General features: G+C 58.6%; 97 protein-coding genes, 4 tRNA genes and 1 pseudogene. 70 read left to right on the top strand and 32 right to left on the bottom strand.

The window, feature by feature from the left end; all coding sequences use genetic code 11:
- Window positions 1-169: 169 nt before the first annotated feature.
- The 49 genes from birA to bfr all read left to right on the top strand — a co-directional run bounded on the left by birA (window position 170) and on the right by bfr (window position 35,593).
- Complete coding sequence (birA, locus tag E3O56_RS04615) at window positions 170-1,129, top strand: bifunctional biotin--[acetyl-CoA-carboxylase] ligase/biotin operon repressor BirA (RefSeq protein WP_248127920.1); 960 nt, start codon at window positions 170-172, stop codon at window positions 1,127-1,129.
- Window positions 1,119-1,868: a pantothenate kinase gene (locus tag E3O56_RS04610; protein ID WP_103735412.1), complete on the top strand. Its 750-nt coding sequence runs from the start codon at window positions 1,119-1,121 to the stop codon at window positions 1,866-1,868. Before birA ends, E3O56_RS04610 begins: the two co-directional genes overlap by 11 nt.
- A 7-nt stretch (window positions 1,869-1,875) precedes the next feature.
- Window positions 1,876-2,322 (top strand): hypothetical protein, encoded by a 447-nt coding sequence (locus tag E3O56_RS04605; protein ID WP_005791992.1) that lies wholly within the window; start codon window positions 1,876-1,878, stop codon window positions 2,320-2,322.
- A 142-nt stretch (window positions 2,323-2,464) separates the two neighbouring features.
- A tRNA-Tyr gene (locus E3O56_RS04600) sits at window positions 2,465-2,549 on the top strand.
- 24 nt (window positions 2,550-2,573) lie between these two features.
- Window positions 2,574-2,647 (top strand) — tRNA-Gly (locus E3O56_RS04595).
- 26 nt (window positions 2,648-2,673) lie between these two features.
- Window positions 2,674-2,749: transfer RNA gene (locus E3O56_RS04590), tRNA-Thr, on the top strand.
- A 163-nt stretch (window positions 2,750-2,912) separates the two neighbouring features.
- Window positions 2,913-2,988: transfer RNA gene (locus E3O56_RS04585), tRNA-Trp, on the top strand.
- 45 nt (window positions 2,989-3,033) lie between these two features.
- Window positions 3,034-3,402: a preprotein translocase subunit SecE gene (gene secE / locus E3O56_RS04580; protein WP_005791990.1), complete on the top strand. Its 369-nt coding sequence runs from the start codon at window positions 3,034-3,036 to the stop codon at window positions 3,400-3,402.
- Between the two features lie 9 nt (window positions 3,403-3,411).
- Window positions 3,412-3,945, top strand: coding sequence for a transcription termination/antitermination protein NusG (gene nusG, locus E3O56_RS04575; RefSeq protein WP_003176436.1), 534 nt, complete (start codon window positions 3,412-3,414; stop codon window positions 3,943-3,945).
- Window positions 3,946-4,062: 117 nt separating this feature from the next.
- Entirely contained in the window at window positions 4,063-4,494 is a 432-nt protein-coding gene (gene rplK / locus E3O56_RS04570; protein WP_003176435.1) for a 50S ribosomal protein L11, read from the top strand.
- Window positions 4,494-5,189 (top strand): 50S ribosomal protein L1, encoded by a 696-nt coding sequence (gene rplA / locus E3O56_RS04565; protein ID WP_003176434.1) that lies wholly within the window; start codon window positions 4,494-4,496, stop codon window positions 5,187-5,189. Before rplK ends, rplA begins: the two co-directional genes overlap by 1 nt.
- 199 nt (window positions 5,190-5,388) lie before the next feature.
- A complete protein-coding gene (gene rplJ / locus E3O56_RS04560) occupies window positions 5,389-5,889 on the top strand; it encodes a 50S ribosomal protein L10 (RefSeq protein WP_003232405.1) in 501 nt (166 codons plus the stop codon).
- A 78-nt stretch (window positions 5,890-5,967) separates the two neighbouring features.
- Window positions 5,968-6,333: a 50S ribosomal protein L7/L12 gene (gene rplL, locus E3O56_RS04555; RefSeq protein WP_005791984.1), complete on the top strand. Its 366-nt coding sequence runs from the start codon at window positions 5,968-5,970 to the stop codon at window positions 6,331-6,333.
- Between the two features lie 219 nt (window positions 6,334-6,552).
- Window positions 6,553-10,626, top strand: coding sequence for a DNA-directed RNA polymerase subunit beta (gene rpoB, locus E3O56_RS04550; protein WP_019819139.1), 4,074 nt, complete (start codon window positions 6,553-6,555; stop codon window positions 10,624-10,626).
- A 64-nt stretch (window positions 10,627-10,690) separates the two neighbouring features.
- The gene (rpoC, locus tag E3O56_RS04545) at window positions 10,691-14,890 is read left to right on the top strand and encodes a DNA-directed RNA polymerase subunit beta' (RefSeq protein ID WP_005791982.1); all 4,200 of its coding nucleotides are present in this window, start codon (window positions 10,691-10,693) and stop codon (window positions 14,888-14,890) included.
- 216 nt (window positions 14,891-15,106) lie between these two features.
- Window positions 15,107-15,478: a 30S ribosomal protein S12 gene (gene rpsL / locus E3O56_RS04540; protein ID WP_002555494.1), complete on the top strand. Its 372-nt coding sequence runs from the start codon at window positions 15,107-15,109 to the stop codon at window positions 15,476-15,478.
- Between the two features lie 118 nt (window positions 15,479-15,596).
- The gene (gene rpsG / locus E3O56_RS04535; RefSeq protein ID WP_002555493.1) at window positions 15,597-16,067 is read left to right on the top strand and encodes a 30S ribosomal protein S7; all 471 of its coding nucleotides are present in this window, start codon (window positions 15,597-15,599) and stop codon (window positions 16,065-16,067) included.
- A 30-nt stretch (window positions 16,068-16,097) separates the two neighbouring features.
- Window positions 16,098-18,203 (top strand): elongation factor G, encoded by a 2,106-nt coding sequence (gene fusA / locus E3O56_RS04530; protein WP_005791981.1) that lies wholly within the window; start codon window positions 16,098-16,100, stop codon window positions 18,201-18,203.
- A 30-nt stretch (window positions 18,204-18,233) separates the two neighbouring features.
- Window positions 18,234-19,427 (top strand): elongation factor Tu, encoded by a 1,194-nt coding sequence (gene tuf, locus E3O56_RS04525; protein ID WP_005791980.1) that lies wholly within the window; start codon window positions 18,234-18,236, stop codon window positions 19,425-19,427.
- A 157-nt stretch (window positions 19,428-19,584) separates the two neighbouring features.
- Complete coding sequence (rpsJ, locus tag E3O56_RS04520; RefSeq protein WP_003186070.1) at window positions 19,585-19,896, top strand: 30S ribosomal protein S10; 312 nt, start codon at window positions 19,585-19,587, stop codon at window positions 19,894-19,896.
- 81 nt (window positions 19,897-19,977) lie between these two features.
- Entirely contained in the window at window positions 19,978-20,613 is a 636-nt protein-coding gene (gene rplC, locus E3O56_RS04515) for a 50S ribosomal protein L3 (protein ID WP_003194649.1), read from the top strand.
- Window positions 20,614-20,625: 12 nt separating this feature from the next.
- Window positions 20,626-21,228: a 50S ribosomal protein L4 gene (gene rplD / locus E3O56_RS04510; protein WP_003176424.1), complete on the top strand. Its 603-nt coding sequence runs from the start codon at window positions 20,626-20,628 to the stop codon at window positions 21,226-21,228.
- Window positions 21,225-21,524: a 50S ribosomal protein L23 gene (gene rplW, locus E3O56_RS04505; RefSeq protein WP_002555488.1), complete on the top strand. Its 300-nt coding sequence runs from the start codon at window positions 21,225-21,227 to the stop codon at window positions 21,522-21,524. Before rplD ends, rplW begins: the two co-directional genes overlap by 4 nt.
- A gap of 14 nt (window positions 21,525-21,538) precedes the next feature.
- On the top strand, window positions 21,539-22,363 hold the full coding sequence (gene rplB / locus E3O56_RS04500; protein WP_003186055.1) for a 50S ribosomal protein L2: 825 nt from the start codon (window positions 21,539-21,541) through the stop codon (window positions 22,361-22,363).
- Between the two features lie 16 nt (window positions 22,364-22,379).
- Complete coding sequence (rpsS, locus tag E3O56_RS04495) at window positions 22,380-22,655, top strand: 30S ribosomal protein S19 (protein WP_002555486.1); 276 nt, start codon at window positions 22,380-22,382, stop codon at window positions 22,653-22,655.
- 11 nt (window positions 22,656-22,666) lie between these two features.
- Entirely contained in the window at window positions 22,667-22,999 is a 333-nt protein-coding gene (gene rplV / locus E3O56_RS04490; protein WP_003103908.1) for a 50S ribosomal protein L22, read from the top strand.
- Window positions 23,000-23,012: 13 nt separating this feature from the next.
- Window positions 23,013-23,699, top strand: coding sequence for a 30S ribosomal protein S3 (gene rpsC, locus E3O56_RS04485; RefSeq protein ID WP_003176422.1), 687 nt, complete (start codon window positions 23,013-23,015; stop codon window positions 23,697-23,699).
- Window positions 23,700-23,711: 12 nt separating this feature from the next.
- Entirely contained in the window at window positions 23,712-24,125 is a 414-nt protein-coding gene (gene rplP, locus E3O56_RS04480) for a 50S ribosomal protein L16 (protein ID WP_003176421.1), read from the top strand.
- Window positions 24,125-24,316 carry a 50S ribosomal protein L29 gene (gene rpmC / locus E3O56_RS04475; protein ID WP_002555481.1) on the top strand — a complete coding sequence of 64 codons (192 nt, stop codon included), beginning with the start codon at window positions 24,125-24,127 and terminating at the stop codon, window positions 24,314-24,316. Before rplP ends, rpmC begins: the two co-directional genes overlap by 1 nt.
- A 2-nt stretch (window positions 24,317-24,318) precedes the next feature.
- The gene (gene rpsQ / locus E3O56_RS04470; RefSeq protein ID WP_003176419.1) at window positions 24,319-24,585 is read left to right on the top strand and encodes a 30S ribosomal protein S17; all 267 of its coding nucleotides are present in this window, start codon (window positions 24,319-24,321) and stop codon (window positions 24,583-24,585) included.
- Window positions 24,586-24,608: 23 nt separating this feature from the next.
- Entirely contained in the window at window positions 24,609-24,977 is a 369-nt protein-coding gene (rplN, locus tag E3O56_RS04465) for a 50S ribosomal protein L14 (protein ID WP_002555479.1), read from the top strand.
- Between the two features lie 11 nt (window positions 24,978-24,988).
- Window positions 24,989-25,303, top strand: coding sequence for a 50S ribosomal protein L24 (rplX, locus tag E3O56_RS04460; RefSeq protein WP_003176416.1), 315 nt, complete (start codon window positions 24,989-24,991; stop codon window positions 25,301-25,303).
- Window positions 25,304-25,325: 22 nt separating this feature from the next.
- Window positions 25,326-25,865 (top strand): 50S ribosomal protein L5, encoded by a 540-nt coding sequence (rplE, locus tag E3O56_RS04455; RefSeq protein ID WP_003194642.1) that lies wholly within the window; start codon window positions 25,326-25,328, stop codon window positions 25,863-25,865.
- Window positions 25,866-25,878: 13 nt separating this feature from the next.
- Window positions 25,879-26,184 carry a 30S ribosomal protein S14 gene (rpsN, locus tag E3O56_RS04450; RefSeq protein WP_003176414.1) on the top strand — a complete coding sequence of 102 codons (306 nt, stop codon included), beginning with the start codon at window positions 25,879-25,881 and terminating at the stop codon, window positions 26,182-26,184.
- A gap of 208 nt (window positions 26,185-26,392) precedes the next feature.
- Window positions 26,393-26,785: a 30S ribosomal protein S8 gene (gene rpsH, locus E3O56_RS04445; protein WP_003176413.1), complete on the top strand. Its 393-nt coding sequence runs from the start codon at window positions 26,393-26,395 to the stop codon at window positions 26,783-26,785.
- A 12-nt stretch (window positions 26,786-26,797) separates the two neighbouring features.
- Window positions 26,798-27,331 carry a 50S ribosomal protein L6 gene (gene rplF, locus E3O56_RS04440; RefSeq protein WP_003194640.1) on the top strand — a complete coding sequence of 178 codons (534 nt, stop codon included), beginning with the start codon at window positions 26,798-26,800 and terminating at the stop codon, window positions 27,329-27,331.
- A 10-nt stretch (window positions 27,332-27,341) separates the two neighbouring features.
- Window positions 27,342-27,692: a 50S ribosomal protein L18 gene (rplR, locus tag E3O56_RS04435; RefSeq protein WP_003186037.1), complete on the top strand. Its 351-nt coding sequence runs from the start codon at window positions 27,342-27,344 to the stop codon at window positions 27,690-27,692.
- A gap of 3 nt (window positions 27,693-27,695) precedes the next feature.
- Window positions 27,696-28,196, top strand: a complete 501-nt coding sequence (gene rpsE / locus E3O56_RS04430; RefSeq protein WP_003176409.1) for a 30S ribosomal protein S5 — start codon at window positions 27,696-27,698, stop codon at window positions 28,194-28,196.
- 2 nt (window positions 28,197-28,198) lie between these two features.
- Window positions 28,199-28,375, top strand: coding sequence for a 50S ribosomal protein L30 (gene rpmD, locus E3O56_RS04425; protein ID WP_003176408.1), 177 nt, complete (start codon window positions 28,199-28,201; stop codon window positions 28,373-28,375).
- Window positions 28,376-28,378: 3 nt separating this feature from the next.
- On the top strand, window positions 28,379-28,816 hold the full coding sequence (gene rplO, locus E3O56_RS04420) for a 50S ribosomal protein L15 (protein ID WP_003176407.1): 438 nt from the start codon (window positions 28,379-28,381) through the stop codon (window positions 28,814-28,816).
- Complete coding sequence (gene secY / locus E3O56_RS04415) at window positions 28,817-30,145, top strand: preprotein translocase subunit SecY (protein ID WP_003194637.1); 1,329 nt, start codon at window positions 28,817-28,819, stop codon at window positions 30,143-30,145.
- Window positions 30,146-30,173: 28 nt separating this feature from the next.
- A complete protein-coding gene (gene rpmJ, locus E3O56_RS04410) occupies window positions 30,174-30,290 on the top strand; it encodes a 50S ribosomal protein L36 (RefSeq protein WP_002555468.1) in 117 nt (38 codons plus the stop codon).
- Between the two features lie 129 nt (window positions 30,291-30,419).
- Complete coding sequence (rpsM, locus tag E3O56_RS04405) at window positions 30,420-30,776, top strand: 30S ribosomal protein S13 (RefSeq protein WP_003194635.1); 357 nt, start codon at window positions 30,420-30,422, stop codon at window positions 30,774-30,776.
- Window positions 30,777-30,806: 30 nt separating this feature from the next.
- Complete coding sequence (gene rpsK, locus E3O56_RS04400; RefSeq protein ID WP_002555466.1) at window positions 30,807-31,196, top strand: 30S ribosomal protein S11; 390 nt, start codon at window positions 30,807-30,809, stop codon at window positions 31,194-31,196.
- 18 nt (window positions 31,197-31,214) lie between these two features.
- Window positions 31,215-31,835 (top strand): 30S ribosomal protein S4, encoded by a 621-nt coding sequence (rpsD, locus tag E3O56_RS04395; RefSeq protein WP_003176404.1) that lies wholly within the window; start codon window positions 31,215-31,217, stop codon window positions 31,833-31,835.
- Window positions 31,836-31,857: 22 nt separating this feature from the next.
- Window positions 31,858-32,859: a DNA-directed RNA polymerase subunit alpha gene (gene rpoA / locus E3O56_RS04390; protein WP_003176403.1), complete on the top strand. Its 1,002-nt coding sequence runs from the start codon at window positions 31,858-31,860 to the stop codon at window positions 32,857-32,859.
- 41 nt (window positions 32,860-32,900) lie between these two features.
- Complete coding sequence (gene rplQ, locus E3O56_RS04385; RefSeq protein WP_003176402.1) at window positions 32,901-33,287, top strand: 50S ribosomal protein L17; 387 nt, start codon at window positions 32,901-32,903, stop codon at window positions 33,285-33,287.
- Window positions 33,288-33,524: 237 nt separating this feature from the next.
- Window positions 33,525-34,973, top strand: a complete 1,449-nt coding sequence (locus E3O56_RS04380; protein ID WP_078822462.1) for a catalase — start codon at window positions 33,525-33,527, stop codon at window positions 34,971-34,973.
- A 155-nt stretch (window positions 34,974-35,128) separates the two neighbouring features.
- Window positions 35,129-35,593 carry a bacterioferritin gene (gene bfr, locus E3O56_RS04375; RefSeq protein WP_032879213.1) on the top strand — a complete coding sequence of 155 codons (465 nt, stop codon included), beginning with the start codon at window positions 35,129-35,131 and terminating at the stop codon, window positions 35,591-35,593.
- Between the two features lie 66 nt (window positions 35,594-35,659).
- Here the strand turns inward: bfr and uvrA are convergent, their stop codons facing one another.
- Window positions 35,660-38,494, bottom strand: a complete 2,835-nt coding sequence (uvrA, locus tag E3O56_RS04370) for an excinuclease ABC subunit UvrA (RefSeq protein ID WP_032879214.1) — start codon at window positions 38,492-38,494, stop codon at window positions 35,660-35,662.
- Window positions 38,495-38,672: 178 nt separating this feature from the next.
- Between uvrA and E3O56_RS04365 the strand changes: the two genes are divergently transcribed.
- A complete protein-coding gene (locus tag E3O56_RS04365) occupies window positions 38,673-40,067 on the top strand; it encodes an MFS transporter (protein ID WP_005791905.1) in 1,395 nt (464 codons plus the stop codon).
- A 9-nt stretch (window positions 40,068-40,076) separates the two neighbouring features.
- Window positions 40,077-40,592 (top strand): single-stranded DNA-binding protein, encoded by a 516-nt coding sequence (locus tag E3O56_RS04360; protein ID WP_005791904.1) that lies wholly within the window; start codon window positions 40,077-40,079, stop codon window positions 40,590-40,592.
- 105 nt (window positions 40,593-40,697) lie between these two features.
- On the opposite strand, the gene E3O56_RS04355 is transcribed toward E3O56_RS04360, so the two are convergent.
- The 10 genes from E3O56_RS04355 to E3O56_RS04310 form a co-directional block, all read right to left on the bottom strand.
- Complete coding sequence (locus tag E3O56_RS04355; RefSeq protein WP_032879215.1) at window positions 40,698-41,309, bottom strand: LysE family translocator; 612 nt, start codon at window positions 41,307-41,309, stop codon at window positions 40,698-40,700.
- 86 nt (window positions 41,310-41,395) lie between these two features.
- Window positions 41,396-42,025, bottom strand: a complete 630-nt coding sequence (locus E3O56_RS04350; protein WP_005791901.1) for a LysE family translocator — start codon at window positions 42,023-42,025, stop codon at window positions 41,396-41,398.
- Between the two features lie 77 nt (window positions 42,026-42,102).
- Entirely contained in the window at window positions 42,103-42,711 is a 609-nt protein-coding gene (locus E3O56_RS04345; RefSeq protein ID WP_177464533.1) for a formyltransferase family protein, read from the bottom strand.
- 60 nt (window positions 42,712-42,771) lie between these two features.
- Complete coding sequence (locus tag E3O56_RS04340; RefSeq protein ID WP_005791898.1) at window positions 42,772-44,091, bottom strand: aspartate aminotransferase family protein; 1,320 nt, start codon at window positions 44,089-44,091, stop codon at window positions 42,772-42,774.
- A 26-nt stretch (window positions 44,092-44,117) separates the two neighbouring features.
- Complete coding sequence (locus tag E3O56_RS04335) at window positions 44,118-44,261, bottom strand: hypothetical protein (protein WP_005791897.1); 144 nt, start codon at window positions 44,259-44,261, stop codon at window positions 44,118-44,120.
- A gap of 31 nt (window positions 44,262-44,292) precedes the next feature.
- Window positions 44,293-46,134 carry a carbamoyltransferase gene (locus tag E3O56_RS04330; RefSeq protein ID WP_005791895.1) on the bottom strand — a complete coding sequence of 614 codons (1,842 nt, stop codon included), beginning with the start codon at window positions 46,132-46,134 and terminating at the stop codon, window positions 44,293-44,295.
- An 89-nt stretch (window positions 46,135-46,223) separates the two neighbouring features.
- Window positions 46,224-46,847: a LysE family translocator gene (locus E3O56_RS04325; RefSeq protein WP_032881200.1), complete on the bottom strand. Its 624-nt coding sequence runs from the start codon at window positions 46,845-46,847 to the stop codon at window positions 46,224-46,226.
- 13 nt (window positions 46,848-46,860) lie between these two features.
- Window positions 46,861-47,904, bottom strand: coding sequence for a hypothetical protein (locus tag E3O56_RS04320; RefSeq protein ID WP_005791891.1), 1,044 nt, complete (start codon window positions 47,902-47,904; stop codon window positions 46,861-46,863).
- Between the two features lie 17 nt (window positions 47,905-47,921).
- Entirely contained in the window at window positions 47,922-50,126 is a 2,205-nt protein-coding gene (locus E3O56_RS04315) for an iron-containing redox enzyme family protein (RefSeq protein WP_248127919.1), read from the bottom strand.
- A gap of 119 nt (window positions 50,127-50,245) precedes the next feature.
- The gene (locus E3O56_RS04310) at window positions 50,246-51,253 is read right to left on the bottom strand and encodes an SGNH/GDSL hydrolase family protein (RefSeq protein ID WP_005791889.1); all 1,008 of its coding nucleotides are present in this window, start codon (window positions 51,251-51,253) and stop codon (window positions 50,246-50,248) included.
- A 315-nt stretch (window positions 51,254-51,568) separates the two neighbouring features.
- On the opposite strand from E3O56_RS04310, the gene E3O56_RS04305 reads away from it, so the two are divergent.
- On the top strand, window positions 51,569-53,038 hold the full coding sequence (locus E3O56_RS04305; protein WP_078822458.1) for a PLP-dependent aminotransferase family protein: 1,470 nt from the start codon (window positions 51,569-51,571) through the stop codon (window positions 53,036-53,038).
- A gap of 86 nt (window positions 53,039-53,124) precedes the next feature.
- Entirely contained in the window at window positions 53,125-53,886 is a 762-nt protein-coding gene (gene tam, locus E3O56_RS04300; RefSeq protein ID WP_103735408.1) for a trans-aconitate 2-methyltransferase, read from the top strand.
- A 21-nt stretch (window positions 53,887-53,907) separates the two neighbouring features.
- Here the strand turns inward: tam and E3O56_RS04295 are convergent, their stop codons facing one another.
- A complete protein-coding gene (locus E3O56_RS04295; protein WP_248127918.1) occupies window positions 53,908-54,471 on the bottom strand; it encodes a cysteine hydrolase family protein in 564 nt (187 codons plus the stop codon).
- A gap of 96 nt (window positions 54,472-54,567) precedes the next feature.
- Between E3O56_RS04295 and E3O56_RS04290 the strand changes: the two genes are divergently transcribed.
- From E3O56_RS04290 to E3O56_RS04280, 3 genes are all read left to right on the top strand, one after another.
- On the top strand, window positions 54,568-55,539 hold the full coding sequence (locus E3O56_RS04290) for a GlxA family transcriptional regulator (protein WP_078822455.1): 972 nt from the start codon (window positions 54,568-54,570) through the stop codon (window positions 55,537-55,539).
- A gap of 171 nt (window positions 55,540-55,710) precedes the next feature.
- A complete protein-coding gene (locus E3O56_RS04285) occupies window positions 55,711-56,820 on the top strand; it encodes a DUF3182 family protein (RefSeq protein ID WP_248127917.1) in 1,110 nt (369 codons plus the stop codon).
- Window positions 56,810-57,565 (top strand): alpha/beta fold hydrolase, encoded by a 756-nt coding sequence (locus E3O56_RS04280; RefSeq protein WP_032879226.1) that lies wholly within the window; start codon window positions 56,810-56,812, stop codon window positions 57,563-57,565. Before E3O56_RS04285 ends, E3O56_RS04280 begins: the two co-directional genes overlap by 11 nt.
- Before the next feature lie 3 nt (window positions 57,566-57,568).
- On the opposite strand, the gene E3O56_RS04275 is transcribed toward E3O56_RS04280, so the two are convergent.
- The 4 genes from E3O56_RS04275 to E3O56_RS04260 are packed head-to-tail and all read right to left on the bottom strand — an operon-like array spanning window position 57,569 to window position 61,473.
- Window positions 57,569-58,525: a lysylphosphatidylglycerol synthase domain-containing protein gene (locus E3O56_RS04275; RefSeq protein ID WP_005791882.1), complete on the bottom strand. Its 957-nt coding sequence runs from the start codon at window positions 58,523-58,525 to the stop codon at window positions 57,569-57,571.
- Window positions 58,515-59,777 carry a cardiolipin synthase ClsB gene (gene clsB, locus E3O56_RS04270; RefSeq protein WP_148853982.1) on the bottom strand — a complete coding sequence of 421 codons (1,263 nt, stop codon included), beginning with the start codon at window positions 59,775-59,777 and terminating at the stop codon, window positions 58,515-58,517. Before clsB ends, E3O56_RS04275 begins: the two co-directional genes overlap by 11 nt.
- Complete coding sequence (locus E3O56_RS04265; RefSeq protein ID WP_032879229.1) at window positions 59,774-60,550, bottom strand: endonuclease/exonuclease/phosphatase family protein; 777 nt, start codon at window positions 60,548-60,550, stop codon at window positions 59,774-59,776. The genes clsB and E3O56_RS04265 overlap by 4 nt, the downstream gene beginning before the upstream one ends.
- Window positions 60,547-61,473, bottom strand: coding sequence for a DUF72 domain-containing protein (locus E3O56_RS04260; protein WP_248127916.1), 927 nt, complete (start codon window positions 61,471-61,473; stop codon window positions 60,547-60,549). Before E3O56_RS04260 ends, E3O56_RS04265 begins: the two co-directional genes overlap by 4 nt.
- Window positions 61,474-61,742: 269 nt before the next feature.
- Between E3O56_RS04260 and E3O56_RS04255 the strand changes: the two genes are divergently transcribed.
- Complete coding sequence (locus E3O56_RS04255; protein ID WP_032879232.1) at window positions 61,743-63,821, top strand: mechanosensitive ion channel family protein; 2,079 nt, start codon at window positions 61,743-61,745, stop codon at window positions 63,819-63,821.
- Window positions 63,822-63,928: 107 nt separating this feature from the next.
- On the opposite strand, the gene E3O56_RS04250 is transcribed toward E3O56_RS04255, so the two are convergent.
- The gene (locus tag E3O56_RS04250) at window positions 63,929-68,176 is read right to left on the bottom strand and encodes a DEAD/DEAH box helicase (protein ID WP_248127915.1); all 4,248 of its coding nucleotides are present in this window, start codon (window positions 68,174-68,176) and stop codon (window positions 63,929-63,931) included.
- A 167-nt stretch (window positions 68,177-68,343) separates the two neighbouring features.
- Here E3O56_RS04250 and E3O56_RS04245 point away from each other — a divergent pair, with 167 nt between their 5' ends.
- Window positions 68,344-69,228, top strand: a complete 885-nt coding sequence (locus E3O56_RS04245) for a sugar nucleotide-binding protein (protein WP_032879234.1) — start codon at window positions 68,344-68,346, stop codon at window positions 69,226-69,228.
- Window positions 69,229-69,353: 125 nt separating this feature from the next.
- On the opposite strand, the gene E3O56_RS04240 is transcribed toward E3O56_RS04245, so the two are convergent.
- The 5 genes from E3O56_RS04240 to E3O56_RS04220 all read right to left on the bottom strand — a co-directional run bounded on the left by E3O56_RS04240 (window position 69,354) and on the right by E3O56_RS04220 (window position 73,404).
- Window positions 69,354-70,052 carry an OmpW family outer membrane protein gene (locus tag E3O56_RS04240; RefSeq protein WP_005791869.1) on the bottom strand — a complete coding sequence of 233 codons (699 nt, stop codon included), beginning with the start codon at window positions 70,050-70,052 and terminating at the stop codon, window positions 69,354-69,356.
- A gap of 93 nt (window positions 70,053-70,145) precedes the next feature.
- Window positions 70,146-70,667, bottom strand: coding sequence for a DUF3299 domain-containing protein (locus E3O56_RS04235; RefSeq protein ID WP_032879236.1), 522 nt, complete (start codon window positions 70,665-70,667; stop codon window positions 70,146-70,148).
- Between the two features lie 11 nt (window positions 70,668-70,678).
- Window positions 70,679-71,944 (bottom strand): ABC transporter permease, encoded by a 1,266-nt coding sequence (locus E3O56_RS04230; RefSeq protein WP_148853985.1) that lies wholly within the window; start codon window positions 71,942-71,944, stop codon window positions 70,679-70,681.
- Window position 71,945: 1 nt separating this feature from the next.
- A complete protein-coding gene (locus tag E3O56_RS04225; protein WP_248127914.1) occupies window positions 71,946-72,656 on the bottom strand; it encodes an ABC transporter ATP-binding protein in 711 nt (236 codons plus the stop codon).
- Between the two features lie 148 nt (window positions 72,657-72,804).
- Window positions 72,805-73,404: a DUF2796 domain-containing protein gene (locus tag E3O56_RS04220; RefSeq protein WP_103735399.1), complete on the bottom strand. Its 600-nt coding sequence runs from the start codon at window positions 73,402-73,404 to the stop codon at window positions 72,805-72,807.
- Window positions 73,405-73,531: 127 nt separating this feature from the next.
- Between E3O56_RS04220 and E3O56_RS04215 the strand changes: the two genes are divergently transcribed.
- Entirely contained in the window at window positions 73,532-73,873 is a 342-nt protein-coding gene (locus E3O56_RS04215; protein WP_032879241.1) for a hypothetical protein, read from the top strand.
- On the opposite strand, the gene trxA is transcribed toward E3O56_RS04215, so the two are convergent.
- From trxA to E3O56_RS04195, 4 genes are all read right to left on the bottom strand, one after another.
- A complete protein-coding gene (gene trxA, locus E3O56_RS04210; RefSeq protein ID WP_103735398.1) occupies window positions 73,870-74,742 on the bottom strand; it encodes a thioredoxin in 873 nt (290 codons plus the stop codon). The two genes, E3O56_RS04215 and trxA, sit on opposite strands and share 4 nt — an antisense overlap.
- Window positions 74,743-74,815: 73 nt before the next feature.
- A complete protein-coding gene (locus E3O56_RS04205) occupies window positions 74,816-75,817 on the bottom strand; it encodes an Abi family protein (RefSeq protein ID WP_078822447.1) in 1,002 nt (333 codons plus the stop codon).
- Window positions 75,818-76,078: 261 nt separating this feature from the next.
- Entirely contained in the window at window positions 76,079-76,732 is a 654-nt protein-coding gene (locus E3O56_RS04200) for a 50S ribosomal protein L11 methyltransferase (RefSeq protein ID WP_078822446.1), read from the bottom strand.
- Complete coding sequence (locus E3O56_RS04195; RefSeq protein WP_005791855.1) at window positions 76,729-77,184, bottom strand: YbaY family lipoprotein; 456 nt, start codon at window positions 77,182-77,184, stop codon at window positions 76,729-76,731. The genes E3O56_RS04200 and E3O56_RS04195 overlap by 4 nt, the downstream gene beginning before the upstream one ends.
- 140 nt (window positions 77,185-77,324) lie before the next feature.
- On the opposite strand from E3O56_RS04195, the gene nrdR reads away from it, so the two are divergent.
- The 11 genes from nrdR (at window position 77,325) to E3O56_RS04140 (ending at window position 85,502) form a co-directional block, all read left to right on the top strand.
- Window positions 77,325-77,789: a transcriptional regulator NrdR gene (nrdR, locus tag E3O56_RS04190; protein ID WP_019818855.1), complete on the top strand. Its 465-nt coding sequence runs from the start codon at window positions 77,325-77,327 to the stop codon at window positions 77,787-77,789.
- Window positions 77,786-78,913: a bifunctional diaminohydroxyphosphoribosylaminopyrimidine deaminase/5-amino-6-(5-phosphoribosylamino)uracil reductase RibD gene (gene ribD / locus E3O56_RS04185; protein WP_032879247.1), complete on the top strand. Its 1,128-nt coding sequence runs from the start codon at window positions 77,786-77,788 to the stop codon at window positions 78,911-78,913. The genes nrdR and ribD overlap by 4 nt, the downstream gene beginning before the upstream one ends.
- Before the next feature lie 48 nt (window positions 78,914-78,961).
- Window positions 78,962-79,624: a riboflavin synthase gene (locus E3O56_RS04180; protein WP_005791849.1), complete on the top strand. Its 663-nt coding sequence runs from the start codon at window positions 78,962-78,964 to the stop codon at window positions 79,622-79,624.
- Between the two features lie 15 nt (window positions 79,625-79,639).
- Entirely contained in the window at window positions 79,640-80,731 is a 1,092-nt protein-coding gene (gene ribBA / locus E3O56_RS04175) for a bifunctional 3,4-dihydroxy-2-butanone-4-phosphate synthase/GTP cyclohydrolase II (protein ID WP_003194579.1), read from the top strand.
- 88 nt (window positions 80,732-80,819) lie between these two features.
- The gene (ribE, locus tag E3O56_RS04170; RefSeq protein WP_078822443.1) at window positions 80,820-81,296 is read left to right on the top strand and encodes a 6,7-dimethyl-8-ribityllumazine synthase; all 477 of its coding nucleotides are present in this window, start codon (window positions 80,820-80,822) and stop codon (window positions 81,294-81,296) included.
- Complete coding sequence (gene nusB / locus E3O56_RS04165) at window positions 81,293-81,793, top strand: transcription antitermination factor NusB (RefSeq protein WP_032879249.1); 501 nt, start codon at window positions 81,293-81,295, stop codon at window positions 81,791-81,793. The genes ribE and nusB overlap by 4 nt, the downstream gene beginning before the upstream one ends.
- An 18-nt stretch (window positions 81,794-81,811) precedes the next feature.
- Window positions 81,812-82,777 carry a thiamine-phosphate kinase gene (thiL, locus tag E3O56_RS04160; protein ID WP_078822442.1) on the top strand — a complete coding sequence of 322 codons (966 nt, stop codon included), beginning with the start codon at window positions 81,812-81,814 and terminating at the stop codon, window positions 82,775-82,777.
- Window positions 82,778-82,831: 54 nt separating this feature from the next.
- Complete coding sequence (locus tag E3O56_RS04155) at window positions 82,832-83,566, top strand: transporter substrate-binding domain-containing protein (protein ID WP_032879252.1); 735 nt, start codon at window positions 82,832-82,834, stop codon at window positions 83,564-83,566.
- 120 nt (window positions 83,567-83,686) lie between these two features.
- Window positions 83,687-84,304 carry a GTP cyclohydrolase II gene (gene ribA, locus E3O56_RS04150; protein WP_005791841.1) on the top strand — a complete coding sequence of 206 codons (618 nt, stop codon included), beginning with the start codon at window positions 83,687-83,689 and terminating at the stop codon, window positions 84,302-84,304.
- Window positions 84,301-84,720, top strand: a complete 420-nt coding sequence (locus E3O56_RS04145; protein WP_032879254.1) for a nuclear FMR1 interacting 1 family protein — start codon at window positions 84,301-84,303, stop codon at window positions 84,718-84,720. Before ribA ends, E3O56_RS04145 begins: the two co-directional genes overlap by 4 nt.
- Window positions 84,717-85,502: a cobalamin-binding protein gene (locus tag E3O56_RS04140; RefSeq protein WP_248127913.1), complete on the top strand. Its 786-nt coding sequence runs from the start codon at window positions 84,717-84,719 to the stop codon at window positions 85,500-85,502. Before E3O56_RS04145 ends, E3O56_RS04140 begins: the two co-directional genes overlap by 4 nt.
- A 90-nt stretch (window positions 85,503-85,592) precedes the next feature.
- On the opposite strand, the gene E3O56_RS04135 is transcribed toward E3O56_RS04140, so the two are convergent.
- From E3O56_RS04135 to E3O56_RS04110, 6 genes and pseudogenes are all read right to left on the bottom strand, one after another.
- Window positions 85,593-87,467 (bottom strand): TonB-dependent receptor, encoded by a 1,875-nt coding sequence (locus E3O56_RS04135; protein WP_248127912.1) that lies wholly within the window; start codon window positions 87,465-87,467, stop codon window positions 85,593-85,595.
- A 172-nt stretch (window positions 87,468-87,639) separates the two neighbouring features.
- The gene (gene dxs, locus E3O56_RS04130; protein ID WP_005791833.1) at window positions 87,640-89,538 is read right to left on the bottom strand and encodes a 1-deoxy-D-xylulose-5-phosphate synthase; all 1,899 of its coding nucleotides are present in this window, start codon (window positions 89,536-89,538) and stop codon (window positions 87,640-87,642) included.
- A 110-nt stretch (window positions 89,539-89,648) separates the two neighbouring features.
- Window positions 89,649-90,536, bottom strand: coding sequence for a (2E,6E)-farnesyl diphosphate synthase (gene ispA / locus E3O56_RS04125; RefSeq protein ID WP_032879258.1), 888 nt, complete (start codon window positions 90,534-90,536; stop codon window positions 89,649-89,651).
- Window positions 90,533-90,775, bottom strand: coding sequence for an exodeoxyribonuclease VII small subunit (locus E3O56_RS04120; protein WP_005791829.1), 243 nt, complete (start codon window positions 90,773-90,775; stop codon window positions 90,533-90,535). Before E3O56_RS04120 ends, ispA begins: the two co-directional genes overlap by 4 nt.
- A gap of 705 nt (window positions 90,776-91,480) precedes the next feature.
- Window positions 91,481-91,813 carry a hypothetical protein gene (locus E3O56_RS04115; RefSeq protein ID WP_216090365.1) on the bottom strand — a complete coding sequence of 111 codons (333 nt, stop codon included), beginning with the start codon at window positions 91,811-91,813 and terminating at the stop codon, window positions 91,481-91,483.
- A pseudogene (locus tag E3O56_RS04110) lies at window positions 91,810-92,870 on the bottom strand (RHS repeat-associated core domain-containing protein); the annotation flags it as partial. The pseudogene E3O56_RS04110 and the gene E3O56_RS04115, both read right to left, overlap by 4 nt.

Raw genomic sequence — 92,870 nt, 5'->3', positions numbered from 1 at the left:
AGATTAAATTCCAGAACCCCTGTTTGCTAACGCAGACAGGGGTTTTGTTTTGGGCGGTCGAAAAAACTAAAAAACCATCGCTCATGTCCTGAGTGCAAACGCCCTGCGTTTCTATGCAATGACCTTACGCATGGCTATTATGCGTGCCTCATTGTGAGGCGATATTTGCATGCTGATGTTGTTGAAACTACTGAAAGACGGTCGATTCCATTCTGGAGAAGCGCTTGGCGCCGCCCTGGGCGTCAGTCGCAGCGCTGTGTGGAAGCAGCTTCAGCATCTTGAGGCAGAGTTAGGGCTGCCCATTCATAAGGTCCGAGGTCGTGGGTATCAATTGGCTGCGCCGTTGGTGTTCTTGAGTGCAGAGCAAATTTCCCTGAATGCGGCCTCTTTAACCTGGCCAGTTCATATTTTCGATTCCATCGACTCCACTAACGCCGAAGCTTTGCGTCTCGTTGACTCAGGGTGCGCAGCCCCCTTTGTCGTACTGTCGGAGCAGCAGACGGCTGGTAGGGGAAGGCGTGGTCGAAAATGGGTCAGTCCGTTTGCGCAAAATGTCTACTACAGCCTCGTGCTGCGCATTGAAGGTGGTCTGCGACAGTTGGAGGGGTTGAGTCTCGTAGTTGGCTTAGCCGTTATGCAGGCGTTGCGTGAGACCGGTGTACAGGGCGCGGCTTTGAAATGGCCAAACGACGTCTTGGTCGGGAGCAAGAAAATTTCTGGCATCTTGCTGGAGCTGGTGGGGGATCCTGCGGATATCTGTCACGTTGTCCTAGGGATAGGCATCAATGTGAATATGCAGAAAGCCGATGATGTGGATCAGCAATGGACTTCAATTCAGCTCGAGACCGGTTCTGCTATTGATCGCAACCAATTGGTGGCGCGTCTGGGGGTGCAGTTGCAAGGCTATCTGGATCGACATAAGACTGCCGGTTTTGCCGGGCTGCAAGATGAGTGGGAGCGGCATCACTTGTGGCAGGGCAAGCCTGTGTCTCTCGTTGCTGGTGTTACCCAGATTGATGGGGTGGTGTTGGGCGTGGATCATCAGGGCGCGTTGCGCTTGAATGTCGATGGCGTCGAGAAAATATACAGCGGTGGTGAGTTAAGCCTGAGGTTGCGTGATGATTCTTGAGCTCGACTGTGGGAACAGCTTCATAAAGTGGCGCGTGCTTGAGGCGAGTGATGCAAGTGTCTCCGCCGAAGGCGTGGTGGGTTCGGATGATGCGTTGATTGAGAGCCTGACAGCGCTTCCTGGCCTTCTGCTCACGCGTTGTCGGTTAGTGAGTGTTCGAGCGCTTGAGGAAACCGACAAGCTGGTAGCGGCGTTGGTGAAGGCATTTGGCGTTACCGTTTCCTGTGCGGGTTCCGCGCGACAAATGGCCGGTGTGCACAATGGCTACGAAGAGTTCGAGCGGCTTGGGCTGGATCGTTGGTTGGCGATGCTGGGTGCATATAAGTTAGCGTCCGGCGCATGCGTAGTGCTCGATTTTGGTACGGCGGCGACCGCAGACTTTATTGATGTTGATGGTGAGCACTTGGGTGGGTTTATTTGCCCGGGCTTGCCACTTATGCGCAATCAGTTGCGAACCCATACGCGCAAGATACGTTATGACGATGCCGCGGCTGAGAGAGCTCTTGAGCGTCTCTCTCCTGGGCGGACGACCGTAGAGGCTGTCGAGCGCGGTTGTACGCTTATGCTAAGAGGGTTCGTGTTGACCCAGCTTGAATTGGCGAGAAGCTATTGGGGCGAGGATTTCACTGTCTTCCTGACGGGGGGGGATGCCGACCTGGTCAGGGATGCTGCACCTCAGGCTTGTTTGGTCCCGGACCTTGTGTTTGTTGGTTTGGCAATGGCGTGTCCTTTGTCTTGAGGTGATTATGCGCTGGCTGTTTTTGCTTTTACTTGTCCTCAATGTTTTCTACTACGTCTGGCATCAGCAAGAAGCTCCATTGCGTGCCAAGGACGTCACACCATTGAGTCTCTATCGTGGAACGCAGCAAGATATTCGGCTCCTGAGTGAGTCTGCCGACACGGTGGCGCGGCGTGATCGAGCAAGGGGGGCTGATGCACAAAGCACCTGTCTGTACATTGGTGGTTTCTCGGATCGTCACCAGGCGCTCTCTCTCGAGCAGCGGCTGACAAGCTTGGACATAAGGGTCAGGCTTCAATTGTTGAGCGCGCCTGAAGCCTCGGGTTACTGGTTGCGAGTAGCCCCTGAGAGTAGGCGCTTGGCTGACGATCTGCCCTTTGAAAGCCTTGCTAATGAATTCAATGAGTTAAAACATAAAATAATGCTGTGCGAAGGCATTGCAACTCTCGAATAGTTTGCATAGAATGGCGCCCGCTTCGCAGTGAAGACCTTTAAGGGCTTCAAGGTGAAACGAAGGTCAACGCAGCTAACCTCATATTTTTAATGAGAAAATGCTTGACAGAAGGCCGGCGTGATGTAGAATGCCGGCTCGCTTAGGAGGGGTTCCCGAGCGGCCAAAGGGATCAGACTGTAAATCTGACGTCTACGACTTCGAAGGTTCGAATCCTTCCCCCTCCACCATTTTTAGCGTGAGCTGCAAGCTCCGCGGGTATAGTTTAGTGGTAGAACCTCAGCCTTCCAAGCTGATGATGCGGGTTCGATTCCCGCTACCCGCTCCAAGTTTGCAGGTTGTGCAAGGTGTTTTGCTCTTGTAGCTCAGTTGGTAGAGCACACCCTTGGTAAGGGTGAGGTCAGCGGTTCAAATCCGCTCAAGAGCTCCATATAACAAGGCAGATATGAAAATATCTGCCTTTGTTTTAACAGCTGCCTCGGCTTGTATCGTGTTATGTCTGGCTGTGATTGTCAGGTGATTTCAAGTCTGTTGGGGTTGGTTGTTGTAAAGTCTTTTTCAGGCCTGCATAATGGTCGGCCTGATTTTGTTTTAGGTCAGTAGCTCAATTGGCAGAGCGACGGTCTCCAAAACCGTAGGTTGGGGGTTCGATTCCCTCCTGACCTGCCAGATTCACGTGGTGTGTCTGGCTTTCTTTTCACAGGATCTTCATAGATGACTCCTAAGGCTGAAGCTCAAAGCTCTCGTTTCGATCTGTTCAAGTGGCTCGCTGTAGTCGCCTTGGTGGTCGTAGGCGTTGTTGGCAATCAGTACTATTCTGCTTCGCCGATCCTGTACCGTGTCCTCGCATTGCTCGCCCTCGCTGCTGTAGCTGCCTTTGTAGGCCTGCAGACTGCTAAAGGCAAGTCTTTCGCGGTCCTGGTAAAGGAAGCTCGCACCGAAATTCGTAAAGTCGTTTGGCCGACTCGCCAAGAAACCACGCAGACCACATTGATTGTTGTGGCTGTTGTTCTGGTTATGGCGTTGCTGTTGTGGGGGCTCGATTCCCTGCTCGGCTGGCTTGTTTCCTTGATTGTTGGCTAAGGGTGTCCCGTGGCTAAGCGTTGGTACGTTGTGCATGCTTACTCGGGTTACGAGAAGCATGTTATGCGCTCTTTGCTGGAGCGCGTAAAGCTGGCAGGCATGGAAGATGGCTTCGGCGAAATTCTGGTTCCCACTGAAGAAGTGGTTGAAATGCGGAATGGCCAGAAGCGCAAGAGTGAGCGCAAGTTCTTCCCTGGCTACGTGCTGGTACAGATGGACATGAATGAAGGTACTTGGCACTTGGTCAAGGATACTCCTCGTGTCATGGGTTTCATTGGCGGTACTGCTGATAAGCCTGCTCCGATCACTGACAAGGAGGCAGAAGCAATTCTGCGTCGTGTTGCTGACGGTAGCGACAAGCCCAAGCCGAAGACATTGTTCGAGCCGGGTGAGGTTGTTCGTGTTACAGATGGTCCTTTCGCTGATTTCAATGGCACCGTCGAAGAAGTTAACTACGAAAAGAGCCGGATCCAAGTGGCAGTGCTCATTTTCGGTCGCTCTACTCCGGTAGAGTTGGAGTTCAGCCAGGTCGAGAAGGTCTAGCTGAAAAAGCATCCCAACCCCGCAGCCTTAGGCTGTGGGGTTTTGTCGTCACTGGGATAAACGCGCAAGTAACCGGGGAGCCTTTCTAGGCGTTTGAACCCGTAATTGGAGTGCCTCATGGCCAAGAAGATTACCGCTTACATCAAGCTGCAAGTGAAGGCCGCTCAGGCCAACCCTAGCCCACCCGTCGGTCCAGCTCTGGGTCAGCACGGCGTGAACATCATGGAATTCTGCAAGGCCTTCAACGCCCGTACTCAGGGTCTTGAGCCAGGTCTGCCGACTCCAGTGATCATCACTGTATACAGCGACCGTAGCTTTACTTTCGAAACCAAGTCGACCCCGGCTTCGGTTTTGTTGAAGAAAGCTGCTGGTCTGACTAGCGGTTCCGCTCGTCCGAACACCGTTAAGGTTGGCACCGTAACTCGTGCTCAGCTGGAAGAAATCGCGAAAACCAAAAACGCGGATCTGACTGCAGCTGATATGGATGCAGCCGTGCGTACCATCGCCGGTTCTGCTCGTAGCATGGGCCTTAACGTGGAGGGTGTGTAATGGCTAAGCTGACCAAGCGCCAAAAGGCTATCGCCGGCAAAATCGAAGCAGGCAAGTCCTACAACTTCGTAGACGCTGCTGCTCTGCTGACCGAGCTGTCGACTGTCAAGTTCAGCGAGTCTGTTGACGTTGCTGTGAACCTGGGTGTTGACCCGCGTAAATCCGACCAGGTCGTTCGTAGCGCTACTGTGCTGCCACACGGTACTGGCAAGACTGTACGTGTTGCTGTCTTCACTCAGGGCCCGGCGGCTGAAGCTGCTCTGGCTGCCGGCGCTGATCGCGTTGGTATGGACGATCTGGCTGCCGAAATGAAAGGCGGCGATCTGAACTATGACGTCGTTATTGCTTCCCCGGATGCAATGCGCGTTGTAGGTCAGTTGGGTCAGATCCTGGGTCCACGTGGCCTGATGCCTAACCCTAAAGTCGGCACCGTAACGCCAGACGTAGCTACCGCGGTTAAAAACGCCAAGGCTGGTCAGGTTCGTTATCGCACCGACAAAAACGGCATCATTCACACCTCCGTTGGCAAGGTCGGCTTCGACGCCGTCAAGCTGAAGGAAAACGTTGAAGCCCTGATCGCTGATCTGAAGCGTATCAAGCCAGCTTCCTCGAAAGGCATCTACGTCAAGCGCGTTACCCTGAGCACCACTATGGGCCCAGGTCTGGTCATCGACCAAGGCTCGCTGGACGTATAAGACACAAATTGGCGCAAGCGATTGCGCCAATTGAAAGATTGGGGTCCCTGCCTGGCGGGGGCTATCCAAGACCGTAGGCGACGCAAGTCTTAAACCAACAAGCCTACGCAGATGGTGCTCCCGGTTCCTTACCGAATCAGACACCAAAACGACATCCGGCCTCGGCCAGATGAAACGGTAACAAGCAGGAGTTAAACCCGTGGCAATTAATCTCGAAGACAAGAAGGCCATCGTCGCTGAAGTCAACGAGGCTGCCAAAGCTGCTCTGTCCGCTGTCGTGGCTGATGCCCGTGGTGTGACAGTAGGCGCTATGACCGGACTCCGTAAAGAGGCTCGTGAAGCTGGCGTATACGTACGTGTTGTACGTAACACCCTGCTCAAGCGCGCTGTTGCTGACACTGAATACAGTGTTCTCAACGACGTGTTCACTGGCCCGACTCTGATCGCGTTCTCCAAGGACCATCCAGGCGCTGCTGCCCGTTTGTTCAAAGAGTTCGCCAAGAGTCAGGATAAGTTCGAGATCAAGGCAGCTGCGTTCGAGGGCAAGTTCCTCGCAGCTAACCAAATCGACGTACTGGCAACACTGCCGACCCGCGACGAAGCCATTTCGCAGCTGATGAGCGTGATTCAAGGCGCTACCAGCAAGCTGGCTCGTACTCTGGCTGCAGTTCGCGAGCAAAAAGAAGCTGCCGCAGCCTAAGGCTGAGCAACTTCTCTCGCGTATTTTTGTTTATTTCGATGGCCGCGTAGGCCGTCCCCCAATTCAGGAAATACAGCAATGTCTATCTCCCAAGACGATATCCTCAACGCCGTAGCTGAAATGTCGGTTCTGCAGGTTGTTGAGCTGATCAAAGCTTTCGAAGAAAAATTCGGCGTTTCCGCTGCCGCTGCTTCCGCTGGTCCAGCTGCTGCTGCTGCCGTTGTTGAAGAGCAAACCGAATTCAACGTCATGCTGACCGAAGCTGGCGAGAAGAAAGTAAACGTGATCAAGGCAGTACGTGAACTGACCGGTCTGGGCCTGAAAGAAGCCAAGGCTGTAGTTGACGGCGCTCCTGCCATGGTTCTGGAAGCTGTTGCCAAAGACGCAGCTGACAAAGCCAAAGCTACTCTGGAAGAAGCAGGCGCTAAAGTCGAGCTGAAGTAAGCATCGACCTTGCGTCTCCAGCCCAAGCGTTAAGCTGAAGGCTGATGGCTGGTGGCTCTTGCCACCGGCCTTTTTCCGTTCTTGGCTGTCGACTCGGTCGCCGCCATTAACGCGCTGTAGCCACCCGAAGCGGTGGTGCAAACCATGGGGTTTGCAAGATTTTCTGGCTGCTCCCGTCGGAGGGGCCAAACAAGCAGGTGACCAAGCTGGGGAACGCTGATGGCTTACTCATATACTGAGAAAAAACGTATCCGCAAGGACTTTAGCAAGTTGCCGGACGTCATGGATGTCCCGTACCTTCTGGCTATCCAGCTGGATTCGTATCGTGAATTCTTGCAGGCGGGAGCGACCAAAGATCAGTTCCGCGACGTGGGCCTGCATGCGGCCTTCAAATCCGTTTTCCCGATCATCAGCTACTCCGGCAATGCTGCGCTGGAGTACGTCGGTTATCGCCTGGGCGAACCGGCATTTGATGTCAAAGAATGCGTGTTGCGTGGCGTTACGTACGCCGTACCTTTGCGGGTAAAAGTCCGTCTGATCATTTTCGACAAAGAATCGTCGAACAAAGCGATCAAGGACATCAAAGAGCAAGAAGTCTACATGGGCGAAATCCCATTGATGACTGAAAACGGTACCTTCGTTATCAATGGTACCGAGCGTGTAATCGTTTCCCAGCTGCACCGTTCCCCGGGCGTGTTCTTCGACCACGACCGCGGCAAGACGCACAGCTCCGGCAAACTCCTGTACTCCGCGCGGATCATTCCGTACCGCGGTTCGTGGTTGGACTTCGAGTTCGACCCGAAAGACTGCGTGTTCGTGCGTATCGACCGTCGTCGCAAGCTGCCGGCCTCGGTACTGCTGCGCGCGCTCGGCTATACTACTGAGCAAGTGCTGGACGCTTTCTATACCACCAACGTATTCAGCCTGAAGGATGAAACCCTCAAGCTGGAGCTGATCGCTTCGCGTCTGCGTGGTGAAATTGCTGTCCTGGACATCCAGGATGAGAAAGGCAAGGTCATCGTTGAGGCTGGCCGTCGTATCACTGCGCGCCACATCAACCAGATCGAAAAGGCTGGTATCAAAGAGCTGGAAGTGCCTCTGGACTACGTTCTGGGTCGCACGACCGCCAAGGTCATCGTTCACCCGGCTACAGGCGAAATCCTGGCTGAGTGCAATACCGAGCTGAACACCGAGATCCTGGCGAAAATCGCCAAGGCCCAGGTTGTTCGCATCGAGACCCTGTACACCAACGACATCGACTGCGGTCCGTTCATCTCCGACACTCTGAAGATCGACTCCACCAGCAACCAATTGGAAGCGCTGGTCGAGATCTATCGCATGATGCGTCCTGGTGAGCCACCAACCAAAGACGCTGCCGAAACCCTGTTCAACAACCTGTTCTTCAGCCCTGAGCGCTATGACCTGTCTGCGGTCGGCCGGATGAAGTTCAACCGTCGTATCGGTCGTACCGAGATCGAAGGTTCGGGCGTGCTGTGCAAGGAAGACATCGTCGCGGTACTGAAGACGCTGGTCGACATCCGTAACGGCAAAGGCATCGTCGATGACATCGACCACCTGGGTAACCGTCGTGTTCGCTGCGTAGGCGAAATGGCCGAGAACCAGTTCCGCGTTGGCCTGGTGCGTGTTGAGCGTGCGGTCAAAGAGCGTCTGTCGATGGCTGAAAGCGAAGGCCTGATGCCGCAAGACCTGATCAACGCCAAGCCAGTGGCTGCGGCGGTGAAAGAGTTCTTCGGTTCCAGCCAGCTTTCCCAGTTCATGGACCAGAACAACCCGCTGTCCGAGATCACCCACAAGCGCCGTGTATCCGCACTGGGCCCGGGCGGTCTGACCCGTGAGCGTGCTGGCTTCGAAGTTCGTGACGTACACCCGACGCACTACGGTCGTGTTTGCCCGATCGAAACGCCGGAAGGTCCGAACATCGGTCTGATCAACTCCCTGGCCGCTTATGCGCGTACCAACCAGTATGGCTTCCTCGAGAGCCCGTACCGTGTGGTGAAAGACGCTCTGGTCACCGACGAGATCGTGTTCCTGTCCGCCATCGAAGAAGCTGATCACGTGATCGCTCAGGCTTCGGCCACGATGAACGACAAGAAAGTCCTGATCGACGAGCTGGTAGCTGTTCGTCACTTGAACGAGTTCACCGTCAAGGCGCCGGAAGACGTCACCTTGATGGACGTTTCTCCGAAGCAGGTAGTTTCGGTTGCAGCGTCGCTGATCCCGTTCCTGGAGCACGATGACGCCAACCGTGCATTGATGGGTTCCAACATGCAGCGTCAAGCTGTACCGACCCTGCGTGCTGACAAGCCGCTGGTAGGTACCGGCATGGAGCGTAACGTAGCCCGTGACTCCGGCGTTTGCGTCGTGGCTCGTCGTGGCGGCGTTATCGACTCTGTTGATGCCAGCCGTATCGTGGTTCGTGTTGCCGATGACGAAGTAGAAACTGGCGAAGCCGGTGTCGACATCTACAACCTGACCAAATACACCCGCTCGAACCAGAACACATGCATCAACCAGCGTCCGCTGGTGAGCAAGGGTGATCGCGTTCAGCGTAGCGACATCATGGCCGATGGCCCGTCCACCGATATGGGTGAACTGGCTCTGGGTCAGAACATGCGCATCGCGTTCATGGCATGGAACGGCTTCAACTTCGAAGACTCCATCTGCCTGTCCGAGCGTGTGGTTCAAGAAGACCGCTTCACCACGATCCACATTCAGGAACTGACCTGTGTGGCACGTGACACCAAGCTTGGGCCTGAGGAAATCACTGCAGACATCCCGAACGTGGGTGAAGCTGCACTGAACAAGCTGGACGAAGCCGGTATCGTTTACGTAGGTGCTGAAGTTGGCGCAGGCGACATCCTGGTGGGTAAGGTCACTCCGAAAGGCGAGACCCAACTGACTCCGGAAGAGAAGCTGCTGCGTGCCATCTTCGGTGAAAAAGCCAGCGACGTTAAAGACACCTCCCTGCGTGTACCTACCGGTACTAAAGGTACTGTCATCGACGTACAAGTCTTCACCCGTGACGGCGTTGAGCGTGATGCTCGTGCACTGTCCATCGAGAAGACCCAGCTCGACGAGATCCGCAAGGATCTGAACGAAGAGTTCCGTATCGTTGAAGGCGCGACCTTCGAACGTCTGCGCTCCGCTCTGGTAGGCCACAAGGCCGAAGGCGGCGCAGGTCTGAAGAAAGGTCAGGACATCACCGACGAAATTCTCGACGGTCTTGAGCACGGCCAGTGGTTCAAACTGCGCATGGCTGAAGACGCTCTGAACGAGCAGCTCGAGAAGGCCCAGGCCTACATCGTTGATCGCCGCCGTCTGCTGGACGACAAGTTCGAAGACAAGAAGCGCAAACTGCAGCAGGGCGATGACCTGGCTCCAGGCGTGCTGAAAATCGTCAAGGTTTACCTGGCAATCCGTCGCCGCATCCAGCCGGGCGACAAGATGGCCGGTCGTCACGGTAACAAAGGTGTGGTCTCCGTGATCATGCCGGTTGAAGACATGCCGCACGATGCCAATGGCACCCCGGTCGACGTCGTCCTCAACCCGTTGGGCGTACCTTCGCGTATGAACGTTGGTCAGATCCTTGAAACCCACCTGGGCCTCGCGGCCAAAGGTCTGGGCGAGAAGATCAACCGTATGATCGAAGAGCAGCGCAAGGTCGCAGACCTGCGCAAGTTCCTGCACGAGATCTACAACGAGATCGGCGGTCGCAACGAAGAGCTGGATACCTTCTCCGACCAGGAAATCCTGGATCTGGCGAAGAACCTGCGCGGCGGCGTTCCAATGGCTACCCCGGTGTTCGACGGTGCCAAGGAAAGCGAAATCAAGGCCATGCTGAAACTGGCAGACCTGCCGGAAAGCGGCCAGATGCAGCTGTTCGACGGTCGTACCGGCAACAAGTTCGAGCGCCCGGTTACTGTTGGCTACATGTACATGCTGAAGCTGAACCACTTGGTAGACGACAAGATGCACGCTCGTTCTACTGGTTCGTACAGCCTGGTTACCCAGCAGCCGCTGGGTGGTAAGGCTCAGTTCGGTGGTCAGCGTTTCGGGGAGATGGAGGTCTGGGCACTGGAAGCATACGGTGCTGCATACACTCTGCAAGAAATGCTCACAGTGAAGTCGGACGATGTGAACGGTCGTACCAAGATGTACAAAAACATCGTGGACGGCGATCACCGTATGGAGCCGGGCATGCCCGAGTCCTTCAACGTGTTGATCAAAGAAATTCGTTCCCTCGGCATCGATATCGATCTGGAAACCGAATAACACGTGACGCGAATCGAGAGCGTGGCCGTTTGGTCCGCTCTCTGCTCCGCCAGGAGGAAAGGCCTTGAAAGACCTACTGAATTTGCTGAAAAACCAGGGTCAAGTCGAAGAGTTCGACGCCATCCGTATTGGATTGGCATCGCCTGAGATGATCCGTTCGTGGTCGTTCGGTGAAGTTAAAAAGCCGGAAACCATCAACTACCGTACGTTCAAACCTGAGCGTGACGGCCTGTTCTGCGCCAAGATCTTTGGCCCGGTAAAGGATTACGAGTGCCTGTGCGGTAAGTACAAGCGCTTGAAGCACCGTGGTGTGATCTGCGAGAAGTGCGGCGTTGAAGTCGCACTGGCCAAGGTTCGTCGTGAGCGTATGGCGCACATCGAACTGGCTTCGCCGGTTGCCCACATCTGGTTCCTGAAATCGCTGCCGTCCCGTATCGGCTTGCTGATGGACATGACTCTGCGTGATATCGAACGCGTTCTCTACTTCGAGAGCTATGTCGTTATCGATCCAGGCATGACCACCCTTGAAAAAGGTCAGCTGCTGAACGACGAGCAGTACTTCGAAGCGCTGGAAGAGTTCGGTGATGATTTCGATGCCCGTATGGGTGCCGAAGCTGTCCGCGAGCTGCTGCACGCTATCGACCTGGAGCACGAGATTGGCCGTCTGCGCGAAGAAATTCCGCAAACCAACTCCGAAACCAAGATCAAGAAGCTGTCCAAGCGTCTGAAGTTGATGGAAGCCTTCCAGGGTTCCGGCAACTTGCCAGAGTGGATGGTGCTGACCGTTCTGCCGGTTCTGCCGCCAGACCTGCGTCCGCTGGTACCGTTGGACGGTGGTCGTTTCGCGACGTCCGACCTCAACGACCTGTATCGCCGCGTGATCAACCGTAACAACCGCTTGAAGCGCCTGCTTGACCTGTCCGCTCCGGACATCATCGTGCGCAACGAAAAGCGTATGTTGCAGGAAGCTGTCGATGCCTTGCTCGACAACGGTCGTCGTGGCCGCGCTATCACCGGTTCCAACAAGCGTCCTCTGAAATCCTTGGCTGACATGATCAAGGGTAAGCAAGGTCGTTTCCGTCAGAACTTGCTCGGTAAGCGTGTTGACTACTCCGGTCGTTCGGTAATTACCGTAGGCCCGACCCTGCGTCTGCACCAGTGCGGTCTGCCCAAGAAGATGGCACTTGAGCTGTTCAAGCCATTCATCTTCGGCAAGCTGGAAATGCGCGGTCTCGCGACCACCATCAAAGCGGCCAAGAAAATGGTCGAGCGCGAACTGCCAGAGGTTTGGGACGTTCTCGCCGAGGTGATCCGCGAACACCCGGTTCTCCTCAACCGTGCACCGACCCTTCACCGTCTGGGTATCCAGGCGTTTGAACCAGTACTGATCGAAGGTAAGGCTATTCAGCTGCACCCTCTGGTCTGTGCCGCGTACAACGCCGACTTCGACGGCGACCAAATGGCCGTGCACGTACCGCTGACACTGGAAGCCCAGTTGGAAGCGCGCGCGTTGATGATGTCGACCAACAACATTCTGTCGCCAGCCAACGGTGAGCCAATCATCGTTCCGTCGCAGGACGTTGTATTGGGTCTGTACTACATGACCCGTGAAGCGATCAATGCCAAGGGCGAAGGTCGTGTGTTCGCTGACCTGCAGGAAGTTGACCGTGTGTTCCGTGCCGGCGAAGCCGCACTGCACGCCAAGGTCAAAGTGCGGATCAACGAAACCGTCAATGACCGTGACGGCGGCAGCGTGAGCAACACCCGTATCGTCGACACCACTGTCGGCCGTGCGCTGTTGTACCAGGTTGTGCCAAAAGGTCTGTCGTACGATGTCGTCAACCTGCCGATGAAGAAGAAGGCGATCTCCAAGCTGATCAACCAGTGCTACCGCGTGGTTGGTTTGAAAGAGACCGTTATCTTCGCTGACCAGTTGATGTACACAGGTTTCGCTTACTCCACTATCTCCGGCGTTTCCATCGGTGTTAACGACTTCGTTATCCCGGATGAAAAAGCTCGCATCATCAGTGCCGCCACTGACGAAGTGAAAGAGATCGAGAGCCAGTACGCCTCCGGCCTGGTAACCCAGGGCGAGAAGTACAACAAGGTGATCGACCTTTGGTCCAAGGCGAACGACGAAGTTTCCAAGGCGATGATGGCCAACCTCTCGAAAGAGAAAGTCATCGACCGTCACGGCGACGAAGTTGACCAGGAATCCTTCAACTCGATGTACATGATGGCCGACTCGGGCGCACGGGGTTCTGCTGCGCAGATCCGTCAGCTCGCCGGTATGCGTGGCCTGATGGCCAAGCCGGATGGCTCCATCATCGAAACGCCGATCACTGCGAACTTCCGTGAAGGTTTGAGCGTACTTCAGTACTTCATCTCCACTCACGGTGCTCGTAAGGGTCTTGCGGATACCGCGTTGAAAACCGCTAACTCCGGTTACCTGACTCGCCGTCTGGTAGACGTTGCACAAGATCTGGTTGTAACCGAGATCGATTGCGGCACCGAGCACGGCCTGCTGATGACTCCGCACATTGAAGGCGGTGACGTTGTAGAGCCGCTGGGTGAGCGCGTATTGGGTCGTGTGATTGCCCGTGACGTGTTCAAGCCAGGTACCGAGGAAGTTATCGTTCCTGCTGGCACCCTGGTTGACGAAAAGTGGGTCGAGTTCATCGAACTCAACAGCATCGACGAAGTGATCGTTCGCTCGCCGATCAGCTGCGAAACCCGCTATGGCATTTGCGCCAAGTGCTACGGCCGTGACTTGGCTCGTGGTCACCAGGTAAACATCGGTGAAGCGGTCGGCGTTATCGCTGCCCAGTCCATCGGTGAGCCGGGTACCCAGCTGACCATGCGTACGTTCCACATCGGTGGTGCGGCAAGCCGGACCTCCGCAGCCGACAGTGTTCAGGTGAAGAATGGCGGTACCGTCCGCCTGCACAACCTCAAGCACGTTGAGCGAGTGGATGGCCACCTGGTTGCTGTGTCCCGTTCCGGTGAGCTGGCAATCGCTGATGACTACGGTCGTGAGCGCGAGCGTTACAAGCTGCCGTACGGTGCTGTGATTTCGGTTAAAGAAGGTGACAAGGTCGACGCTGGCGCAATCGTGGCCAAGTGGGATCCGCACACTCACCCAATCGTTACCGAAATGAAAGGTACCGTGACCTACGTGGGCATGGAAGAAGGCATCACGATCAAGCGTCAGACTGACGAATTGACCGGTATGACCAACATTGAAGTACTCGACGCCAAAGATCGTCCAGCTGCCGGTAAAGACATCCGTCCTGCCGTGAAGATGGTTGATGACAACGGCAAGGATCTGTTGCTGCCAGGCACTGACGTAATCGCTCAGTACTTCCTGCCAGCCAACGCCCTGGTCGGTGTAGCGGATGGTGCGAAGATCGCGATCGGTGATGTTATCGCGCGTATCCCGCAAGAAACTTCGAAGACCCGTGACATCACCGGTGGTCTGCCGCGTGTTGCCGACTTGTTCGAAGCTCGTCGTCCGAAAGAAGCGTCGATTCTGGCTGAAGTCAGCGGCACCATCGCGTTCGGTAAAGAAACCAAAGGCAAGCGCCGTCTGGTCATTACTCCGAACGACGGTAGCGATCCGTATGAAGAGCTGATTCCGAAGTGGCGTCACCTGAACGTGTTCGAAGGCGAACAGGTAAACCGCGGTGAAGTTATCTCCGACGGCCCGAGCGATCCACACGACATCCTGCGTCTGCTGGGTGTGAGTGCTCTGGCCAAGTACATCGTTAACGAGATCCAGGACGTTTACCGTCTGCAAGGCGTGAAGATCAACGACAAGCACATCGAGACCATCCTGCGTCAGATGCTGCGTAAAGTTGAAATCGCTGAATCCGGCGATTCCAGTTTCATCAAGGGCGACCAGATGGAACTGACTCACGTACTGGTAGAAAACGAGCGCCTGGCGAACGAAGAGAAATTCGTTTCCAAGTTCACTCGCGTGCTGCTGGGTATCACCAAGGCGTCGTTGTCCACTGAGTCGTTCATCTCGGCGGCCTCCTTCCAGGAGACCACTCGCGTACTGACCGAAGCAGCGGTAACCGGCAAGCGCGATTACCTGCGCGGCCTGAAAGAAAACGTGGTCGTGGGTCGTCTGATCCCGGCGGGTACCGGTTTGGCTTACCACAGCGAGCGTAAGCGTCGCCGTGATGCTGACAAGCCGCTGCGCGTGAGCGCCAGTGAAGTGGAAGCTGCACTGACCGAAGCACTGAACTCAAGCGGTAACTGAGTTCTGCGATAGATGAGTCTGGGCCCTGACACTCCCGTTCGTCGGATCGAGGCATTTTTGCCCCGGTTCGGCGCGAGGGGAGGTCGGGGCCTTGCCTTGACTGGGGACAAGATCCTCTTTAGACTCTTGTACCCCTAAATTTGGCGGGAATTCGTTCCTGCCATTTTGCTTTTCTTGCAAGACAATAGCGTCGCAAGACAACAGTGGAGCTAGTAGATGGCAACTATCAACCAGCTGGTACGTCAGCCGCGTAAGCGTATCGTCGAGAAATCCGACGTACCTGCGCTGCAGAACTGCCCGCAACGTCGTGGCGTATGCACCCGTGTGTATACCACCACGCCGAAAAAACCTAACTCGGCACTGCGTAAAGTATGCCGTGTGCGTCTGACCAACGGTTTCGAGGTTTCCTCGTACATCGGCGGTGAAGGCCACAACCTGCAAGAGCACAGCGTGGTACTGATCCGCGGCGGTCGTGTAAAAGACTTGCCAGGTGTTCGTTATCACACCGTACGCGGCTCCTTGGATACTTCCGGCGTTAAAGGTCGTAACCAGGGTCGTTCGAAGTACGGTACCAAGAAGCCTAAGTAGTAGCGGCTTTTTGTAAACCTGAATCATCTTATTTTCTGAGTCGATAAGAGTAAGGTCGGAGGCGTCCCGAAAGGGCACCGATTCCGAGCGAACCTGAAGACCGTTTGAGGGCTTATCCATGCCAAGAAGACGCGTAGCAGCCAAGCGCGAAGTGCTTGACGATCCAAAATACGGAAGCCAAATTCTGGCCAAGTTCATGAACCACGTGATGGAAAGCGGCAAAAAAGCCGTTGCCGAGCGTATCGTTTATGGCGCGCTGGAAAAGGTTAAAGAACGCAAGAACAGCGACCCCCTGGAAATCTTCGAGAAAGCTCTCGACGCCATCGCTCCGCTGGTCGAAGTGAAGTCGCGCCGTGTAGGCGGTGCTACTTACCAGGTTCCGGTTGAAGTTCGCCCGTCCCGTCGTAACGCTCTGGCAATGCGCTGGTTGGTAGACTTCGCCCGTAAGCGCGGCGAGAAGTCTATGGCTCTGCGTTTGGCCGGCGAACTGTTGGACGCTGCTGAAGGTAAAGGTGCTGCTGTTAAGAAGCGTGAAGACGTGCACCGTATGGCTGAAGCTAACAAAGCTTTCTCGCACTACCGCTTCTAATTTTAGCTTCACTAATTTTGCGAGGGCTTTATGGCTCGTACTACTCCGATTAGCCGCTACCGTAACATCGGTATCGTTGCTCACGTGGATGCTGGTAAAACCACCACCACCGAGCGCGTACTGTTTTACACCGGCAAAAGTCACAAAATGGGCGAGGTGCATGACGGCGCCGCGACCACAGACTGGATGGTTCAGGAGCAGGAGCGTGGTATTACCATTACTTCTGCTGCTATTACCGCCTTCTGGAAAGGTTCCGAGAAGCAGTACAAAGACGAGCATCGCTTCAACGTAATCGATACCCCGGGCCACGTAGACTTCACTATTGAAGTTGAGCGTTCCCTGCGTGTACTCGACGGCGCTGTCGTTGTGTTCTGCGGCACCTCTGGTGTTGAGCCTCAGTCGGAAACCGTATGGCGTCAAGCCAACAAGTACGGTGTTCCACGTCTTGTTTATGTAAACAAGATGGACCGTGCTGGCGCCAACTTCCTGCGCGTGATCGGTCAGATCAAGCAGCGTCTGGGTCACACTCCGGTGCCTATCCAGTTGGCGATCGGTTCTGAAGATAACTTCCAGGGTCAGATTGATCTGATCAATATGGAAGCTGTCTACTGGAACGATTCCGATAAAGGTATGGTTCCTGTTCGCAAGCCTATCCCTGAAGAGCTTCAGGAACTGGCTGACGAGTGGCGCAACAACATGGTTGAGGCTGCGGCTGAAGCCAGCGAAGAGCTGATGAACAAGTACCTCGAAGGTGAAGAACTCACCAACGTGGAAATCAAGGCCGCTCTGCGTCAGCGTACTATCGCTGGTGAGATCGTCTTGGCTGTTTGCGGTTCTTCCTTCAAGAACAAGGGTGTTCCCCTGGTTCTCGACGCCGTTATCGACTACCTGCCTGCTCCAACCGACATTCCTGCTATCAAGGGTACCAACCCTGATAACGAGGAAGAAGAAATGGAGCGTCATGCTGACGACAACGAGCCGTTCTCGGCTCTGGCGTTCAAGATCGCTACAGACCCATTCGTGGGTACTTTGACCTTCGTTCGCGTTTACTCGGGCGTGTTGGCCTCCGGCGACGGCGTGATCAACTCGGTTAAAGGCAAGAAAGAGCGCGTGGGCCGTATGGTGCAAATGCACGCAAACGCTCGCGAAGAGATCAAGGAAGTACGCGCTGGTGACATCGCGGCCCTGATCGGCATGAAGGACGTCACCACTGGTGAGACTTTGTGCGACGCTGCCAAGCCAATCATCCTGGTTCGCATGGACTTCCCGGAGCCGGTTATCTCGGTTGCCGTAGAGCCTAAGACCAAGGATGACCAGGAAAAAATGGGTATCGCTCTGGGCAAGCTTGCTCAGGAAGATCCATCTTTCCGCGTCAAGACTGATGAAGAGACTGGTCAAACGATCATCTCTGGCATGGGCGAGCTGCACCTGGACATCCTGGTTGACCGGATGCGCCGTGAGTTCAACGTCGAAGCCAACATCGGTAAGCCTCAGGTTTCCTATCGTGAGCGCATCACGAAGAACTGTGAAATCGAAGGCAAGTTCGTTCGTCAATCCGGCGGTCGTGGTCAGTTCGGTCACTGCTGGATCCGTTTTGCTCCTGCTGACGAAGGTCAGGAAGGTCTGCAATTCGTGAACGAAGTAGTAGGTGGTGTGGTTCCTAAGGAATACATCCCTGCTATCCAGAAGGGTATCGAAGAGCAGATGAAGAACGGTGTTGTTGCCGGCTATCCGCTGATCGGCCTGAAAGCAACCGTTTTTGACGGTTCTTACCACGACGTCGACTCCAACGAGATGGCGTTTAAGGTGGCTGCTTCCATGGCAACCAAGCAACTGGCCCAGAAGGGCGGTGGTGAGTTGCTTGAGCCAATCATGGCGGTAGAAGTTGTTACACCTGAAGACTATATGGGTGATGTCATGGGCGACCTTAACCGTCGTCGCGGCATGATCTTGGGTATGGAAGACACGGTTTCCGGCAAAGTGATTCGCGCCGAGGTTCCGTTGGGTGAGATGTTCGGTTATGCGACCGACGTTCGCTCCATGTCCCAGGGTCGCGCAAGCTACTCTATGGAATTCAAAAAATACAACACAGCTCCGGCGCACATCGCTGAAACTGTATCCAAAAAACAAGGCTGATTCAGTCCTTTAGGCAAGGAGTTAATTGTCGTGGCTAAAGAAAAATTTGATCGTTCCCTACCGCACGTAAACGTTGGCACCATCGGCCACGTTGACCACGGTAAAACCACTCTGACCGCTGCTCTGACTCGCGTCTGCTCCGAAGTTTTCGGTTCGGCTCGTGTTGACTTCGACAAGATCGACAGCGCACCAGAAGAAAAAGCTCGTGGTATCACCATCAACACCGCGCACGTTGAGTACAACTCGACTATTCGTCACTACGCTCACGTTGACTGCCCAGGTCACGCTGACTATGTGAAGAACATGATCACTGGTGCTGCCCAGATGGACGGCGCGATCCTGGTTTGCTCGGCCGCTGATGGTCCGATGCCACAAACCCGTGAGCACATCCTGCTGTCCCGCCAGGTTGGCGTTCCGTACATCGTGGTTTTCCTGAACAAGGCTGACCTGGTAGACGACGCTGAGCTGCTGGAACTGGTTGAGATGGAAGTGCGCGATCTGCTGAGCACTTACGACTTCCCAGGTGACGACACTCCGATCATCATCGGTTCTGCTCGTATGGCTCTGGAAGGCAACGACGAAAACGAAATGGGCACCACTGCCGTTCGTAAACTGGTTGAAACTCTGGACAGCTACATCCCAGAACCAGTTCGTCTGACCGACAAGCCGTTCCTGATGCCAATCGAAGACGTATTCTCGATCTCCGGTCGCGGTACTGTTGTGACTGGTCGTATCGAGCGCGGTATCGTTCGCGTTCAGGATCCACTGGAAATCGTTGGTCTGCGTGACACTACCGTCACCACCTGCACCGGTGTTGAAATGTTCCGCAAGCTGCTCGACGAAGGTCGTGCTGGCGAGAACTGCGGCGTTCTGCTGCGTGGTACCAAGCGTGACGACGTTGAGCGTGGCCAGGTTCTGGTTAAGCCAGGTTCGGTCAAGCCGCACACCAAGTTCACCGCAGAAGTTTATGTTCTGAGCAAAGAAGAAGGCGGCCGTCATACTCCGTTCTTCAAAGGCTACCGTCCACAGTTCTACTTCCGTACTACTGACGTGACCGGTAACTGCGAATTGCCAGAAGGCGTTGAAATGGTAATGCCAGGTGACAACATTCAAATGACTGTTACCCTGATCAAAACCATCGCAATGGAAGACGGTCTGCGCTTCGCAATCCGTGAAGGCGGCCGTACCGTTGGTGCTGGCGTTGTAGCTAAAATCATCGAGTAATCTCTCTTTTGAGTGAGCTTTGATGTTTTGAGAAAGCCCCCGCTTAGCGGGGGCTTTTTTATTGGGTTGACACCTATCTAGGGCGTCTATAGAATTGCGCCTCCTTTTAACGGGCGTATTGCGCCCGGTGGGAATAGCAGCCGGAGTCTGAAATCCAATGCAAAATCAGCAAATCCGTATCAGGTTGAAGGCTTTTGACCATCGCCTGATCGACCAATCCACCCAGGAAATCGTGGAAACCGCGAAACGTACTGGTGCTCAAGTGCGTGGTCCAATTCCACTGCCTACCCGTAAAGAGCGGTTCACCGTTCTGGTCTCCCCGCACGTCAACAAAGACGCGCGTGACCAGTACGAGATCCGTACTCATAAGCGCGTACTGGACATCGTCCAGCCAACGGATAAAACCGTTGATGCACTTATGAAGCTCGATCTGGCGGCCGGTGTGGAAGTACAGATCAGCCTCGGCTAAGACTTGGGTCTTAGTCGTGTAACGCTCTGAAATGGGCGGCCATAGCGGGTGAAAGCCCCGTACACTCATGAGGTTTACAACATGACTATTGGTGTAGTCGGTCGTAAATGCGGTATGACCCGTATTTTCACCGAAGAAGGTGTCTCCATTCCGGTCACGGTCATTGAGATCGAACCGAATCGCGTCACCCAGTTCAAAACTGAAGAAACCGATGGCTATCGTGCAGTGCAAGTCACTGTCGGCGAGCGTCGTGCTTCGCGCGTGACTGCTGCTCAAGCAGGTCACTTCGCTAAAGCAAACGTTGCAGCTGGTCGTACTGTTATGGAGTTCCGTCTTGAAGACGGCGACTACCAGGCTGGCGATCTGATCAACGCTGAAATCTTCGCCGCTGGTCAACTGGTTGATGTAACCGGTCAGTCCAAAGGTAAAGGCTTCCAGGGTACGATCAAGCGTTGGAATTTCCGTGGTCAAGACAACACTCACGGTAACTCCGTTTCCCACCGCGTCCCGGGCTCTATTGGCCAGTGCCAGACTCCTGGTCGTGTATTCAAGGGCAAAAAAATGTCCGGTCATATGGGCGCTGAGCGCGTGACCGTGCAGTCCCTCGAAGTAGTGCGCGTCGACGCTGAACGCAATCTGTTGTTGGTCAAGGGTGCTGTTCCTGGCGCTACTGGCGGCAACCTGGTTGTACGTCCAGCGGCCAAGGCTCGCGGTTAAGGGGAAGCTGACATGCAATTAAATGTAAATGACGCTCAAGCGATCGAAGTTTCCGAACTGACATTTGGCGGCGAATTCAACGAGACGCTCGTTCACCAAGCAGTCGTGGCCTACATGGCCGGCGGCCGTCAAGGTAGCAAGCAGCAAAAGACCCGTTCCGACGTACGTGGTGGCGGTAAGCGCCCTTGGCGTCAGAAAGGCACTGGCCGTGCTCGTGCCGGTACTATCCGTAGCCCAATCTGGCGTGGCGGCGGTACCACTTTCGCAGCTCGTCCACAGGATCACTCTCAGAAGCTCAACAAGAAGATGTACCGCGCAGCTCTGCGCTCCATCCTTGCTGAACTCGTGCGTACTGATCGTCTGGTCGTGGTTCAGGACTTCGCTGTCGAAAGTCCAAAAACCAAAGATCTGCTGGGCAAACTGAACAACATGAGCCTGACCGACGTTTTGATCGTGTCCGAAGCTGTTGATCAGAACCTGTACCTGGCTGCTCGCAACCTGCCACACGTTGATGTACGTGACGTGCAAGGTTCCGATCCAGTTAGTCTGATCGCATACGACAAGGTGTTGATCACCGTGTCGGCCGTGAAGAAATTCGAGGAGCTGCTGGGATGAACCAGGAACGCGTATTTAAAGTTCTGCTTGGCCCGCACGTTTCCGAAAAGGCTACGGTTCTGGCTGACAAGAAAGGCCAGTTCGTTTTCAAGGTTGCAACTGACGCAACCAAGCTGGAAATCAAGAAGGCCGTCGAAAGCCTGTTCAGCGTGAAAGTAGAGCGTGTTACTACCCTGAATGTTCTGGGTAAGAGCAAGCGCACTGCTCGCGGTCTGGGCAAGCGTAATGACTGGAAGAAGGCAGTTATCTCCCTTCAGCCAGGCCAAGATCTCGATTTCAGCAGCAGTGCTGAGTAAGGAAGGGGTGCATCATGGCAATCGTTAAATGCAAACCGACTTCCCCTGGCCGCCGTTTTGTGGTCAAGGTGGTCAACCAGGAGCTGCATAAAGGCGCTCCTCACGCACCGCTGCTCGAGAAAAAATCGAAGTCTGGTGGTCGTAACAACAATGGTCGCATTACCACTCGTCACATCGGTGGTGGCCATAAGCAGCATTATCGTCTGGTCGATTTCCGTCGCAACGACAAAGATGGCATCGCTGCCACTGTCGAGCGTATTGAATACGATCCAAACCGTACTGCTCACATCGCTCTGCTGCTGTACGCAGATGGCGAGCGTCGCTACATCATCGCCCCTAAAGGCGTGAGTGCTGGTGACCAGCTGATCGCAGGTGCTCTGGCGCCGATCAAGCCGGGCAACGCTCTGCAACTGCGTAACATTCCAGTTGGTAGCACCGTACACGGCATCGAATTGAAGCCAGGTAAAGGCGCGCAAATCGCTCGTTCCGCTGGTGCTTCGGCTCAGCTGATCGCTCGTGAAGGTGTCTACGTGACCCTGCGTCTGCGTTCTGGTGAGATGCGTAAAGTACTGGCTGAATGCCGTGCGACCCTGGGCGAAGTCTCGAACTCCGAGCACAGCCTGCGTTCGTTGGGTAAAGCTGGTGCCAAACGCTGGCGTGGCGTTCGCCCAACCGTTCGTGGTGTTGCCATGAACCCGGTTGACCACCCACACGGTGGTGGTGAAGGTCGTACCTCTGGTGGTCGTCATCCGGTATCGCCATGGGGCTTCCCGACTAAGGGCGCGAAGACTCGTGGTAATAAGCGTACCGACAAAATGATCGTCCGTCGTCGCAAGTAAATAGAGGGATACGACAGTGCCACGTTCTCTGAAAAAAGGTCCTTTTATTGATCTTCACCTACTGAAGAAGATCGAAGTGGCGGCGGAAAAGAACGATCGCAAACCAGTTAAGACCTGGTCGCGTCGTTCGATGATCCTGCCACAAATGGTCGGTCTGACCATCGCAGTACACAACGGTCGTCAACACGTCCCAGTTCTCGTTAACGAAGACATGGTCGGCCACAAACTGGGCGAGTTTGCCGGTACCCGCACTTATCGTGGGCACGTGGCAGACAAGAAAGCCAAGCGTTAAGGGGTTAGGAAATGGAAGTAGCCGCTAAGTTGTCGGGCGCTCGAATCTCCGCCCAGAAAGCCCGCTTGGTCGCCGACCAGATCCGCGGGAAGAAGGTGGGCGAAGCGCTCAACCTGTTGGCTTTCAGCAGTAAGAAAGCCGCCGAGATCATGAAGAAAGTGCTGGAGTCGGCCGTAGCCAACGCCGAGCATAACGAAGGCGCAGACGTTGATGACCTGAAGGTCAGCACCGTTTTCGTCAACGAAGGGCGTTCGCTGAAGCGCATCATGCCACGTGCCAAAGGCCGTGCTGATCGCATCGTCAAGCGGTCTTGCCATATCACTGTCAAGGTTGCTGACAAGTAACGGAGTCGAAGAGATGGGTCAGAAAGTACATCCCATTGGCATTCGCCTGGGAATCGTCAAGGAGCACACCTCCGTCTGGTACGCAGACGGTCGGACTTATGCGGACTATTTGTTCGCTGATCTGAAGGTGCGTGAGTATCTCCAAGACAAACTAAAAAGCGCGTCCGTAAGCCGTATCGATATCCATCGTCCGGCCCAAACTGCACGTATCACCATCCACACCGCTCGTCCAGGTATCGTTATCGGGAAGAAAGGTGAAGATGTTGAGAAACTGCGTCAGGACCTGACCAAGCAAATGGGTGTGCCTGTGCACATCAATATCGAAGAGATCCGCAAGCCGGAGCTCGACGGTATGCTGGTTGCGCAGAGCGTAGCTCAGCAGCTGGAGCGTCGCGTAATGTTCCGTCGCGCTATGAAGCGCGCCGTACAGAACGCCATGCGCATTGGTGCCAAAGGCATCAAAATCCAAGTGAGCGGTCGTCTCGGCGGTGCTGAAATCGCACGTACTGAATGGTATCGCGAAGGTCGTGTGCCACTGCACACCCTGCGTGCCGACATCGACTATGCCAACTACGAAGCTCACACCACTTACGGTGTGATCGGTGTAAAGGTTTGGATCTTCAAAGGCGAAGTAATTGGTGGTCGCCAAGAAGAACTGAAACCACAAGCACCAGCGCCTCGTAAAAAAGCTGCTAAGTAAGGGGTACGCCAAATGTTGCAACCTAAGCGTACGAAGTTCCGCAAGCAGATGACAGGCCACAACCGTGGTCTGGCTCAGCGCGGTAGCAAAGTCAGCTTCGGCGAGTTCGCGCTGAAGTCTGTAGCTCGTGGTCGTCTCACCGCTCGTCAGATCGAGTCAGCGCGTCGTGCTCTGACCCGTCACGTAAAACGTGGCGGCAAGATCTGGATCCGTGTATTCCCGGACAAGCCGATCTCCAAAAAACCTCTCGAGGTTCGGATGGGTAAAGGTAAGGGTAACGTGGAATACTGGGTTGCCCAGATTCAGCCAGGCAAAGTCCTGTATGAAATCGAGGGTGTTTCTGAAGAGCTGGCGCGTGAGGCTTTCGCCCTGGCTGCTGCAAAGCTGCCGCTCGCCACCTCCTTTGTTAAACGGACGGTGATGTGATGAAAGCGAATGAACTTCGTGAAAAATCCGCACAGCAGCTGAACGAGCAACTGCTCGGCCTGCTGCGCGACCAGTTCAATCTGCGTATGCAGAAAGCAACTGGCCAGTTGGGGCAGTCTCATCTGCTCTCGCAAGTTAAGCGTGACATCGCTCGCGTGAAGACTGTGCTCAACCAGCAGGCAGGTAAGTGATCATGGCTGAAGCCGAAAAGACTGTCCGTACGCTGACTGGCCGTGTTGTCAGCGACAAGATGGACAAAACCATCACCGTTTTGATCGAGCGTCGCGTTAAGCACCCGATCTACGGTAAATATGTTAAGCGTTCGACTAAGCTGCACGCGCACGACGAAACCAATCAGTGCCACATCGGCGACAAAGTCACTATTCGTGAAACTCGTCCGCTGGCCAAGACCAAGTCTTGGGCGCTGGTTGATGTTCTCGAACGCGCTGTGGAAGTCTAAGGACTAGGGGTCGGAGAAATTATATGATTCAGACTCAATCCATGCTCGATGTGGCCGATAACAGCGGCGCTCGCCGTGTTATGTGCATCAAGGTGCTGGGTGGCTCCCATCGTCGTTACGCTGGTATCGGTGACATCATCAAGGTTACCGTGAAGGAAGCAATTCCTCGCGGTAAGGTGAAAAAAGGCCAAGTGATGACTGCTGTTGTAGTCCGCACTCGTCACGGCGTACGTCGTGCTGATGGCTCCATTATCCGCTTTGATGGCAACGCTGCTGTTCTTCTGAACAACAAGCAAGAGCCGATCGGCACCCGTATCTTTGGGCCAGTGACCCGTGAACTTCGTACTGAGAAGTTCATGAAGATCGTCTCGCTCGCCCCAGAAGTGCTGTAAGGAGATCCGACATGCAAAAGATTCGTCGTGACGACGAGATCATCGTGATCGCCGGCAAAGACAAAGGTAAGCGCGGTAAGGTGCTTAAGGTTCTCGCTAATAACCGTCTGGTTATCGGTGGTCTGAACCTGGTCAAGCGTCATACCAAGCCTAACCCGATGTCGGGCGTGCAGGGCGGTATCGTCGAGAAAGAAGCTCCGCTGGACGCTTCTAACGTCGCCATCTTCAATGGCGAAACCAACAAGGCTGACCGCGTTGGTTTCAAAGTAGAAGACGGTAAGAAAATTCGTGTCTTCAAGTCGACCCAAAAAGCGGTTGATGCTTGAACACTGCTAGGTAGATTAGACCATGGCACGACTACAAGAGATTTACCGGAAGGAAATCGCCCCTAAGCTTAAGGAAGAACTTAAGCTCGGGAACGTGATGGAAGTTCCGCGCGTCACCAAAATCACCCTGAACATGGGTCTGGGCGAAGCGATCGGCGACAAAAAAGTCATCGAGCACGCTGTTGCCGACCTGGAAAAGATCACCGGTCAAAAAGTCGTTGTGACTTACGCTCGGAAATCCATCGCTGGCTTTAAAGTCCGTGAAGGTTGGCCGATCGGCGTCAAAGTGACTCTGCGCCGTGAGCGTATGTACGAATTCCTGGATCGTCTGCTGTCGATCTCCCTGCCTCGGGTCCGCGACTTCCGCGGCCTGAATGCCAAGTCCTTCGATGGTCGTGGTAACTACAGCATGGGCGTGAAAGAGCAGATCATCTTCCCGGAAATCGACTACGACAAGATCGATGCTCTCCGCGGTCTGGACATCACCCTGACCACCACTGCCAAGAACGATGATGAAGGTCGCGCCCTGTTGCGTGCTTTCAAATTCCCGTTCCGCAACTGATTGGAGTAGGACCATGGCCAAGATGAGCATGAAAAACCGCGAGCTGAAGCGTCAGCTCACGGTTGCCAAGTACGCCAAGAAGCGTGCAGCACTGAAAGCAATCATCGTTGATCTGAACGCAAGTCCAGAAGCGCGTTGGGAAGCTACAGTTGCTCTGCAGAAGCAGCCACGTGACGCAAGCGCTTCGCGCATGCGTAACCGCTGCCGCCTGACCGGTCGTCCACACGGCGTTTACCGCAAGTTCGGCCTCGGCCGTAACAAACTGCGTGAAGCGGCAATGCGTGGTGACGTACCAGGTCTGGTTAAAGCCAGCTGGTAAGTACTTTCAACGTCCAGGTGGTCGGAATCGTAAGATACTGACCGCCGGTGACCTTGAATCTGGATCAAGCCCCTTTTGGGGCTTGTTTCATTTCTGGAGTGTGTCTAAAATACGCGGCTCGCCTGAGCCCGTGTTTTTTGTGCTCGGAGATTCTCGGCGACATATGTAGCCGCAAGGCTAATTTTTTTGTATTAGGAGCGTCTAGCCCATGAGTATGCAGGACCCGTTAGCGGACATGCTAACTCGTATCCGTAATGCCCAGATGGCTGAAAAGTCCGTCGTAAGCATGCCATCTTCCAAGTTGAAGGTAGCTGTTGCCAAAGTCCTGAAAGACGAAGGCTACATTGCGGGTTATCAGATCAGCAGCGAAATCAAACCACTGCTGTCCATCGAGCTGAAGTACTTCGAAGGCCGTTCGGTCATCGAGGAAGTGAAGCGCGTTAGCCGTCCAGGCCTGCGTCAGTACAAGTCCGCTGAAGATCTGCCGAAAGTTCGTGGCGGTCTGGGCGTGTCTATCGTCTCCACCAACAAAGGTGTGATGACGGATCGTGCTGCGCGCGCTGCCGGTGTCGGCGGCGAAGTTCTTTGCACTGTGTTCTAAGGGGGGATAAGCATGTCTCGCGTCGCTAAGAACCCCGTTAAGCTGCCAGCCGGTGTCGAAGTCAAATTCGCAGGCCAACAGCTTTCGGTGAAGGGTGCCAAGGGTACTCTTGAACTGAACATCCATTCGTCCGTTGAGATCGTTGAAGAAGCTGGTGAGCTGCGTTTCGCTGCTCGCAATGGCGATCAACAAACTCGCGCAATGGCCGGTACCACGCGTGCGTTGGTAAACAACATGGTCCAAGGCGTAAGCCAAGGCTTCGAGCGCAAGCTCCAGCTGGTCGGTGTTGGTTACAAAGCGCAAGCAAAAGGCACGGTTTTGAACCTTGCCCTTGGCTTCTCGCACCCAGTGGATTACGAACTGCCAGCGGGCATCACTGCTGAGACTCCTAGCCAGACCGATATCCTGATCAAGGGCATCGACAAGCAGCTGGTAGGTCAAGTGGCCGCTGAGATCCGCGACTTCCGTCCACCAGAGCCGTACAAAGGCAAAGGTGTGCGCTACGCGGACGAAGTCGTCCGTCGTAAAGAAGCCAAGAAGAAGTAGGGCATAGCAAATGACCGACAAAAAAGTTACTCGACTGCGTCGCGCTCGCAAAGCACGCCTGAAAATGCACGAACTCGAAGTCGTGCGTCTCTGCGTGTTCCGCTCGTCGCAGCACATCTACGCCCAGGTCATCTCGGCCGACGGCAACAAAGTCCTGGCAAGCGCCTCGACTTTGGATAAAGAACTGCGTGATGGTGCCACTGGCAACATCGACGCGGCCACAAAGGTTGGCCAGCTGGTCGCTACGCGTGCTAAGGCCGCTGGCGTCTCGCAAGTGGCTTTCGACCGCTCTGGCTTCAAGTACCACGGTCGCGTGAAAGCGCTGGCTGATGCTGCTCGTGAAGCTGGGCTGGAGTTCTAAGTTATGTCAAATAACGACCAAAAGCGCGACGAAGGCTACATTGAGAAGCTGGTTCAAGTTAACCGCGTAGCCAAAACCGTTAAAGGCGGCCGTATCTTCACTTTCACCGCGTTGACCGTGGTGGGTGATGGTAAAGGGCGTGTTGGCTTCGGCCGTGGCAAGTCACGTGAAGTGCCTGCCGCGATCCAGAAGGCAATGGAAGCTGCTCGTCGCAACATGATCCAAGTTGATCTGAACGGCACCACTCTGCAGTACGCAATGAAGTCCGCTCACGGCGCTTCGAAGGTGTACATGCAGCCTGCTTCTGAAGGTACCGGTATCATCGCTGGCGGCGCTATGCGTGCTGTCCTCGAAGTTGCTGGCGTTCAGAACGTTCTGGCCAAGTGCTACGGCTCGACTAACCCGGTAAACGTGGTTCACGCCACTTTCAAGGGTCTGAAAGCTATGCAATCTCCTGAGTCCATCGCTGCCAAGCGTGGTCTGACTGTCAAGGAGATCTTCTGATCATGGCTACCGTTAAAGTAACGCTGATCAAAAGCATGACCGGCCGCATCCCTAACCACAAACTGTGTGTTAAAGGTTTGGGTCTGCGTCGCATCGGTCACACTGTAGAAGTCCAGGATACTCCCGAGAATCGCGGGATGATCAACAAGGCTTACTACATGCTGCGTGTAGAGGGTTAATCGATGAAACTCAATGATCTGAGTCCAGCGCCGGGTTCCCGTCGCGAAAAGCATCGTCCGGGCCGTGGTATCGGTAGCGGTTTGGGTAAGACTGGTGGCCGTGGCCACAAAGGTCAAACCTCCCGCTCCGGTGGCACCATCGCTCCAGGCTTTGAAGGCGGTCAACAGCCGCTGCATCGTCGCCTGCCTAAGTTCGGTTTCGTATCCCTGAAAGCCATGGACCGCGCAGAAGTGCGTCTGTCCGAGCTGGCTAAAGTGGAAGGCGACATCGTTACTGTGCAGACCCTGAAAGATGCCAACGTGATCAACGTCAACGTACAGCGTGTGAAAATCATGCTGTCCGGTGAAGTGACTCGCGCTGTCACTATCGGCAAGGGAATCGGCGCCACCAAAGGTGCGCGTTCGGCTATCGAAGCAGCTGGCGGCAAGTTCGAGGAATAAATGGCTAAGCAAGGTGCTCTCTCAGCGCTCGGCAAAGGCGGTATGTCTGAACTTTGGGCTCGTCTGCGTTTTCTGTTCCTGGCGATTATCGTCTACCGAATAGGCGCACACATCCCGGTTCCAGGTATCAACCCGGACCGACTCGCAGACCTGTTTCGACAGAATGAGGGGACCATTCTTAGCTTGTTCAACATGTTTTCCGGCGGTGCGCTGGAGCGGATGAGCATCTTTGCACTGGGGATCATGCCGTACATTTCGGCGTCGATCATCATGCAACTGATGACAGCCGTCAGCCCGCAGCTGGAGCAGTTGAAGAAGGAAGGTGAAGCTGGCCGTCGCAAGATTAGCCAGTACACCCGCTACGGCACTGTAGTCCTCGCCCTGGTTCAAGCTATCGGCATGTCCGTTGGCCTGGCAGGGCAGGGCGTTGCGTTCACTGGTGACTTTGGCTTCCATTTCGTCGCGGTATCCACGTTTGTGGCTGGTGCGATGTTCATGATGTGGCTGGGTGAGCAGATTACTGAGCGTGGTGTTGGTAACGGTATCTCGATGTTGATTTTCGCAGGTATCGTCGCCGGTCTTCCGAGAGCAATCGGGCAGTCTTTCGAGTCTGCGCGTCAGGGTGATATCAATATCTTCGCCCTGGTTGCTATCGGTTTGCTGGCAGTAGCGATTATCGGTTTTGTGGTGTTCATTGAGCGTGGCCAGCGTCGTATTGCTGTTCACTACGCCAAGCGTCAGCAGGGCCGTAAGGTTTTTGCTGCGCAGACCAGCCACTTGCCGCTGAAAGTGAATATGGCCGGTGTTATTCCGGCAATTTTCGCGAGCAGCATCTTGCTGTTTCCGGCTTCGTTGGGTACCTGGTTTGGTCAGTCTGAAAATATGGGCTGGCTGCAGGACCTCTCTCAGTCGATCGCTCCTGGTCAGCCGTTGAATATTCTGCTGTTTAGTGCAGGGATTATTTTCTTCTGCTTCTTCTATACGGCGTTGATGTTCAATCCGAAAGACGTAGCGGAAAACCTGAAGAAGTCCGGTGCCTTTATTCCGGGTATCCGTCCAGGTGAGCAGTCGGCACGCTACATTGATGGCGTTCTGACTCGTTTGACCCTGTTCGGTGCTCTATATATGACGGCCGTGTGTCTGTTGCCCCAGTTCCTGGTGGTTGCAGCAAACGTTCCGTTCTACCTTGGCGGGACCTCGTTGCTGATCGTGGTCGTGGTTGTGATGGACTTCATGTCCCAAGTACAATCGCACCTCGTTTCGCACCAGTACGAATCCCTGATGAAGAAAGCCAACCTGAAGGGCTACGGCAGCGGCATGTTGCGCTGAGTACCCCATAAGGTTCGAGGAGTTGGTGATGAAAGTTCGTGCATCGGTGAAAAAGCTGTGCCGTAACTGCAAGATTATTCGCCGCGAAGGTGTTGTTCGAGTAATTTGCAGCGCGGAACCGCGTCACAAACAGCGCCAAGGCTGAGTGTGATCCGCTTGAAGCCCGGCAGCTAGTGCGCTGCCGGGTTGATTATTTGTTATTACAGCGATATTATCTCGCGCCCTATTTCTTGGCTTCCGGGGCGTAGGTAGCTGTCAATTGGAGTCCCACTGAATGGCCCGTATTGCAGGCGTTAACATTCCAGATAACAAGCACACTGTTATCTCGCTGACCTACATCTATGGTGTTGGTCGCACTACTGCGCAGAAAATTTGCGCAGTTGCTGGGGTAAACCCAGCCGCTAAGATCAAGGATCTGAGCGACGAGCAGATTGAACAGCTGCGTGGCGAAGTGGCGAAGTTCACCACTGAAGGTGACCTGCGTCGCGAAATCAACATGAAAATCAAGCGTTTGATGGACCTCGGTTGCTATCGCGGTCTGCGTCATCGTCGTGGTCTTCCAGTACGCGGTCAGCGTACCAAGACTAACGCGCGTACCCGTAAAGGTCCGCGTAAGCCGATCCGCAAGTAATCGCCCCAGCGAATCGACAGGAAAATTATCATGGCAAAACCTGCTGCTCGTCCTCGTAAAAAAGTTAAAAAGACAGTGGTTGATGGCATCGCCCACATCCATGCATCTTTTAACAACACAATCGTGACCATCACCGACCGTCAAGGTAACGCGCTTTCTTGGGCTACCTCCGGTGGTTCGGGTTTCCGCGGTTCCCGCAAGTCCACTCCGTTTGCTGCTCAAGTAGCTGCTGAACGTGCTGGTCAAGCTGCGCTGGAATACGGCCTGAAAAACCTCGACGTTAACGTCAAAGGTCCAGGTCCAGGTCGTGAGTCTGCTGTCCGTGCTTTGAACGGCTGTGGCTATAAGATCGCCAGCATCACCGACGTGACGCCAATCCCGCACAACGGGTGCCGTCCGCCGAAGAAGCGCCGCGTGTAATCCAGGAGATTGTAAAGAATGGCTCGTTACATTGGTCCAAAATGCAAACTCGCTCGTCGCGAAGGCACCGATCTCTTCCTGAAGAGCGGCGTGCGCGCGATCGAATCGAAGTGCAACATTGAAGCAGCACCTGGTATCCACGGCCAACGCCGCGGTCGCCAGTCCGATTACGGCACCCAACTGCGTGAAAAGCAGAAGGTCCGTCGTATTTACGGCGTTCTCGAGCGTCAGTTCAGCGGCTACTACAAAGAAGCTGCTGGCAAGAAAGGTGCAACCGGTGAAAACCTGCTGCAACTGCTCGAATGCCGTCTGGACAACGTTGTATACCGTATGGGCTTTGGTTCGACTCGTGCCGAATCCCGTCAGCTGGTATCGCACAAGTCGATCAGCGTTAACGGTCAGACCGTAAACGTTCCGTCTTACCAGGTTCGTGCCGGTGACGTGGTCGCAGTTCGCGAGAAAGCTAAAAACCAACTTCGCATTGTCCAAGCTCTCGATCTGTGTGCCCAACGTGGCCGCGTAGAATGGGTAGAAGTAGACACTGAGAAGAAGTCGGGCGTTTTCAAGAACGTTCCTGCTCGCAGTGATCTGTCCGCCGACATCAACGAAAGCCTGATTGTCGAGCTCTACTCCAAGTAAGGGCTAGAAAATAGGTGCATCCATGCAGATTTCGGTAAATGAGTTCCTGACACCCCGCCACATTGATGTGCAGGTTGTCAGTCCAACCCGCGCCAAAATTACTCTCGAGCCTCTCGAGCGTGGTTTTGGCCACACCCTGGGCAACGCGCTGCGCCGCATCCTGTTGTCCTCAATGCCCGGCTGTGCAGTAGTCGAGGCCGAGATTGACGGTGTGCTCCACGAGTACAGCGCCATCGAAGGTGTACAGGAAGACGTAATTGAAATCCTGTTGAACCTTAAAGGTCTGGCTATCAAGCTGCACGGCCGTGACGAAGTTACGCTGACCTTGTCGAAGAAGGGTTCGGGGGTGGTTACCGCTGCCGATATTCAGCTGGATCATGATGTCGAGATCGTTAACCCCGATCACGTAATCGCTAACCTGGCGTCTAACGGCGCCCTGAACATGAAGCTCACTGTAGCTCGTGGTCGTGGTTATGAACCGGCCGACTCGCGTCAGAGCGATGAAGACGAAAGCCGCAGCATTGGTCGCTTGCAGCTTGACTCTTCGTTCAGCCCGGTTCGCCGTATCGCATACGTGGTGGAAAACGCCCGTGTCGAGCAGCGTACTAACCTGGACAAGCTGGTTATTGATCTGGAAACCAACGGTACCTTGGATCCTGAAGAGGCTATCCGCCGTGCTGCAACCATTCTGCAACAGCAGTTGGCTGCGTTCGTCGACCTCAAAGGTGACAGCGAACCAGTGGTAATCGAGCAGGAAGACGAGATCGATCCGATCCTGCTTCGCCCGGTTGACGATCTGGAACTGACTGTACGTTCGGCTAACTGCCTTAAGGCGGAAAACATTTACTACATCGGCGACCTGATTCAGCGTACCGAAGTAGAACTGTTGAAGACTCCGAACCTGGGCAAGAAATCCTTGACTGAAATCAAGGACGTTCTGGCCTCCCGCGGTCTGTCCCTCGGCATGCGCCTCGACAACTGGCCGCCTGCAAGTCTTAAGAAGGACGACAAGGCGACTGCCTGATCGTCGTAATCACCGAACGTGAGTTTGGTAAGGAATGAACCATGCGTCATCGTAAAAGTGGTCGTCACCTGAGCCGTACCAGCTCGCACCGCAAGGCCATGTTCCAAAACATGGCGGTGTCGCTGTTCGAGCACGAGCTGATCAAAACTACACTGCCGAAAGCTAAAGAACTGCGTCGCGTTGCTGAGCCGCTGATCACTTTGGCCAAGACAGACAGCCTGGCTAACCGCCGTCTGGCTTTCGACCGTACTCGTTCGAAAGCTATCGTTGGTAAGCTCTTCAACGACCTGGGCAAGCGTTACGCTACCCGTGAGGGTGGCTACCTGCGCATCCTCAAGTGCGGTTTCCGCGCTGGCGACAACGCGCCTATGGCGTACGTCGAGTTGGTTGATCGTGCTACTGCCGGCGAAGCTGTAAGCGCCGAGTAAGACGACAAGCTGCAACAAAAAACCGGGCCTCGCGCCCGGTTTTTTGTGCGCGTAACAAAAGCGCAACTTATACAAGCTTCCATAGACAGTGCGCTGCACTATAGCGAGCGGAGTCTTGTTAGTTATTTTCTATCGACGCATACGATTTAATGAATTTGTAGGCGTAGTGTTGATGATCAATACTCCCTCCAAGCCGCTTAGCCGGCAGTTCAAAGTCCGACCTGAGGAAGATTGCGCATGAGCCAGAATAAAGTCCTTACCACCGCCAGCGGGGCTCCTGTTGCGGATAACCAGAACTCCCGTTCCGCAGGCCCTCGTGGCCCGTTGTTGCTCGACGATTTCCATCTGATCGAGAAGCTCGCTCACTTCAACCGTGAAAACATTCCTGAGCGGCGCGTGCATGCCAAAGGATCGGGTGCCTACGGTACGTTCACCGTTACCCAAGACATCACCCAGTACACCAGTGCCAAGCTGTTCGAATCTGTTGGCAAGCAAACGCCTACATTCCTGCGATTCTCCACTGTGGGTGGTGAGCGCGGGTCTGCTGACACTGAGCGTGATCCACGTGGTTTTGCCCTGAAGTTCTATACCGAAGAGGGCAACTGGGACATCGTGGGCAACAACACCCCTGTGTTCTTCATCCGGGATCCGCTGAAATTCCCGGACTTTATCCACACCCAGAAACGCCTGCCGCAGAGCAACCTGAAAAGCGCGCAGATGATGTGGGACTTCTGGTCGCACTCTCCAGAGGCGCTGCATCAGGTCACCATTCTGTTTTCGGACCGTGGCATTCCAGACGGCTATCGCCACATGCACGGCTTCGGCAGTCACACGTACAGTCTGATCAACGCCAAGGGCGAACGCCACTGGGTGAAGTGGCACTACAAGACCAAGCAAGGCATCAAGAACCTGGCCCCGGCCGAGGCTGCACGCCTGGCGGGTACCGACCCTGACTATGCCCAGCGTGATCTGTTTGGTGCTATCGAGCGCGGTGATTTTCCGAAATGGCGCGTCTGCATCCAGATCATGACTGAGGCTCAAGCAAACGCTCATTATGAGAACCCGTTTGACGTGACCAAGACCTGGTCGCAAAAAGAGTTCCCGCTGATCGAAGTGGGCGAGCTTGAGCTCAACCGTAATCCGCAGAACTACTTCGCAGAAGTGGAGCAGGCTGCATTTGGTCCGAGCAACATGGTTCCAGGCGTTGGCCTGTCACCCGATCGTATGTTGCAAGGTCGAGTGTTTGCCTACGCAGATGCCCACCGCTACCGTGTCGGCACTAACCACCAGCAACTGCCCGTAAACGCGCCGCGCAACCCGGTTAACAGTTACCAGCGTGACGGTTCTATGGCCTTCGGCAGTAATGGCGGTGCGGCTCCCAACTACGAGCCAAACAGCTATGCCGATGCGCCCAAGCAAGCCCCGCAGTACGCAGAGCCGGCACTGGCCCTGAGCGGCGCTGCTGATCGTTACGATCACCGCGAAGATACGGACTACTACAGCCATGCGGGCGCGCTGTTCCGCTTGATGAATGATGAGCAGAAAGCCCTGCTGACCAATAACATTGCCGGTGCGATGGCTAGCGTTTCCAGCGATGTGGTCCAGCGTCAATTGCAGCACTTCTACAAGGCCGACCCGGCTTATGGAGAAGCAATCGCAAAGGCACTGGGTGTATCGCTTAACTGACTCTAAACGATAAGCAGAACCGCCCTCATTTGGGCGGTTTTTGCGTTATTTCAGCTACTTTTCTACGGAAATCTTCACTTTTCTGCCGTTGATCCCGTGACCTTCAAGTCATCATGGTTCAAACTACAGTCTTTCAAGCAGGGAGATGTAGGGCGATGCAAGGTCACCCCGACGTAATCGATTACCTCAACACGTTGCTGACGGGCGAACTGGCAGCTCGTGACCAATATTTCATCCATTCGCGCATGTACGAAGACTGGGGCTTTACCGAGCTCTACGAGCGTATCAACCATGAGATGGAAGAAGAGGCACAGCACGCCGACGCACTGATGCGCCGTATCCTGATGCTCGAAGGCACGCCGCGTATGCGTCCTGATGATCTCGATGTGGGGACCACGGTACCGGACATGCTCGCTGCCGACCTTCGCCTCGAGTACAAAGTTCGTGCTGCGCTCTGCAAGGGCATCGAACTTTGCGAGCTGCACAACGACTACGTCACCCGGGAAATTCTGCGCGTGCAGTTGGCCGACACCGAAGAAGATCACACCTATTGGTTGGAAAAACAGTTGGGCCTGATCAAGTTGATTGGCCTGGAGAATTACCTGCAATCGCAGTTCTGATTCCCAGCTGTAAAAAAGCCCCCGTCACCGCAAAGTGACAGGGGCTTTTTATTGGGCTAGAAAAAGTCAGGCCCGGTCGCGCGCCAGCAACGGTTTCAAGTAGTAACCGGTGTGCGACTGTGGCATTTCGCAAACTTGCTCCGGCGTACCCACTGCGATGATCTGGCCACCCTTGGAACCACCTTCCGGCCCAAGGTCCACCAGCCAGTCAGCGGTCTTGATCACATCAAGGTTGTGCTCGATTACCACCACGGTATTGCCGTGGTCTCGCAGGCGGTGCAGCACGTCCAGCAATTGCTGGATATCCGCGAAGTGCAGACCGGTGGTCGGTTCATCGAGGATGTACAAGGTTTTGCCGGTATCGCGCTTGGACAGCTCGCGAGACAGCTTGACCCGTTGTGCCTCGCCACCTGACAGCGTAGTCGCCGATTGCCCCAGCTTGATGTACGACAAGCCCACATCCATCAGCGTTTGCAGCTTGCGCGCCAACGCCGGCACCGCGTCGAAGAACTCGCGAGCTTCCTCGATGGTCATCTCCAGGGTTTCATGGATGCTCTTGCCCTTGTACTTGATCTCAAGGGTTTCGCGGTTGTAGCGCTTGCTTTTGCACACGTCGCACGGCACGTAGATGTCCGGCAGAAAATGCATCTCCACCTTGATCAAGCCATCGCCCTGGCAGGCCTCACAGCGCCCGCCTTTGACGTTGAACGAGAACCGCCCAGGTCCATAGCCGCGCGAGCGGGACTCGGGTACACCCGCGAACAGCTCGCGGATCGGCGTAAACAGCCCAGTGTAGGTGGCCGGGTTGGAGCGTGGGGTACGCCCAATCGGGCTTTGGTCGATATCGACCACCTTGTCCAGGTGCTCCAGGCCCTTGATGCTGTCGTGCGCCGCCGCTTCCAGGGTGGTCGCGCCGTTCAGCGCGGTGGCACTGAGTGGGAACAGCGTGTTGTTGATCAGCGTCGACTTGCCCGAACCGGAAACACCGGTCACACAGGTCAGCAGGCCCAGCGGAATCTCCAGGTCGACATTGCGCAGGTTGTTGCCGCGCGCGCCCTTGAGATGCAGTGCCATCTTTTTGTTACGCGGCGTACGCTTGGCGGGCACTTCGATCTTCACCCGGCCAGACAGGTACTTGCCGGTCAACGAATCAGGATGCGCCATCACTTCGGCAGGCGTGCCCTCGGCAACGATATGTCCGCCATGCACACCTGCACCCGGGCCGATATCGACCACGTAGTCCGCCAGGCGGATGGCATCTTCATCGTGCTCGACCACAATCACGGTATTGCCGATGTCCCGCAGGTGTTTCAACGTGCCGAGCAGGCGATCGTTATCCCGTTGGTGCAAGCCAATCGACGGTTCGTCGAGGATATACAGCACGCCAACAAGGCCCGCACCGATCTGGCTGGCCAGCCGGATCCGCTGTGCTTCACCGCCCGACAAGGTATCGGCGCTGCGGTCCAGTGACAGATAGTCCAGGCCAACGTTGACCAGGAACTGCAGGCGCTCGCGAATTTCCTTGAGGATCTTGTCGGCAATTTCCCCACGACGCCCGGTGAGCTTGAGGACACCAAAATATTCACACGCATCGCCGATTGGCAGGTTAGTCACTGCCGGCAACGTTTTTTCGCCCACCCACACATGCCGCGCTTCACGGCGCAGGCGTGTGCCACGACAATCCGGGCAAGGCTGTGTGCTGAGGAACTTTGCCAGTTCTTCACGCACACTTGCCGATTCGGTCTCGCGGTAGCGACGTTCCAGGTTCGGCACGATGCCTTCGAACGGGTGGGAGCGCTTGACGATGTCGCCACGGTCGTTCAGGTACTTGAAGTCGACATTCTGCGAGCCGCTGCCATGAAGAATGACCTTCTGCTGGTCTGCCGGCAGCTGGTTGAACGGCACTTCCAGGCTGAACTTGTAGTGCGAGGCCAATGACCCGAGCATCTGGAAATAGTAGACGTTACGCCTGTCCCAGCCGCGTATCGCCCCCTCGGCCAGGGTCAGGTCGCCATTGACCAGGCGCTTGATATCGAAGAACTGCTTCACGCCCAGGCCATCGCACGTCGGGCAGGCGCCGGCTGGGTTGTTGAAGGAAAACAGCTTGGGTTCCAGTTCGCTGATGGCGTGCCCACAGATTGGGCAGGCGAAGCGCGCGGAGAAGATGATCTCTTCGCCCGGCTCGTCATCCATCGGCGCAACCAGGGCAATGCCGTCGGCCAGCTTCAGCGCGGTCTCGAACGATTCCGCCAAACGCTGCTGCAGGTCGGCGCGTACCTTGAAGCGGTCGACCACCACATCAATGGAATGCTTTTTCTGCTTGTCGAGCTTGGGCGCTTCATCCAGCTCATAGAGCTTGCCGTTGATGCGCGCACGTACAAAACCCTGGGCACGCAGTTCTTCGAAGACCGAAAGGTGTTCGCCCTTGCGCTCGCGGATGACGGGCGCCAGCAGCATCAGCTTGGCGCCTTCCGGCTGGGCCAGTACCAGGTCGACCATCTGGCTGACGGTCTGGGCTTCCAGGGGAATATCGTGGTCCGGGCAGCGCGGAATACCCACGCGCGCATACAGCAGGCGCAGGTAGTCGTAGATTTCGGTAATGGTGCCCACGGTGGAACGCGGGTTGTGGGAGGTCGACTTCTGCTCGATGGAAATGGCCGGCGACAAGCCTTCGATGGTGTCGACGTCGGGCTTTTCCATCATCGACAGGAATTGCCGGGCATAGGCCGACAGGGATTCCACATAGCGACGCTGACCTTCGGCATACAGCGTGTCGAACGCCAGGGACGACTTGCCGGAGCCGGACAAGCCGGTGATGACGATCAGTTTGTCCCGGGGCAGGGTCAGGTCGATGTTCTTCAGGTTGTGGGTTCTAGCCCCACGAATCAGGATCTTGTCCAAGATGGCCTCGCACGGCGGGCGTAAATAATGCCGGAGTATACGGCTAAAGACTGGATGAATATACACTGTCAAAAGGCCGCTTGCAGCCTTAGATGAAAGCTGCGCGGCAAAGCGCCGCATATACCCTCTCAATCGATGGGACTGGTAGAATCGCCGCCGGTTCACACGAGGTTTTTCCATGCACGATCCCCACAGCGAACGCATGAGTAGCGGCGAGACCCGAGCGGCAAGCGGTCTGGCCCTGGTGTTCGCCTTCCGTATGCTGGGCATGTTTATGGTGTTGCCGGTGCTGGCGACCTATGGAATGGATCTCGCAGGCGCTACCCCCGCGTTGATCGGCCTGGCGATTGGCGCCTATGGCCTGACCCAGGCGATTTTTCAGATCCCGTTCGGGATTATTTCCGACCGCATTGGCCGTCGCCCGGTGATTTATCTTGGCTTGATCGTGTTCGCCCTTGGCAGTGTGCTTGCGGCCCAGTCCGATTCAATCTGGGGCGTGATTGCCGGACGCATCCTGCAAGGCGCCGGGGCGATTTCCGCCGCGGTCATGGCCTTACTGTCGGACCTGACCCGAGAACAGCACCGCACCAAGGCCATGGCCATGATCGGCATGACCATCGGTCTGTCGTTCGCCGTGGCCATGGTGGTCGGCCCGTTGCTGACGAGCGCTTTTGGTCTGCACGGGTTGTTTCTGGCCACTGGCGGCCTGGCCCTGGTCGGGATTGTGATCGTAGCTTTTATGGTGCCGCGCTCTACCGGCACGCTGCAGCACCGAGAATCGGGCGTCGCACGTCAGGCGCTGCTGCCGACGCTCAAGCACCCGGACCTGCTGCGCCTGGATTTAGGTATCTTCGTATTACACGCAATGCTGATGTGCAGCTTCGTCGCCTTGCCCCTGGCCCTGGTGGAAAAAGCCGGCCTGCCCAAGGAGCAGCATTGGTGGGTCTATCTCACCGCGCTGCTGATTTCGTTCTTCGCCATGATCCCGTTCATCATCTATGGCGAGAAGAAACGCAAAATGAAACGAGTTTTACTCGGCGCCGTCGCGACATTGATGCTCACTGAACTATTCTTCTGGCAGTTCGGCGATAGCCTGCGGGCACTGGTCATCGGTACGGTGGTGTTTTTCACCGCGTTCAACCTGCTGGAAGCTTCGCTGCCGTCGCTGATCAGTAAAGTTTCACCGGCTGGCGGCAAGGGCACGGCGATGGGGGTGTACTCCACCAGCCAGTTCCTTGGCTCGGCGTTGGGCGGCATCATGGGTGGCTGGATGTTCCAGCATGGCGGTTTGTCGGTTGTCTTCCTCGGATGCGCCGGGCTGGCTGCACTTTGGCTGGTCTTTGCTGTTACCATGCGCGAACCTCCCTACGTCACAAGTCTGCGTTTGCCGCTATCGCCCGAGGCGATCCGCGAGGCTGGTCTGGTAGAGCGCCTGAAGGCCGTCGTAGGGGTAACGGATGCAGTCGTGGTCGCTGAAGAGGCGGCCATTTACATCAAATTGGACACCGAATTATTGGATCGCGCGACGCTCGAGCAACTGGTCAACCCAGTGCCGACAGCGCGCCCAGCCTAGGAGAACGTTATGGCCCGTGGGGTTAACAAAGTCATATTGGTCGGTACTTGCGGCCAGGATCCCGAAGTTCGCTACTTGCCTAACGGTAATGCCGTGACCAACCTGAGTCTGGCGACCAGCGAACAGTGGACCGACAAGCAGACCGGCCAGAAGGTCGAGAAAACCGAATGGCACCGCGTGTCGATGTTCGGCAAGGTCGCTGAGATTGCCGGTGAATACCTGCGCAAAGGTTCGCAGGTCTACATCGAAGGCAAACTGCAAACCCGCGAGTGGGAAAAAGACGGCATCAAGCGTTACACCACCGAAATCGTGGTCGACATGCAAGGCACCATGCAATTGCTGGGCGGCCGTCCACAGGGCGACCAACAGGGCCAGGGCGGCATGTCCAACTCGGCACCGCGTCCACAGCAGTCGCGTCCACAGCCAACCCAGCAGCCACAGCGTGAGTCGCGTCCAGCGCCACAACAGGCTGCGCCGCAACCGGCTCAGGATTTCGACAGCTTTGATGACGATATTCCGTTCTGATACTCAGCTTTTCAGAACGTAATCCAAAAAAGCGAAGCCATTGATTTGGCTTCGCTTTTTTTATGAGCGCAGATCTTGGTGGTGCAAAAAATACAGAGCCGGAACTCAGCTCGTCTGCTGCAGCAACGGATACAGCGATATCACCAGCAACGCCGCCATGCCGAAGTTGAACACGCGTAACCAGCGCGGGTTGCGCAGCACGTTGCGCAACACACTGCCGAATCCTGCCCAAACCCCCACGCTCGGCGCATTGATCAGGGCGAACACCGTAGCGATGATTACCACGTTCATGGTGTAGCCCTGCAACGGTGTGTAGGTGCTGATTGCACCGATTGCCATCACCCACGCCTTGGGATTGACCCATTGAAACGCCGCCGCGCCCCAGAACCCTAGAGGCTTGCCTTTACCTTCAGTGTCTTCGGATGCCGGGCCCGAACGGGCGATGTTCCACGCCAGGTACAGCAAGTAAGCCGCGCCCGCGTAACGCAGGATGGTGTAGAGCACCGGATAGGCGGTAAACGCCGCGCCCAGCCCAAGCCCCACCGCCAATACCAGCACCAGGAATCCGGAGCTGATGCCCAGGATATGCGGGATGGTGCGCTGGAAGCCGAAATTAACCCCTGAGGCCAGCAGCATGGCGTTATTGGGGCCCGGGGTGACGGACGTGACAAACGCAAATAAAGCAAACGCCAGCATCAAATCAAACGACAAGGACATGGTTTTTTCCTGGAACGGGCCTTAGCACGTCACCTGCCACTCGGGTTTCGCGGTTACAGGTGTACGGAGGCCACTTAAAGTTGGAGTCAGAGCAACGAACTGAGAAAGCCGATGGCAACCATCGAGTAGAACGCTGCGCAAATCAGCCCGAAGGACTTGCGGGTCCGGGCAAAAAAAGGTTCTGCCGAATGGGCGGAAAACGCCAGGGCGTAGGTGCAGAAAATCAGGAAACCCAACAACGCACAGGCCGCCACCAGCACAAAACTCGCCCATGCCGGTGCGTTGACGCTCAGCCCCACTGTGGTCACGGTGAACCAGGTCAAGGCCGCCTTGGGGTTGGTCAGGTGAATGCCCAACCCTTGTAGATAGAAGCCCAGGTTGCGCGTCTGTTTTGCTCGCGCTTTGGCCACCGTCGTGGCGTTATGCGCCAGCGCACTGCGCACCGACTTCCAGGCCAGGAAGAACAGGTAGCAGGCGCCGAACACCTTCAGCCACAGGATGATCTGGGTGTTGGACATTAACAGCGCCGACACGCCGGCAGCGGTCATCGCGCCCCAGCACAACGACCCGGAAATAACCCCCGCCGCCAGCGCCAGGCCCGGTGTGCGCCCGTAGTTCAAGGAGGTGTTGGCGATGGCCAGGTTGCCTGGGCCCGGGCTGGCGGTGCCGATCACGTAGACCCCCAGTGCCGCTGCAAAACTTGAAAACTCAAACATAGGTGCACTCATACCCGTGGCGCCAGCGCGCAGTGAGCACCCCAAGCCACCGCGGCTTGAAGTGATGGTCAAAAAAGCTACTTGAAGCAACGATGATCCGGCTCTTGGGCGCGAATCTTCTCCATCCAGGGCTTGAGTTCCGATTGCTTGTACAGGCGCTCGCCCCAATTTTCCGGCGAGACCGGCAATGGCCGCCCCTGCAGGATGTAGTCGGTGAGCAGGTGAATGAACTGCTGCAGACAATAGGCGCCCACGTGCAGGCGCAGCGAGGAAGCCGTCTCGGCGGGCGCGACGTTGAAGCGCGCCACATCGATGATCTGCCCGCTGTCCACCGAAGGGGCCAGGTGATGGCAGGTCGAACCGTAGGTTTCATCGTTGTAGTAGATCGCGTAATGCTGGCTGCCCAGGCCCCTATATTTGGGGGGCGCCGGGTGCAGGTTGATCGCGCCTTTGCGGGCATTCTTGTAGATGCTCTGCGGGAAGATGAAGTCGCCACGGTAGGAGATGATCCAGTCGCCTTCCCAATCATCCAGGTGATAAGGGTAGGGATCGCCCGGGTCCCAGCAAAACACCTCGAGGTTGGAGAACACGGTCTTGGCGAATTCCACGCCGTGATCACACCAGTCCATAGTGCACACCGACAGCAGGACTTTGTCCTTGCATGGTTCGATCGTCTGCATCTTCATTTCTCCCTTTCCAGCTAATGTGGGTGACAACGACCGTCCCCCGGTAAGCCCGCTCGATCGCTAGTAGGCGACAGCCCTGACCACTGCATTGAAGCGCTCGACCATTTGCCCCAGTTCCCCTTCGCTGGTGATAAACGGCGGTGCGAACAGCACATGATTGCCTTGTGTGCCTTGCACTGTGCCGCTGCCGGGATAAATCAGCAGGCCGCGTTGCAGCGCCTCTTGCTTGAGGGCCGCGGCATAGGCGCCGCCGCCTCTGAATGGCGCCTTGGTGGAACGGCTCTCGACAAACTCGACGCCCACGAACAATCCGCGCCCGCGCACATCGCCAACGATATCCAGGTCAGCCAGGCTTTCCCTGAGCCAGACGCGCAGTTGCTCACCCCGTTGGCGCACTTGCGTCAGCAGGTCTTCTTCGACGATGACTTGCTGTACCTCCAGGGCAATGGCGCAGGCCAGCGGGTGGTTGACATGGGTTTGGCCGTTGCCCAGTACACCCGAGCCACGGGCCATCACCGAATGCACCCGGTCACTGATCAACAGCGCCGAGATCGGCATGTAACCCGCCGCCAGGCCTTTGCCGACCGCGACCATGTCCGGCACGATGCCGTCGTCGGTATAGGCGAACAGCTGCCCGGTACGCCCCATGCCGGCCATCACCTCATCAAGGATCAGCAGCACATCGTGGCGCTCGCACACCGCCTTGATCTTGCGAAAATAACCGGGCACCGCAGGCACCGCGCCGTTGGTGGAGCCCACTACGGTCTCGGCAAAGAACGCCGCGACGTTTTCACTGCCCAGGCTACGAATCTTGGCGTCCAGTTCATCGGCCAGGCGTGTGGCGTACTGCTCCTGGCTTTCGTCGGGCCGTTGATCACGGTAGGCGTAGCAGGGGGAGACGAACTCGGCGGGTGCAAATAGTCGACCGAATACCGACTGGCGCTGCGGGTTGCCGGAGATGCTCAAGGTGCCCAGTGTGCTGCCGTGATAGCTCTGCTGGCGGGAAATGAACACTGATTTGTCGGGCAAGCCGCGCTCGCACTGGTACTGGTAAGCGATTTTCATCGCCAGCTCCATCACCTCCGAGCCGCCGGACAAGAACTGCGCACGCGCCAGGCCGCCACTGGCTGCCACCAGGCGCTCAGCGAGCTCCTCGGCGGCAGCGGTGGTGAAGCTGCCCGCATGGGCCCAGGCCAGTTTCTTCGCTTCGCGCTCGAATGCCGCGGCGATCCGCGGGTGCCCATGGCCCAGGCTCGACACTGCGACACCGCCGCAGGTGTCGAGGTAGCGTTTGCCCGTTGCATCCTCAAGCCAAACCCCACTCCCGCCGACCGCCAGGATCGGTGAGCTGTTGAGGTTCTTGTAGATCACTTTTGACATGGGCGCAGTTCCTCAGGCAATGGGCGTTACCGTTTACTCACAGCGTGATCCCAGGCTGTCGGCGCCTGGTGAAAGCGCCGGCCGAAACGGGAAGAGTGAAACACCGAACGCGTCAGCCCGATGGGCAGCAACACGACGATAAACATCAGAAACGCAAGAAATCTCAGCACGGTAAAAGCTCCATTGAGTTAAAGGTAAGGATCAATCCAGCGGGATCTCGCTGCGCCAGTCCACAGCCTCGACGAAGGCCGGTTGGCCGGGGCGTTCCAGCACGTAACGGCCCAAAACCAGTACGTCCATTTCGGTGCGCATGAAGCAGGCGTACGCTTCCTCGGGTTTGCACACGATGGGCTCACCGCGCACGTTGAACGAGGTATTGACCAGCACCGAGCACCCCGTGCGTTCCTTGAAACTGCGCAGCAGGTAGGTGAACGGTGCGTTGTTTTCCTCGGTCACCGTTTGCACCCGTGCCGACAGGTCGACGTGGGTCACCGCCGGCAATTGCGAGCGAATATTGTTGATACTGCCCAGCCCGCGCTCCGGGCCGCCTTCTTGCCGCGACTGCTGGGATTTGATCGAGTCGGTGACCGGCGCGACCATCAGCATGTAAGGGCTTTTTTCGCAGATATCGAAATAGTTGCCGGCGTCCTCGGCCAGCACGGCCGGGGCAAACGGGCGGAACGACTCGCGGTATTTGATCTTCAGGTTCATGGTGCGCTGCATCTCGGGGTTGCGTGCATCGCCGAGAATCGAACGCGCGCCCAAGGCTCGTGGGCCAAACTCCATGCGCCCCTGGAACCAGCCCACCACCGCGCCCTCGGCCAGGCGACTGGCAACCTGGTCATACAGCCCGGCGTCGTCATAGCGGGTGAAGGGGTAGTGGTTTTCCAGCAGGAAGCGGGCGATTTCTTCGTCGCCAAAGCCCGGCCCCAGCAGGCTGCCGCTCATGGCATCAGACTTGCCACCTTCCAGGTGCGGACGACCGCTGTGCTTGACGGCAAAGTCCAACGCCGCCCCCAGGGCGCAACCGGCATCACCGGCCGCCGGCTGGATCCAGATCGAATCAAAGCGCCCCGAGCGGCTGAGCACGCCGTTGGCCACGCAGTTCAAGGCTACGCCACCGGCCAGGCACAGATTGCGCTCGCCGGTCTGCTTGACCGCGGCAGTGGCCAGGCCAAGCACCACTTCCTCGGTGACTTTTTGAATCGACGCGGCCAGGTCGCACTCGCGCTGTGAGATCGGGCTTTCGGGTTGACGGATCGGCCCACCGAACAACTCTTCAAACGCTTCGCCGACCATGCGCTCACCGCGCAGGTACTCGAAGTACTTCATGTTCAGGGTGAACGAGCCGTCCTCGCGGATATTGATCAACTCGTCGCGAATCTTGTCGGCGTAGATCGGCTGGCCATAGGGCGCCAGGCCCATCAGCTTGTATTCCCCTGAATCGACCTTGAACCCGCAATAGTAGGTCATGGCCGAATACAGCAAACCCACCGAATGGGGGTAGGAAATCGAGTTTTTCAGTTCAAGATTGGTGCCCTGGCCGTGCCAGATCGTGGTCGAATGCCATTCGCCGATGCCGTCGATGCACAACACCGCCGCGTTCTTGAACGGCGACGGGTAAAACGCCGCCGCCGCGTGGGAGCGGTGATGCTGGGAAGCCTGGGTGCGCGGCGCCTTGCCCCGGCCCAGGATTTCGAGTTGCTCGTCGACGAACTTGAGCACGTTCCACTTCCAGCGAATCCATTCCGGCATCGCATTGATGAACGTACGTGCGCCGCCGATGCCGCCGCTGGCAAACGACGAAATCACCCGGGAGAATTTTTCCTGGGGGTCTTCGTAATAAACCACCGCCTCCAGGTCATCCAGGCTGATGCCCTCGGCGTCCAGGCAATAGGCAATCGCCTGGGCCGGGAACGCCGGGTCATGGCGCACGCGAGTGAAGCGCTCTTCCTGGGCGGCAGCGACGGGCACGCCGTCCTTGACCAGGGCGGCAGCACTATCGTGGTAGAAGGCAGAAATCCCTAAAACATAATTAGCCATTTAACTGTGCATCCTCATCACATTCCGCCAATCCATGGAGTCGCCTGCGCCAATCGAACTGCTGGCGTGTAGGCAACCTTCTCTGCGTATCAAGACCACCATTGCGCGAATGGCAGGCTTCGTAGAACCGGGATCAAGGACACCACGAGCACCAGGCTCATGGTGATATTGAACGCCTTCAAACGTTGTGGCTGGGTCAGGAAGCGCCGCAGGTACTGCCCGAAAAACACCCAGACCATCGAACACGGTGAACCGAATACAAAAAACAACAGCGCAATCAGAAACACCTGCACCGTGTACGAGCCCAAGGGCGAGGTGTAGGCCAGCACTGCGCCCACCGCCATCACCCAGGCTTTCGGGTTGACCCACTGGAACAGCGCCGCAGCGGTGAACCCCAAAGGCTTGCCTGATTGGTCACCCAGATCGGTGGTGGGGGCACTGGCAATCTGATACGCCAGGAACAACAGGTACAACGCGCCGACCACCTGCAAGCCGTCATGCAACCACGGGTACTGGCGGAACACCGCCCCGGCCCCCAACCCGACCGCCACCAGCATCAGCGGAAAGCCGATGTTGATACCGGCCACATGGCGCAAGGTACGGCCGATGCCGAAATTGGCCCCGGACGACATCAACATCACGTTGTTCGGGCCTGGCGTGACACAGGTGGCAATCACGAACAGCACGATCGAGTAGTAATCCAGTGCCTGCATGGTCATGCCCTGCTCAACGGTAATCTTCCAGCGTGCCCTGTCGACGAATGTCCACGGACACACAATGGAAACCGCCGCTCAGACTGCGCGCGTGGCGCATCTTCAGCGGTGCCACATCGATGCCGTGTTTTTCCAGTGCGCGAATCAGCGGCACTTGCTGGTCATTGATCACCGCCAGCGACGGGTTGACCATGATGAAGTTCATGCCCTGCCAGATAGAGGCACGCGGGTACGACCAGCAGTAACCGGTGTCTACCATGTCGGGGGCCCAGATGATGTCCCAGTGCTTGAACACTTCGGGCACCTGATCCTTGCCGATGCGTTCGGGGTTCAACACCACCAGCCCTGGACGCACCAGGGTGATGGTGGTGTCCAGGTGCGTACCGTCGTAGAACCCGCTGAGGGCGTGCACGCGGTATTGGTCGCCGAGCACGCGCTTGAGCCACTCGTAGCCCATGCGGTTACCGCTGCGCGACACCAGGTAAAGAATGTCGCGGCCCATGCGCAGCACGTTGGCGGCATCGAAAATCGGCTCATCGTTGGCGATGATCGAGCCCTCGCGCGGGTTGACCCGGTAGGTACTGTCGGGCAGTTCCGGCTTGGGCGCGGAAATCCAGTTGGCGCCGCTGGCGAAGTACGCCTGCAGGTGTTCGCGGTAGGCAAAAGGTTCGAAGTAACGGCTGCGCAAGGCCATCGGCGCTTCAATGATGGTTTTGCCGATCGGCAGCAGAACGTCCCTTGGGCAGTAGTTGTATTCGCCGTCGGTCTTCCAGTCGCCGGTGCCGAACAGTGCCGCGTGATAAGTCTCTTTGGGCCGGCGCACGGTCACCCCATGGCCGACCAGGAAGGCGGCAAAGGCGTCCAGGTCTTCCTGTGCTTCTTCAACCAGTTGTTCGGGGTAAGGCCCTGACGGAATCTCATTGGGCGAGTCGTGGTGCTCGCTGTAGTCGAGGGCGAACAGGCCCTTGTCCGGCCGCGGCACGCGTGCGCCATGGGCAATACCCACGATCATTTCCTCGAGGGGGTCCCATTCGTTATGCACTTCTACCAAAGACATAATTGCTCCTCGTGGCGTTATTGTTCGTGGGTTTGCAGCAATACCTGCCGCGTGATCGGCAAGTGATGCAGATAGCCTTTTGAAGCCGCTGTGCGGGTTGGGCGCGGGAGTACATGGTCGGCCGATGAGAGGCGCAAGCGACGCAACATCGAGGCCCATTTGCCTGGCATCGGCGCCAGGGACTCATAGCCCACGCGCACGCGCTGCCATTGCGCGGCGACCTGCTCGGCACTGGTCAACGCACGCATGTACGCATCGATCGCATCGGCAGCCCAGGCCGAATGTCCGGTGGACACGTTATCAATGGTGTTGTGCAGGTCGACGAACGCCGTGCTGAACCCGTAGTGCCGTAAAAAGCGCCGCGCCGAACGATAGCTGCCGCCCACGCCGGACAGCTCCATCGCCAGGTTCATGCCGAGCACTTCGGGCATGAACGTCATCGGCAGTTTGCCCAGGCACAGCCAATACACGGGCAGGCGGAAGGAGTCTTCCTCCAGGCGCGGGTCTTCGGCGAATTCACGGCTACCGGTGGGGGCCAGTTCGAAATCCATGTCACGCAGGCCATCGCGATAAATTTTCGGATGATTGAGCGCCTCGATGCCGTTGCCCAATTCATCCCAATAGGTCTGGAACAGGGTGTAGCCCACGTGGGAAGACGCCAGCCCCAGGTCGGTAAAGCCTTGCAGCCACGCACCGTCGATCAGCGTCAGCGGCGCCAGTTGCAGGGTCGACTCGATGATTTCTTCACGGCTGGGCATTTGCGCCGGGTCGCTGTCATCGAACTGTTGGCCGTTCTGGTCATGCTTGTCCAGCAACCAGGCGCGCAGCACATTGGGGCCCCACTGGTCGGGCAATTGGCGCTCGGACGTCTTCAGCGACTGGCGCGAACGCTCAAGCCAACGGCTCACATAGGCATGGGCAAACTGGCGGGTGGCCGGCTGCAGCGCACGCCCCTGCAAGACAAAATAGGCTTCGCGCAGGCTCTTGGGCCAGTGCCCGGTGTCGGCAGGGCTGGCTGAGTTAGTGCGGGGCACCGTGGCGGCGCTGTCGACTGGCTGGCGTGGCAGTTGCGGCGTGGCGCCAGCCTGGGGCAACCAGTCGATCCACTGGCGAATTATGCTCAAGTCTGCCTCGCTGAAGATGCGGAACATGCGCCCGGTCGGCGCCACCAGGCTGGTGACCAGCAGGCTTTTTTTCGAGTTGCCCGGCACGATCAAACGGCTGCGCGACAGCACATCCAGCAGGGGCAACGGGTCGCGCTGCGCTTCTTCGATCCACAGCGCCAGGCTGCGCCCTTCAATCAGGTAATTCTGGTGATACACCGCGCCCACCCGCGCCAGACGCTGCATCAAATGCGCCATGGCCTGTTGGGGCGAAGTGGCCGTCAGCGAGGCGTTATACAGCCGCGCATTCCAGCGTTGCAGTGCGCCGAACAGCCAGTTGGCGCCGCGTAGCAGACGGGCCTGGCGCTCTTCGCCCTGCTCGATGATGCGGTGCGCGACCCATTGGCTGATATGGCGCAACGAAGCCGGTTCCAGGCCGGGGAATGACGCGCTCAGATCCAGCCGGCCGAGTTCCAGCGCCAGCCCTTCAAGCTGGCCCATGGCTGCCCAGCCCGGGCAAAGCCCGACGGCGCGCAAGGCCCAATCGACACCGCAGAGTTCATCACCGTAGGCATCGCTGCGCCGGCTGAGGGCAAGCAACAGCGCGGGCAGTTCGAACGCGTCGTCATGCAGGTCCGGCAGGGTCGCCAATTGCGCCGGGGCCAAGGCGTAGGTGGTCAGCTGTAGCTGGCCCAACAACGCGTTGAAGTGATGGCCGCGGGAGGCGTTTGGGTAGCCGACGCCGATGTCATGGGCAAACAGTTGCATCAGGCGCAGCTGCGCGGGGTCTTCAAATACCCCGGGTGCGCTCAGGCCCTGCAGCCAGCAGCCGAGCACCGAGGCCATCGGTGCCGAATAAACCGCCAATGCCTGGGCAAAAGCGCGGGCGTTGTGCTGTTCGACGGCGGCGGTGGCGGCGCCGGCATATGCCGACGCCTGTTCCGACTGCCATGCATCGATCCGCTGTGACAGCAGCGGCAACTGCACCGGCTCGACGTCTTTGCCCAGCAGGGTGTCGAGGTACTCCGTATCCAGGAAACATTCAGGCTCCAGCGCCAAACGATAGAGTTCGCGCCACCTGTCGTCTGCGGGGATGCGTGTTGGAATCGAGCCATCCATAGCCATTACCTTCCAGTGCCGCGTCAGAACATCGGATAAATGGAGGAGTCAGGTTTCTTCTTCTTTTTTCCAAACAGGCGCTGGAAAAACTTCTTGATGGATTTCATGTGCAAGTCCTTTTAGCGGGTGACATCGAGAATAAGTTTTGAAACCAGGTCGTTGCCGGCATCGGTGAAATGGATGCGGTCGACGAACTGCCAGTCTTGCGGGCCCAGTGCCTCGGCCAGCAATGGCGTGATGTCGACAAACTCCACCCCCATGGCCCGCGCCCCGTCGCGCAAGCGCTGGGCGTAGGCTTCGCGCACCGAGGTTTGCAGGATGTCGCCATACACCTCGGTGAAATTACCGAGTTGGTCGAGTTCGGCAAACAGTTGCTCTTCCTCATGGCTGCCGGTCTCGCGGACCCAGCCGGCGAGCGGTTGCAGGATGAACGTCAGCTTCGCACCCATGTCGGTGGCCAGGGCGCGCCAGATATCCAGGTGCTGCAAGGTCAGGTTGGCGGCGTAGTCGATCTGTTCCTGCATCGACGGCGGCGTGGGTTGCTCGGGCTCCTGAGGCTTGCCGAACAGATTCGACAGGCTCCAGTTGCTGGCGGTCGGCTGCTGTGGCGTCAAGGCATCGAAAAACTGATGGCAGTTGAAAAACGCGCCGTGCTCGCCCCGATAGGCGTGAGGCTGACGTGCCAGGCCAAGGTTGTTGAAACCGGAGAACAGCACGATTTCATCCACCTTGGGCAGGTGGTGCCGGTTGAGGGTGAACAGCACCAGCTCTTGGGTAGAGTTGAAGCTGCGGCCGCCGAAATTGACCCAGCGCTGGCCACGGGGATCGTTCTTCGTGAGGCGCGAAGCAAGGGTCCAGCTGTCGGCGCTGGCGCCAATGCCGAACACGGTGGAGCTGCCCGCCAACAGGCGTACCGGGCCATTACCCTTGATACCGTCGACCACCGAATAGCGGGTACCCAATGACTCGGAGTAGCGAAAGCCGGATGAATCGGTATTGACCACGGGGGAAGCATGGTCAGTGGGGTGGAAGTACATCAAATAGGGCAGCCATCGAACTTCACCGGCATCGGTGAATTTCTGTTCGTACTCGGCCATCTGCGGTGTGAGCGTCGTCCTTGTCGTCATAGCGCTTGATCCATTTGGTATTCGCTGGGCAGATTCAAACACCTGGTTGGTTTGTCAGGTGCTTGCTTTGTAGGGCATTTCTGAAAATTTGGTGCGTACAGTGCTGCTTTACTATTTTGTGACTACTTTGTACCAACCTTGTCAAAGGTCTCGTGCACTGTTATGGGACCTATCATCCCAAGGCGACGACGTGTATTGCAGATACAGCAGAACTCAATCTTTTGAATACAGATTGGGGTTTTATGCTGAAAATTTTTCAAAAAAAGGCCAATCTGTAACTTCTTAAGCGACAGATCAGAAGCTACAGTCGGGCCTATGACTCTTTACCTGAACCTCGCCGAATTCATCAGCAGCCGCATCGAGCAGGGCCTGTACGGGCCCGGTGAGCGGTTGCCATCTGTACGCACCCTCAGCCATGAGCACGGCGTCAGCCTGACGACCGTGCAACAGGCCTACCGTGTATTGGAATGTTCGGGGTTGGCGGTATCGCGTCCCAAGTCGGGCTATTTCGTGCCGTCGGACCGGCGCGTGGCACCTTTGCCACAGATGGGCCGACCCATCCTGCGGCCGGTGGACATTTCCCAGTGGGACATGGTCCAGGAACTGATACGCCTCGATCAAGGCGCCGGTATCGTGCAACTGGGGTGCGGTATGCCGGACATCAGCGTGCCGACCCTCAAGCCGCTGCTGACCGCCATGGCCCGTATCAGCCGGCGCAGCGACAACACCAGCCTGCAATACAGCCACATCCAGGGTGTATTGGCCTTGCGCGAACAGATCGCCCGGCTGTCCATCGATGCGGGTGTTCGCCTGACCCCGGCCGACCTGATTGTCACCAGTGGCTGTCAGGAAGCCCTGTCTACCGCAATCCGTGCGATTTGCGCGCCCGGCGATATCGTGGCGATCGCCTCGCCGAGCTATTACGGGATGATGCAGATCCTCAAGGCGGCCGGTCTCAAGGCGCTGGAGATCCCCAGCGACCCCGTGACCGGCATCAACCTGGAAGCCCTTGAGATGGCCCTGGAGCAGTGGCCGATCAAGGTCATCCAATTGACCGCCAACTGTAACAACCCCATGGGCTACATCATGCCCGACGAGCGCAAGCTCAAGCTGATCCGCATGGCCCAACGCTTTGACGTGCCCATCATCGAAGACGATATCTACGGTGATCTGTCGCATCGCTATCCGCGGCCACGCTCGCTCAAGTCCTTCGATGAAGACAACCGCGTGGTGTTGTGCAGTTCGTTTTCCAAGACCGTGGCCCCTGGCCTGCGCGTCGGCTGGATCGCTCCGGGGCGTTACCTGCCCCAGGTGCTGCATATGAAGTTCATCGGCTCTGGCGCCACCGTCACCCAACCGCAATTGGCCGTGGCCGAATTTATCGCCAAGGGTAATTACCAGTTGCACCTGCGGCGTATGCGCAAGCAATACAAGCGCAACGGCGATCTGATGAGTGAGTGGGTCAAGCGCTATTTTCCGGCGGGGACCCGCGTCAGCCAGCCTCAGGGCGGCTTTACGCTGTGGGTCGAATTGCCCGGGGAGTTCGATACCTACGCCCTCAACCGACTGTTGGAAGCGCAGGATGTGCAGGTGGCCAACGGCAATATTTTCTCGGCAGCGGGAAAATACCGTAATTGCATCCGGCTGAACTTCGCCAACCCACCCACCCGCAAGGTCGAGATGGCCGTGCAAAAGGTCGGGCAAACCGTTGGCCAGTTGATACAGATGGAGCTGGACAACCCCCTCACCGCGCAACAATGGCAGCCTCAGCCCTCTGCGTTTTGATCGGTTGCGTGCTCACTTGGCGGCATTTGTTCTCAAGGATCACAAGATTTAGGCTGTAGCCCTCTTTGACAAGAAGGAAAGCAGCGATGACCTGGTCTGCCAAGCAGTACACCCTGTTCGAACAACAGCGCACTCGCCCGGTCCGTGACCTGGTGGCGGCGATTCCCGAAACCGACGTGCGCACTGCCGTCGACTTGGGCTGCGGGCCGGGCAACTCCACAGCGGTACTGGCCGAGCGCTTTCCCCAAGCGCGAGTCACCGGCATGGACAGCTCCGACGACATGCTGGCCGACGCCCGCGAGCGCTTGCCGGCGTTGAGCTTCGAACTGGCAGATATCGGCGCCTGGAATCCAGCACAAAAATTCGATGTGATTCTGGCCAATGCCTCACTGCAATGGCTGCCCGACCACGCCGCGCTATACCCGCACTTGGTCAAACAACTGAACCCTGGCGGTACGCTGGCGGTGCAAACCCCGGACAATCTCGACGAGCCCGCCCACCGGTTGGCCCGCGAAGTGGCGGCCGACGGCCCATGGTCGGCGAAGATCGGCGCGGTCAAACACAATGAGCGGCACACCGCGAGTTACTACTACGAGTTGCTGAGCAAGCACTGCAGTACGGTGGATGTGTGGCGCACCACCTATCAGCACCCGTTGGCAGATCATGCGGCGGTGGTGGAGTGGTTCAAGGCGTCGGCATTGCGGCCCTTTCTTGCGCCGTTGACCGACGATGAAAAGGCCGCCTTCCTGCAGCAATATCAGGCGCGAATTGCCCTGGCTTATCCAGCCCTGGCCGATGGCACTGTGTTGCTGCCCTTTCCGCGCCTGTTCATCATCGCGACACGCTAACGTGATCTGCGTAAGTGGCGGTCACGCGGCCGCCGTTTGCGTCTGCAAGTATTCCTGCGCCGACATGACGCCCGCATAGCCAAATGCCAAGGATGCCATGTACGCCCCATGCACCTGCGCCGCTGGAATCACCTGGCCGTTGAATTCCTGATCGCGAGTAGCACAAGCGTCATGGATCACCGTGACCTTATAGCCCAGGTCCGCCGCCGCCCGCACCACGGCGTCCACACACATATGACTCATGCTGCCGACCACCACCAGATCGGTGATGCTGCGCTGCTCCAGCAACTCGCGCAGGTTGGTTTGGCGAAACGCATTCACAAAATGCTTGAGCACTACCGGTTCATCACCCTCGTTCAACACCTTGTCGTGCAAGCGGGCGCCGTCGGAGCCGGGCGTGAAGAACGGCACGTCGTCGCCTTCAAACTCATGGCGTACGTGAATCACCGCATCGCCTGCCTGTCGAAATGCCTGTAGCACCTGCGCCGCCTTGTCCGCCGCGGCTTCTACGCCGTCAAGCGGCCACTTGCCCTGAGGGAAGTAGTCGTTCTGGATATCGATTAGGATGAGCGCTTGCTTGGCCATGTATGTTGCCTCCTGATGGGTTGATGGGCCCAGTATCTTAGCTGGCGCCGAGGTTGAGAATTGGCCGCACCGACAATAACAGGGGGAAAACTGACAATGGCAGTGGAACGCGCGACGCTCGAACTGGGTGTATTGATCTATCAGGGCGCGCAACTGGCCGCCGTGCATGGCCTGACCGACCTGTTCGGGGTCGCTAATCGCATCGCCGCCGAGTACCAATCTGCGCAACTGCCGCTGCTGCGGGTCAGCCACTGGCAGGTAGACGCCCACGGCACGCCTGCGCGCGTGTTCGACAGCCACCCAGCGCCGGCCCAATCGATGATGGCTCTGCTGGTACCGCCGTCGATTGGCGAGTTCACCGAAGACCAGGCGCCGCCCGTACTGCTGGAGTGGATCCGCCAGCAGCATGCTGCCGGCACGGTGCTTGGCGGTGTGTGCATCGGCTCGATCATGTTGGCGCGTAGCGGTCTGTTGGATGGGCGCAGCGCCACCGCTCACTGGTCGTCCTCGGAATCCTTCGCGGCCCGTTACCCGGCAGTGCGCCTGGAAGCGGATAAACCCATCGTCGATGACGGCGACCTGATCACCACCGCCGGGCTGATGGCTTGGTCCGAACTGGGCCTGCGCCTGGTTGACCGGCTGATGGGGCCCAGTGTCGCCGCCGACACTGCGCGTTTTCTGGTGATCGAACACAGCGACAGTGCCCGCCAGTGCGGCAGCAACTTTGCGCCGATCCTCAGGCATGGCGACAGTGCGATCCTGAAGGTCCAGCATTGGCTGCAAGCCAGTGGCGCAGTGGATGTTTCGGTGGCGGCGATGGCGCAGGCGGCAAACCTGGAAGAGCGCACGTTTTTGCGCCGTTTTCGCAGTGCGACGGGGCTTAAACCCACCGAGTACTGCCAGCATCTGCGGGTCGGCAAGGCGCGGCAGATGCTGGAGTTCACCAACGGCACGATCGACCACATCGCCTGGACCGTGGGTTATCAGGACCCCAGCGCTTTTCGTGCACTCTTCAAGAAGATTACTGGCTTGACCCCCAGCGACTACCGCACCCGGTTTGGCGTTTGAATCGTGCAGAACGCAGGGGGGTTGGGGCATCGTCGTGCAGAATAGAGCAGGCTAACTGCCATCGCTTTTAGTGCAACTCATTGATTTGATAAACATCCCTCACAAAGCCGCGTTGGCCTGATCCCTGCAACTTTCCCACCACACACATGGCGGGATAGCCAAGGGGGACGCATGACCCCGACAAATCGCAACAAATTGGTGGTCGCACACTCGACGCGCGAAGGTGCGCCATTGCATGAGGTTGAAACCAACCGCGCATTGGCCCGCTGGCTGGCGCAGATATTGGGGCTCAAGTTTGGTGGCAGTTACGACCCCCAGATGCACGCCGCTCGCGAGCTGTACCTGCTACCCACGCAAACTCTGGTCGGTCCCGCCCTGGCGTTGAAGCTTGACGTCAGAGGGCCGGAAGATTTGTGGGGGGGCTATGTCGATCACGATTTCATTTGTACCAAAGCGATCAGCCACGGCCTGTTGAGCCCTGAAGCAAAGGCACCTGAAGGTTGGTCGCCGATCTTCTGCGAGCGCGTACGCGACGTTGTGTTGGATGGCTTGAGTGTGTTCGCCCTGGAAGACGCCAAGCCCGCCGCCGCGCGCTTGCTCTATAGTGGCCCGATCCGTATGAAACCGGTGCACGCCTGTGCTGGACGGGGCCAGGAAGTTATCCACAGTCTCGATGAGTTCGACGCGATAGTGGCGCGTTCTGACGCCGCAAAGTTGTTCAGCGCCGGCGTGGTGCTGGAACAAGACCTGCACGACGTGGTTACCCACAGCGTGGGCCAGAGCTTTATCGGTGAGCACGTATTCAGCTATTGCGGCGAGCAATACCTGACCCAGGACGGGCAGGGCGAGGAGGTCTACGGCGGATCCAACCTGCTGGTCGTGCCCGGCTACTATGAAGACTTGCTGCAATTGGCCCTGCCTGACGATGTGCGGCAAGCCATCGAGCAAGCCCGGGTTTTCGATAATGCTGCCGACGAAGCCTACCCGGGGTTCTACGCCTCGCGGCGCAATTACGACATCGCCCAGGGCCTGGACAGTAACGGCCAGCGCCGTAGCGGCGTGCTCGAACAGTCCTGGCGCATGGGCGGGGCCAGCAGCGCGGAAGTCGCGGCGCTGCAGAGTTTCATCAACAACCCGAGCCTCAAGGCCATCCGCGTGTCCTCGGTGGAAACCTACGTGGATCAAGCGCTGCCGGCGGATGCCATTGAGGTGTACCGAGGCCCGGCCGAAAACAGCGACTTTCTTCTCAAGTATGTGACGGTTCAATCTTATGACGGCTAGAAGCGAGAGCATCAGTATCGATGTAGATGACGAACAGATGAGTGGGACATTCCTCAGCCCCAAGTCCAAAGTGCCCGGCGTATTGTTTGTGCACGGTTGGGGCGGCAGCCAGGAGCGCGACCTGGAACGCGCCAAAGGCATCGCGGGGCTGGGTTGTGTATGCCTGACCTTCGACCTGCGGGGGCACGCCGGCACCGGCATTCCCTTATCGCGCGTCACCCGCGAAGACAATCTGCGCGACCTGCTGGCCGCCTACGACCGGCTGCTGTCCCACCCGGCCATCGACACCTCGGCAGTGGCGGTGGTGGGCACCAGCTATGGCGGATACCTGGCGGCAATTCTCACTTCGTTGCGCCCCGTGCGTTGGCTGGCGCTGCGGGTGCCCGCGCTGTACCGCGACCAGGAATGGCTCAAGCCCAAGCGTGAGCTGGATAAAGCCGACCTGATGGATTACCGCGGCACGTTGGTACGTGCCGAAACCAACCGTGCCCTGCACGCCTGCGCGCAATTTACCGGTGATGTGCTGATTGTGGAATCGGAAACCGACGACCATGTGCCCCATGCCACCATCATGAGTTATCGCGCGGCGTGCCAGCAGACTCACTCCCTGACCCACCGCATCATCGACGGCGCGGACCATGCCTTGAGCGACCCGGTGTCGCAACAGGCCTATACCTCGATCCTGGTGGACTGGATTACCGAAATGGTAGTGGGGGAGCGGTTGAGCATTATCCAATCCCGATAGACGTTAAGCGGGTGTCTTCTTCACCCGCAACGCCTTGGCCTTGGCCTCCACCCCCAGGTACATCACCAACGCAATCAGCAATGGGCAAATAAAGTAGATTGCCCGATACGCGATCAACCCGGCCAGCAGACTCCCGCGCGACGCCTCATGCTGTAACAACCCGATAAACACTGCCTCCAACACCCCAAGCCCGGCGGGTATATGGGTGACCACACCGGCAATCGCGCTGATCAGCAACACGCCCAATACCAGCGGGTAATCGAGTTTGGCGGGCAGCAAGGTAAAAATAACCGCTGCCATGAGTGACCAGTTCAAGGCGCCCAGGGCCAGTTGCAGGCAGGCCATGCGCAGCGACGGCAAATTGATCTCGATGCCGCGGATCGACCACGCACGTTTTTTCGAAAACCGGCACGCCGCCAGGTAACCCAGGCTCGCGATCACCAGCAACACGCCCACACCTTGCAGAGCGCCGGTGCTGAGCTTCCAACCCGGTGGCAAGGTGACCAGCCCGCTGCTGAACACTACCCCGGCCAAGGCCATATAGCCGAACCAATTGGTGGCCAGGCTCAGGCCGAGGATCTTGGCGATATTGCTGGTGCTTACCCCCAATCGCGAATACAGCCGGTAACGCATGGCGATGCCGCCGACCCAGGCGCTCAGATTGAGGTTGAACGCATAACTGATAATGCCCACCGGCAGGATCTGCTTCCAGCGCAGGGGCTGGCGAATGTAGGTCCGGCCGATCAGATCGAAGCAGGCGTACACGATAAAACTGCACAGCGTCAGCGCGCCGGCGATCAGCAATGTGCTGACTTTGAAGTCGCTCAACGTCTGCAGCACTTCGCTCCAGTCGATGCGCCGGGCAAGCAGGGTGAAGAGCACGATCAGCAGCAGGAAGAACGCAATGGTCAGGGGCTTCTTCCAGCGCTGGAACCGTGAGCCGTTTTTCTCAGACGTCATGGGCCGGACTCTCAATGGGTTTCAAACGCGGCTTGTGTGCCGGCAACCAACTCGCCAGCGCGGGAAAGTGGCGCATGACATGGAACACCAGAAACCCCACGGTCAGGCGCCACAACCACAGGCGCGGCTTGCGCTTGGCCGGCATGGTCTGGCAATGGTCTCGTGCCAGGGCTTCCAGGCTCTGGTACAGCTGCTGGTTGAAGGCGCGGTCACGAATCAGCACGTTGGCTTCCAGGTTCAGCGCCAGGCTCAGCGGGTCGAGGTTACTTGAGCCCACGGTGCTCCATTCGTCGTCCACCAGCGCCACTTTGCCGTGCAACGGGCGTTGGCAGTACTCGTGAATCACCACGCCATCCTTGAGCAGATAGTCGTAGAGCATGCGCGCCGCCAGCTTGGCCAGCAGCACGTCGGGCTGGCCTTGCATGATCAACTGCACCTGCACGCCACGGCGCGCTGCGTTACGAATCTCGCGCAGCAAGCGATAGCCGGGGAAGAAATAGGCATTGGCAATTACCACCCGCTGCCGGGCCTGGCTCAAAGCGTGGATATAGGCTTCTTCGATGTCGTCGCGATGCTGGATATTGTCGCGATAAATCAGGCGCACCAGCCCGTCGCCGTGCTCGTCTGCCCATGGCGAAGGCCGTTGCTGGCGTCGGCGCCAACCTCTACGGGCGCGCACCTGGCGGCCACTTTGGGCGAGGGCGAAATGGTGCAAGTCGGCCACTGCCGGGCCGATGATCTGTACCGCGTAATCCTGCTTGGCTTCGGGGCCGAAGTCCCCCAGGTGATCAGCGGAAAAATTGATCCCGCCGATAAACGCCACGCTAGCGTCCACCACCACGATCTTGCGGTGCAGGCGACGAAACCAGTTGGTGCGAATGCCGAGGGTTTTGGATGCCGGGTCAAACATCTGCACGATCACGCCGGCTTCAGCCAGTGCGCGCAGAAAGGCCGGGCTCAGTTCGCCGCAGCCGAAACCGTCAAGGCTGACCACTACCTTGACCCCGCGTTGCGCCGCTTCGATGAGAATGCCTTGCAGCTCATGACCGACCTTGTCTTCAAAGAGGATGAAGGTCTCCAGCAGGATTTCCCGCTGGGCGTCGCGCATGGCCTCGAACACCGCGGGAAAATAGGCCTCGCCATTTTCCAGCAATTGCACACGATTGCCGCTCTGCCAGCCGTAGTCCAGGTCGCGGGCCTTGCTGTCATCCGGCGGCTGGTCGGTGGCGATATGTTCTACCGCAATGCTCATAACTCAATCTCCACCGACAGGGGCACATGGTCTGACAGGTGCGACCACGGCCGCGTGGTGAGCACGCGCGGGTTGTGGATGGTCAGGTTGCGCACATAGATGCGATCCAGCGGCAGTAACGGCAGGCGTGCCGGGAACGTACGCGCAGGCTTGCCGTGGGCGTGGATGAACACCTCCTGCAGGCCGCTTTGACTCAGGTCGGCCTTTTGCCGCCAGTCATTGAAATCGCCGGCGACCACCAGGGGCGCATCCGCCGGGATCTGGCCAATACGCTGCTCAAGCAAGCGCAGTTGCTGTTGGCGATGTACCTCGCGCAAGCCCAGGTGGATGCAGATGGCATGCACCTCGCGTTCGCCGCCCGGCAGGCGCAGTACGCAATGCAGCAGGCCGCGGTTCTCATGGCCGCTTTGGGAGATGTCGAGGTTGTCGTAACGAATGATCTGGAATTTTGACAGCAGCGCGTTGCCATGGTCGCCATGGGGGTAGACCGCATTGCGACCATAGGCAAACTGCGGCCAGATGCTGTCGGCGAGAAATTCGTACTGCGGCATCTTCGGCCAGTCGCTATAGCGCTGGGGATGGCGCTCGTGGGTGCCGTGGATCTCTTGCAGGAACACCATATCGGCACCGACGCTGCGCACCGCTTCGCGCAGTTCGGGCAGGATGAAGCGTCGATTCAGGGCGGTGAAGCCTTTATGGATATTCACCGTTAGCACGGTAAAACGCGTGATGGCGGTGGTGGGGGGCACGGGGATCAGCTCGGGGTGAGTCATGGCAACACTCCCGGTTCCGGCAACTGCCCGGGTGCCGTGAGCAGGTGCTTGTCCAGCCCGAAGCGCTGTAACAACTGGCGCGCATCGAAAGGCGCGCGCACCTTGATGTCATTGTCGAAAAAGCAGAACACGTCACGCTGTTTGCGCACGCGGGGTTTGCGTTGCGGGGCGACAAGGTGCGCATCCGCCGGTTGTTTGCCGTGCGCCCAGCGCTCGATACGGTCACCCCAGCGTTTGAGCGCCTCACTGGTATAGCCACTGGCGTAGAGCTGCTTGTCGCCGTGTAATCGCAGGTACATGAAGTTGGCGGTGACGTCTTCGATATAGGGCCACTTGCCGGCGGTGTCAGCCACTACGAGGGCAACACCGTACTTGTCCAGCAGCTGCACAAACTCCGGTACCGCAAAGCTCATGTGGCGAATTTCCACGGCATGGCGCAAGGGTTTTTTGCCATAGGCTTTCATGCTTGCCTTGCCGTTCAGGCGCGGCTCGTGCTGGCGGGCGAGGGCGGCGGCCTGTTGGGTGTTGGTGGGTAAATCGGCCAGGAAGGCTTCGAACAGTGCGGCGTCGAATTTGAAGCTGGGCGGGAACTGCCAAAGGATTGGACCGAGTTTTTCTTTGAGCTCCAGCACCCCGGAGGCGAAGAAATTGGCCACGGGCTTGTGCACCTCGCGCAAGCGCAGGATATGCGTGACATAGCGTGGCGCCTTGACGCTGAACATGAATCCCTCAGGCGTATCGGCGTACCACTGCGCATAGCGCTTGGGGGTTTGCAGCGCATAGAAAGAACCGTTGATTTCAATGCTGCTCACGGCGCGTGACGCAAACTGCAACTCGCGTTTCTGGGTCAGCCCGTCGGGGTAGAAGTCCCCGCGCCAGGGCGTGTAGCGCCAGCCGGAAATGCCGATATGAATCGCCGCCATGGTTGCTCCTGTGGAGGTGGGGTGCGTTATGGGATGACTGCGATATTTGGCTGAAAGTTTCCACGTTCCTACAGACGGTACGGGGTGCGAAATGTGGGAGGGGACTTGCCCCCGATAGCGGTGCATCAGTCATGAAGTTGTTGACTGACAGCCTGCTATCGGGAGCAAGCCCCCTCCCGCAATTTGAATCACATGCCCGCAAACACAGGGAACGATCAAGGCTCAAACCCGTCAGTTCCTTACAGACCCTTCTGAAGGAGCCCGCTGTTTTGCTGAATTTAAAGACTGCATTACTGCTAGGGGCGCTGCTGTTCTGCGGCAGCGGCGCATTGCAAGCTGCTGCCACCGCGCCTGAGTCCGACGCGGCGGCCAAGCCCGAGTTGCTGGTGGAGGGCGGCCTGCTCGGGGCCATCAGTTCCAGCATTGATGATGTGCAACAGAAGCTCGATCTGAACCAGAACTTTATCGACGAGTGGCGCCTGCGGGCCGACCGGGCCGCGAATGAAGTCGGGCGGCTGGTCGACCAGACCGCCGCACGCTCGCCGTGGAGTGTGGCAGGGGATTTCCTGCTGTTATCCGCCGTTTGGGTGGGTGCTTTTGCGCTGCTGACGTTACTGGGGCGCTTTATCGTGCGGCGCTTGAGCCTGCGCGCCTTTTTTCGCCGGCGGGCACGCTTGCTGGGCGTGCTGGGGTATGTGGTGCCTTACACCATCCCTGCGGTTATCTGCCTGCCATTGACGCTGTATGTCAGCCATTTTCTCGCCTCTTCCGTAGGACGGGCACTGGCGCTGTGTTTTGCCTACGCCACCAGTAGCGGCATCTTTTCCACCTCCATGCTGCTGTGCGTGATCGTCATGTTCAATGTCGGTCACAAGCGCCCGGCGGTGCAGATCATTCGCGACTATTGCCCCAAACCGCTGTTCCTGATCGGCTTCCTTGCCGCTCTCAGCGACGCGCTCACCAGCCCGCAGATCGCCCGGCAGCTGGGCGGCAACATCACCAGCAGCGTTGCGGTGTTTACCGGGCTGTTCGCGACAGTGATCTTCGGTGTGCTGGTGGTTCGCCTGCGTCGCCCGGTGGCGCATTTGATTCGTAACCGGCCGTTGGCGCAGCGCCTTAAGCATCCGGCGTTGCAGCAATCGCTGCGGGTATTTTCCGGGCTGTGGTATTGGCCGATCCTGTTGATGGTACTGGTCTCGGCGATCAACTTGATCGGTGCCGGCGACGATAATCAAAAGGCCCTGCGCTGCGCCTTGTTGACCACCATCCTGCTGATCGGCACGGTATTTCTCAGCACGGTGCTGCAACACTTGTTCAAGTCGCGCAGCCAAGTGGCGATACAGCGCAGCAGTGCCTACAAGGAGCGCTTTCTCAGCCTGTTGCACGCGATATTGCGCATTGTGATGGCCATCGCTTTTATCGAGATACTGGGGCGTATCTGGGGCGTGTCGCTGTTCGAGTTCGCCCAACGCAACTCAGTGGGCCGGGCGATCAGCGATTCGCTCAGCAGTATCGGCCTGATCCTGCTGATGACGTGGCTGTTCTGGGTGGTGCTCGATACGGCGATTCAGGAAGCGCTCAAGCCCCCGGTGAACAAACGTTCCAGCCGCCAGCCCAGTACGCGGGTCAAAACCATCCTGCCGCTGCTGCGTAATGCGGTGAAAATCATTCTGGTGGTTATCTGTGCGATCACCACCATGGCCAATCTGGGTATCAACGTCGCGCCGTTACTCGCGGGTGCGGGGGTGGTCGGCCTGGCGATTGGTTTTGGCTCCCAGCAGTTGGTGCAGGACGTGATCACCGGCCTGTTTATCATCATCGAAGACACGCTCTCCATCGGCGACTGGGTGGTGCTCGATTCCGGCCACGCCGGTACCGTCGAGGGCTTGACCATCCGCACCCTTCGCCTGCGCGACGGCAAGGGCTTTGTGCATTCGGTACCGTTCGGGCAGATCAAGGCGGTCACCAACCAGTCGCGCCAATTCGCCTATGCGTTCTTCTCGGTGCAGTTCACCTACGACACCGACGTGGACAAGGCCGTGGAGCTGATCCGTGAAGCAGGCCAGTCGATTCGTGACGACGTGTTCCTCAAGTACAACCTGCAAGGGCCACTGGAAGTGTTCGGCGTGGACAAGATGGACCTCAATGGCGTGGTGCTCACGGCGCAATTCCGCACGGTATCGGGTGGGCAATATGCGGTGAGTCGAGCGTTCAATCAGCGCTTGAAAAAGCTTGTGGATAACTGTGACGAGGTGCATTTTGCGCAGACTTATCCACAGCAGGTGTTGTTGCCCAAGCGTGTGGCGCAGGAGGATGAGCCAGAGGCCGAGCAAGCCAGGCCGCAATGATGAGAGTGGCTGTTCCGGCCCCATCGGGAGCAAGCCCCCTCCCACATTTGAATGTGTTCACACATCAAAATGTGGGAGGGGGCTTGCTCCCGATGAGGGCCTAAAGGTCAGCGCCTGATCAACTTCTCCTGCACTGCCTGCTGATCCATCTCCAGCAACACCTGCTGCTTGCCGGCGACCATCACCGCCGCCGGCAGCCCATCGCGATATACAATCCGATTACCGCTCACCGCCGGCACTTTGGCCCCCGGTAGCAGCGTGCCCACAAGGTTCAATGGATCCGCCCCGCACACCGCGATCAAGCTCCCGTCATGTGCCCGCCGCCGCACCTCGCGCAGCAAGGGTATCGCCTCCGGCAACGCAAACTGTTCGCCCGCCAACCCACTGACAAACCGCCCGCCACGAATCTCCCCGCGTGCCTCCAGCCGATGGAAGGTGCGCAGCAATTCACGCCAACTCGGTAACCAATCCGCCTCGCGCTCCAGCAAGCGCCAGAACACCACGCCGTAACGGCGCAGCAGGGTCATCGCCACATGCTCCAGGGTCTCGGTCGAATGTGGGCCAGCAGCGCTGGCTGAACGGCGGACCAAGGCCCAGCGACCGGCATCATCCATGCCGCCGACAAACGCCCCGCGCCCACGTCGACTGCTGCGAGCCTGGCGTTTGCTGGCAGGCGTGGTTAGGGCGCGCAGCCCGGCGAAGCTGTCGGCATTCACCAGGCCGGCGCCTACCAGTTCCTGCAAGGCTGTCTCCAGCTCGCTGCGCAGCAGGTGGGCCTCGTGCACCAGTTCATCAAAAAACAAGGCGCCGTGTTCGCGCAGGGCCGAGTGGACTTTCTGCGCCTTGGGCGACAGCGTGGTGCTGTCGGTGGGCTCGGTCAGCCCGCTCCACAACGCTACCTGGCTACGGGGGAGCAAAACCACCGGGGTGCTGCGCAACGCCATGGCGCCGGCCTTGTTGCTTAAGCGCGTCCATACCAGCTTGCCGCTGCGGCACAGGTCATCGAGCCAGGTCGATGAATAATCCTTGATGCGCGCGCTGAGCAGGTCAGTGTCCCAGGCCGACGTGGCGGCGGCGTAGCCCTCGAGTTGGCTGACTATCTGCGGCAATACGGCGCTGCCCTGGCCACGGGTGCTGTCGGACAGGTGCTGCCAATCGAACAGAAAACGCATGAAATCCTGCAACGCCACCGGCTCGATTTCCCGGCGCAGGCGCTTGACCGTGTAGCGATGAATGCGCGCCAGCAAGTGACGTTCGCACCATTGTTCCTGCGTGGCACCGGGGCTGAAGTGCCCGCGCAGCACGTAGCCTTCCTGCTCCAGGCGCGACAGGGCCTGAGTGATTGCCGCCACGGGCAGCGCCAGGGGGGCAGCGATTTCGACCAGGTTCAACGGGCCAAAACCACTGAGGCGCGCACGCAGTACTTCTAACAGCGCTTCGTCAAATTCCCAGGGCTCGTCGAACCCGGGCAGCAGTGGCAAATCGTTAGGGTAGAGCGCTTGCAAGCAACTCAAGCGCTCCACGGCGACCCACATGCCGTTGTGCAACTGACAGGCTCGCCCGGCCTTGGCCAAGGCGTGCAGCCATGCGGCCCATTGCGGCGCAACTTCAGGGGCTGCGATGCACGCCAGGCTCATCAGCGCTTCATGCATTTCATCCACGCCGTTGGGCGCGGGCCAGGCTTCTTCGCGAACGCCGGCGATGGCCTCGGCATCCAGTGCGCCCAGGTCGTCGGTGCTCTGCGGGTCGCTCCAGCGTCGGTTGAGCACGGCCTGGGTGCGGCGCTCTTCCAGCGGGGCGTCGTCGAGAAAGGTGTAGGGCTTGGCGCTGAGAATTTCCGCAGCCATGGGCGAAGGGGCGGGCAGGTCGCGGCTGATCAATCGGACTTCCCCGCGTTCCATGCGCCGCAGCAGTGCCAGCCAGGCTTCACTGTCCATGGCTTCATGCAAGCAATCGTCGAGGGTTTGTTCCACCAGTGGGTGATGGGGGATTTCGCGCTCGCCGGCGAGGTTTTCCAGGCAGGCGATCTGGTCCGGAAAGACGCTGGCGATCAGGTCTTCGCTCTTCATGCGCTGGATCTGCGGCGCCACCTTGCGCCCACCGGTGTAGCGCGGCAACGCCAGGGCCACGCCGGCATTCCAGCGCCAGCGCACGCCGAACAGCGGCGCATCCAGCACGGCCTGGATCAGGAGGTGTTCAGCACTGTTGCTGTTAAGGTAACGCCACACCTCATCCAAGGCAAAACTGTGGCTGGTGGACAGCGACAGCACGATGGCGTTTTCGCTGGCCGCCGCTTGCAGCTCGAAGTTGAAGGTGCGGCAGAAACGCTTGCGCAACGCCAGGCCCCAGGCGCGGTTGATGCGGCTGCCAAACGGCGTGTGGATGATCAACTGGGTGCCGCCGGACGCGTCGAAAAACCGCTCCATGATCAACGTGTCCCGGGAGGGCAGGGCGCTCAGGGCCTGGCGCGACCGGGCCAGGTAATCCAGCAGTTGTTCGGCGCTGGCGCGATGCAGGCCCAGGGTGCCGGTTAGCCAGTCGAGGGCCGGTTGCAGGTCGCCGGGCGTGGCACCCAGCAAGCTGTCGATTTGCCCTTGCAAGCGCGCCACGGCCACCGACAACTCGTTGCTGCGCCCGGGTGCTTCGCCCAGCCAGAACGGGATGGTCGGCGGTTGGCCATGGGCATCCTCGACACGCACCTTGCCCGCTTCGACCCGCAGGATGCGGTAAGAGGTATTGCCGAGTTGGAAGATGTCGCCGGCGATGCTTTCCACCGCGAAGTCTTCGTTGACGCTGCCGATGTTCAGGCTCTGAGGCTCCAGCAACACGCTGTAGTCGGCGTTGTCCGGGATGGTGCCACCGCTGGTGACGGCGGTGAGCCTGGCACCGCGGCGGCCGCGCAGGGTGTGGGTCACGGCGTCACGGTGCAGGTAGGCGCTGCGGATACCCTGGCGGCCGTTGTAGCCCTCGCTGAGCATCTGCAACAGGGCCTGGTAGTGGCGCTCATCCAGCTCGGCGTAGGGCGCAGCGCGGCGGACAAGCGCCAGCAGCGCCTGTTCCGGCCATTCACGGGCGCTGACTTCGGCAATGATCTGCTGGGCCAGCACGTCCAGCGGCGCCACTGGAATATGCAAGGTATCCAGCTCGCCACGGCGTACGCAGTCGAGCAACGCGGCGCATTCGATCAAGTCGTCACGGGTGGTGGCAAACAAGCGCCCTTTGGGCGTACCGCCGACCTGGTGCCCGGAGCGGCCGACGCGTTGCAAAAAGCCATTGATCGAGCCGGGTGAGCCGATCTGGCAGACCAGATCCACCTCGCCAATATCGATGCCCAGCTCCAGGGACGCGGTGGCGATCAGCACTTGCAGTTCGCCGGCCTTGAGCCGTTGCTCGGCGTCCAGGCGCAGTTCCTTGGCCAGGCTGCCATGGTGGGCGGCCACAGCGGTCTTGCCCAGCCGCTCGCTCAGATGCCGGGCCAGGCGTTCGGCCAGGCGCCGGGTGTTGACGAAAATCAGCGTGGTGCGGTGTTCGCGGGCCAATTGCGCGAGGCGGTCGTAGACCAGGGCCCACACATCGTTGGCCATCACCGCCGAGAGCGGCACTGGCGGCACTTCGATATCCAGGTCCCGTGGGCGCGCATGGCCGATGTCGACGATGGCACACTCACGGTCGGTGCCGACTAAAAACCGCGAGACCGCTTCGATGGGTTTTTGCGTGGCTGACAGGCCGATACGGGTCAATGGCTCGGCGCACAGCGCTTGCAGGCGCTCCAGGCTCAAGGCCAGGTGGCTGCCGCGCTTGCCGGCGGCGATGGCATGGATCTCATCGACGATCACCGTACGCGTGCTGGCGAGCATGTGTCGGCCGGAATCCGAACCCAGCAGCACATACAGAGATTCGGGCGTGGTCACCAGGATATGCGGCGCGCGCTTGCGCATCTGTGCGCGGTCTTTTTGCGGGGTGTCGCCGGTGCGCACGGCGGTGCGGATCACCAGCGGCGGCAGGCCCAGGCTTTGAAGCTGCTCGGTAATGCCGGCCAGCGGGTTTTGCAGGTTGATCTGGATGTCGTTGGACAGCGCCTTGAGCGGTGACACATACACCACCAGGGTCTCGTCCGGCAGTTGCCCGCCGTTGGCCAGGCCTTGGTGGACCAAATCGTCGAGTACCGCCAAAAAGGCCGTCAAGGTCTTGCCCGAGCCGGTGGGCGCGGCGATCAGCGTTGACCGCCGCTGGCGGATCAGCGGCCACGCCTGGGCCTGGGCGCCGGTCACCGAGGGGAAGGTCCTGCAAAACCAGGCACTGACGGCGGGGTGAAAACCATCCAGTGCGCTGGCCGTTGATTCGGGAAGGTTCATGAAGTGATTGATGCCACCTGCTCCAACAAGTTGCAAACACGTACTTTATCCGTGACGGTTGCGCTACAAACCCGCAAAATGCAACGATTCTGGCAACTACCTACGGCAAGGCGCACACGCCTGTCGATAATAACCATCGTTCCAAACAGACCGGGCCTGCTCAATCTATGCGAATGCGCCTTATGTTACTGGGCGGCGGGAATGCCCTCGGGCAGGCGCTGATTCGCCTCGGTGCAGAGGAAGACATCGGTTTCCTCGCCCCCAAACCGCCCCAAGACGGCTGGGATGCCGCGAGCCTTACCCAATTGCTCGACGACACCCGTCCCGATGCATTGATCAACCTCGCCTACTATTTCGACTGGTTCCAGGCCGAAACCGTGAGCGAAACCCGTCTGGCCGCCCAGGAGTTCGCCATCGAACGCCTGGCTGAATTGTGCCAGCACCACAGCATCACGCTGCTGCAACCGTCCAGCTACCGGGTGTTCGATGGCTCGCGCGCCACCGCCTACAGCGAAAAAGACGAGCCGGTGCCCCTGGGCCTGCGCGGCCAGGCGTTGTGGCGTATCGAACAGAGCGTGCGCGCCACTTGCCCACAACATGTGCTGCTGCGATTTGGCTGGTTGCTCGATGACAGTGTCGACGGCACGCTCGGACGGTTCCTGGCCCGGGCCGAAAAACCTGATGAACTACTGATGGCCGACGACCGTCGTGGCAACCCGACGCCGGTGGACGATGCCGCACGGGTGATTATCTCGGTGCTCAAGCAGCTTGATTGCGCGGCGCCGCTGTGGGGCACCTATCATTACGCCGGGCATGAGGCGACTACGCCGTTGGCCCTGGGCCAGGCGATCCTGACCGAGGCGCGCAACTTCCACGCGCTGGCCATTGAATCCCCCACTGCCCAGGCCCACGCGGCTCGGCCGGATGCGGCGGATGAACCGCAGCACGCGGTGCTGGCGTGCAAGAAGATCCTGCATACCTTTGGCATCAAGCCAAGGGCATGGCGGGCGGGGCTTCCGGCGTTGCTGGACCGGTTCTACCGCCACAGCTGACACGCTACAAAACCAAATGTGGGAGGGGGCTTGCTCCCGATAGCGATGGGTCAGTCCATGAATCTGTTGACTGACACTCTGCTATCGGGAGCAAGCCCCCTCCCACATGGGTTATGCAGTGTTGCTTAGAACTTGTAGCCAATACCCACCATGTAAACCATCGGATCCACGTCCACATTGACCTTGGCCCGAGTGCCCTGGCCCAGCGCATTGTTATCCACAGTCGCCTTGGTGCTGATGTCGATGTAGCGCGCCTGGGCGTTGATCATCCAATTGTCGTTGATCATGTAGTCGGCGCCGATCTGTGCGGCCCAGCCCCAGGAGTTTTCGGCCTTGAAGTTGCTGAAGCCGGCTTGTTGAGCGCGACCGCCGACGTGTTCGTCGTAGATCCAGGTGTAGTTGATACCGGCGCCTACGTACGGCTGGAATGCCGACTTGTTGTCCAGCGGGTAGTACACGACGCTCAGGGTCGGCGGCAGGTGCTTGAGCGAACCGAGCTTGCCATTGGCGGCGCCCAGTGCGGTGTTCTTGAGTTTCACGTCATGCTCGAAGGGCGTGGCGGCCAGCAGTTCGATACCGACGTGGTCGGTGATCATGTAGGCGAAGTTCAAGCCCAACTGGGTGTCGCTGCTCATGGTCGCCTTGCCGCCCAGGTTGGTGCCGGCCAGTGGGCCCTGGTCAACCTTGACTTTGCCGCTGTCGGCCTCCGGGTTCACGGTGATTGCACCGGCACGCACCAGGATATCGCCCGCTTGGTGAGCGTGTGCGACCGGTGCGACGAGGGCGAGCGCGAAGAGGGACGCGCCGAGCAGAGACTTGTTCATGGGAGCTCCAGAGGACGTTAAAAGTTGTACGTCCAATGGTAAAGATCGTTCCGTTCGGTCTTTTGACTCAGCTCAATGAAAGGGTGATCAGCGCTACTCCTGCAGCTCGTACATGTAAATCTTCTGGGCATCCATCTGGTAACCGGCGTCGGCCAGTTCACTCGTCGACGGCTTGACCTGCATCGCGCCTTCGATCCAGTACGGCTGGTACAGCTCATCGAGCTTCACGCCGACTTCGCTTTTGACATGCACGATCTGGTTCGACGGCGGTGGCGGCACGTGGATGCACGCGCCGAAATACGGCACCAGCAGAAACTCGGTGGTGCGGCCCTCTTCGCTGACTTCCAGCGGCACGATATACCCCGGCAGGCGGATGTGCTGGCCGTCGAGGCTCTGCACCACCGGCGCGTTGGGCAGATCCTGCTTGGCCGCCGGCGCCGCCTCGACGGACAAGGCATCGGCCATGTTCGACAGGTCGTGCAGCGGCTTCATATTAGGCACTTCCGGTGGCGCATCCGGCGGTATCATTTCCTGCCAGGACAGGTCCTTGGGCTGTTCATCCGCCCACACGGGCACGGCCGTCAGCAGTAACAGGGCAAACAGGGCACGACGCATCGAAGCCTTCCTCATACACGGATGGACAGGCCATCGGCCAAAGATTGTCGATAGGCGCGCCACGCGGGCACGCTGCCCATCAACAGCGCTGCCGCGAGGATACCCGCCAGCAGGGTCCATTCATATTCGCTCGGCCAGGACATCGGCAGGTCCAGCCCGTAGTTGGCCTGCAAGTAACCACGGGAGGCGGCGATGCAGACATACAGCAGGCCCACGCCTGCTACCACACCGGACAAGGCCAGGGCGAAGGCTTCGAAGATCAGCAGGCTCGCGATATGCCAGGGGCGTGCACCCACCGAACGCAGAATCGCCATCTCGCGGCGGCGCTCGTTGAGGCTGGTGAGGATCGCCGTGAGCATGCCGATCAAGCCGGTCAGCACCACGAACAGCGAGATCACGAACAAGGCTTTCTCGGCGGTGCTCATCATGCTCCACAGCTCTTGCAGGGCCACGCCCGGCAGGATCGCCAGCATCGGCTCGCCACGGAACTCATTGATCTGCCTTTGCAACGCGAAGGTGGAAATCTTGTTGTTCAGGCCGAGCATGAACGCGGTGATGGCTTGCGGCGTCAGGTCCATATTGCGCGCCTGGTCGGCGCTGATGCGGCCTTTGCCCTGGGCCGGCACACCGTTGTGCCAGTCGACATGGATCGCCTCCATGCCACCCAAGCTGATGTGCAACGTGCGATCTACCGGCGTACCGGTACGCTTGAGGATTCCGACCACGGTGAAGGGTTTGTCGTCGTGCTTGACCAGGCTGACCACCGCTACACCGTGGGCCAGCACCAGCTTGTCGCCGAGTTTGTAATGCAGGGCGTCGGCAACTTCGGCGCCGAGCACCACTTCAAACGGGTCGGTAGCGAAGGCGCGGCCGCTGGCCAGTTCGAGGTTTTGCTTGCGCCCGTACTGGTAATGCTCGAAGTAGGATTCGTTGGTGCCCATCACGCGGTAACCGCGATGGGAGTCGCCGAGGGAAATCGGAATGGCCCATTTCACCTGGGGGCTGGCGGCGAAATGCTCAAAGCTGTCCCAGCGGATGTTGTTGGTGGCGTTGCCGATGCGAAACACCGAATACAGCAGCAGGTTGACCGAGCCCGAACGTGCCCCGACGATCAGGTCGGTACCGCTGATGGTGCTGGCAAAACTGTTGCGCGCCTCGACACGCACGCGCTCCACCGCCAGCAACAAGCACACGGAAAGCGCGATGGCGAAGGCAGTGAGGATCGCAGTAAAGCGGCGGTTAGCCAGGCTGGCCATGGCTAGACGAAACAGATACATCTCAAACCTCTGCGGGCGTGGCGGCGCGATTGAGTTCGGCCAGTGACAGGTTGCGGTCGAACAGTGACGCCAGGCTCTGGTCATGGCTGACAAACAACAGGCTGGCGCCAGCTTCACGGCATTCAGCGAACAGCAACTGGATGAACGCTTCGCGGGCGTCATAGTCCAGGGCTGAGGTGGGCTCGTCGGCGATCACCAGTTCCGGTTGGCCGATCAACGCACGGGCGGCAGCCACCCGTTGTTGCTGGCCGATGGACAGCGAGTCGGCGCGGCGCTCCAGCAAGTCCTTGTCCTTCAAGCCCAGGTGCGCGAGCAAGGTCGCAGCCGCCTGGTCGACACTGCCGTGGCGCTGTTTGGCCCGTTGTGCGCGCAACCTGGAAAAATGGCAAGGCAACTCGACGTTTTCGCGCACCGATAGAAACGGCAGCAGGTTGAACTGCTGGAAGATGTAGCCGGTGTGGTCCACACGGAAACGATCACGGGCGCCGGCCGAGAGTTCGGTCAACTCCTGCCCAAGCAGGCGGATGCTGCCCTGGCAGGGTTTCTGCACGCCCCCCAACAGCCCCAGCAGCGTGGTCTTGCCACTGCCGCTCGGGCCCTTGAGGAACAGGGTTTCCCCGGGTTCCAGGCGGAACGCGGGGATGTCCAGCAACTGCGGGTAACCAGGCCAGTTGAAGCCCAGGTCGGACAGTTCGATTAACGCTTGAGTCATGGGAAGTCAGTGTCGCCTGGTAGTCGAAAATGGCGCCGATCCACTGTGGGAGCTGGCTTGCCTGCGATGGCGTCGCTACGGTGTGCCTGCTGCACCGCGTCGCCAGTATCGCAGGCAAGCCAGCTCCCACATGGACTGTGCTTTCAAGTCAGAACTTCAGGGTGGCGGCGGTGGCCGTCGCGTCAACACCTTGCTGACCGCTCGGGCCGATCAGTTGTACCTGAATTTTCTTGGTGGCGGGGAAGGTCTTGAACACTTGGCTCAAGTCCAGGTTGCCCAAGGCCGTCGGCGTGGCGCAGGTGAATTGGTAGTGGGCGTGGATTTCGCTGTGGTCGTGATGGTGCTCGTGAGCGGCGGCGCCTTTGCCGTCGGTGGCGTGGTCATCGTCGTCATGGTCGGCTTCTGGTTTGTCACCGAACAGCGGGCTATTGAGTTCCTGGCTGCTGACCACACACCCTGCGGCCTTGGGCAGGTTGAACAGGGCCAACGGGTTCTCCAGTTGTTTGCGTACACCGGCGACCTTGGCTTTATCGGCGGCGCTGGTCGCTACATGCTCGAAACCCACCAGGTTCATGGCCGGGCTGTCCAGTTCAAGCTCAAGGGCCTTGTCATCCAGCACGGCATTGAGACGGCCGACCCCATGTTCATGGGCGCCGAGGCTGCCGTGCTCGTGGTCATGCTCTTCGTGAGCGTGGGCAACAGCCAGTGGCAGCAGGGCGAACGGCAAAGCAAGCAGCAAACGGCGCATGGGAGGCTCCAGGATGAAAGTTTTGTTATGTGATCTTATAACAATAGAGCCGAGAGTTTGACCGCCTGCTTGGTGTTGCGCAAGCTGCATGGGAGCATGACGGTCAGAAAAATGCAGGAGTACAGCGATGTTGCGAATTCGTGGAACCATCGGCGACCTGCCGGTGGACTTGACCCTGGAACTGGACGACGGCGATTGGGCGCGCTTGGGCGCACAGCTTCAGGCCGCCCCAACGCCCAGTGCGCCAACCGCGGCGCCGGTCAAACAAAACGACGACCTATGGCAGAGCGCCCAAGAGGTGCTGCGCAAGGCAGGGCAGCTCAACGGTCTGGAATTACTCGATCAACTGGAAGGGTTGGCAGGCGATGCGGGCGCGGGCAAGCGCCTGTTGGTGCGCCTGCGCCATAGCGCCAAAGTCAAGGTGAGCAGCGGCGGGGATACGCCGCTGTACCGTTGGATCGGTGATTAGTACAACGCGGCAAACAATTTGCGGCGGTACACCGTGACCAGCGGGTGCTCATTGCCCAGCAATTCGAACACCTGCAGCAACGTCTTGTGCGGCAAGCCTTCGCTGTAGCTGCGGTTGCGTGTAAACAACTTGAGCAAACCTTCCAGTGCCGCATCGTACTGCTGGCGCGCCAGTTGCTGGATCGCCAACTGATAGGCCGCTTCGTCGTCCTGCGGGTTCTGTGCCAGACGGCTCTTCAGATCGGCGGTGTCCGGCAAGTCTGCGGCCTGGCGCAGGAAGGTGATCTGCGCCTTGGCCCCGGCCAGGGCGGCCTTGTGGTCGTCGCTTTTGACAGCGTCAAGCACGGCCTGGGCTTCACCCAACTCACCGCGCTCAGCCAGGCAGCGTGCATACAGGATCAGGGCTGCGGCGTTGGTATTGTCCTCGCCCAACAACTGCACCAGCAGCGCTTCAGCCTCGCTGATGCGCCCTTCGCTGAACAGCGCCTGGGCCTGTTCCAGCGGATCCGCCGCAGCCGGTGGTGGCATCTGCACATGTGGCTCCAGCATCGCCCGTACTGCCGACTCCGGCTGCGCACCGGCAAAGCCGTCCACCGGCTGACCATCCTTGAACAACACCACCGTCGGCAGGCTTTGAATGCCGAAACGCGCGACGATGTCCTGTTCGGCCTCGCAATCGACCTTGGCCAACAGCAACTCGCCGCGATAGGTCTCGGCAATCTGCGCCAGCATCGGCATCAGCGCCTTGCATGGCGCACACCATTCGGCCCAGAAGTCCACCAGCACAGGTTTTTCAAAAGAATTCTGAATCACCGCCTGGTCGAAGTTGGCGGTGGTGACGTCGAAGATGTACGGCGTGGGCTCACTCATGGGGCGTCTCGAATAAAGCGGGAATGGGGGCAACTATAAGGGCTGGCGCTAGCTATCGGAAGCCGCCTGGCATTCAGTAATCATGCGCGTGCCAAAACGGGTCCAGATACCAGTCCTGAGGAAAACCCATTGCTTCGATACGGACGTCGGGAAACTCGTCGATCAGCAGATGCAGGCTGTGACCCCAGCGAGTATGTGGGCTCACCTGGCCCATCAGGTGATTGAGTATGCATAGCGTGGAGAACATGCGGCTATGTGTCCCCGGTTGAAGCAAATACTGCGGCCATGGAAAGCTGGCTTTTTTGGGCAATTCAGGACGGATACCCAATTCTCGGTTCCACATGCGTGAATGGTGAGCGCAGATATTTCGGACAGTGGTCAGCGTGTGCAGCCAGGACTGCATGAGTGGTGCCGGGAGTAGAAGGCGCCTGGAGATCGCTTTCTTGTCGGCGTCCTTGGCCAAGCCTTTGTACAGATGGGATAAGTCTCCCAGTGTCAATTCTTCCAACATGGCCCAACCCGGCATCAACGCGGGCTGGACGTAGGTCACGGAGTAATGACGGGCATAACTTTCTTTTGCCCTTTGGCGTTTAAGAAGATCTTTTCGTGCATCGCTGGCATGTGATCTATCGATGCGTTCGCATTCGCGCTGGTAGTCACGGGTTGCGCTGGCTTGCTTCATGGACAGTGTTGCAAGCAGGCGTTGATGATCAAATTTGAGGTGGAACAACCCTGGATTGAGATACCAATGACTGCCATGGGCGGGTCCCATGTGATTACTGATAACCGAACGTGAGGCTATTTCGACGCGCTCAATGGCATCCATGGTCAGTAAGCGAAGCCTTCTATCAAAATCGTATAGGCGGGTTAATTGGCGGAACTGGCTACCTTCACGAAAAAGATGGTCAATAGCGTCAGGCTGTTGAAAGGGCCGCATATAAGGGCTGAGTCGAAAGAAACTGACGGATTGCAAGAAGTGCTCGGCACGAGCTTCATTGTGAATTATCAGTCCGCGCCGCTTGAGGAGTCCCAGCTGGGCAGGAACGTCGATGGCAGGTTTGCTGAATGACCTCATGCCCAAAAAGTACCGGGCATAAAAAACCCGCACAATTTGTGCTTAGTTACTGATGCAACCAGAGGCATGGCGGGTGTATTGCCGCAAAGATTAAGCAGGTGCCTGACGTTTGGCAAGGCCGTTGAGTCGTAAGTTATTAGCGAAACTGTCTGCCAGGACATGTCAGGAAATTTTCCATCCGTGAGCGAAGGATGGCATTTTCCATGCCTCGCCTTTTCCTGTCTTAGCCAATCTGTTGCCGGGAATTTGTAACGCGAAGGCTCAGCGCCGCGAATGGTACAGACTCACCTTGCGAAACTCCCAAGGCTCGGCCAGGTCCGGCAGGGTCAACGCGTCCAGAACCTCCAGCCGTTGATAACGCGGGTGTTGGAAGTCCCGCACCCGCGAATCGGCCACCAGCGCTTCGCGGCCACGGGTGAGGAATTGATCCAGCAGCGGCAGGTTGGCGCGGTCGTAAAGCACGTCGGCCACCAGGATCAAGTCAAAACGGTCGGCTTCGGCGAAGAAGTCGGCGCAATAGCCCAGCTCCACCGCATTGAGTTCGGCGTTGGCGCGGCAAGACGCCAGGGCCAGCGGGTCCAGGTCACACGCCACTACTTCCAGGGCACCCGCCTTTACGGCGGCGATCCCGGCTACGCCCGAACCTGCGCCGAAATCCAGCACGCGTTTACCGGCGACCCACTCGGGATGCGCCGCCAGGTAGCGCGCCAACGCCAGGCCGCTGGCCCAGCAAAAGCTCCAATAGGGCGGCTCATGCAGGATGCGCCGGGTTTCTTCTTGGCTGAAGGCGCGGTCCATATTGTCGGCATCGAGCAGCCATAGCGACAATTCGGTACCCGGTAGCGGGCAGGGCACCAATTGCGCGTCGCCGATCAACTCGCTCAAGGCGCGCTGCAGGTGCAGCGGTGGCGTCATGGCGCCTTGACGAGTTGCAGGGGGCCGGTGCTCTGGGTGATCGCCTGGGTGACGCGCACGGCGGGCAGGTGCAGGATCAACTGGCCGGACTGGCTGGCGCGGCCACGCAATTCAACGCGTGCACCGGCCGGGAAGGCTTCAGGGTTGAAGCGCAGGCGGAAGGCCAGGGGCTTGCCATTGCCGCTCAGCACGCTGCTGGCGAGCAGTTGCTGCGGGCGCGAACGGTCGTCGATCACCAGCAGCGCCATCTCGACTTCGGCGCCGGCGGGCACGTTGGTCAGGCTGCCGCTGATTTCCCGTTGATAGGCGGGCAGGGGGCCGAGGTCTTCAATACCCGGGACTTTTTTCTCTTGTGCCGGTGTCGGTTGAGGCGCGGCCGGTTTGGGGGCTTCGCTGCTGCAGGCGACCAGAAAACTGAACAGCGTGAGTAGAACGAGTGGTCGTAACTGCATGTACGGCTCCAGAAAGGACAAAATCCGTGGCTTAAAAAATATCAAACATATAAGCCTGCCTATATACCGTAAAGGCTATGGCTTGTCTTGCGACGGGGATGCGCTACCATGGCCCTCCCATTTTTTGTTGCCTGCCAACCATGCACTGTCCCTTCTGCGGTGCCAACGACACCAAGGTCATTGACTCGCGTCTGGTCGCCGAGGGCGATCAAGTGCGTCGCCGGCGCGAATGCCTGGCCTGTGGTGAACGTTTCACCACCTTCGAAACCGCCGAACTGGTATTGCCCCGTCTGATCAAGTCCGACGGCAGCCGCCAGCCTTTCGACGAAGAAAAACTGCGTGCCGGTATGCAGCGCGCCCTGGAAAAACGCCCGGTGAGTGTAGAGCGCCTGGAAGCGGCGCTGGTGCATATCAAGCACAAGCTGCGGGCGACCGGCGAGCGCGAGGTCAAGAGCCTCGTGGTCGGCGAGCTGGTGATGGGCGAACTGCAAAAGCTCGACGAAGTCGCCTATATCCGTTTTGCCTCGGTGTATCGACGCTTCCAGGACCTCAATGAGTTCCGCGAAGAAATCGACCGCCTGGCCCGTGAGCCCTCCAAACAATGAAGTCTGAACAGGCAGTCCTCGACGCCCATTACATGGCGCGTGCCCTCGAATTGGCGCGCAAGGGCCTGTACACCACCCACCCCAACCCACGGGTGGGCTGTGTGATCGTGCGTGACGGGCAGATTGTCGGCGAAGGCTGGCATGAGCGCACCGGCGAGCCCCATGCCGAGCCGAATGCCCTGCGCGCCGCCGGTGAAAAGGCCCGCGGCGCGACGGTGTACGTGACGCTGGAGCCGTGCAGCCACCATGGACGTACGCCGCCGTGCGCCGATGCACTGGTGAGCGCCGGTGTGGCGCGGGTGGTGGCAGGTATGCAGGACCCGAACCCGGAAGTGGCCGGGCGTGGCATGCAGCGTCTGGCCCAGGCGGGTATCGAGGTGCGCAGTGGTGTCCTGGAAGCTGAGGCGCGGGCGCTTAACCCGGGGTTCCTCAAGCGCATGGAGCACGGTTTGCCGTTCGTGCGGGTCAAGCTGGCCATGAGCCTGGACGGCCGCACGGCGATGGCCAGCGGCGAAAGCCAATGGATCACCGGCCCCGCTGCCCGCGCCGCCGTCCAACGTCTGCGTGCCGAGGCGAGTGTGGTGTTGACCGGTGCCGATACGGTGCTGGCCGACGGCGCCCGCTTGACTGTGCGCGCCGCTGAGTTGGGCCTGGATGAACAAACCACCGCCCTGGCCATGTCGCGCCCGCCGCTGCGCGTGTTGATCGACGGCCGCTTGCGCGTGCCGCTCAATGCACCCTTCTTCAAGGCAGGCCCGGCACTGGTCATCACCTGCGTGGCCCCGGAGAACCAGTTTCCCCGTGGCCCAGAGTGCCTGGTGGTACCGGGTGTGGAGGGCCAGGTCGACCTGCGCTCGGCGCTGGTGGCATTGGCCGCCCGTGGCGTCAACGACGTGCTGGTGGAAGCGGGCCCGAGCCTGGCGGGCGCGTTTGCCCAGCAGGGCCTGGTGGATGAGTACGTCATATTCATCGCCGGCAAGTTCCTCGGCTCCGCTGCCCGGCCGTTGCTGGACTGGCCGCTTGAGAAGCTGGTCGACGCGCCCCAACTCAAGATCACTGACATGCGCGCTGTAGGCGACGACTGGCGAGTCACTGCCATTCCCGTCCCGACAGCGAGCGTATAATTCCCGGCCTGCGCTTAAGCGTCAGCCCCTCGTTTTCAGGAGAGCGAAATGTTCACCGGCATTATCGAATCCATCGGCAGCATCCGTGCAATGACCCCCAAAGGCGGCGACGTGCGCCTGCTGGTTGAAACCGGCAAGCTGGACCTCGGCGACGTCAAGCTGGGTGACAGTATCGCCGTCAGCGGCGTGTGCCTGACCGTTATTGAGCTGCCGGGCAACGGCTTTGCCGCCGACGTCAGCCGGGAAACCCTGGACTGCACCGCGATGAACGACCTCAAGGCCGGCAGCCCGGTCAACCTGGAAAAAGCCCTGACGCCAACCACGCGCCTGGGCGGTCACCTGGTCAGCGGCCATGTCGACGGTGTCGGCGAAGTGGTGGCCCGCAGTGAAAACGCACGCGCCGTGGAATTCCGCATCCGTGCGCCCAAAGAGCTGGCCAAGTACATTGCCCACAAGGGTTCGATTACCGTTGATGGCACCAGCCTGACCGTGAACGCCGTCAATGGCGCCGAATTTGAACTGACCATCATTCCCCACACCCTCAGCGAAACCATCATGGCCTCCTACCAGCCGGGGCGCCGGGTGAACCTGGAAGTGGACTTGCTTGCCCGTTACCTGGAGCGCCTGTTGCTGGGCGAAAAGGCCGCAGAGCCTGCATCAGGCAACATCACCGAAAGTTTTCTGGCCGCTAACGGCTACCTGAAATCCTGACCAAGGGGGTGCCGCGTGGCGCTCAATAGCATCGAAGAACTGGTTGAAGACATCCGCCAAGGCAAGATGGTCATCCTTATGGATGACGAAGATCGCGAGAACGAAGGCGACATCATCATGGCCGCCGAGGCGTGCAAGCCTGAGCACATCAACTTCATGGCCAAGCACGCCCGTGGTTTGATTTGCATGCCCATGAGCCGCGAACGCTGCGAGTTGCTCAAGCTGCCGTTGATGGCGCCGCGCAATGGGTCGGGTTTTGGCACCAAGTTCACGGTATCGATTGAAGCCACCACTGGCGTCACCACCGGTATCTCCGCCGCTGACCGCGCGCGTACCGTGCAAGCCGCCGCCGCCAAAGATGCCAAGGCCGAAGACATCGTCAGCCCCGGTCACATTTTCCCGCTGATGGCTCAACCGGGTGGCACCCTGGCTCGCGCCGGTCACACCGAAGCCGCCTGCGATCTGGCGCGCATGGCCGGTTTCGAGCCGAGCGGGGTGATCTGCGAAGTGATGAACGACGACGGCACCATGGCCCGTCGCACCGAACTGGAAGCCTTTGCCGCCGAACACAACCTCAAGATCGGCACCATTGCCGACCTGATCCACTACCGCATGATCCACGAACGTACCGTTCAGCGGATTGCCGAGCAGCCGCTGGACAGCGAACTGGGCCAATTCAATTTGGTGACCTACCGTGATTCAGTGGAAGGCGACGTGCATATGGCCCTGACCCTGGGCAACATTTGCGCCGAAGAGCCGACCCTGGTGCGGGTGCACAACATGGACCCTCTGCGCGACCTGTTGATGGTCAAGCAACCCGGCCGCTGGAGCCTGCGCGCCGCCATGGCCGCGGTTTCCGAGGCTGGCAGCGGTGTGGTGCTGTTGCTCGGTCACCCGCTGGACGGCGACGTATTGCTGGCGCACATCCGCGAAACCGCCGACGCCGTGCCGGTGAAAAAACCGACCACCTACAGCATCGTCGGTGCCGGTTCGCAGATCCTGCGCGACCTGGGCGTGCGCAAAATGCGCCTGATGAGCGCACCGATGAAATTTAATGCGATATCCGGATTCGACCTGGAAGTTGTAGAATACGTGCCCTCCGAATAAAGGCCGGCGATTTCTGCCCCTTGTTCGCGGTTAAATCATCACTGAGGGACGCACTTTTCGCGTCCCGGCTCTTTAAGAGATTTGTCGAATGACCCTGAAGACCATCGAAGGTACCTTCATCGCCCCCAAAGGCCGCTATGCCCTGGTGGTTGGCCGCTTCAACAGCTTCGTGGTTGAAAGCCTGGTAAGCGGTGCGGTTGACGCCCTGGTTCGCCACGGTGTGAGCGAGAGCGATATCACCCTTATCCGCGCCCCTGGCGCCTTCGAAATTCCACTGGTTGCGCAAAAAGTTGCTCAGCAGGGTGAATACGCGGCGATCATCGCCCTGGGCGCGGTCATTCGTGGCGGCACCCCGCACTTCGAATACGTAGCCGGCGAATGCACCAAGGGCCTGTCCCAGGTGTCCATGGAGTTCGGCGTGCCAGTCGCTTTCGGCGTACTGACCGTTGATTCCATCGAGCAAGCCATCGAGCGTTCCGGCACCAAAGCCGGTAACAAGGGCGCTGAAGCTGCCTTGTCCGCGCTGGAAATGGTCAGCCTGCTGTCGCAGTTGGAGGCCAAGTGATTTCCGACGAAAGCGATCGTTTCAACCCGCGTGACGAGCGTCCAGCCGATGCCGGCAAGCCTTCGAAAAGCGAAAAGCGCCGTGCGGCCCGTCAGCTCGCCACCCAGGCGCTGTACCAGCGTCATATGGCTGGCACTTCGCTGAACGAGATCGAAGCGCAATTTCGCGTCGATAACGACTTCACCTTTGCTGACCAGAGCTACTTCCACGACATCCTGCACGGTGTTCCGGCCAACATGACCGAGATCGATGCTGCGCTGACGCCATGCCTGGACCTGACCCTCGAAGAGCTGGACCCGGTTGAGCTGGCGGTACTGCGCCTGTCCACCTGGGAGCTGCTCAAGCGCGTTGACGTACCGTACCGCGTGGTGATCAACGAAGGCATCGAACTGGCGAAGGTCTACGGTTCGACCGACGGTCACAAGTTCGTCAATGGCGTGCTCGACAAGCTGGCCCCGCGCCTGCGTGAAGCCGAAGTAAAGGAACACAAGCGCTAATCTGCGCTTGAGTCCCGCATGGGCGAGTTCGAGCTGATCCGCAAGTACTTCGCCGCCGCGCCTTGTGCGCAAGGCGGCGATGGCATTGCCCTGGGGATCGGCGACGACTGTGCCTTGCTGGCGCTGCCCGCCGGAGAGCAACTGGCGGTCTCTACCGATACGCTGGTGGCCGGCGTGCATTTTGCCGACCCCTGTGACCCGTACCTGCTCGGCCAGCGCTCGCTGGCCGTGGCGGTGAGCGACCTGGCCGCCATGGGCGCCGACCCCCTCGCGTTTACCCTTGCCCTGACCACGCCGACCGTGGATGCCGATTGGCTGCAACGCTATGCCCAAGGCCTGAACGCCATGGCGCAACGTTGCGGCGTGGGCTTGGTGGGCGGCGATACCACCCGAGGGCCACTGAGCCTGACCCTGACCGTATTTGGCCGCGTACCGGCCGGGCAGGCGTTGACGCGCAGTGGTGCGCAGCCGGGTGACCTGCTGTGTGTGGGCGGCGAACTGGGCGATGCCGCTGGTGCTTTGCCATTGGTCTTGGGCCAACGCACGGCGGATGCGGCAGTTGCCGAGCCGCTGCTGGCACATTACTGGTCGCCGCAACCGCAGTTGGCCCTGGGGCTGACGTTGCGGGGCAAGGCGAGCGCGGCCATGGATATCTCCGACGGGCTGCTGGCCGATTGTGGGCATATCGCCAAGGCTTCGGCGGTCAGCCTGGTGATCGAACGTCACAGGTTGCCGTTATCTACCGCCTTGCTGACATTTGTCGGCGAGGATCAGGCCCGCGTCGCGGCGTTGAGCGGGGGCGATGACTACGTGCTGGCATTTACCTTGCCGATATCCGCGTTGGCACCTTTGCGAGCGGGCGGCTGGCCGATTCACGTGATCGGTCGGGTCGAAGCGGGGCAGGGCGTGACCCTGCTCGATGCCCATGGTCAGGACATTACACCGGCCGTGCGCGGCTATCAGCATTTTCGCGAGACGCCGTAGCCAGCGTCCTGCGCTACCCTTTATCTGATGATTACCACGTAGGAAGCCGTCACTATGGTCGTGCGCTGCTGGCTGCTGATCGCTCTGTGTGCCTTTACCTCTGTACTTCAGGCGGATGAGGCGTCGGTGCCCGGCAAGGTCATGCTGGCCGGCGAAGAGTGGAACGACTACACCAATAAAGATGGCAGCGGCCTGGCCTGGGACGTGGTGCGCCAGATCTTCGAGCCGGTAGGCATCACCCTGCAGACCCGCAGCGAGCCCTACACCCGCTCGGTCGGCCTGGCCCAGCGTGGCGAGGTGGATGGATGCGTCGGCACCTATCGCAATGAAGTCAGCGGGGTGTTGTACCCCCGCTGGAACTTCGACGCCGACCACGTATACGCCCTTGGGCTCGCCACTGCGCCTACGCCGACACAGGCGACGCTGGGCGACTACCGCCTGGCCTGGGTGCGTGGCTACAAGTACGAGCAATACCTGCCCAATGTGCGCCGCTTCAACCAGATCGAACGGCGCGACGGTATCCTGCCAATGCTGCAATACGGTCGCGCCGATTTCTATATCGATGCCCTCACTGAAGCCAAGTATGTACTCAGCCAGGCGCAAGACCCGGCGCTGTTCAAACTTACGCATATCGCCGAGTTGCCGCTCTACATAGCCTTTGCCGATACCGAGCGCGGCAGGGCGTTGATGGCGGTGTATGACCAGCGTTTGGCCGCCCTGGTCAAGACCGGCGAGCTCAAAGCGACTTTTGCGCGCTGGAAACAGCCGTATCCGTTCCCGGGCCCATAGAACTGACGCGAAGGCCAATCGAACCTATTGATCTTTATCAGCGATAATTCAGCTTAAGCGTCTGTAGGAACCTGCTGTTACAATGGCCGCCTCTGTGAAATCTGAAATCAGGAGCACACGGTGCCCGTCGTTTTCGTCGCCGCTTCCAAGCTGCCTACCCCTTTTGCCACGTTCACCATGAACGGCTTTCTCGAAGAAGCCACCGGGCGCGAGCACGTTGTGCTCAGCCTCGGCGACATCACGGATGGCGCGCCGGTGCTGGGGCGCGTGCATTCCGAGTGCCTGACCGGCGATGCGCTGTTCAGCCAGCGCTGTGACTGCGGCTCGCAACTGGAAGCCGCTTTGCAAGCCATCGCCCGTGAAGGCCGTGGCGTGCTGCTGTACTTGCGTCAGGAAGGCCGTGGCATTGGCTTGTTGAACAAGATCCGCGCCTACGAACTGCAAGATGGCGGCGCCGACACCGTGGAAGCCAACGAGCGCCTGGGCTTTGCCGCCGACCAGCGCGACTACGCGATCTGCCTGCCGATGCTTGAGCACCTGGGGGTCAAATCCCTGCGCCTGATGACCAACAACCCGCGCAAGGTCAAAGCCTTGACCGAGATGGGCATCACCGTGGCCGAGCGCGTGCCGCTGCACACCGGGCACAATCCGCACAACAAGCTCTACCTGGCGACCAAAGCCAGCAAGCTCGACCATATGATGGGCAACGAGCACCAGGGCGAGGTCGACCGCGCGTGACTCGCGGCCAGGTGAAACGGCGGTTATCCTTCAACTGGTGGCAGTACCTGGCTTTGGCATTGCTGCCCCTGTTTGTGATCAATCTGCTGTTTGGCCGTGCTGAACCCCTGCTGCCCGTGCTGGCCATGCCGTTCTTCATTGCCGGCGTGGCCTCGATGTTTCTCAGCCTGCGTTATTTTCACGGCTATAAACATGCGCTGATCGCTACTTCCAAAGCCCTCGATACCCCTGAAGAACCTGCTGCCTGGATCACCCTGGCGGCGCGTCGGCGCACGGCTTTGCTGGTAGCCGCGCTACCGGCCTGGATCGGTGCGCTGGCGGTGTTCGTGGGGCTGGAAGCGGTGCCACTGTTCCTGCTGGCAATGTCGACCATGGTGCTGTTTTACCTCTACCGCATTCCGCGTCAACTGGGATGAGCCGCTACTGGCTGGCACTGCTGCTCGTATTGAGTGTTCAGGCGATGGCAGCCGAACGAGTGGTCAGCCTGGCGCCGTCGCTGTCTGAAATCGTCGTTGAGCTGGGCGCAGCCGACCTGTTGGTGGGTGTGCTTGATGGTGGTGAGCGGCCAACAGCACTGGCAACGGTTGCGTCGGTCGGGCATTACGGCCAGCTGGATATGGAGCGTCTGCTCAGCCTGAAGCCCGACCTGGTCCTGCTGTGGCCCGGCAGCGTCGGCCCGGCCCAGCGTGAGCAGCTTCAGCGGTTGAATATCCCGGTGTATATCGCCGAGCCCCATAGCCTTGAGCAACTGACTACTCAGGTCCAGGCCATTGCCGAGCAATTGGGCCGAGCTGAGGCAGGGCGCCAGCTCGCTGCACAACTACGCCAGCGCTTGGCCGAGTTGCGCCAGCGCTATCAGCGGGCCGAGCCGTTGCGGGTGTTTTACCAAGTGTGGAACCAACCGCTGTACACCGTGGGTGGTGGGCAGATCATCAGCGATGCGCTCAGTGTGTGCGGGGCGCGTAATGTGTTTGATGATCTGAAGTTGCCGGCGCCGCAGGTCAATATCGAGTCGGTGCTGGCGCGTGATCCCGAGGTGATCCTGGTGGGTGATCAAGCTCAGAGACAAGCGTGGAAGGCATGGTCGATGATGTCTTCGCGGGTGCGATTAGTGCCGGACAAGGGCCTGGAGCGGCCCAGCGGGCAGATGTTGGAGGCGGTGGGGCGGTTGTGTCAGGTTTTATCGCCTAACCTGTGAAACCGCTATCGCAGGCAAGCCAGCTCCCACAGGGGAATGCATTTCAATTGTGGGAGCTGGCTTGCCTGTGATGACGTCGGTGCAGGTCCCTCAGAACTCAGGCGTCCATGTCAGCCCAACCATCCACACCCGACCTTCTTCACGATAATTCTGAGCCTCGCCGAGGTAGCTGTACTTCGCCCGGGCATAAGACCTGTCCAGCACGTTATCCACCTTCAGCGACAACGACACCTCTCGGTTCAACGCCCAACTGCTGCGTAGCCCCAACAAGGCATACCCGCCCAAACGGTTGCGGTTGGCTTCATCATCGTAGCTGCTGCTGATCGCCTGCCAGCTCGCGCCAACGCCCAGCTTGTCGAACTGCCGATCCAGATCCAGGTTCAATGTACGCCGAGCGCGACGTGCCAGGGTGTGGCCGCTGTCACGGTCACGCGGGTCGATAAGCGACAGGCCCAGGTTGCCCTGCCAGCCAAACACTTCCTGCTTGAGCGCCGCTTCAAAGCCGTTGATCCGCGCCGATGCCACGTTTTGCGGCTTGCCGGCGTCAAGGATGATCGCGTCGCTCAGGTCGGTACGATACAGCGAGGCTTCCACCCGTGTGCTGTCGGTCAGTTGGCTGCGCCATTGCAGCTCGTAGCTCTTTGATGTCTCGGGCTGCAGATTGGGGTTGCTGTACTGCATGTCGGGGTAATAGAGGTCGTTGAAGGTCGGCGCGCGGAAGCCTTCGCTGTAGCTCAAGAGTAGGTCGTTGTCAGGGTTGACCGGTACGGTCAGGGTGCCGCTCCAGCTATTTTGACCGCCGAACTGCTGGTTCTGGTCGCGACGCAGCCCAAGCTCGGTGGAAAACCACTCGCTGTGGAAGCGGTGCTGCACAAAGGCGGCGCGGTTCCAGCGGCTGTTTTCGGTAAAGGTGGTGGAGCCGTGGAAGCGGTCTTCATACCAGTCGCCACCGACGATCAGGTTGTTCTGCTCATTCAGCGTCAGGTCGTTCTGCCAGTTGACCGAGTCGCGGTAGGTATTGAACACGCTGAAATCATCACTGAGCGTATCGCGCTTGGTGTCACGGTTTTCGCTGTGGCCCAACTCCAGGCGCGACTGCCAGGTCTCATTGAGCTTGGCATCGACATAACCGCTGGCGCTGCTGACGGTGTAATCGGTGTAGGGTTTCTGGCCGACGCTCTGCCCGGTGGCGCCGTTGTAGCGGCCATAACTGTTGTCGTACTCCGACTTGCCACGGTTATCCAGCAGATTGAAACCTACCTCCAGCTCATCGCTGAACGAATGGCGGAGGTTCAGGCTGATGGACTGGTTTCGGTAGGCATCATGGTCGCCGTCACTGGGGAACGACGCGTGGCTCGCGTTGATACCTGCGGTTTCATCCAGGCTTGCGCCCAGGTTGAAGCGCGTATGTTCATCGCCGCCCGACAAGCCCAGGCTACGTTCCCACGTCTGGTTACTGCCAAACCCGAGCTTCAAGCGCGGCTGCAAGCCTTGCTCGGCATTGCGCCGGGTAAACACCTGGATCACTCCGCCAATCGCGTCGCTGCCGTAAATGACCGAGCGGGAACCGCGCAGCACTTCTACACGCTCAATCTGATCGACGTTCAGATATTGCAGGCCACTATCACCGGTGGTGGTGTTGGCAATGCGCTGGCCGTCCACCAGTACCAGGCTTTGTGCGGCCTTTGTGCCTCGAATGAAGATCCCCGGCAAACTGCCACGCCCACCGGTCGGCGCAACCTGCACACCGGGCACGCGGCTGAGCAGGTCGGTGACGCTGGTGGGTTGCAGGCGGTCGATGTCGGCGCGGGTGAAGACGGTGTTGGCAGCGCTGCTGTCGTTACGCGCCTGCACTTGGCGGTTGGCGCTGATGACCACATCGGAGAGCTTCAAGGCCTGGTCGCGGGTGTCGGCGAGCAGATCGGCGGCGGGTAAAAGCAGCAGGGCGAGGCACAGGCGTTTCATGGGCTGTCCATAGCGGTTTTGAAGGTGATACAAGTTAAATGTGGGAGGGGCGGTGCGACGATTCGACTTGCTCCCGATTACAGTGTGTCAGTCAGAACATCTGGTACTGATACACCGCTATCGGGAGCAAGTCGAATCGTCGCACCGCCCCTCCCACATTTAGTCCCGGTTTCTACAGGGCCAGAAGCGCCAAACGCTCGCGCACCGAAGCCTCGATGCCGGCCTCGTCCAAGCCACACTCAGCCAGCATCTGCGCCGGCTTGGCGTGCTCGACGTACACATCCGGCAAGCCCAGGTGCAGCACCGATTTGAGGATGTTCTCCCGCGCCAGGAACTCGCTGACTGCCGCGCCGGCGCCGCCCATGATGGCGTTCTCTTCGACGGTCACCAACAACTCATGGCTGGCGGCGATTTCGCGTACCAGCGCCTCATCCAACGGTTTGACGAAACGCATGTCCACCACTGTGGCATCAAGCTTTTCAGCCACTTTCAGCGCTTCGGCCAGTTGTACGCCAAACACCAGGAATGCAGTTTTGCTGCCTTGGCGACGCACGACGCCTTTGCCGATTTCAATCGGCTCCAGGTCTTTCTCGATCACGGCATTCGGGCCATTGCCCCGCGGATACCGCACAGCGGCCGGGCCGTTGTACAGGTGGCCGGTGCTGAGCATCTTGCGCAGTTCGTTTTCGTCGCTGGGCGTCATCACCAGTATGCCGGGGATGCAGCGCAGGTAGGACAGGTCGAAGCTGCCAGCATGGGTCGGGCCGTCTTCGCCCACCAGGCCGGCGCGGTCGATGGCGAACAGCACGTCGAGGTTCTGCACCGCCACATCGTGAACCAACTGGTCATAACCGCGTTGCAGGAAGGTGGAGTAGATCGCCACCACCGGCTTGGCGCCTTCGCAGGCCATGCCGGCGGCGAAGGTGACAGCGTGCTGCTCGGCAATCGCCACGTCGAAGTAACGCAACGGGAAACGCTCGCTGAACGCCACCAGGTCGGAGCCTTCCTTCATCGCCGGAGTAATGCCCACCAGGCGTGGGTCGGCAGCCGCCATGTCGCACAGCCATTCGCCAAACACACCGGAATACTTCGGCCCGCTAGCCTTTTTCGGCGCGGCGGCGGGCGCGTCCAGGGGTTCGAGCTTGGTGATCGCGTGGTAACCAATCGGGTCGACTTCAGCCGGGGCGAAGCCTTTGCCCTTCTTGGTGACGATATGCAGGAACTGCGGGCCCTTGAGGTCGCGCATGTTGCGCAAGGTGGCGATCAGGGTCGGCAGGTCGTGGCCATCGATAGGGCCGATGTAGTTCCAGCCCAGCTCTTCGAACAGGGTGCCGGGCACCAGCATGCCCTTGGCATATTCTTCGGTGCGACGGGCGATTTCCCACGCGCCAGGCAGACGCGACAGCACTTTCTTGCTGCCTTCGCGCATGCTGGCGTAGGTGCGGCTGGAGAGGATTTTCGCCAGGTAATTGGACAGGCCACCGACATTGCGCGAGATCGACATGTCGTTGTCGTTGAGGATCACCAACATGTTGGCATCCACTTCTGGCGCATGGTTGAGCGCTTCGAAGGCCATGCCGGCAGTCAGCGCGCCATCCCCGATCACGGCAATCGCCTTGCGATCGCTGTTTTGCAGACGGGCGGCAATCGCCATGCCCAACGCTGCACTGATGGACGTGCTGGAGTGGCCGACGCCAAAGGTGTCGTACTCGCTCTCGGAACGGCGCGGGAAGGCGGCCAGGCCGTCCTTCTGGCGCAGGCTGCCCATGCGCTCGCGACGGCCGGTGAGGATTTTATGCGGATATGCCTGATGGCCCACGTCCCACACCAGCCGGTCGTCCGGGGTGTCGAACACGTAATGCAGGGCGATGGTCAGCTCGATCACGCCCAGCCCGGCGCCGAAATGCCCACCGGTCTGGCCGACCGTGTAGAGCAATTCCAGGCGCAACTCATCGGCCAGGGTTTCCAGCTCGGCTTCACCCAGTCGACGCAGGCCGTCCGGCGTGGCAGCGCGGTCGAGCAGGGGCGTGGACGGGCGTTTGCGGGGAATCTCTTGAAACGTCGTGGGCATCAGGCGAATCGTTATAGGTATAGAAGAGGCGGCAGTTTACCTCAAGCGGTGCAAACTGCCCACGCAGGGCGCCGAACTTGGCCGATATGCGGCGCAAATGGCCGGGGTTGTCAGTGGCGGCGCTCGACGATATACCGCGCCAGGTCACGCAGCGGCTCGGCCGCCGCGTCGAAAGGTCGCAGGGCATCCAGGGCCTGGTCACGCAGCTCAATGGCGTATGCCTTGGCGGCTTCCAGCCCCAGCAGAGCCGGATACGTCGGCTTGTCCCGTGCAATATCGGCGCCTTGGCGTTTGCCGAGGGTGGCGGTATCGCTTTCCACGTCGAGAATATCGTCCTGCACCTGGAAGGCCAGGCCGATCGCGCGGGAATAAGTCTGCAGGGCCGCCAGTTGCTCGGCGTCGGCGCGGCCGCTGGCCAGGGCGCCCAGGTGCACGGCGGCTTCGATCAACGCGCCGGTCTTGTGGCGATGCATGTATTCAAGGGCTTCTTGATCCAGCTTGAGGCTGACCGAACCCATGTCGATGGCTTGGCCGCCGACCATTCCGGCCGGGCCAGCAGCGTGGGCCAGAGCAGTAACCATGCGCAGGCGGATCTCGGCGTTGACGCTGCTTAGCGCCGGGTCCAGCAACGCGCTGAACGCCAGGCTCTGCAAGCCATCCCCGGCCAGGATCGCGTAAGCCTCATCGAAGGCTTTGTGGGTCGTGGGCTGGCCGCGACGCAGATCGTCGTCATCCATCGCCGGCAGGTCGTCGTGTACCAGGGAGTAAGCGTGGATCAACTCCACCGCACACGCTGCGCCATTGGCCTCGGCCGCCGGCGCGCCCAGGGCTTCGCAGGCCGCATAGGCCAGCAACGGGCGCACCCGCTTGCCGCCATTCATCACGCTGTAGCGCATGGCTTCATAGAGGCGCGTCAATTCCGGGCTTGGCGCAGCAAACAAGGGCTCCAGCGCCGCATTCACCCGGGCTTGGCTACTGGCCTGATACGCGCTGATCATTCCGGCTGTTCCGCATCGAAAGGCTCTTGCGCCAACTCCCCGTCGCGCTCCAGCAGCACCTGGACCTTCTGCTCCGCCTGCGCCAACGCGCTCTGACAGTCGCGGGTCAGGCCAATGCCTTGCTCAAATGCCGTCAACGAGTCTTCCAGCGACAACTCGCCGTTCTCCAGACGCTCGACCAGGGTTTGCAGGTCGGCGAGGGATTGTTCGAAATCCAGTGCAACTTTTTTGCGGGCCATGGCGGCAATTCCGGTAGACGGTAAACCGGCGCGACACTAGCAGACATGGGGGATTGGGGCAAATGAGTGGGGCTGTTACTGCTGGGCGGGATTGATCTGATAACGCGTGCTGCGGCCGCCTCCGGGGAGGCGTGTCAGGTAGTTTTTTCCAGTAGGTCGGCCAGGTGGCGTGTTGTTGATTCATAAGGGGACGCCTGGGGGCGTGTGAGCCGAATAGAAAGAGTATTCGGCTCATTTTGTGAGCTGATTGTGCTTTGTATTCGGCTCATCGTCGAGGCGCTACTGGGCCACAGAGTGCGTTCTCAGGGGGGCGTTTGATATTCAACGGAAGCTGACGTCGATTCTGTCGACTTTTAGTTTTATGAAGCGCTCGTTACATTCAGGATGGTCGTAGTGAATGTCCTCATCGTTTAATGAGACGAAGCTGTGAAATTGTGTGTCGCGTAGGGTTCCATAAAGTAGGTAAGCATATCCGGGATTTGTCTTTTCAATCAGTGGTGTTCTCGGTTCAACCCTTTCAATCTCGTAATCGTCAGATAGATTCATTGTCAGCTCGACGTCATACGTCTTTCCGACTTCTATCTCATGTGGGGAATAGCTGACGAAGCAATTAATGATGACTCCCTCGATGAGCAGTATTACGTCCTCTTCTATATGGATACTGGTTTCTATAACTCGTGCTTTCTTTAATTTCACGTCTAGTGCCTAGAAGTAGAAAAAAACACCGGTTTTTCTATCGATAGCTAACTGGGTTAAATGGATTATTTTTTCTAATAGTTCGGGGTTTTCAGGCAAGGATTTTTTTTTAAAAATTCTTAGCATTTCGGTGAGCTCTTCGGAGGTGTTAATGTGTTCGTCCTCATAGTCATCGATGATCTTTTTTAAAGAATCATTGATCTCCTCGTATATTCCCGATTTCAAGAGTTGTTGGTGCTCTATGCTTGTGAGGAGCACACGCTCCATCTGGTCGTTTGGGCACGCATTTAGGTCTAGCAAAAACATGGCTTCGCCAGTCAAGGGCGTACAAATCAATTTCATCGAGAATTTCCTTTTTTAAAATGTGTGACTTCATTGTATTCGCTTTGTGTTCTTCCCATCTGTTTGCCAGAAGAGGAGGTTTTGTTGTTGGGGATTGCTCCGGCTAAACTAAGATAACGCCTGGATCCCGGCAAGGACGGGTCGTGAATTCTAAAGTAATTACCATTAAGGTCCTCCACTATTTCAATCCCGCTCTGAGGGTTTTTGTATATTTTTTTTCCTTTATCTGTAGTTATTACTATCGGGTCAGGTCCAGCAAATTTAACGATATTTTCGTTCAGGTCAGCGGTCTGCCAATTGGCCGAGTACCGGGCTGCTCGCTGTGCTCCTCCTGCTTTTGGTAGCTCTGGTTGACCCTCATTAACTCGAACTGCCTGGGCTGATTCACGCGCTTCAATCTCGGGCTTACAGCCATCTTCACCGGGGCATGCATTTAGACCTAGTGGATCCACCCATCCCGTCGGATTGGGTACATACCGGTACCCATTGACCCCACCCGCCAACTTCACCGGATCCGGCGTCAGGTAACGACCAATATCTGGATTGTAGTAGCGATGGCGGTTGTAGTGCAGGCCGCTTTCTTGATCGAAATACTGCCCCTGAAAACGCAGCGGATTGTCGATTTTGCCTACGTCGAGCCGGGCGATCTGACCGTAGGCGCGGTAGTGGGCGGACCAGACGATTTCGCCCTCGGGGCTGGTCAGTTACTGCGGTGTGCCGAGGTGGTCGAGTTGGTAGTGGTAGGGTGTTGTGGCTTGTGGTCCGTAGCCTTCCAGCAGTGCCAGCGGGCGGAAGCTGTTGGGCTCGTAGATATAACTGTGATGACAGTCCCCATGGTGCTCGGCAATCAGCTTGTCGCCTTGCCAGAAAAACTCCGTGGTTATGTCATCCACGGTCTTGCTGACACGCCGGCCAAACGGGTCATAGCGATAACTAGCGGTTTCGCCGTTCGGCTTTGTAATGGTGATTAACCGATGCTGGCAGTCGTAGCGATATTCGGTGACGAGTTGATGGCCTTTGCCGCGCCGTTCGCGGATCAGGTTGCCGAAGGCGTCGT

This window comes from Pseudomonas sp. W2Aug9, assembly GCF_023127755.1.
In the GTDB taxonomy this organism is placed as follows: Bacteria; Pseudomonadota; Gammaproteobacteria; order Pseudomonadales; family Pseudomonadaceae; genus Aquipseudomonas; species Aquipseudomonas synxantha_A.
The sequence above is the reverse complement of the archived record's forward strand: the minus strand, read 5'-3'. Positions and strand labels throughout refer to the sequence as shown.

Excerpts from the sequence above, each read along its gene's own strand:
- rpsE (WP_003176409.1), top strand. The coding sequence starts at position 27,696 with ATGTCAAATAACGACCAAAAGCGCGACGAAGGCTACATTGAGAAGCTG.
- E3O56_RS04605 (WP_005791992.1), top strand. The coding sequence starts at position 1,876 with ATGCGCTGGCTGTTTTTGCTTTTACTTGTCCTCAATGTTTTCTACTAC.
- nrdR (WP_019818855.1), top strand. The coding sequence starts at position 77,325 with ATGCACTGTCCCTTCTGCGGTGCCAACGACACCAAGGTCATTGACTCG.
- E3O56_RS04295 (WP_248127918.1), bottom strand. The coding sequence starts at position 54,471 with ATGGCCAAGCAAGCGCTCATCCTAATCGATATCCAGAACGACTACTTC.
- rplD (WP_003176424.1), top strand. The coding sequence starts at position 20,626 with ATGCAATTAAATGTAAATGACGCTCAAGCGATCGAAGTTTCCGAACTG.
- E3O56_RS04115 (WP_216090365.1), bottom strand. The coding sequence starts at position 91,813 with ATGAAATTGATTTGTACGCCCTTGACTGGCGAAGCCATGTTTTTGCTA.
- E3O56_RS04365 (WP_005791905.1), top strand. The coding sequence starts at position 38,673 with ATGCACGATCCCCACAGCGAACGCATGAGTAGCGGCGAGACCCGAGCG.
- rpsC (WP_003176422.1), top strand. The coding sequence starts at position 23,013 with ATGGGTCAGAAAGTACATCCCATTGGCATTCGCCTGGGAATCGTCAAG.
- rpmC (WP_002555481.1), top strand. The coding sequence starts at position 24,125 with ATGAAAGCGAATGAACTTCGTGAAAAATCCGCACAGCAGCTGAACGAG.
- rplE (WP_003194642.1), top strand. The coding sequence starts at position 25,326 with ATGGCACGACTACAAGAGATTTACCGGAAGGAAATCGCCCCTAAGCTT.
- rpoA (WP_003176403.1), top strand. The coding sequence starts at position 31,858 with ATGCAGATTTCGGTAAATGAGTTCCTGACACCCCGCCACATTGATGTG.
- E3O56_RS04250 (WP_248127915.1), bottom strand. The coding sequence starts at position 68,176 with ATGAACCTTCCCGAATCAACGGCCAGCGCACTGGATGGTTTTCACCCC.
- E3O56_RS04225 (WP_248127914.1), bottom strand. The coding sequence starts at position 72,656 with ATGACTCAAGCGTTAATCGAACTGTCCGACCTGGGCTTCAACTGGCCT.
- E3O56_RS04135 (WP_248127912.1), bottom strand. The coding sequence starts at position 87,467 with ATGAAACGCCTGTGCCTCGCCCTGCTGCTTTTACCCGCCGCCGATCTG.
- E3O56_RS04340 (WP_005791898.1), bottom strand. The coding sequence starts at position 44,091 with ATGTCAAAAGTGATCTACAAGAACCTCAACAGCTCACCGATCCTGGCG.
- rplF (WP_003194640.1), top strand. The coding sequence starts at position 26,798 with ATGTCTCGCGTCGCTAAGAACCCCGTTAAGCTGCCAGCCGGTGTCGAA.
- E3O56_RS04230 (WP_148853985.1), bottom strand. The coding sequence starts at position 71,944 with ATGTATCTGTTTCGTCTAGCCATGGCCAGCCTGGCTAACCGCCGCTTT.
- E3O56_RS04355 (WP_032879215.1), bottom strand. The coding sequence starts at position 41,309 with ATGTCCTTGTCGTTTGATTTGATGCTGGCGTTTGCTTTATTTGCGTTT.
- rplN (WP_002555479.1), top strand. The coding sequence starts at position 24,609 with ATGATTCAGACTCAATCCATGCTCGATGTGGCCGATAACAGCGGCGCT.
- dxs (WP_005791833.1), bottom strand. The coding sequence starts at position 89,538 with ATGCCCACGACGTTTCAAGAGATTCCCCGCAAACGCCCGTCCACGCCC.
- E3O56_RS04260 (WP_248127916.1), bottom strand. The coding sequence starts at position 61,473 with ATGGCGGCGATTCATATCGGCATTTCCGGCTGGCGCTACACGCCCTGG.
- ispA (WP_032879258.1), bottom strand. The coding sequence starts at position 90,536 with ATGATCAGCGCGTATCAGGCCAGTAGCCAAGCCCGGGTGAATGCGGCG.
- rplW (WP_002555488.1), top strand. The coding sequence starts at position 21,225 with ATGAACCAGGAACGCGTATTTAAAGTTCTGCTTGGCCCGCACGTTTCC.
- ribD (WP_032879247.1), top strand. The coding sequence starts at position 77,786 with ATGAAGTCTGAACAGGCAGTCCTCGACGCCCATTACATGGCGCGTGCC.
- trxA (WP_103735398.1), bottom strand. The coding sequence starts at position 74,742 with ATGAGTGAGCCCACGCCGTACATCTTCGACGTCACCACCGCCAACTTC.
- rpmJ (WP_002555468.1), top strand. The coding sequence starts at position 30,174 with ATGAAAGTTCGTGCATCGGTGAAAAAGCTGTGCCGTAACTGCAAGATT.
- E3O56_RS04205 (WP_078822447.1), bottom strand. The coding sequence starts at position 75,817 with ATGAGGTCATTCAGCAAACCTGCCATCGACGTTCCTGCCCAGCTGGGA.
- E3O56_RS04265 (WP_032879229.1), bottom strand. The coding sequence starts at position 60,550 with ATGACTCACCCCGAGCTGATCCCCGTGCCCCCCACCACCGCCATCACG.
- rpsH (WP_003176413.1), top strand. The coding sequence starts at position 26,393 with ATGAGTATGCAGGACCCGTTAGCGGACATGCTAACTCGTATCCGTAAT.
- bfr (WP_032879213.1), top strand. The coding sequence starts at position 35,129 with ATGCAAGGTCACCCCGACGTAATCGATTACCTCAACACGTTGCTGACG.
- rpsQ (WP_003176419.1), top strand. The coding sequence starts at position 24,319 with ATGGCTGAAGCCGAAAAGACTGTCCGTACGCTGACTGGCCGTGTTGTC.
- rplK (WP_003176435.1), top strand. The coding sequence starts at position 4,063 with ATGGCCAAGAAGATTACCGCTTACATCAAGCTGCAAGTGAAGGCCGCT.
- E3O56_RS04290 (WP_078822455.1), top strand. The coding sequence starts at position 54,568 with ATGGCAGTGGAACGCGCGACGCTCGAACTGGGTGTATTGATCTATCAG.
- E3O56_RS04310 (WP_005791889.1), bottom strand. The coding sequence starts at position 51,253 with ATGACGACAAGGACGACGCTCACACCGCAGATGGCCGAGTACGAACAG.
- E3O56_RS04320 (WP_005791891.1), bottom strand. The coding sequence starts at position 47,904 with ATGTCTTTGGTAGAAGTGCATAACGAATGGGACCCCCTCGAGGAAATG.
- E3O56_RS04360 (WP_005791904.1), top strand. The coding sequence starts at position 40,077 with ATGGCCCGTGGGGTTAACAAAGTCATATTGGTCGGTACTTGCGGCCAG.
- E3O56_RS04275 (WP_005791882.1), bottom strand. The coding sequence starts at position 58,525 with ATGACGTCTGAGAAAAACGGCTCACGGTTCCAGCGCTGGAAGAAGCCC.
- rplC (WP_003194649.1), top strand. The coding sequence starts at position 19,978 with ATGACTATTGGTGTAGTCGGTCGTAAATGCGGTATGACCCGTATTTTC.
- rpsN (WP_003176414.1), top strand. The coding sequence starts at position 25,879 with ATGGCCAAGATGAGCATGAAAAACCGCGAGCTGAAGCGTCAGCTCACG.
- E3O56_RS04380 (WP_078822462.1), top strand. The coding sequence starts at position 33,525 with ATGAGCCAGAATAAAGTCCTTACCACCGCCAGCGGGGCTCCTGTTGCG.
- E3O56_RS04220 (WP_103735399.1), bottom strand. The coding sequence starts at position 73,404 with ATGCGCCGTTTGCTGCTTGCTTTGCCGTTCGCCCTGCTGCCACTGGCT.
- rplX (WP_003176416.1), top strand. The coding sequence starts at position 24,989 with ATGCAAAAGATTCGTCGTGACGACGAGATCATCGTGATCGCCGGCAAA.
- E3O56_RS04235 (WP_032879236.1), bottom strand. The coding sequence starts at position 70,667 with ATGCGTCGTGCCCTGTTTGCCCTGTTACTGCTGACGGCCGTGCCCGTG.
- rpsK (WP_002555466.1), top strand. The coding sequence starts at position 30,807 with ATGGCAAAACCTGCTGCTCGTCCTCGTAAAAAAGTTAAAAAGACAGTG.
- E3O56_RS04285 (WP_248127917.1), top strand. The coding sequence starts at position 55,711 with ATGACCCCGACAAATCGCAACAAATTGGTGGTCGCACACTCGACGCGC.
- E3O56_RS04120 (WP_005791829.1), bottom strand. The coding sequence starts at position 90,775 with ATGGCCCGCAAAAAAGTTGCACTGGATTTCGAACAATCCCTCGCCGAC.
- E3O56_RS04215 (WP_032879241.1), top strand. The coding sequence starts at position 73,532 with ATGTTGCGAATTCGTGGAACCATCGGCGACCTGCCGGTGGACTTGACC.
- E3O56_RS04195 (WP_005791855.1), bottom strand. The coding sequence starts at position 77,184 with ATGCAGTTACGACCACTCGTTCTACTCACGCTGTTCAGTTTTCTGGTC.
- E3O56_RS04325 (WP_032881200.1), bottom strand. The coding sequence starts at position 46,847 with ATGCAGGCACTGGATTACTACTCGATCGTGCTGTTCGTGATTGCCACC.
- E3O56_RS04305 (WP_078822458.1), top strand. The coding sequence starts at position 51,569 with ATGACTCTTTACCTGAACCTCGCCGAATTCATCAGCAGCCGCATCGAG.
- rpsJ (WP_003186070.1), top strand. The coding sequence starts at position 19,585 with ATGCAAAATCAGCAAATCCGTATCAGGTTGAAGGCTTTTGACCATCGC.
- rpmD (WP_003176408.1), top strand. The coding sequence starts at position 28,199 with ATGGCTACCGTTAAAGTAACGCTGATCAAAAGCATGACCGGCCGCATC.
- ribE (WP_078822443.1), top strand. The coding sequence starts at position 80,820 with ATGACCCTGAAGACCATCGAAGGTACCTTCATCGCCCCCAAAGGCCGC.
- thiL (WP_078822442.1), top strand. The coding sequence starts at position 81,812 with ATGGGCGAGTTCGAGCTGATCCGCAAGTACTTCGCCGCCGCGCCTTGT.
- rplO (WP_003176407.1), top strand. The coding sequence starts at position 28,379 with ATGAAACTCAATGATCTGAGTCCAGCGCCGGGTTCCCGTCGCGAAAAG.
- E3O56_RS04330 (WP_005791895.1), bottom strand. The coding sequence starts at position 46,134 with ATGGCTAATTATGTTTTAGGGATTTCTGCCTTCTACCACGATAGTGCT.
- E3O56_RS04315 (WP_248127919.1), bottom strand. The coding sequence starts at position 50,126 with ATGGATGGCTCGATTCCAACACGCATCCCCGCAGACGACAGGTGGCGC.
- secE (WP_005791990.1), top strand. The coding sequence starts at position 3,034 with ATGACTCCTAAGGCTGAAGCTCAAAGCTCTCGTTTCGATCTGTTCAAG.
- birA (WP_248127920.1), top strand. The coding sequence starts at position 170 with ATGCTGATGTTGTTGAAACTACTGAAAGACGGTCGATTCCATTCTGGA.
- E3O56_RS04345 (WP_177464533.1), bottom strand. The coding sequence starts at position 42,711 with ATGAAGATGCAGACGATCGAACCATGCAAGGACAAAGTCCTGCTGTCG.
- E3O56_RS04180 (WP_005791849.1), top strand. The coding sequence starts at position 78,962 with ATGTTCACCGGCATTATCGAATCCATCGGCAGCATCCGTGCAATGACC.
- E3O56_RS04350 (WP_005791901.1), bottom strand. The coding sequence starts at position 42,025 with ATGTTTGAGTTTTCAAGTTTTGCAGCGGCACTGGGGGTCTACGTGATC.
- clsB (WP_148853982.1), bottom strand. The coding sequence starts at position 59,777 with ATGAGCATTGCGGTAGAACATATCGCCACCGACCAGCCGCCGGATGAC.
- rpsG (WP_002555493.1), top strand. The coding sequence starts at position 15,597 with ATGCCAAGAAGACGCGTAGCAGCCAAGCGCGAAGTGCTTGACGATCCA.
- rplP (WP_003176421.1), top strand. The coding sequence starts at position 23,712 with ATGTTGCAACCTAAGCGTACGAAGTTCCGCAAGCAGATGACAGGCCAC.
- E3O56_RS04280 (WP_032879226.1), top strand. The coding sequence starts at position 56,810 with ATGACGGCTAGAAGCGAGAGCATCAGTATCGATGTAGATGACGAACAG.
- rpoB (WP_019819139.1), top strand. The coding sequence starts at position 6,553 with ATGGCTTACTCATATACTGAGAAAAAACGTATCCGCAAGGACTTTAGC.
- rplL (WP_005791984.1), top strand. The coding sequence starts at position 5,968 with ATGTCTATCTCCCAAGACGATATCCTCAACGCCGTAGCTGAAATGTCG.
- secY (WP_003194637.1), top strand. The coding sequence starts at position 28,817 with ATGGCTAAGCAAGGTGCTCTCTCAGCGCTCGGCAAAGGCGGTATGTCT.
- E3O56_RS04245 (WP_032879234.1), top strand. The coding sequence starts at position 68,344 with ATGCGAATGCGCCTTATGTTACTGGGCGGCGGGAATGCCCTCGGGCAG.
- E3O56_RS04140 (WP_248127913.1), top strand. The coding sequence starts at position 84,717 with ATGAGCCGCTACTGGCTGGCACTGCTGCTCGTATTGAGTGTTCAGGCG.
- rpsM (WP_003194635.1), top strand. The coding sequence starts at position 30,420 with ATGGCCCGTATTGCAGGCGTTAACATTCCAGATAACAAGCACACTGTT.
- rpsL (WP_002555494.1), top strand. The coding sequence starts at position 15,107 with ATGGCAACTATCAACCAGCTGGTACGTCAGCCGCGTAAGCGTATCGTC.
- E3O56_RS04155 (WP_032879252.1), top strand. The coding sequence starts at position 82,832 with ATGGTCGTGCGCTGCTGGCTGCTGATCGCTCTGTGTGCCTTTACCTCT.
- tam (WP_103735408.1), top strand. The coding sequence starts at position 53,125 with ATGACCTGGTCTGCCAAGCAGTACACCCTGTTCGAACAACAGCGCACT.
- rplB (WP_003186055.1), top strand. The coding sequence starts at position 21,539 with ATGGCAATCGTTAAATGCAAACCGACTTCCCCTGGCCGCCGTTTTGTG.
- rpsD (WP_003176404.1), top strand. The coding sequence starts at position 31,215 with ATGGCTCGTTACATTGGTCCAAAATGCAAACTCGCTCGTCGCGAAGGC.
- fusA (WP_005791981.1), top strand. The coding sequence starts at position 16,098 with ATGGCTCGTACTACTCCGATTAGCCGCTACCGTAACATCGGTATCGTT.
- rplQ (WP_003176402.1), top strand. The coding sequence starts at position 32,901 with ATGCGTCATCGTAAAAGTGGTCGTCACCTGAGCCGTACCAGCTCGCAC.
- rplR (WP_003186037.1), top strand. The coding sequence starts at position 27,342 with ATGACCGACAAAAAAGTTACTCGACTGCGTCGCGCTCGCAAAGCACGC.
- E3O56_RS04610 (WP_103735412.1), top strand. The coding sequence starts at position 1,119 with ATGATTCTTGAGCTCGACTGTGGGAACAGCTTCATAAAGTGGCGCGTG.
- rplA (WP_003176434.1), top strand. The coding sequence starts at position 4,494 with ATGGCTAAGCTGACCAAGCGCCAAAAGGCTATCGCCGGCAAAATCGAA.
- E3O56_RS04200 (WP_078822446.1), bottom strand. The coding sequence starts at position 76,732 with ATGACGCCACCGCTGCACCTGCAGCGCGCCTTGAGCGAGTTGATCGGC.
- E3O56_RS04240 (WP_005791869.1), bottom strand. The coding sequence starts at position 70,052 with ATGAACAAGTCTCTGCTCGGCGCGTCCCTCTTCGCGCTCGCCCTCGTC.
- rplV (WP_003103908.1), top strand. The coding sequence starts at position 22,667 with ATGGAAGTAGCCGCTAAGTTGTCGGGCGCTCGAATCTCCGCCCAGAAA.